General features: G+C 62.7%; 100 protein-coding genes (1 of these 100 only partly in view). 33 read left to right on the top strand and 67 right to left on the bottom strand.

Annotation, left to right across the window (positions count from 1 at the left end; all coding sequences use genetic code 11):
- The 11 genes from ureC to urtA form a co-directional block, all read right to left on the bottom strand.
- A protein-coding gene (gene ureC, locus HBO11_RS20675) for an urease subunit alpha (RefSeq protein ID WP_169952114.1) crosses the window boundary here: on the bottom strand, positions 1-451 show its 5' end (the start). The gene continues 1250 nt to the left of window position 1, outside the view; 451 of the gene's 1701 nt are visible here — the first part of the coding sequence; its start codon is at positions 449-451; its stop codon lies beyond the left edge, outside the window.
- A gap of 113 nt (positions 452-564) precedes the next feature.
- The gene (locus HBO11_RS20670) at positions 565-870 is read right to left on the bottom strand and encodes an urease subunit beta (RefSeq protein ID WP_169952112.1); all 306 of its coding nucleotides are present in this window, start codon (positions 868-870) and stop codon (positions 565-567) included.
- On the bottom strand, positions 867-1400 hold the full coding sequence (locus HBO11_RS20665; RefSeq protein WP_169952110.1) for a GNAT family N-acetyltransferase: 534 nt from the start codon (positions 1398-1400) through the stop codon (positions 867-869). Before HBO11_RS20665 ends, HBO11_RS20670 begins: the two co-directional genes overlap by 4 nt.
- A gap of 5 nt (positions 1401-1405) precedes the next feature.
- Positions 1406-1936, bottom strand: coding sequence for a GNAT family N-acetyltransferase (locus HBO11_RS20660; RefSeq protein ID WP_169952108.1), 531 nt, complete (start codon positions 1934-1936; stop codon positions 1406-1408).
- A gap of 9 nt (positions 1937-1945) precedes the next feature.
- Positions 1946-2248, bottom strand: a complete 303-nt coding sequence (locus HBO11_RS20655; protein ID WP_169952106.1) for an urease subunit gamma — start codon at positions 2246-2248, stop codon at positions 1946-1948.
- A gap of 144 nt (positions 2249-2392) precedes the next feature.
- Entirely contained in the window at positions 2393-3232 is an 840-nt protein-coding gene (locus HBO11_RS20650; RefSeq protein WP_169952104.1) for an urease accessory protein UreD, read from the bottom strand.
- A 30-nt stretch (positions 3233-3262) separates the two neighbouring features.
- Positions 3263-3961 carry an urea ABC transporter ATP-binding subunit UrtE gene (gene urtE, locus HBO11_RS20645; RefSeq protein ID WP_029297740.1) on the bottom strand — a complete coding sequence of 233 codons (699 nt, stop codon included), beginning with the start codon at positions 3959-3961 and terminating at the stop codon, positions 3263-3265.
- Positions 3962-4094: 133 nt separating this feature from the next.
- Complete coding sequence (urtD, locus tag HBO11_RS20640) at positions 4095-4928, bottom strand: urea ABC transporter ATP-binding protein UrtD (RefSeq protein WP_169952428.1); 834 nt, start codon at positions 4926-4928, stop codon at positions 4095-4097.
- 23 nt (positions 4929-4951) lie between these two features.
- Positions 4952-6031 (bottom strand): urea ABC transporter permease subunit UrtC, encoded by a 1080-nt coding sequence (gene urtC / locus HBO11_RS20635; RefSeq protein WP_169952102.1) that lies wholly within the window; start codon positions 6029-6031, stop codon positions 4952-4954.
- The gene (urtB, locus tag HBO11_RS20630; RefSeq protein WP_169952100.1) at positions 6031-7533 is read right to left on the bottom strand and encodes an urea ABC transporter permease subunit UrtB; all 1503 of its coding nucleotides are present in this window, start codon (positions 7531-7533) and stop codon (positions 6031-6033) included. The genes urtC and urtB overlap by 1 nt, the downstream gene beginning before the upstream one ends.
- Before the next feature lie 159 nt (positions 7534-7692).
- Positions 7693-8958, bottom strand: a complete 1266-nt coding sequence (urtA, locus tag HBO11_RS20625) for an urea ABC transporter substrate-binding protein (RefSeq protein ID WP_169952098.1) — start codon at positions 8956-8958, stop codon at positions 7693-7695.
- Between the two features lie 295 nt (positions 8959-9253).
- On the opposite strand from urtA, the gene HBO11_RS20620 reads away from it, so the two are divergent.
- Complete coding sequence (locus tag HBO11_RS20620; protein WP_169952096.1) at positions 9254-15169, top strand: DUF4329 domain-containing protein; 5916 nt, start codon at positions 9254-9256, stop codon at positions 15167-15169.
- Positions 15170-15183: 14 nt separating this feature from the next.
- On the opposite strand, the gene HBO11_RS20615 is transcribed toward HBO11_RS20620, so the two are convergent.
- The 13 genes from HBO11_RS20615 to cbiE form a co-directional block, all read right to left on the bottom strand.
- Positions 15184-16194 carry an iron ABC transporter permease gene (locus HBO11_RS20615; RefSeq protein ID WP_169952094.1) on the bottom strand — a complete coding sequence of 337 codons (1011 nt, stop codon included), beginning with the start codon at positions 16192-16194 and terminating at the stop codon, positions 15184-15186.
- Positions 16191-17138: an ABC transporter substrate-binding protein gene (locus HBO11_RS20610; protein ID WP_169952092.1), complete on the bottom strand. Its 948-nt coding sequence runs from the start codon at positions 17136-17138 to the stop codon at positions 16191-16193. Before HBO11_RS20610 ends, HBO11_RS20615 begins: the two co-directional genes overlap by 4 nt.
- Positions 17135-17923, bottom strand: a complete 789-nt coding sequence (locus tag HBO11_RS20605; protein ID WP_169952090.1) for an ABC transporter ATP-binding protein — start codon at positions 17921-17923, stop codon at positions 17135-17137. Before HBO11_RS20605 ends, HBO11_RS20610 begins: the two co-directional genes overlap by 4 nt.
- A 35-nt stretch (positions 17924-17958) precedes the next feature.
- The gene (locus tag HBO11_RS20600) at positions 17959-20067 is read right to left on the bottom strand and encodes a TonB-dependent receptor (protein ID WP_169952088.1); all 2109 of its coding nucleotides are present in this window, start codon (positions 20065-20067) and stop codon (positions 17959-17961) included.
- A 153-nt stretch (positions 20068-20220) separates the two neighbouring features.
- On the bottom strand, positions 20221-21603 hold the full coding sequence (locus HBO11_RS20595; RefSeq protein WP_169952086.1) for a PepSY domain-containing protein: 1383 nt from the start codon (positions 21601-21603) through the stop codon (positions 20221-20223).
- A 151-nt stretch (positions 21604-21754) separates the two neighbouring features.
- On the bottom strand, positions 21755-23830 hold the full coding sequence (locus HBO11_RS20590; RefSeq protein WP_169952084.1) for a TonB-dependent copper receptor: 2076 nt from the start codon (positions 23828-23830) through the stop codon (positions 21755-21757).
- A 94-nt stretch (positions 23831-23924) separates the two neighbouring features.
- Positions 23925-24347 (bottom strand): DUF2946 domain-containing protein, encoded by a 423-nt coding sequence (locus HBO11_RS20585; protein WP_169952083.1) that lies wholly within the window; start codon positions 24345-24347, stop codon positions 23925-23927.
- A gap of 19 nt (positions 24348-24366) precedes the next feature.
- A complete protein-coding gene (locus tag HBO11_RS20580) occupies positions 24367-24849 on the bottom strand; it encodes a copper chaperone PCu(A)C (RefSeq protein WP_169952081.1) in 483 nt (160 codons plus the stop codon).
- 45 nt (positions 24850-24894) lie between these two features.
- Positions 24895-25290 (bottom strand): DUF2946 domain-containing protein, encoded by a 396-nt coding sequence (locus HBO11_RS20575; protein WP_169952079.1) that lies wholly within the window; start codon positions 25288-25290, stop codon positions 24895-24897.
- A 102-nt stretch (positions 25291-25392) separates the two neighbouring features.
- A complete protein-coding gene (locus HBO11_RS20570; protein WP_169952077.1) occupies positions 25393-25716 on the bottom strand; it encodes a transcriptional regulator in 324 nt (107 codons plus the stop codon).
- Between the two features lie 5 nt (positions 25717-25721).
- A complete protein-coding gene (locus HBO11_RS20565) occupies positions 25722-26054 on the bottom strand; it encodes a type II toxin-antitoxin system RelE/ParE family toxin (protein ID WP_169952075.1) in 333 nt (110 codons plus the stop codon).
- Positions 26055-26110: 56 nt separating this feature from the next.
- A complete protein-coding gene (locus HBO11_RS20560) occupies positions 26111-26836 on the bottom strand; it encodes a cobalt-precorrin-6A reductase (RefSeq protein WP_169952073.1) in 726 nt (241 codons plus the stop codon).
- Entirely contained in the window at positions 26833-28038 is a 1206-nt protein-coding gene (gene cbiE, locus HBO11_RS20555; RefSeq protein ID WP_169952071.1) for a precorrin-6y C5,15-methyltransferase (decarboxylating) subunit CbiE, read from the bottom strand. The genes HBO11_RS20560 and cbiE overlap by 4 nt, the downstream gene beginning before the upstream one ends.
- A gap of 112 nt (positions 28039-28150) precedes the next feature.
- Here cbiE and cobG point away from each other — a divergent pair, with 112 nt between their 5' ends.
- The 5 genes from cobG to HBO11_RS20530 all read left to right on the top strand — a co-directional run bounded on the left by cobG (position 28151) and on the right by HBO11_RS20530 (position 33523).
- On the top strand, positions 28151-29455 hold the full coding sequence (gene cobG / locus HBO11_RS20550) for a precorrin-3B synthase (RefSeq protein ID WP_170058995.1): 1305 nt from the start codon (positions 28151-28153) through the stop codon (positions 29453-29455).
- A complete protein-coding gene (locus HBO11_RS20545) occupies positions 29448-30074 on the top strand; it encodes a precorrin-8X methylmutase (RefSeq protein ID WP_169952069.1) in 627 nt (208 codons plus the stop codon). Before cobG ends, HBO11_RS20545 begins: the two co-directional genes overlap by 8 nt.
- The gene (locus HBO11_RS20540; RefSeq protein WP_169878151.1) at positions 30074-30805 is read left to right on the top strand and encodes a precorrin-2 C(20)-methyltransferase; all 732 of its coding nucleotides are present in this window, start codon (positions 30074-30076) and stop codon (positions 30803-30805) included. Before HBO11_RS20545 ends, HBO11_RS20540 begins: the two co-directional genes overlap by 1 nt.
- A complete protein-coding gene (cobJ, locus tag HBO11_RS20535; RefSeq protein ID WP_169952067.1) occupies positions 30805-32442 on the top strand; it encodes a precorrin-3B C(17)-methyltransferase in 1638 nt (545 codons plus the stop codon). The genes HBO11_RS20540 and cobJ overlap by 1 nt, the downstream gene beginning before the upstream one ends.
- Positions 32443-32740: 298 nt before the next feature.
- Complete coding sequence (locus tag HBO11_RS20530; protein ID WP_169952065.1) at positions 32741-33523, top strand: hypothetical protein; 783 nt, start codon at positions 32741-32743, stop codon at positions 33521-33523.
- Between the two features lie 8 nt (positions 33524-33531).
- Here the strand turns inward: HBO11_RS20530 and HBO11_RS20525 are convergent, their stop codons facing one another.
- From HBO11_RS20525 to HBO11_RS20465, 13 genes are all read right to left on the bottom strand, one after another.
- The gene (locus HBO11_RS20525) at positions 33532-34128 is read right to left on the bottom strand and encodes a MarC family protein (protein ID WP_003171467.1); all 597 of its coding nucleotides are present in this window, start codon (positions 34126-34128) and stop codon (positions 33532-33534) included.
- A 215-nt stretch (positions 34129-34343) separates the two neighbouring features.
- On the bottom strand, positions 34344-37121 hold the full coding sequence (locus HBO11_RS20520; protein ID WP_169952063.1) for a hybrid sensor histidine kinase/response regulator: 2778 nt from the start codon (positions 37119-37121) through the stop codon (positions 34344-34346).
- Positions 37122-37223: 102 nt separating this feature from the next.
- Positions 37224-38516: a phosphoribosylamine--glycine ligase gene (gene purD, locus HBO11_RS20515; protein WP_169952061.1), complete on the bottom strand. Its 1293-nt coding sequence runs from the start codon at positions 38514-38516 to the stop codon at positions 37224-37226.
- A 155-nt stretch (positions 38517-38671) separates the two neighbouring features.
- Positions 38672-40279, bottom strand: coding sequence for a bifunctional phosphoribosylaminoimidazolecarboxamide formyltransferase/IMP cyclohydrolase (gene purH, locus HBO11_RS20510; RefSeq protein ID WP_169952059.1), 1608 nt, complete (start codon positions 40277-40279; stop codon positions 38672-38674).
- 81 nt (positions 40280-40360) lie between these two features.
- Entirely contained in the window at positions 40361-40681 is a 321-nt protein-coding gene (gene fis, locus HBO11_RS20505) for a DNA-binding transcriptional regulator Fis (RefSeq protein ID WP_003186237.1), read from the bottom strand.
- On the bottom strand, positions 40678-41691 hold the full coding sequence (gene dusB / locus HBO11_RS20500) for a tRNA dihydrouridine synthase DusB (protein WP_169952057.1): 1014 nt from the start codon (positions 41689-41691) through the stop codon (positions 40678-40680). The genes fis and dusB overlap by 4 nt, the downstream gene beginning before the upstream one ends.
- Before the next feature lie 186 nt (positions 41692-41877).
- The gene (locus HBO11_RS20495) at positions 41878-43086 is read right to left on the bottom strand and encodes a DUF3426 domain-containing protein (RefSeq protein WP_169952055.1); all 1209 of its coding nucleotides are present in this window, start codon (positions 43084-43086) and stop codon (positions 41878-41880) included.
- A 30-nt stretch (positions 43087-43116) separates the two neighbouring features.
- Positions 43117-43995: a 50S ribosomal protein L11 methyltransferase gene (gene prmA / locus HBO11_RS20490; protein ID WP_169952053.1), complete on the bottom strand. Its 879-nt coding sequence runs from the start codon at positions 43993-43995 to the stop codon at positions 43117-43119.
- 273 nt (positions 43996-44268) lie between these two features.
- Positions 44269-45630 carry an acetyl-CoA carboxylase biotin carboxylase subunit gene (gene accC, locus HBO11_RS20485; RefSeq protein WP_003188188.1) on the bottom strand — a complete coding sequence of 454 codons (1362 nt, stop codon included), beginning with the start codon at positions 45628-45630 and terminating at the stop codon, positions 44269-44271.
- A 17-nt stretch (positions 45631-45647) separates the two neighbouring features.
- Positions 45648-46112: an acetyl-CoA carboxylase biotin carboxyl carrier protein gene (gene accB / locus HBO11_RS20480; protein ID WP_029297651.1), complete on the bottom strand. Its 465-nt coding sequence runs from the start codon at positions 46110-46112 to the stop codon at positions 45648-45650.
- A 24-nt stretch (positions 46113-46136) separates the two neighbouring features.
- Positions 46137-46592 (bottom strand): type II 3-dehydroquinate dehydratase, encoded by a 456-nt coding sequence (gene aroQ / locus HBO11_RS20475; RefSeq protein WP_169952051.1) that lies wholly within the window; start codon positions 46590-46592, stop codon positions 46137-46139.
- Between the two features lie 297 nt (positions 46593-46889).
- On the bottom strand, positions 46890-48851 hold the full coding sequence (locus HBO11_RS20470; protein ID WP_169952049.1) for a methyl-accepting chemotaxis protein: 1962 nt from the start codon (positions 48849-48851) through the stop codon (positions 46890-46892).
- 54 nt (positions 48852-48905) lie between these two features.
- On the bottom strand, positions 48906-50576 hold the full coding sequence (locus HBO11_RS20465) for a PleD family two-component system response regulator (RefSeq protein WP_115127297.1): 1671 nt from the start codon (positions 50574-50576) through the stop codon (positions 48906-48908).
- Positions 50577-50850: 274 nt separating this feature from the next.
- Here HBO11_RS20465 and HBO11_RS20460 point away from each other — a divergent pair, with 274 nt between their 5' ends.
- From HBO11_RS20460 to speA, 4 genes are all read left to right on the top strand, one after another.
- Entirely contained in the window at positions 50851-51918 is a 1068-nt protein-coding gene (locus HBO11_RS20460) for a DUF2333 family protein (protein WP_169952047.1), read from the top strand.
- A 3-nt stretch (positions 51919-51921) separates the two neighbouring features.
- On the top strand, positions 51922-52458 hold the full coding sequence (locus HBO11_RS20455; RefSeq protein ID WP_169952045.1) for an NUDIX hydrolase: 537 nt from the start codon (positions 51922-51924) through the stop codon (positions 52456-52458).
- Between the two features lie 315 nt (positions 52459-52773).
- On the top strand, positions 52774-53145 hold the full coding sequence (locus HBO11_RS20450) for a translation initiation factor Sui1 (protein WP_169897394.1): 372 nt from the start codon (positions 52774-52776) through the stop codon (positions 53143-53145).
- Between the two features lie 196 nt (positions 53146-53341).
- Positions 53342-55255: an arginine decarboxylase gene (speA, locus tag HBO11_RS20445; RefSeq protein ID WP_169952043.1), complete on the top strand. Its 1914-nt coding sequence runs from the start codon at positions 53342-53344 to the stop codon at positions 55253-55255.
- 129 nt (positions 55256-55384) lie between these two features.
- Here speA and HBO11_RS20440 read toward each other — a convergent pair whose 3' ends face one another.
- Both HBO11_RS20440 and HBO11_RS20435 read right to left on the bottom strand, forming a co-directional pair.
- Complete coding sequence (locus tag HBO11_RS20440) at positions 55385-56728, bottom strand: MATE family efflux transporter (protein WP_169952040.1); 1344 nt, start codon at positions 56726-56728, stop codon at positions 55385-55387.
- A gap of 161 nt (positions 56729-56889) precedes the next feature.
- Positions 56890-57189 (bottom strand): hypothetical protein, encoded by a 300-nt coding sequence (locus HBO11_RS20435; RefSeq protein ID WP_169952038.1) that lies wholly within the window; start codon positions 57187-57189, stop codon positions 56890-56892.
- Positions 57190-57669: 480 nt separating this feature from the next.
- Between HBO11_RS20435 and HBO11_RS20430 the strand changes: the two genes are divergently transcribed.
- From HBO11_RS20430 to HBO11_RS20420, 3 genes are all read left to right on the top strand, one after another.
- Positions 57670-58518 (top strand): EamA family transporter, encoded by an 849-nt coding sequence (locus tag HBO11_RS20430; RefSeq protein ID WP_169952036.1) that lies wholly within the window; start codon positions 57670-57672, stop codon positions 58516-58518.
- Positions 58518-59465, top strand: coding sequence for a LysR family transcriptional regulator (locus HBO11_RS20425; RefSeq protein WP_169952034.1), 948 nt, complete (start codon positions 58518-58520; stop codon positions 59463-59465). The genes HBO11_RS20430 and HBO11_RS20425 overlap by 1 nt, the downstream gene beginning before the upstream one ends.
- 135 nt (positions 59466-59600) lie before the next feature.
- A complete protein-coding gene (locus HBO11_RS20420; protein WP_169952032.1) occupies positions 59601-64496 on the top strand; it encodes an alpha-2-macroglobulin in 4896 nt (1631 codons plus the stop codon).
- A gap of 156 nt (positions 64497-64652) precedes the next feature.
- On the opposite strand, the gene HBO11_RS20415 is transcribed toward HBO11_RS20420, so the two are convergent.
- Positions 64653-64946 (bottom strand): hypothetical protein, encoded by a 294-nt coding sequence (locus tag HBO11_RS20415; protein WP_057437585.1) that lies wholly within the window; start codon positions 64944-64946, stop codon positions 64653-64655.
- 99 nt (positions 64947-65045) lie between these two features.
- Between HBO11_RS20415 and pbpC the strand changes: the two genes are divergently transcribed.
- The 6 genes from pbpC (at position 65046) to HBO11_RS20385 (ending at position 72145) form a co-directional block, all read left to right on the top strand.
- The gene (gene pbpC / locus HBO11_RS20410) at positions 65046-67376 is read left to right on the top strand and encodes a peptidoglycan glycosyltransferase PbpC (RefSeq protein ID WP_169952030.1); all 2331 of its coding nucleotides are present in this window, start codon (positions 65046-65048) and stop codon (positions 67374-67376) included.
- A 156-nt stretch (positions 67377-67532) separates the two neighbouring features.
- The gene (locus HBO11_RS20405; protein WP_133713881.1) at positions 67533-67841 is read left to right on the top strand and encodes a MazG-like family protein; all 309 of its coding nucleotides are present in this window, start codon (positions 67533-67535) and stop codon (positions 67839-67841) included.
- Entirely contained in the window at positions 67834-68583 is a 750-nt protein-coding gene (locus HBO11_RS20400; protein WP_169952028.1) for a methyltransferase domain-containing protein, read from the top strand. Before HBO11_RS20405 ends, HBO11_RS20400 begins: the two co-directional genes overlap by 8 nt.
- Before the next feature lie 24 nt (positions 68584-68607).
- Complete coding sequence (locus HBO11_RS20395; RefSeq protein WP_029297619.1) at positions 68608-69210, top strand: DUF4136 domain-containing protein; 603 nt, start codon at positions 68608-68610, stop codon at positions 69208-69210.
- 45 nt (positions 69211-69255) lie between these two features.
- Complete coding sequence (locus tag HBO11_RS20390) at positions 69256-69813, top strand: DUF4136 domain-containing protein (RefSeq protein ID WP_169952026.1); 558 nt, start codon at positions 69256-69258, stop codon at positions 69811-69813.
- Positions 69814-70207: 394 nt separating this feature from the next.
- Complete coding sequence (locus HBO11_RS20385; protein ID WP_169952024.1) at positions 70208-72145, top strand: pilus assembly protein TadG-related protein; 1938 nt, start codon at positions 70208-70210, stop codon at positions 72143-72145.
- On the opposite strand, the gene HBO11_RS20380 is transcribed toward HBO11_RS20385, so the two are convergent.
- Both HBO11_RS20380 and HBO11_RS20375 read right to left on the bottom strand, forming a co-directional pair.
- The gene (locus HBO11_RS20380; RefSeq protein ID WP_169952022.1) at positions 72142-74886 is read right to left on the bottom strand and encodes an ATP-binding protein; all 2745 of its coding nucleotides are present in this window, start codon (positions 74884-74886) and stop codon (positions 72142-72144) included. The two genes, HBO11_RS20385 and HBO11_RS20380, sit on opposite strands and share 4 nt — an antisense overlap.
- Positions 74883-75320 carry a TadE/TadG family type IV pilus assembly protein gene (locus HBO11_RS20375; RefSeq protein WP_169952020.1) on the bottom strand — a complete coding sequence of 146 codons (438 nt, stop codon included), beginning with the start codon at positions 75318-75320 and terminating at the stop codon, positions 74883-74885. Before HBO11_RS20375 ends, HBO11_RS20380 begins: the two co-directional genes overlap by 4 nt.
- 72 nt (positions 75321-75392) lie before the next feature.
- Here HBO11_RS20375 and HBO11_RS20370 point away from each other — a divergent pair, with 72 nt between their 5' ends.
- The gene (locus HBO11_RS20370) at positions 75393-75866 is read left to right on the top strand and encodes a prepilin peptidase (protein ID WP_169952018.1); all 474 of its coding nucleotides are present in this window, start codon (positions 75393-75395) and stop codon (positions 75864-75866) included.
- A 126-nt stretch (positions 75867-75992) separates the two neighbouring features.
- Entirely contained in the window at positions 75993-76775 is a 783-nt protein-coding gene (locus HBO11_RS20365; RefSeq protein ID WP_169952016.1) for a response regulator transcription factor, read from the top strand.
- Between the two features lie 243 nt (positions 76776-77018).
- Here the strand turns inward: HBO11_RS20365 and HBO11_RS20360 are convergent, their stop codons facing one another.
- From HBO11_RS20360 to cpaB, 8 genes are read right to left on the bottom strand one after another with little or no spacing between them, the layout of a single operon-like run.
- Positions 77019-77291 carry a DUF3613 domain-containing protein gene (locus HBO11_RS20360; RefSeq protein WP_169952014.1) on the bottom strand — a complete coding sequence of 91 codons (273 nt, stop codon included), beginning with the start codon at positions 77289-77291 and terminating at the stop codon, positions 77019-77021.
- A gap of 19 nt (positions 77292-77310) precedes the next feature.
- Positions 77311-78033, bottom strand: coding sequence for a tetratricopeptide repeat protein (locus HBO11_RS20355; RefSeq protein ID WP_169952012.1), 723 nt, complete (start codon positions 78031-78033; stop codon positions 77311-77313).
- Positions 78034-78043: 10 nt separating this feature from the next.
- Positions 78044-78931 (bottom strand): type II secretion system F family protein, encoded by an 888-nt coding sequence (locus HBO11_RS20350; protein ID WP_169952010.1) that lies wholly within the window; start codon positions 78929-78931, stop codon positions 78044-78046.
- Between the two features lies 1 nt (position 78932).
- Positions 78933-79814, bottom strand: coding sequence for a type II secretion system F family protein (locus HBO11_RS20345; protein WP_169952008.1), 882 nt, complete (start codon positions 79812-79814; stop codon positions 78933-78935).
- Between the two features lie 10 nt (positions 79815-79824).
- Positions 79825-81096 (bottom strand): CpaF family protein, encoded by a 1272-nt coding sequence (locus HBO11_RS20340; RefSeq protein ID WP_169952006.1) that lies wholly within the window; start codon positions 81094-81096, stop codon positions 79825-79827.
- On the bottom strand, positions 81093-82286 hold the full coding sequence (locus HBO11_RS20335; RefSeq protein WP_169952004.1) for a pilus assembly protein: 1194 nt from the start codon (positions 82284-82286) through the stop codon (positions 81093-81095). The genes HBO11_RS20340 and HBO11_RS20335 overlap by 4 nt, the downstream gene beginning before the upstream one ends.
- Complete coding sequence (locus tag HBO11_RS20330) at positions 82283-83485, bottom strand: type II and III secretion system protein family protein (protein WP_169952002.1); 1203 nt, start codon at positions 83483-83485, stop codon at positions 82283-82285. The genes HBO11_RS20335 and HBO11_RS20330 overlap by 4 nt, the downstream gene beginning before the upstream one ends.
- A 15-nt stretch (positions 83486-83500) precedes the next feature.
- The gene (gene cpaB / locus HBO11_RS20325; protein ID WP_169952000.1) at positions 83501-84448 is read right to left on the bottom strand and encodes a Flp pilus assembly protein CpaB; all 948 of its coding nucleotides are present in this window, start codon (positions 84446-84448) and stop codon (positions 83501-83503) included.
- A gap of 326 nt (positions 84449-84774) precedes the next feature.
- Between cpaB and HBO11_RS20320 the strand changes: the two genes are divergently transcribed.
- From HBO11_RS20320 to HBO11_RS20310, 3 genes are read left to right on the top strand one after another with little or no spacing between them, the layout of a single operon-like run.
- Entirely contained in the window at positions 84775-84963 is a 189-nt protein-coding gene (locus HBO11_RS20320; protein WP_038445716.1) for a Flp family type IVb pilin, read from the top strand.
- Positions 84964-85018: 55 nt separating this feature from the next.
- On the top strand, positions 85019-85411 hold the full coding sequence (locus HBO11_RS20315) for a response regulator (RefSeq protein ID WP_169951998.1): 393 nt from the start codon (positions 85019-85021) through the stop codon (positions 85409-85411).
- Between the two features lie 44 nt (positions 85412-85455).
- Entirely contained in the window at positions 85456-85644 is a 189-nt protein-coding gene (locus HBO11_RS20310) for a Flp family type IVb pilin (RefSeq protein ID WP_169951996.1), read from the top strand.
- A gap of 409 nt (positions 85645-86053) precedes the next feature.
- Here HBO11_RS20310 and HBO11_RS20305 read toward each other — a convergent pair whose 3' ends face one another.
- From HBO11_RS20305 to HBO11_RS20285, 5 genes are all read right to left on the bottom strand, one after another.
- A complete protein-coding gene (locus tag HBO11_RS20305) occupies positions 86054-87736 on the bottom strand; it encodes a ShlB/FhaC/HecB family hemolysin secretion/activation protein (protein WP_169951994.1) in 1683 nt (560 codons plus the stop codon).
- A gap of 168 nt (positions 87737-87904) precedes the next feature.
- Positions 87905-89176, bottom strand: coding sequence for a collagen-like triple helix repeat-containing protein (locus HBO11_RS20300; RefSeq protein WP_169952424.1), 1272 nt, complete (start codon positions 89174-89176; stop codon positions 87905-87907).
- Entirely contained in the window at positions 89104-89559 is a 456-nt protein-coding gene (locus HBO11_RS28805; RefSeq protein ID WP_170042279.1) for a hypothetical protein, read from the bottom strand. The genes HBO11_RS20300 and HBO11_RS28805 overlap by 73 nt, the downstream gene beginning before the upstream one ends.
- 418 nt (positions 89560-89977) lie before the next feature.
- Positions 89978-90826, bottom strand: a complete 849-nt coding sequence (locus HBO11_RS20290; protein WP_169957128.1) for a MaoC/PaaZ C-terminal domain-containing protein — start codon at positions 90824-90826, stop codon at positions 89978-89980.
- A 2-nt stretch (positions 90827-90828) separates the two neighbouring features.
- The gene (locus HBO11_RS20285) at positions 90829-92181 is read right to left on the bottom strand and encodes a 3-oxoacyl-ACP reductase (protein WP_169957129.1); all 1353 of its coding nucleotides are present in this window, start codon (positions 92179-92181) and stop codon (positions 90829-90831) included.
- 106 nt (positions 92182-92287) lie between these two features.
- On the opposite strand from HBO11_RS20285, the gene HBO11_RS20280 reads away from it, so the two are divergent.
- Both HBO11_RS20280 and HBO11_RS20275 read left to right on the top strand, forming a co-directional pair.
- Positions 92288-93565: an acetyl-CoA C-acetyltransferase gene (locus HBO11_RS20280; protein WP_169957131.1), complete on the top strand. Its 1278-nt coding sequence runs from the start codon at positions 92288-92290 to the stop codon at positions 93563-93565.
- A gap of 174 nt (positions 93566-93739) precedes the next feature.
- The gene (locus HBO11_RS20275) at positions 93740-94636 is read left to right on the top strand and encodes a PA4780 family RIO1-like protein kinase (protein WP_076961462.1); all 897 of its coding nucleotides are present in this window, start codon (positions 93740-93742) and stop codon (positions 94634-94636) included.
- 54 nt (positions 94637-94690) lie between these two features.
- Here HBO11_RS20275 and cueR read toward each other — a convergent pair whose 3' ends face one another.
- From cueR to HBO11_RS20260, 3 genes are all read right to left on the bottom strand, one after another.
- Positions 94691-95092, bottom strand: a complete 402-nt coding sequence (cueR, locus tag HBO11_RS20270; protein ID WP_169957133.1) for a Cu(I)-responsive transcriptional regulator — start codon at positions 95090-95092, stop codon at positions 94691-94693.
- On the bottom strand, positions 95089-97290 hold the full coding sequence (locus HBO11_RS20265; RefSeq protein WP_169957134.1) for a heavy metal translocating P-type ATPase: 2202 nt from the start codon (positions 97288-97290) through the stop codon (positions 95089-95091). Before HBO11_RS20265 ends, cueR begins: the two co-directional genes overlap by 4 nt.
- 80 nt (positions 97291-97370) lie before the next feature.
- Positions 97371-97751 carry a hypothetical protein gene (locus HBO11_RS20260; RefSeq protein ID WP_169957135.1) on the bottom strand — a complete coding sequence of 127 codons (381 nt, stop codon included), beginning with the start codon at positions 97749-97751 and terminating at the stop codon, positions 97371-97373.
- Between the two features lie 147 nt (positions 97752-97898).
- Between HBO11_RS20260 and HBO11_RS20255 the strand changes: the two genes are divergently transcribed.
- Both HBO11_RS20255 and HBO11_RS20250 read left to right on the top strand, forming a co-directional pair.
- Positions 97899-98096, top strand: a complete 198-nt coding sequence (locus HBO11_RS20255) for a cation transporter (RefSeq protein ID WP_169957137.1) — start codon at positions 97899-97901, stop codon at positions 98094-98096.
- An 86-nt stretch (positions 98097-98182) separates the two neighbouring features.
- A complete protein-coding gene (locus HBO11_RS20250) occupies positions 98183-99376 on the top strand; it encodes a multidrug effflux MFS transporter (RefSeq protein WP_169957139.1) in 1194 nt (397 codons plus the stop codon).
- A gap of 8 nt (positions 99377-99384) precedes the next feature.
- On the opposite strand, the gene HBO11_RS20245 is transcribed toward HBO11_RS20250, so the two are convergent.
- Positions 99385-99564 (bottom strand): hypothetical protein, encoded by a 180-nt coding sequence (locus tag HBO11_RS20245; protein ID WP_032859764.1) that lies wholly within the window; start codon positions 99562-99564, stop codon positions 99385-99387.
- A gap of 149 nt (positions 99565-99713) precedes the next feature.
- Positions 99714-100727 (bottom strand): zinc-binding alcohol dehydrogenase family protein, encoded by a 1014-nt coding sequence (locus HBO11_RS20240; protein ID WP_169957140.1) that lies wholly within the window; start codon positions 100725-100727, stop codon positions 99714-99716.
- A gap of 122 nt (positions 100728-100849) precedes the next feature.
- Between HBO11_RS20240 and HBO11_RS20235 the strand changes: the two genes are divergently transcribed.
- Positions 100850-101779, top strand: a complete 930-nt coding sequence (locus HBO11_RS20235) for a LysR family transcriptional regulator (RefSeq protein WP_169957142.1) — start codon at positions 100850-100852, stop codon at positions 101777-101779.
- Positions 101780-101913: 134 nt separating this feature from the next.
- Positions 101914-102612 (top strand): helix-turn-helix transcriptional regulator, encoded by a 699-nt coding sequence (locus tag HBO11_RS20230; protein WP_169957143.1) that lies wholly within the window; start codon positions 101914-101916, stop codon positions 102610-102612.
- A gap of 31 nt (positions 102613-102643) precedes the next feature.
- On the opposite strand, the gene HBO11_RS20225 is transcribed toward HBO11_RS20230, so the two are convergent.
- Positions 102644-103597 carry an adenosine deaminase gene (locus tag HBO11_RS20225; protein ID WP_169957144.1) on the bottom strand — a complete coding sequence of 318 codons (954 nt, stop codon included), beginning with the start codon at positions 103595-103597 and terminating at the stop codon, positions 102644-102646.
- 194 nt (positions 103598-103791) lie between these two features.
- Between HBO11_RS20225 and HBO11_RS20220 the strand changes: the two genes are divergently transcribed.
- A complete protein-coding gene (locus HBO11_RS20220) occupies positions 103792-104880 on the top strand; it encodes a calcium:proton antiporter (protein ID WP_169957145.1) in 1089 nt (362 codons plus the stop codon).
- On the opposite strand, the gene HBO11_RS20215 is transcribed toward HBO11_RS20220, so the two are convergent.
- The 6 genes from HBO11_RS20215 to HBO11_RS20190 form a co-directional block, all read right to left on the bottom strand.
- On the bottom strand, positions 104881-106236 hold the full coding sequence (locus HBO11_RS20215; protein ID WP_169957147.1) for an 8-oxoguanine deaminase: 1356 nt from the start codon (positions 106234-106236) through the stop codon (positions 104881-104883).
- A gap of 241 nt (positions 106237-106477) precedes the next feature.
- A complete protein-coding gene (locus HBO11_RS20210) occupies positions 106478-107164 on the bottom strand; it encodes an SDR family oxidoreductase (protein ID WP_169957148.1) in 687 nt (228 codons plus the stop codon).
- A 46-nt stretch (positions 107165-107210) separates the two neighbouring features.
- Positions 107211-107792 carry a YigZ family protein gene (locus tag HBO11_RS20205; protein ID WP_169957150.1) on the bottom strand — a complete coding sequence of 194 codons (582 nt, stop codon included), beginning with the start codon at positions 107790-107792 and terminating at the stop codon, positions 107211-107213.
- Between the two features lie 13 nt (positions 107793-107805).
- Complete coding sequence (locus tag HBO11_RS20200; protein WP_169957152.1) at positions 107806-108465, bottom strand: TetR/AcrR family transcriptional regulator; 660 nt, start codon at positions 108463-108465, stop codon at positions 107806-107808.
- An 87-nt stretch (positions 108466-108552) separates the two neighbouring features.
- Entirely contained in the window at positions 108553-109947 is a 1395-nt protein-coding gene (locus HBO11_RS20195) for a nucleobase:cation symporter-2 family protein (protein WP_170058655.1), read from the bottom strand.
- Positions 109948-110033: 86 nt separating this feature from the next.
- Entirely contained in the window at positions 110034-110954 is a 921-nt protein-coding gene (locus tag HBO11_RS20190; protein WP_169957154.1) for a LysR family transcriptional regulator, read from the bottom strand.
- A gap of 125 nt (positions 110955-111079) precedes the next feature.
- On the opposite strand from HBO11_RS20190, the gene HBO11_RS20185 reads away from it, so the two are divergent.
- Both HBO11_RS20185 and HBO11_RS20180 read left to right on the top strand, forming a co-directional pair.
- Positions 111080-112429 (top strand): aspartate aminotransferase family protein, encoded by a 1350-nt coding sequence (locus tag HBO11_RS20185; RefSeq protein ID WP_169957156.1) that lies wholly within the window; start codon positions 111080-111082, stop codon positions 112427-112429.
- A 74-nt stretch (positions 112430-112503) separates the two neighbouring features.
- Positions 112504-113997 carry a CoA-acylating methylmalonate-semialdehyde dehydrogenase gene (locus tag HBO11_RS20180; RefSeq protein WP_057958254.1) on the top strand — a complete coding sequence of 498 codons (1494 nt, stop codon included), beginning with the start codon at positions 112504-112506 and terminating at the stop codon, positions 113995-113997.
- The last annotated feature ends 453 nt before the right edge of the window (positions 113998-114450 follow it).

The raw sequence follows: 114450 nt of genomic DNA, 5'->3' as shown, positions 1-114450 counted from the left end.
TGACGCCGCTGGTCAGCGCCTCTTCGATCTGCTGCGGGCAGATGAAATGCACATGTGAGTCGATGCCGCCGGCGGTGAGGATCATGCCTTCACCGGCGATCACTTCGGTGCTGGCGCCGATGGCCATGGTCACGCCGGGCTGGATGTCCGGGTTACCGGCCTTGCCAATGGCGTGGATGCGGCCATTCTTCAAGCCAACGTCGGCCTTGACGATGCCCCAGTGGTCGATGATCAGCGCGTTGGTGATCAGCGTATCCACCACTTCATGGGCGAGCAGTTGGCTTTGGCCCTGGCCATCGCGGATGACTTTGCCGCCGCCGAACTTCACTTCTTCGCCATAAACCGTGAAGTCCTGCTCCACTTCGATGAACAGTTCGGTGTCGGCGAGGCGGACCTTGTCACCGACGGTGGGGCCGTACATGTCGGCGTAGGCTTGGCGGCTGATTTTCATGTGTGTGAACCCTGGAAAATATGTGTTGAATGTGAAACCGCTATCGCCGGCAAGCCAGCTCCTACATTTGAAATGCATTCCCATGTGGGAGCTGGCTTGCCTGCGATGAGGCCCTAAAGATCACCCATGATCTTCCCGGCAAACCCGAACACCCGGCGCAACCCTGCCAGCTCCACTAACTCCACCTCGCGACTCTGCCCCGGTTCAAAGCGCACCGCCGTGCCCGCCGGGATGTTCAGGCGCATGCCGCGGCTGAGGGCGCGGTCAAAGGTCAGCGCGTCATTGGTCTCGAAAAAATGGTAATGGGAACCCACCTGGATCGGACGGTCGCCGCTGTTGGCCACGTTCAGGGTGACCGTGCGGCGGCCCACGTTGAGTTCGATTGCACCAGGCTGGATCTGATATTCACCAGGAATCATGCAGGTTGCCCCAGGGTCTTGAAGTAGATGGCGGTCGGGCTGTAGTGCCCGTCCGGGCTTTGGCAGTAATCCGGCAACTCGCCGATTTTTGTGTAGCGCAGCGCCTGGTAGAAGGCTTCGGCACCGGAGCCGGCCTCGGTGTCCAGGTACAGCAGGCCGCGTTTGTGCTGGCGCGCGGCGAGTTCCAGAGCGCTCATCAGTTGCTGGCCCAGGCCATGGCGGCGGGCGCTGCTGTGCACCAGCAGTTTTTGCACTTCGGCGCGGTTGAGGCCGTTGGCTTTGAGGCACAACGCCAATTGCACACTGGCTATCACTTGCTCGTCGCGCACCACTACCCAGAGCAGCAGGCTGCCCTCCTCGATACTCGCCTGCACACCGCTCAAATAGGTGCGGGCCTGGGCATCATCGAAATCGGCCATGAAACCCACCGAAGCGCCATGCTTCACCGCGTCCAGCAACAGCTCAATCAAACCCAGGCGGTAATGGGCAAAACTTTCAGCATTGACTCGACGCAGTTGGGCAGCATTCATCGGTATTACTCCTTGTGGACCGCCGGCGGCTGGGCGCCGGGGTTGAGCAGCAGTTGCATAAAGGTCAGGTCCAGCCAGCGGCCAAACTTGGTGCCCACCTGGGCCATCTGCCCGGTGATGCCAAAGCCCAGGCGTTCGTGCAGGCGGATCGAGGCCTGGTTGCCGCTTTCGATGGCGGCAACCATCACGTGTTTGTCGCACGCCCGGGCGCGTTCGATCAGGGCCTGCATCAGCAGCGGGCCCAGGCCTTTGCCGCGTTGGTCGTTGCGCACGTACACCGAATGCTCGACGGTGTGGCGAAAGCCGTCGAAGGGCCGCCAGTCGCCGAACGAGGCATAGCCGAGCACCTGCTCGGCCTCCACCGCCACCAGGATCGGATAAAACTGCGCCTGGCGTGCGCTGAACCAGGCCTGGCGATTGCCCAGGTCCACTGGTTGATCGTTCCAGATGGCCGTGGTGTTGAGCACGGCATCGTTGTAGATATCGCGGATCGCCGGCAGATCGCCGTGCACCGCGTCACGAATCAGCAAGGACATGGCCGGGCCTCAGGCGATGGGTTGGTGGACGGTCACCAGTTTGGTGCCGTCGGGGAAGGTGGCTTCGACCTGGATATCCGAGATCATCTCCGGGATGCCTTCCATCACTTGCTCGCGGCTGAGCAGGGTGGTGCCAAAGTGCATCAGGTCGGCCACGGTGCGCCCGTCGCGCGCGCCTTCGAGCAGGGCCGCGGAGATGTAGGCGATGGTTTCCGGGTAATTGAGTTTCACCCCACGCGCCAGGCGGCGCTCGGCCACCAGGCCTGCGGTGAAGATCAGCAGCTTGTCTTTTTCCCTTGGGGTCAGGTCCATGGTCAGCAGTCCGTTTTGAAAAACAATTATTAACAACACAGGTCCAATGTGGGAGCGGGCTTGCTCGCGAATGCGGTGGGTCAGTAATGGATATGTTGACTGATACACCGCATTCGCGAGCAAGCCCGCTCCCACATTTTGATCTCATGTGTTCCAAATTCTTGGTGGTATGGCCTCACGCCCCAGCAGCGCCGGGCGCAACAGTCGCCACAGATCAATCAACCAGGCCCGCGCCAGTAACGTCTCGCTGGCCAGGCAGCGCGCCACCAGCAAACCCGGCAGTTGGGTCAGGTCGCCACGCACTGCATGCGGCAGCGCTCGGCATTGTTCAAGCAGTTCGGTATCGATTTCCCCGCTCACCAGCAACGTGGCGAACACCGGCTGCCCATCCAGGCCAATCGGCGAGTCGAGCAGGCCGTCGTCGCCGACGATGCGTTGGCGTTCATGCCAGAGCAACTGGCCGTCGCGACGGATATCCAGGTGCGACTGGAAGTGCCCACGGTCGAAACGTTCGCCGCTGGCCGGGCGCCCCAGCGCCACCACGTCCCAGTACAACAGCCGGGCGTCGCCGTGCAGGTCGATGCGGGTGCTGAGTTCGGCCTGGGCCGCACTGAACACGATGGTTTCCTGGGGCAGCCACTCCAGGGTGGCGCCGGCCTCGACTGTCAAGGCCACCTGCTGGTAGGCCGGCCCGCTGGCACGGTACCACTTGGCGGCGCCGGGGCTGGTCAGTTGCGCCCACGCGCCCTCAGCCAGGTGGGCGGTGATCTCCAGGCGATCGCCCCCGGCAATCCCGCCCGGCGGGTGCACGATGATGTGCTGGCACACCTCGGGGCCTTCGGCATACAGGTGCTTTTGCACCCGCAGCGGGCCCAGGTGGCGGCGCAGCACCGGGCGCGTGCTGGCGCCAAAGCGTGCATAACCCAACTCCAGCGCGGCGTGCCAACTGGGGGTGAACAGAGCGGTGGGGGCAGGAACGGTCATGGTCAGGGCTTATCAACGAGACGCTACAGATTAGATGGTAACCAGGCCGCGTACACCCTCGGCCTCCATATTTTCTCCGCGGCCCTGCTGGACGATTTCCCCCCGCGACATCACCAGGTATTGATCGGCCAGTTCGGCGGCGAAGTCGTAGAACTGCTCCACCAGCAAAATCGCCATGTCGCCGCGTTCTGCGAGCTTCTTGATCACCGCGCCGATCTCCTTGATCACCGAGGGCTGGATGCCTTCGGTGGGCTCATCGAGGATCAACAGGCGCGGACGGCTGGCCAGCGCACGGCCAATTGCCAACTGCTGTTGCTGACCACCGGACAAGTCGCCGCCGCGCCGATGCTTCATTTGCAGCAACACCGGGAACAGTTCGTAGATAAACGCCGGGACTTGCTTGGCTTCGCTGCCGGGAAAACGCGACAGGCCCATCAGCAGGTTTTCTTCCACCGTCAGCCGCCCGAAAATCTCGCGGCCCTGGGGCACATAGGCGATACCGGCGTGCACGCGCTGGTGCGGCTTGAACCCGGTGATGGCCTTGCCTTCCCAGTTCACCGCGCCTTCCTTGGCGGGCAGCAGGCCCATCAGGCATTTGAGCAGGGTGGTCTTGCCCACGCCGTTACGGCCGAGCAGGCATGTGACTTCGCCGACTTTCACGTCGAACGAAAGGCCGCGCAGGATGTGGCTGCCGCCGTAGTACTGGTGCAATTTGTCGACTTGCAGCATGTTCAAAATCTCCTCAATTCCCCTGTGGGAACCGGATCAAATGTGGGAGCCGGCTTGCCTGCGATGGCGCTGTGTCAGTCACCCTGGCTATCGCTGGCCAGCCAGCTCCTACATAACGCGGATTGCATCAGGCTTAGCGACCGAGGTACACCTCGATCACCCGCTCGTTTTCCTGCACCTGCTCCAGCGACCCCTCCGCCAGCACGCTGCCCTGGTGCAGCACCGTCACATGGTCGGCAATCGAGCCGACAAAGCCCATGTCGTGCTCCACCACCATCAGCGAATGCTTGCCCGCCAGGCGCTTGAACAACTCGGCGGTGAACTCGGTCTCGGCGTCGGTCATGCCGGCCACCGGTTCATCGAGCAGCAACAGTTGTGGGTCTTGCATCAGCAGCATGCCGATTTCCAAAAACTGCTTCTGGCCGTGGGACAGTAAACCCGCCGGGCGCTGTACCGAAGTCGTCAGGCGAATGGTGTCGAGCACTTCATCGATGCGGTCCTTCTGTTCACCGCTCAGGCGCGCCCGCAGGCTGGCCCACACGGACTTGTCGGTCTTCTGCGCCAGCTCCAGGTTCTCGAACACGCTCAGGGCCTCGAACACCGTGGGTTTCTGGAACTTGCGGCCAATGCCGGCCTGGGCGATCTGCACTTCGCTCATGCGCGTCAGGTCCAGGGTTTCGCCGAACCAGGCCTTGCCGTGGCTGGGGCGGGTCTTGCCGGTGATCACGTCCATCAGGGTGGTCTTGCCCGCGCCGTTGGGGCCGATGATGCAGCGCAGCTCGCCGACGCCGATATACAGGTTGAGGTCGTTGAGGGCCTTGAAGCCATCGAAGCTGACGCTGATGTCTTCCAGGGTCAGGATCGTGCCGTGGCGGGTATTGAGGCCCTTGCCGGCGGCCTGGCCGAGGCCGATGGCGTCGCGACTGGTGCCCTGGTCGCGGTTCGGTTCGATGATCGGTTCGAGCATGAACTGGTCGGTTGCCGTGACTCTCATTGTTCGCCCCTTTTCTTCAGCAGGCCGATGATGCCCTTGGGCAGATACAGCGTGACGATGATGAACAGCGCCCCCAGGAAGAACAGCCAGTACTCCGGGAAGGCCACGGTGAACCAGCTCTTCATGCCGTTGACCACGCCGGCACCCAGCAGCGGGCCGATCAGGGTGCCGCGCCCGCCCAGGGCCACCCACACGGCGGCCTCGATGGAGTTGGTCGGCGACATTTCGCTGGGGTTGATGATGCCCACCTGCGGCACGTACAACGCACCGGCCAGGCCGCACAGCACCGCGCTCAACACCCACACAAACAGCTTGAAACCCCGCGGGTCGTAGCCGCAGAACATCAGGCGGTTCTCCGCGTCGCGCAGGGCCGTCAGCACCCGGCCGAACTTGCTCCGGGCCAGGCGCCAGCCGATAAACAGGCTGCCCACCAACAGCAGCACCGTGGCCAGGAACAGCGCCGCGCGGGTGCCCGGCTCGGTGATGCCAAACCCCAGGATGCTACGGAAGTTGGTAAAGCCGTTATTGCCGCCAAAGCCGGTCTCGTTGCGGAAAAACAAGAGCATCCCGGCAAAGGTCAGGGCCTGGGTCATGATCGAAAAATACACGCCCTTGATCCGTGAGCGGAAGGCAAAGAAGCCGAACACCAGCGCCAGCAGACCCGGCGCCAACACCACCAGGCACAGGGCCCAGAGGAAGTGCTGGGTGCCGAGCCAATACCACGGCAGTTCGGTCCACGACAGGAAGGTCATGAACGCCGGCAACTCGCTGCCGGCGGCCTGGCGCATCAGGTACATGCCCATGGCGTAGCCGCCAAGGGCAAAGAACAGGCCGTGGCCCAGGGACAGCATGCCGGCGTAGCCCCACACCAGGTCCAGGGCCAAGGCAACGATGGCGTAACAGAGGATCTTGCCCACCAGCGTCAGGGTGTAGGCCGAGACATGCAATGCGTTATCGGCCGGCAGCAGCGACAGCAGCGGCAACGCCAGCAGCACGGCGAGGATCACCGCGCCCACTGCAATCGTCACCTTGGGGCCGGCCTTTTGCGCGGCCGTGAGCATCAATGGCTGGTTCATCAGTCGATCACCCGTCCTTTCAGTGCGAAGAGTCCTTGCGGGCGTTTCTGGATAAACAGAATGATCAGCGCGAGGATCAGGATCTTGCCGAGTACGGCACCGATCTGCGGTTCAAGAATTTTGTTGGCGATGCCCAGGCCAAAGGCGGCCATGACACTGCCGGCCAGTTGGCCGACGCCACCGAGCACCACCACCAGGAACGAGTCGATGATGTAACTTTGGCCCAGGTCCGGGCCGACGTTGCCGATCTGGCTCAGGGCTACGCCGCCTAAGCCGGCGATGCCCGAGCCGAGGCCAAAGGCGAGCATGTCCACACGCCCGGTGGGCACGCCGCAGCAGGCGGCCATGTTGCGGTTCTGGGTGACGGCGCGCACGTTGAGGCCCAGGCGGGTCTTGTTCAGCAGCAGCCAGGTCAGCACCACCACGCACAGGGCAAAGCCGATGATGACGATGCGGTTGTATGGCAACACCAGGTTGGGCAGTACCTGGATCCCGCCCGACAGCCAGGCCGGGTTGGCCACTTCGACGTTCTGTGCGCCGAAAAGCAGGCGTACCAGTTGGATCAGCATCAGGCTGATGCCCCAGGTGGCCAGCAGGGTTTCCAGTGGGCGGCCGTAGAGGTGACGGATCACCGTGCGCTCCAGGGCCATGCCGATGCCGGCGGTGACAAAAAACGCCACCGGCAGCGCGATCAGCGGGTAGAACTCGATGGCCTGGGGCACATAGCGCTGCATCAGCAACTGCACCACATAGGTGGAGTAGGCACCGAGCATCAGCATCTCGCCGTGCGCCATGTTGATCACCCCGAGCAGGCCGAAGGTGATCGCCAGGCCCAGGGCCGCCAGCAACAGGATCGAGCCCAGGGACATACCGCTGAAGGCTTGCCCGAGGATCTCGCCCACCAGCAGCTTGCGCTTGACCTGGGCCAGGCTGGTTTCGGCCGCGGTGTGTACTGCGGCGTCGGCTTCCACGCCGGGCGCCAGCAGGGCCTCCAGGCGCGTGCGGGCCAGCGGGTCGCCGGTGCTGCCGAGCAGGCGCACGGCAGCCAGGCGCACGGCCGGGTCGGTGTCGACCAGTTGCAGGTTGGCCAGGGCCAGGCTCAGGGCGCTGTGCACCGGGTCATGGGTTTCGCTGGCGAGCTGCTGGTCGAGGAATTTCAGCTGCGCCGGTTGCGCGCTTTTTTGCAGGGTTCGGGCGGCGGCCAGGCGCACCTTGGGATCGGCGGCGAGCAGTTGCTGGCTGGCTTGCACATTGTCGATCAGGCCGCGCAGGCGGTTGTTCAGGCGCACGGTCTTGGCTTCGCCGTTGACCGTGAGTTGGCCTTGTTGCAGGGCGTTGACCAACTCGATACGCGCAGGGTCAGGCTGGGCGGCCCAGTCCTGCAACAGCTTGGCCTGTTGGCTCGGGTTGGCGGCGAGGAAATCTTCGGCATCGCCGGCGTGTGCGGCCAGGGGCAGCAACAGCAGGCAGGCCAGGAGGAAGCGGTGGAGGGCAGTGGGCATAACAAATTGTCCTGAACATGCGCGGACGGGGTGAACACCTACCCCCTGTAGGAGCCGGCTTGCCGGCGATTGCGGTGTGTCAGTCGATTCATCTGTCACTGACACGCTGCTATCGCCGACAAGCCAGCTCCTACAGGGGGCGGGCTCGTGGGTTGGGGCTTAGTTGCTCTTGACCGCGTGATCCGGCTTCTTGTCATTGCCAGGGATGTACGGGCTCCACGGCTGGGCGCGGATCGGCCCTTCGGTCTGCCACACCACCGAGAACTGGCCGTCGGACTGGATCTCGCCAATCATCACCGGCTTGTGCAGGTGGTGGTTGGTCTTGTCCATGGTCAGGGTGTAGCCCGACGGCGCGGCGAAGGTCTGGCCGGCCAGGGCTTCACGCACTTTGTCGACGTCGGTGGACTTGGCTTTCTCCACCGCCTGCGCCCACATATGGATGCCGACGTAGGTGGCTTCCATCGGGTCGTTGGTCACGGCCTTGTCGGCACCCGGCAGGTTTTTCGCCTTGGCGTAGGCTTTCCAGTCGGCGACGAACTTGGCGTTGACCGGGTTCTCTACCGACTGGAAGTAGTTCCACGCCGCCAGGTTGCCCACCAGCGGTTTGGTGTCGATGCCGCGCAGTTCTTCCTCGCCTACCGAGAACGCCACCACAGGCACCTCGGTCGCCTTCAGGCCCTGGTTGGCCAGTTCCTTGTAGAACGGCACGTTGGAGTCACCATTGACGGTGGACACCACGGCGGTCTTGCCACCCGCCGAGAATTTTTTGATGTTGGCCACGATGGTCTGGTAATCGCTATGGCCGAACGGGGTGTAGACCTCTTCGATGTCCTTGTCGGCTACGCCTTTGGAATGCAGGAACGCGCGCAGGATTTTGTTGGTGGTGCGCGGGTACACGTAGTCGGTGCCCAGCAGGAAGAAGCGCTTGGCGCTGCCGCCTTCTTCGCTCATCAGGTATTCCACTGCCGGGATCGCTTGCTGGTTCGGCGCGGCGCCGGTGTAGAACACGTTGGGCGACATTTCCTCGCCTTCGTATTGCACCGGGTAGAACAACAGGCCGTTGAGTTCTTCGAACACCGGCAGCACCGATTTACGCGACACCGAGGTCCAGCAGCCGAACACCACCGCGACCTTGTCCTGGGTCAGCAACTGCCGGCCCTTTTCGGCGAACAGCGGCCAGTTGGAGGCCGGGTCGACCACCACCGCTTCGAGCATCTTGCCGTTCACCCCGCCCTTGGCGTTGATCTCGTCGATGGTCATCAGCGCCATGTCCTTGAGGGACGTTTCGGAGATGGCCATGGTCCCGGACAGCGAGTGCAGGATGCCGACCTTGATGGTCTCGGCGGCCTGGACGGTCCAGGTCAGGCCCATGGCGGCAATGGATGCCGACAGAGTGAAAGCCTTGATCAAGCTGCGACGCTTCATGGTGCGGTCTCCAGAACTCAATATTTTCAGGGGGCGGATAGGGGCGTTGCCAGAGCATTTGCAAAGGCTGTGCCTATTGGCTGCGCTGCCTTGTTATGTGGGCCATGGGCTGTACTGGTCGGTTGCACTGCACCAAGTGAGGGCTTGCCGGGCGTGCTGGTGCGTGGCGTGCGCCCGAACGGGGCAGGGCGTGTGGCGCGGTGGATATCTATTTAGCGCCCTCGCGCTCGCGCCAACGGTAAAGATCGCCGTGACCCTGGCCAGCGTCTGGTCGGGGCATATTTGAGGGGATGTCATGGAACGACCTAAACGCGGTTGGTTCGGCAGCGGCTTGAAGTCGGATGTGGTACTGCCACCAGTGGGGCCGGCCTTTGTCACCATGGATGATGCGGCGCGTTATGCCCATCGACAGATCGGCAGCCGGCGCGATAAGGAGTATGGCGGGGTGATCCTGGAGAGCTTGGCGGACGGCTACTTCTATGCCACCGAGCCGATAGCGGGCGGGGCCTACACCTTCGATTACTGGACGGTGCTGAAAGTCGACAGCAATAGCCAGTATCTGCACCCACAAGGCTATCGGTGCGTGGCCGACTACCACTCTCATCCCGATGCGTTCGATGATTTTCAAGAGAACAACCCTGAGTTTTCCGAGCGTCAGGTCAGGGGGCTGAATGGCTTTTTTTCGGATATTGACCTGAGCATCTTTATTTTGGAGCGCGGTTTTTTTTCGGCCTCTTATCTGTCTGGGCCCGATGGCGGGTTGCTCAAATATGTCACCACCGGCTCGGCTGAGGAGCAGCGTTTTGGTGTGTGGCTCGATAAAAAGCTGCACTTCGGTCATGCGGATGGCCCGGCCGATAACAAACCGGAGACCTTCTTCAAGAAGGCCGCCAGTGTCAGCCAGTTGTCCATCGTGGTTCCGAGTGCGTTGTGGGGGGGCTCGACAGGCACAGTGCCCAGGCAATGGCGACCGTTCACAGCCTTTGTCTCGCGCACCTACGAGCTGCCGGCCTGCGGGCCGGTGTACGCCGGGCTTGATGCCCTGCTGGAGGTATTGCAGCAACGCAACCCTGAACGCGCCTTTATCCTCAAGGATGCCAACAAAGAGGACTATGTGCTGGTCGAGCCCCCGGCCGGCGGGCCCGCACCGGTGTCCATCCAGCAATTGTTCCCGCGCACCTCGGATGGTAAGCGCGTGTCACACGAGAGCTTCCATTGGGTGGCGGTCTATCTGGGACGCCCTCCGGTGCCCCTGCGCCTCCCGTCCAGGGACGCGTGGCTGTACCGTAACTTTTTTAGCCCGCTGGAGTTGGCGACCCAGCTTTACCATGGGGTGCAGTCCAGGGATTTGCTGGGGCCGGAGCGTCAGCTGTTTTTCTATCGCAACCTCAATGATGGGGCGTTGTTGCAATACAAGTGCGCGTTCTCGACCGCCGAGACTGAACTATTTCGCGTCGAGCCGGACGGTCAGGTGGTGGATAACCAGATCGATTCGGCGCTGCTCGCGGGTACGCTGAGCCCTCGGGACTTTGTCCTGCGCGTGGCGGCAGGCGGGTATCTGTCGGTGATCCGGGCGGGCAAGATCTGGGACAGGCTCGGCCCGGTCGACGCGCAGTGGCGAGCCGTCTCCAGGGTTCCCAAACCCGTATTGAGTCCGCCCTTTGTCACCGCCGATGATGCTGCGCGCTGGGCTCACAACCGGATCGGCGAGCGACGCGACAAGGAGTATGGCGGTGCGGTGCTGCGACAAGGCGCGCGTTATTTCGCCACAGAACCGGTGGCCGGTGCGTCGATACAGTTTGATTTTCGCGCCATCATGGCCACCGATGAGCATGACTACTTCATTGCTCCGGCTCCCTTCGACTGCTACGCCTTTTACCACTCGCACCCGGCGGGCTCTCCCGGTGAGCAGGGGTTGCACACTCAGTTCACGGCCGATGAGGTGGAGATATTTATCAGCTTTTTCTCGTCTGCCGACCAGGCGTTTGTCATCGGTAACCGTGAGTTTGCCCCGGCCCACTACCTGTCAGGCCCGCAGGGCTCGTTGCTCAAGTATGTGAGCAGCGGTTCAATGGCGGAGCAGACGCTGCTCAAGCAGTTGACCGGTGAGATGCCGATCCAGCCGGTCACCGAGTTTGAAGGGACTGTCTGGAATTTTGCCGATGCGGGCGACCTGCGGGTGGTGTTGGCCAACCGTGTCTGGGGCGGCGCTCGCGGTCGTGTCGCCAGGGGGTGGCGGGTCGGCGAACCGGTCATTCCCAAGGACACCGTGCAGGAGCAGCCGTTCTTTACGCCGCAGGCCAACACGGGGCAAGTTGCCGCGCTGATCGCCCTGAACCATATCAATGGCATGCCGGCGGGCGCTTACCAGGGGTTTGTGCTCAAGCATCAGAATGCCCCGAGCTATATCGCGACGCTACCGGTTGCAGCAGGCACAACCCTGGCCAGTCTGTTCCCCGCCCGTGCCGACGGTCAGGCGAAACTGCCCTCCAATTATCGCCTGGTTGGCCTTTACCGTAATGTGTTTGCCTCCGAGCCGAGGCCGTTGCCGGCCAATGAAGCCTGGCTGTATAAGCGGTTTGCCCCACCTGCGCTATGGGTGGAGGTCATGACCCAGGCTCTTGCCACCTCCAAGCTGCAGATCGCCGGGTTGGGGCTCAAGTTGTATCTGCAAGCCCCTGACCGGGCGCTGCTGCATTGGCAGGTGCCGAGTGCCGATACCGCCAACGAGCTGTTTAGCGTGGCCGGCCAGAGGGTGACTGACAAAGGCAACCAGGCGGCACTGCTCGACGGTACGTTGTCGTCCCGGGAGTTCGTGCACCGGGTGATTCGTGCCGGCGAGTTGACGGTGATTCAGCAGGGCGACTTGTGGAACGTACTGGGGCCGATGCATGACGGCGAGCGTCTGCCGCTGGGTTCGGGGACCACGCTGCTGAGTGCGGCATTCCTGACGGCCGATGATGCCGCGCGCCTTGCCCACGAGAAGATCGGCTTTCGCCGAGGGACGGCCTTTGGTGGGTACATTCTCAAAAGACCAGACGGGCGATTTTTATTCACCGAACCTGTGACTATTCATGGCGACGGCTTTTCCTCCGACCTGCTGCTGCCGAGACCGGGCGGTGGTTTGCTGGTGCCTCCGGTGGGCCATGAGATTCATGGGCGCTACGCCTCCCATGGGGCGGTGTCCTTCAATGACCTGGCCCGCCAGCGGCGCCTTGACTGGACCCTTGCGGACCTTGAGGTCAATGCCACGATGTTCTCGGATGTGGAGATCCGGGCGGTGATTGAATCCCGCCTGCCGGCCTACCTGAGCGGTTCGCCGAACAACCTGATCGGCTACACCCCCAGCGGCTCGGCCAATGAGTTGCTGGTGCTGAGCAACACCACCCGCGAGCCCGGCCAGCATGGTTACTTCGAACGCCTGGAAACCGGCAAGCTCAAGCCGGTGGACATCGTTACCCGCCTGGCGGATGCGGGCAATCTGCAAGTGCTTGTCGGTAGCCAGTTATGGGGGCCGCGTGGCACGGTCTACGACGACTGGACGCCCAACTTCGAGTATGCCCAGATCGATCTGCAAACCCCGGCGTTTGGTGCAATCTTCAACAGCCAGGACGCGGCGGCGCTCAATGCGCACATTCGCTGGTACGGCAGGAACCTGGATGCACAGGCGGCGACGGCCTACATTCTCAAGCACCCGCAACACGAAGAATATGTGGTCAGCGAGCTGTTGCCGATCAAGCCGCCCGGGCGTTGGTTGAGCGACTCCTCCAGGGGCTTTGGGTATCTGACCGGTGGCGACTTCGCCAAGGGCTTTGTGCTCAAGGGCCTGCTGTATTCACAGCAATGGCTGCCTGTGGGGCTGAACACTTCCGAGGCCTGGTTGACCCAGTTCTTTGTCACCCCCGAGTTGCTGTTGCGTGCCGAAGAAGATGCCCGGCATTTGCCGCGATCTTCTGCGGGGCCCGCCGTATTGCCTGTGTATGTGTCAACACTGGACGGCGCCTTGTTGCGGTATCAACCCCAGGCTTCGTCAATGCTCAAGCAGGGCATTGATGGCGCCGGTGTGACGATCCAGGGCATGAGCCTGCATGACGGCTCCCTGGATATCCGCCGGTTTGTCACGCTGATCGCCAAGGCCGGTGACCTGCGGGTGTTATACAGCAGCCAGTGCTGGGATCGACGGGGGCTGGTCATCGAAAACGCCACGTTATGGCGTCCCTATGGGCGTTTCACCCGCCGTCGCCTGGGCCCGGCTTTCCAGGAACAGGATGACGCAGTGCGCCATGCTCGCTCACGGCTGGGTGATCACGATAACGGCTTGCTGGGAGGCTTGGTGCTCAAGCGCCCTGACGGCCTGTTCGTGGCCACAGAACCTTTGAAAGTGCCTCGCGAAGATTTCGATCCCAAGTGGATTTTCCCCGATGAGGTGGTCTCGGTGGGAGGTTTTCCGGCGGGCCATACAATTGTTGCGCGTTACCGCACCAGTGCTGCGCGGGAGTTGCCGTTTGCCCTGGAGGCCACGCAAAAGAGCGTCTACCGCAATATGCTTTCCACCCGGGTGATTGGCGCATCGCTGCAGTCGCGGGACGTGCATCTGACCCGCGAGTACCTGTTAGGCACCGACGGCTGCGTGCTCAGTTACACCCGTAGCCGCACAGCCCTTGAGGATCAGTTGAAAACAGCCCTGCAGCCATTGCAGCCGCAACGTGCCGAGCTGTTGGATAACCTTGTCGAGCGGCAGATGCGCGACGGCACGCTGACCCCGATCGAGTTCGTCACCCGGCTGGCCCAGGCCGGTACATTGCGCGTGGTGGACGGTAGCGTGGTGTGGGGCATGCCGCGCACGGTCACAGCACCCTTCGTTGCCAACGTCATCTGGCCCGAGCCGTTGTTGATCCGCAACGCCGTGGCCGACCCGCCGTTCAGCCCGCTCTTCACCCAGGAGCAGGACGCGGTGCGCTATGCCCATGAGCAGTGCAGGCCCGGAGAGAGCTTGCAGTTCGGCTACGTTTTCAAGTCGCCCAAGCTGGGGCTTTACATGGTCAGCATGCCACTGGTGCGTGCGAGCTATCGCGACTATAGCCAGGTGTTCCCCCAAGGCCTGCTTCCCCAGGGGTATGCCCTGGAAGGTCTCTACCTCTGCGCCACCAATGAGCTGTTGACGCCGGCGGAGGATCCGTTGCACCAGGCGTTCTTCCTGCCCACGGATTTCGATACGGGCCTGCGTTTCTCCCAGCACGCGGTCAAGGACAAGAAACTGCGCCTCTACCTGTCGTGCCCGGACGGCGCGCTGCTCAGGTATCAGTACCTCAGTAGCGATGAGCAACTGGACACGCTCGGCTCGTTGCAGGTATTGCGCGAACAGTTGCTGCTGGGTAATGCCCGCATGCTTGACCACGTGCGCAGCCTGGTTGCCCGGGGCAATCTGGATGTGTTGATCGAGGGCCGGGTGTGGGCTGGCACGACACGGGTTTCCTCCGATTGGCAACCGGGTACGGGGCCAGGTTTCGAGGAAACCTGGCGGGCCTGTGGCCCGCTCTTTTCCCATGCCGACGATGCTGCCCGCGATGTACAGCGCAGGCTCGCGCCGTATCGTGGCCAGGAGTACCTTGCCGCGATATTGGGCAATCGTGCGCGCACCTCGTTTGTCGCCACGTTGCCGCGAGTGGCCGGGCTCGACACGGCGCAGCAGCTGGCGCTGTTTTACACCGGGCCAGATGGGCCGGTACAGCCGCTGGTGCAACCGACTGAGCACCCGGTGCCTGAGCCGGTGTTCCCGACGCAGTACCAAGTGGTCGCCGCACAACTGATCTACGGCGCCATGCCGCCCTCGCAAAGCAACGATCCCCAGGAGCAGCGGCTGCTCAACAACTTTGTCGGCCCGGCACTCTTGAGCTTGTTCCTGCGGGTGTTGCGTGCGTATGCAGAGCGCCCGGCGAGCCTTTACCTGTCGGTTCGCGAGGGGGCGCTACTCAAATACATTCCGAGCTTTTCGCAGATGGAAGACCAAATCCAGCAGCTGGGTGTGAGGCTCCAGCCCAGTGAGTTCCTCAAGCGCGTGACCGGCTATGGCCAGCTTTTTGTACTGGATCGGGATGCGCTCTGGCGCAACGAGGGGCGCACGGTGGAAGCTCAGGTCGACCCGCGCAACCAAACCGAAGAAACCCAGATCGATGAAGCATTGAGCATCCGCGACCGGGATGAGCTGTAAGCCGGCGCCTGAGCTTAGCGCCTGCGCATCAGGCCAATAAAAAACAGGCCGCCAATCGCCGCCGTGGCCACGCCAATCGGCAGGTCCTCGGGGGCGATCAGGGTGCGGGCGGCGACATCGACCCACACCAGGAACAGGCTGCCCACCAGCACGCACACCGGCAACAAGCGCCGGTGCTCGGCGCCCACCAGGCGCCGGGCGATATGCGGCACCATCAGCCCGACAAACCCGATGGAGCCGCTGATCGACACCAGCACGCCGGTCATCAGCGAGGCAATCAAGAACACCTTGAGGCGCACATTGCGCGCGTTCAGGCCCAGGGTCACGGCGGTCTGCTCGCCGGCCATCAGCGCGTTGAGCGGGCGGGCCATGCCCAGCAGCAACAGCAGGCCCAGCAGCACCGTGGCGCTGGGGATCGCCAGCAGTTCCCAGCGCGCCAGGCCCAGGCCGCCGAGCATCCAGAACATCACCGCCGACGCCGCGCGATGGTCGCCCATGAACAGCAGCAGGTTGGCCGCCGCCATCATCACGAATGACACCGCCACCCCGCACAGCAACAGGCGATCACTCTCCAGCCGACCATTGCGGCTGGCCACCGCCAGCACCACCAGCATGCTCAGTAACGCGCCGATGAAGGCGGCGATGGGCAGGGTCAGCAGGCCGATGATTTCGCCCACATGCAGCACTACGATTACCGCGCCCAGGGTAGCGCCCGAGGTCACCCCCAGCAGGTGCGGATCGGCCAGTGGGTTGCGCGTGACCGCCTGCAAGACCGCGCCAATCAGCGCCAGCCCGGCACCCACCAGCGCCCCGAGCAACATGCGCGGTACGCGGATCAGCCAGACGATATGTTCCTGGCCCACCGACCAGTCCACCGCCCCGATACCCAGGGCCTTGTGCAGCAGGATCCGCCACACCACGTCCACCGGCACCCGTGCCGAACCGAAGCCCAGCGAGACCACACAGGACACCAGCAGCACCGCGCCAAGGGCGGCGAGCAGCAGGGCATAGCGGCGCTCGATCATTGGCCGTGGAACCCCTTGGCCAGGGTTTCCACCGCCAGCACATTGTCGATCCCAGGTGTGGCCTGCACGTAGGGGATCACGATAAAACGCCGCTGCTTGATCGCGTCCACCGATTGCAGGGCCGGGTTATCCAGCAGGAACTGGATTTTCTGCTCGGCGGTGATTTCGCTGTAGTCGACGATCACGATCACCTGGGGGTTGCGCTCCACCACGGTCTCCCAGTTGACCCGGGTCCAGCTGGCGTCCACATCGTCGAGGATATTGCGCCCGCCAGCGGCAGCGATCAGCGCCTGGGGCATGCCCAGGCGGCCGGAGGTCATGGCGCGGTCTTCGCCGCTGTCATAGAGGAACACCCGTGGCTGTGTGGCGGGCAGGGTTTTCTGCACAGCGGCGACCTGGGCCTGCATCCGGGCGATCAGGGCGTCGGCGCGGTCCTGCACGTCGAAGATCCGGCCCAGGTTGCGCAGGTCGTTATAGGTGTCGTCCAGGGTTGCTGCCGGGCGCTTCATCACGAACGCGCAGGATTCGGTCAGCTCCAGCACGTTGATGCCCAACGGTTGCAGGGTCTGCGGGGTGAGATCGCCCCCCACGCGCATGCCGTAGTCCCAGCCGGCGAAGAAGAAATCCACATTGGCGTTGAGCAGGGTTTCCACCGACGGGTACTTGGCCGCCAGCTCCGGCAGGCCGTCGAGCAGCGTGGCCATTTGCGGGGTCACCGCCTTCCAGCCGGTCACGCCGCTGTAGCCGACCATGCGCGACTTGAGGCCCAGGGCGAGCATCATCTGGGTCATGTTGATGTCGTGGCTGACCGCGTGTTCAGGGGCCTGGTTGAAGATCACCTCGCGGTTGCAGCTCTGGATCTTCAACGGGTAGCGGGTGGCCTCGGCAAAGGCCTGGGTCGCACCGCACAGCAGGGTAAGGCACAGCAGGGAACGCAGGATCATGGTTGGGTTATCCAGGTGATTCGCGGGTAGCCGGAAAGTGGATGGGTATCGATCAGTGCCTCGACACCGAACACCTCGCGCAGCAGCTCGGCGGTCAGCACTTGGTGGGGCGTGCCGCTGGCGACGATGCGGCCATGGTTGATCACGTACAGGCGATCACAGAAGGCGGCGGCCAGGTTCAGGTCATGGATGCTGGCCAGGGTGCCGATCTGCAGGCGCTTGACCAGCCCCAGCAGCTCCAGTTGGTAGCGTGGGTCGAGGTGGTTGGTCGGCTCGTCGAGGATCAGCAGTTGCGGCTGCTGGGCCAGGGCGCGGGCGAGGATCACGCGCTGCTTTTCACCGCCGGACAGGGTGGCGAAGGCATGGTCCTCAAAACCCAGCAGGCCGACGGATTCGAGGGCGTGCTGAATCAGTTGGCGGTCGTGCAGGGTATCGCTGTCGAACAGCCCTTTGTGCGGGGTGCGGCCCATGGCGACCACTTCATCGACCCGCAGGCCGAAGGCGTCGGGGAACTCCTGCAGCACCACGGCGATGCGCTGGGCGCACCAGCGCGAGGATTGCTTCCAGACATTCTGGTGATCCAGATGCACTTCACCCTGCTCGGGCTTGCTGAAGCGATAGGCGCAGCGCAACAGGCTGGTCTTGCCGCTGCCATTGGGCCCGATCAACCCGACAAACTCCCCGGCACCCACCTGCAGGCTGGCATCACGCAGGTGGAACTGGTGATGACAGTGGCCATGGCCCAGGGGGGACCAGGCGAGGTGGTTGAGGTTGAGTGTGGGCATCAAAAATCTCAAGTCAAACAGCGATCCAGGGGTGGTTAGAAGGTGTAGTCCGCGGTCACAAAGAACGAGCGCGGTTCACCCAGTATCCATTGCTGGCCGTCATTGTATTGGCTCACGGCATAGGTGCGGTCGAACAGGTTATTCAATTGCAGGCCCAATGTCGTGTTGCGCAGGGCTTTCCACGAAACAGTGGCGTCGACCACGGTGTAGCTGGGCAGCTCATTGCGGTTGGCCATGTCAGCGTAGCGCGCATCCACATACCGCACGCCGGCACCGGCGCGGATGTCGTCGCTCACCGCCTTGCTGACCCACAGGTTGGCCGTACGGCGCGGCACGTCCACCGGGCGATTGCCGTCGCGCGAGACCTGCACGCCGCCGACGTTCTGCTGGAAGTCGTCATATTGCGCCCGCACGATGGCCGCATTGGCTTGCAGTTGCCAGGCATGGGGCAGTTGCAGGTCGAGGCTGGCCTCCAGGCCGTCGGAGGATTGCTGGCCCACTTGCTGTTTGAACTGCGGGTTGCCCGGCACATCGGTCAGCAGTTTCTTTTTGACGATATGGTAGGCCGCCAGGGTCCACTCGCCACGCTGGTCCCAGAAAGCTTGCTTGATACCGATTTCGGTCTGCTTGGCGGTGGACAGGTCGAACGCCTGTTGGCTTGAACTCAGGGAGATCAGCCCGCCGACGCCATCGGTGCTGGTGGCGTACTGGCCGTAGACCGAGGTGTCCGGGGTGAGGGCAAACATCAGGCCGGCCTTCCAGTTGTTGCCGGTCAGGGTCTTGTCGCTGCGCTCGGCGCTGCGCAGTTCATCGCGGTCCAGGTGCACGTAGTCGCGACGAATGCCGGTGACCAGGGACAGGCGCTCGCTCAGTTGCAGGCGGTTTTCGGCAAAGCCTGCGAACTGCTTGGTGGTGGTGGCGAACACTGGCAGGAACGGATCGGCGCTTTCAAACGGAGCCTGGGCCGGGTGTTTCACATCGATGGGCTGGCCACCGTCCACGACGTCGTTAAACGGTGAGTTGCTGGCCAGGCGAAAGCGGATGCGGTTGTATTCCACGCCGGTCACGGTCTGGCTGTCGAGGCCAAACAGGGTGTGTTTGAAGGTAAAGGTCTGGCGGTCGCCGACCTGTTCCTGGTTGTGCTTGATGCCAAAAAAACCGCTGCGGGTTAGTTGCCCGGCGCTGAAGTTGTAGTTCTCGGCGTTCTGCCAGCGGCGCTGGGCCTTGAGGTAGTACAGCTCGTTGTGCGCACTCAGGCTGTCGTTGATCTGCCACTCGCTGCTCAGGCGGGTCCACTGGTCGTTGTAGTGCTGGGTGTCGTTGCTGACGTTGTAGTTCTTGTCCCGCAGGCCCTTGTGCAGGTGGCCGTTGAGCAGCGGTGTGCCGAAATAGTTCTGCGGGCGTTGGTCGCCGTAGTCGTGGGCCAGGGTGAAACTCAGGTTGTCGGCGGCCTGCCAGCGCAGGGCGCCGCTGGCAAAATCGCTGGCCGAGTCGCCACGGTCGATAAAGCCATGGCTGCGCAGGCGGTTGAGGTTCAGGCGATAGCTCAAGGTATCGGTCAGCGAGCCGCCGCTGTCCAGGGCCTGTTGCTGGCGATCATAGGAGCCGTAGCCGAGGCGGATGTGGTTTTCGATCTCGCCCTCAAAGGGCTTTTTCGCGACGGTATTGACCACCGCGCCGGTGGCGCCTTCGCCATACAGCACCGATGCCGGGCCGCGCAGCACGTCCACGCGTTCGACGGCCCAGGTGTCGACCGGGAAGGTCGAGGTGCCCATGCCGTTGTACAGGCGGTTGCCGTCATACAACTGCATCACCGAACCCTGGCCGGCAAACCCACGGGCTTGCAGCGAGGTACCGCCGTCGCCCGGGGTGCCGGTGCGGCTGATGCCGGTGGCGCGGGAGATGGCGTCCTGCACACTGGCGTCGCCGCGTTCGCGGATCTGCTCGCCGGTCTGGCTTTCGACACTGCCGGGGGTTTGCCGGGCGCTGAGGCCCAGGCGCGAGCCGGCGGTGGTCGGGGTGTCGAGGTCGACAGGTGCGCTGTCCACTGCCGGGGCGGTCACGGGGCTGACGGGCAGGGTCAGGGCCTGGGCACTGTTTTGCAAGGCAAGCAGGCACAGGCCGCTGGCAAGGTACTTGTTCATCGGACGACAGATCGCTTCTTCGAGACGGTACTCGCCGCTGAGCGCGGCGAGTGGGGACGGTGCAGTAAGTGTTATAAGTTAACACTTCTTACGTTAGGGATGAAAGCCCGCGTAAGACTACATAACGCCTCTATGTAGGGCATCTCGCCTACCTCATGCAGAAGATGAGGCCGATTCACGTTGCTTGAAAAAACGCGCCAGCACCAGCCGATCCAACACCCACACCACGATCAGCGAGGCGCCGACCAGCGGGAAAATGATCGCCAGGGCCAGCATGATCAGCATCGCGGTTTTCCATTTCGGCAGGTCGTGGCGCAACGGCGGCACCCCTAGGCCGCCCTGTGGCCGGCGTTTCCACCAGATCACCAGGCCACTGACCGAACTCAGCAGAATCATCAGGCACACCAGCAGCACGATGATCTGGTTGACCACCCCGAACATCTTGCCCTCGTGCAGCATCACCCCGGACTCGGTGACCCGCGCCACCGTGTTGTAGTGTTCCCAGCGCACATCGGCCAGGACCTTGCCGGTGTATTGGTCGACATGCAGGGTTGCGTCATTGCGCGGGTCGTTGGCGAACACGGCGATGGTGAACACGCCCGTGGCCGTGGTGGGGAAGGTGACGCTGTAGCCCGGCTCGACCTGGCGTGCGGTGGCCAGGTCCACCACCTGTTGCAGGCTGATTGCCGGGGCGGCCGGGCCATGGTGCATGCCGCCGTGCTGCATGTGTTCGGCATGCTCGCCGGACATCGGCATGGGGGTGTTTTCCAGGGCCCAGGGCACGGTCTGTTGTGTGGCGGTGTTGAGGCTGCGGGCCTGTTGGTCGGACTGCGGCACGTCGTTCCACATCGCCGCTGGGAAGTGGTTCCACAGGTCGGCGTATTGCTTGCCCCAGAAGCCGGTCCAGGTCAGGCCGCTGAGGATCATCAGCAGCAGGAATGCGGCGCCCCAGAAGCCGGTGACCCCATGCAGGTCGCGCCAGAACAGGCGCCCGCGACTGCCCAGGCGCGGCCACAGGATCCCGGCGGCGGATCTGCCGCGCGGCCACCACAGGTACAGGCCGGACACCACCAGCATCACCCCCCAGCCTGCGGCCAGCTCGATCAGGCGGTCGCCGGTGGTGCCGATCATCAACTCACCGTGCAGCGCACGGACGATGGCTTGCAGGTTGTAGGTCGCGTCCTGCTCGCCGAGTACGTTGCCGCGATAGGGGTCGACGAACACGGTCAGTTCGTGGCCGGCGTTGTGCAGGACAAACTGCGCGCTGCTGCTTGCGTCCACAGGCGGCAGGTATTTGCTGAGGGTGGCTTGTGGGTAGGCGGCCTTGGCGCGCTGCAATTGCTCGTCGGCGCTGAGGACGTGCGCGGCGGGCTCGACCTTGAGCAGGTCGGCATACATCAGCGGGTCCAACTGGGGTTTGAACAGGTAGATGATGCCGGTCACTGCCAGCAACACCATGAAGGGCGCGACAAACAGCCCGGCGTAGAAATGCCAGCGCCAGGCCAGGTTGTAGAAGGAAATCTTTGGAGGGTTCATCAGGGCGCTCCGCAAGGACTCTAATGTTATGGGTATTGATGACGCTATTGCTGGCAATCCCCCTGTAGGAGCCGGCTTGCCGGCGATGAGGCCCTTGAGGACGCCATCACCGGCAAGCCGGCTCCCACAGGGGGGATTGCCCGCGATGTGGTTAGAAGCTCATATCCACCTTGGTCCAGAGCGTGCGCCCTGGCTCCTTGATGGCTTGCGGGTCGTTGGCCGGGTAGCCGAACCCGGCGTTGCCGGCCAGGTTCAAGTGTTCGGCGTAGGCCTTGCCGAACAGGTTGTCGACGCCGGTGCTGACCTTGAAGTTCTTGTTGATGCGGTACGCCGCGTTGAGGGAGAACACGCCAAAGCCACCGCTCTTGGCGAAGTCCTTGCCGACCACGTTGCCTTTGTTCTGGTCGATGCGGTTTTGCGCCGCCACCACGCGCCACAAGGCGCCGGCGCTCCAGTCGTCTTCGCTGTAGGTCAGGCCGAAGCGCGCGTCCAGCGGCGGCATTTGCGGCAGGGCCTTGCCGTCGCTGCTGTTTTTGCCCCAGGCATACGCCAGGGTGGCATCGGCTTTCCAATTGGAGGTCAGCTTGTAGGCGGCGCCCAACTCACCGCCCATGATCCGCGCATCGATGTTCTGCGCCTGGGAAGTCATGCCCATCATCCCCGGGGTGTAGTTGAACAGGATGTAGTCGCGCACCTGGCCGACATACCCGGAGGCCCAGGCTTCAAGCTCAGCGGTCTTGTATTGCAGGCCGAAGTCCAGCTGGGTGGTTTTCTCCGGCTTGACTGCATCAAAGGCATTGAGCGAACCCGCCGGGCCTTTGCCGGGGGAGAACAGCTCCCAGTAGTCCGGGAAGCGTTCGGCGTGGCCGAGGCCGGCGTAGAGCGTGGTCGGGCTGTCGGCCAAGTCATGTTCATAACGCACGAAACCCGATGGCAGGGTGTCGGCGCGGGTATCGCCGGCGGTCGGGTTGGCGCGGCTCATCATGCCGCTGCCGGTGCGCTGGCGGTAATCCTTGGCCGAGGCGCGATCCAGGCGGGCACCCGTGATCAACCGGTCATTGTCGGCGGCGTACCAGGTCAGTTCGCCAAACACCCCGTAGTTATGGAAGTCGGCGTCCTTGGTGCGCGGCAGGTTCTTGTAGGTATCGACACCGGCGCTGCTGCGCTGGCGGTGTTCGTTGGTCTGCGCGTCGATGCCGCTGATCAGTTGCACATCGGCCCAGCGCCAGGTGGCCTTGATCCGCGCGCCGAGGGTGCGGCGGTCGACGTTGGACGCCATGGGCCCGGCCATCATCCCGGTGCCCGATGGCGTGCGCAGGCTGTAGTTGTCCATCACATGGTCGGCGTAGTTGTAGTAGACCTGGGCTTCGACCTTGTCCAGCACCTCGCCGATATTGGATTTTTCGAAGCGCAGGCCAAGGCTTTCGCGCAGGAACTGCGAGCCGTCCATGCCACGCCCGGCGTAGCGAGCTTCGCCATCGCCACGGCCGGCGGTGAGCTCCAGCAGGGTGTCGGCGTCCGGGGTCCAGCCGAGGGCGACGTCGCCGTTCCATTTGTCGTAGCGCGAGGCGACGGTGTCGTTGTTGCCGTCCTTGTAGTCATCGGCGTGGGCCTGGTTGCCGATCACGCGGATATAGCCGAGCGAGCCACCCGCAGCGGCATCCACTACTTTGTCGAAGCGCCCGTTGGAGCCGGCGAGGATGCTGGCGTTGACCCGGGTACCCAGTTCGCCGAACTGCTCCGGCTCACGGTCGAACAGCACCGTGCCGGCCGAGGCGCCGGGGCCCCAGAGTACGGTTTGCGGGCCTTTGATCACGGTCAGCTTGTCGTAGGTTTCCGGGGAGATATAGGAGGTGGGCGCGTCCATGCGGCCAGGGCAGGCACCGAGCATCATGCTGCCGTTGGTGAGGATGTTCAGGCGCGAGCCGAACATGCCGCGCAGTACCGGGTCGCCATTGGTGCCGCCGTTGCGCACCAGGGCAAAGCCTGGGATGGTCTTGAGGTAGTCGCCGCCGTCACTGGCCGGCACCGGCTGGCGCGGGTCCTTGGGGTTGGTGACGATAGTCAGCGGGGAGCTGGGAGCGACGCCAGTAATCACCGTCGGGCTCAGCTCGTTGCGGTGCTCGGCGTGGTCGTCGGCATACGCCTGTGGCGCCAAGAGTGCGCCGCACAAAACGGCGAGCACAGGGGTACATCCCATACGGGTGTCAGCAGGAAACCTGGACATGAAAAATTCCATCAATCAGTCGTAAACAACACGGCCAGCAGCCTGCGGCTGTCTGTGTGAAGGCGGCCGTGCGAAGTTGTGTGTTATTGGCGGTCTACGACTGGCTGGGCGGTGCGCGGCTGCGGGCGCCGGGGAAGATGCTCTGCCGGGCATGGCCCAGGCGCGGTGCGGGGATCAGGCCGGTGGCCGGCGGCGGGCTGCCGAGGGCCACGAACGACACGCTGCCAGGCAGGGCCGGGCAACTGAACAACAGGCTGCAATAGCCGCATTTCTCCCACATCACGTGGTCGGCGGCGGGGGCCTTGGCATGCCCGGCCGGGTGCTGCGGGGCGGCATGGCAGATGTCGTCCATGGACATCTGCATGGACATGCCGGCGTGATGGTCCATCGGCATCGCTTGGGAAATCAGCGGTCCGATAAAGATCATCAGCATGGCGAACAGGCTGATCCAACTGCCGCGGGCCAGCCTCAAGGGCTGGCGGCGGCGCAGGGTCGAGCTGTTGGCGGGAGCACCCATGGGGAGCGACCTGGGGTAGTTACTGGGCGTGCTGGTGCTCGTGGTTGGCCATCGGCGGCACTTTTTGTACCCAGACTTGCACTTTTACCGGCCCGGCCTTTTCGAAGTTCAAGGTCAGGGGGAAGTGCTGGCCGTCGCGCAACTGGCTGCGATCTTTAAGATCCAGGAGCATCACGTGATAGGCCATCGGTGCAAAGGTCAGCTCGCCCTTGGACGGCACGGCCACGCTGGGCACCTGTTGCATCTTCATCAGGTCGCCCTGCATCACATGCTCATGCAGCTCGGCCTTGGCCGCCACCGGCGTATCGACACTGAGCAGGCGGTCCGGGGCTTCGCCCTGGTTATGGATCACAAAGTAGGCGGCAACCGTGGGTGCATTGGGCGGCAATTCCTGGGACCAGGGATCGCTTACCAGCAGGTCGCCGGCCTTGTAGTCATCGGCATTGGCAGCACTGAACACAGGCAGCAGCAAGGCCGCCAGAAGCAGGGAAGATTTGAGCATGGCAGTTCTCCAGAACGATTCAAACGCAGTTCAATTGCGAAGTGATCAAACGGTTGGAGAGGCGCGGGGGTTGAGGCTCGGCCATTGCTGGCGCGGGGTCGGGGCTTGCAGGGCAGGCGATGGCAGGCCAGGCGCCGGGTCGAAGCGGGTGAGATACAACTGCGGCACATGCCCCGGCAGCGCCACCAATGGCGCCGAGCCCGAACAGCACCAGCAATGCTGCATGCTGGAATGCTCGTCCTGCTGCGGCGCCGGTATATCCAGCGTGCCCAGGGACATCGCCACCAGCTTGCTGCCGGTGGACGAGCAGAAACTGCCCCACAGCAATTGCTGGGTAGGGCTTTTGCCCTGCTGCATCGCCCCAGCCATCGGCATGGCAAACGCATTGAACAGCACTGCAAGGCAGGCGATCCAGGCAAATGCAAAGCGTTGACGGGCCATGGCGGACAATCCGTAGGGTTAAGCGATCAAGTGGGTATTTAGCCTGATCGGGGGGCATAAGTAAAAGTTGCTGGTGTGGTTTGGTGTCGCAGTGATCCCAAGTTATGTAACGGGAACGCCATGCACCTGCATATCGACCCCAAGTCCCTTTCGGAGCACCGCAAATATCGCAGCCAGGTTATCCATGCTTGGGTTGCCATGAGCCGAAAGCATGCGATGCAAGCTTTTGCTCGGTTTGGCCGTTTCCTTTGCCAAGCTCTCAAAACCCACCGTGGCGTTGACCAGGTCGCGCAGAATGATGCGGGACAATTCTGGTTCGCCGTTGAGAAATAGCGTAGCAGCCTCGTCGAGGAGTGCCTGGGCAAACTCTGGGTCGCGCTGGGCGGCTTCGGCAATCGTGAGTTTATAACTGCGGGTAAGTGCCATGCTGGCTACCTCTTTTGTTCCAGTTTTTTGTCGCGTTGATAATCGCGGATCAGCGACTTTGCAGTTTTGATATCTTTTTTCTGAGTGGATTTGTCACCGCCACCGAACAAGATGATCAGTCGCAGGCCCTCCCGTACCAAATAAATTCGATACCCCGGGCCCCAATCGATCCGGTACTCGCCCATTCCATCGAACCACTTGATATTGCTGGTGTTGCCCATTTCCAGCCGAAGCAATGAGGTTGAAACCTTGAGACGTGCCGGGACGCTCAGGGATAAAAACCATTGTTTGAATGGGCTGGTTTGGCCGTCGCGTTTATATTCTTCGATCTCAATCATCGCCCGCCTCGAAGGTAACAAATAGGTTACTAATCAAGCAAGCGGGCGATCCTGACTTATTGAGTGAAACTTGCCAACGCTGTGAGTGTTTCTTGGAGCGTCAAAAACTCCCGATCCACCCCCGCCAACACCGGCCGCTGCAAAACCACCACCGGTATGCCGCGCTCGCGGGCCACTTGCAGCTTGGGTTCGGTGGCGCTGCTGCCGCTGTTTTTGCTGATCAATACATCGATGCGCCGCCGTTCGAACAACGCCCGTTCGTCCTCGATCAAAAACGGCCCACGGGCGCCGATCACTTCGCAGCGTTCGTTGCCGGGGTAGGCGTCCAGCGCACGCAAGGTCCAGAACTGCCCGGCGGGGATTTCGTCGAGGTGTTGCAGCGGTTCGCGACCGAGGGTGAACAGTGGGCGCTGGAAGGGTTTCAAGGCCTCGATCAGTTCGCTCCAGTCACTGACTTCACGCCAGTCATCACCCGGTTGTGGCTGCCAGGCGGGACGGCGCAGGGCCCAGCAGGGGATCGTGCACAAGCGCGCGGCCTGGGCCGCGTTGGTGCTGATTTGTGCGGCGTAGGGGTGGGTGGCGTCGAGTATCAGGCTGATGTTCTGGGCGCGAACAAACTGCGCCAACCCCTCGGCACCGCCGTAACCACCGACGCGGACCTGGCACCTCAGGTCAGTGGGCACCCGGCCAATCCCGGCCAGGCTGTAGATATGCTGGGGCCCCAGGGTGCGGGCGATGGCCAGGGCTTCAGTCACGCCGCCCAGCAGCAGGATGCGCTTCATAGCGGCTTGATCACTTCCAGCAAGGTGATGGGCAGCGCTTGGCGCCAGGTGTCGAATTCGCCCAGGGGCTGGGCCTGGGCCACATGGATGCGGGTCAGTTCGCCGCCGTGTTGTGCGCGCCAGTTCATCAGGGTCATTTCGCTTTGCAGGGTCACGGCATTGGCCACCAGCCGCCCGCCGGGACGCAGGTGTTGCCAGCAGGTATCGAGCACGCCGTCGCGGGTTACGCCGCCGCCGATGAAGATTGCATCGGGCGCCTCCAACTCTGCCAGGGCCTGGGGCGCGCTGCCGCGAATCAATTGCAGGCCAGGCACGCCGAGGGCCTCGCGGTTGTGTTCGATCAACTGTTGGCGGCCGGCGTCGGCTTCAATTGCCAGGGCGCGGCAGCTGGGGTGGGCGCGCATCCATTCGATGCCGATGGAGCCGCTGCCGGCGCCCACATCCCACAGCAATTCGCCGGGAGTCGGGGCGAGGCGCGCTAAGGTCATGGCCCGCACATCGCGCTTGGTCAGTTGGCCGTCATGCTTGAACGCCGCATCCGGCAGGCCGGCCAGGCGTGACAGGCGTGGGGTATTGGCGTCGGCGTGGCAGTCGATGGCGATCAGGTTCAGCGTGGCAATCGGTGGGTCTTGCCAGCCTTCGGCGTGGCCATCGATGCGCCGCTCGGCGGTGCCACCGAGGTGTTCAAACACACTCAGGCGGCTCGGGCCAAACCCGCTGGCGCGCAGCAACGCGGCGATGGCGGTCGGGCTCTGGCCGTCGTTGCTCAATACCAGCAAGCGCACGCCACTGGCCAGATGGGCATTGAGCGCGGCCACAGGGCGGGCGACCACCGATAACGTCACCACGTCCTGCAACGGCCAGCCCAGGCGCGCCGCCGCCAGCGATACGGACGAGGGCGCTGGCAGGATCAACAGCTCATCCGCCGCCACCTGCCGTGCCAGGCTGGCGCCGACGCCGTAGAACATCGGGTCGCCGCTGGCCAGCACGCAGACCGGCTCAAAGCGCCGCGCCAAGAGCGGCTCCAGGGAAAACGGGCTGGGCCATAGCTCGCGTGTGCCACGGATGCACACCGGCAGCAAATCCAGCTGGCGCTGGCCGCCAATGATACGAGAGGCGCGCAACAGAGCATGCCGGGCATTCCTGCCCAGGCCCTTGAAGCCGTCTTCACCGATGCCTACTACCGTCAGCCAGGGCGACATATTGATTCCTTGAACGACATCCGACGGGCAGGCTTTTCATGCCGCCGGACAAAGCAGGCATAATACCGCGCCTTTACCCGTGAACCGGTAGCCCCCCGTGAAGCCACTTCCTCTGTCCACTAGCAAACGCCCCTCGGGTTGCCCGGGGTTGCTGCGTATTGTCCAGGCGTTGGATGGCGGGATTTGCCGGATCAAATTGGCCGGTGGGGCCATCACCGCCGCGCAGGCATTGGCCGTGGCGCACGCCGCGCAGGTTTACGCCGGTGGGGTGATCGAGGCGACCAACCGCGCCAACCTGCAGATTCGCGGTATTGGCCCGGAGCATGACGGCTTGATCGCGCATCTGCTGGCCGCAGGCCTGGGCCCGACCACCGCCGGTGGTGATGACGTGCGCAATGTGATGCTCAGCCCCGGCGCAGGCATCGACCGCGACATGCTGCTGGACACCCGGCTCCTGGCGGACCAGATCCTCGCCACTTTGCAAACCCATCCACGGTTCCATGAGTTGTCGGCCAAGTTCGCCGTGCAACTGGATGGCGGCGAAGCCCTGGCGATGCTCGAACATCATCACGACCTGTGGTTATCGGCCTATGCCGCGCAGGGCCAGACCTGGCTGGCGTTCGGCCTGGCCGGTTGCCCCGCGCAAGATCAACCGCTGGCCGCTGTCCCCGTGGAGCAAGGCCATGGGCTGGTCGTCGCCGTGCTGGAGCTGTTCCTCGACCTGGCGCGCCCGGAGCAGAACCGCATGCGTGAGGTGCTGGCGCAAACGTCTGTGGATAACTTCGTCGGGCGTTTGCACCTGCCGTTGCTCCGCGCCGATGGCTATCGCCGCCGCGCCAGCCCGAGCAGCTTGCGCCTGGGCACTTATCCACAGCGCCAACCGCAGCGGGTCTACGTGGCCGCCGTCACGCCATTGGGGCGCCTGGACTCGGCCATGCTGCGAGGCGCTGCGCAACTGGCCCTGGAGCATGGCGACGGCACATTGCGCTTCACCCCATGGCAAGGCTTGCTGCTGCCCAACCTGGCGCCGGACGTTGCAGTGGGCGTAACCGAAGGCCTGGCGCAGTTGGGCTTCCTCTGTTCGGCCGACCAGGCCCTGGCGCGGATGATTGCCTGCACCGGTTCCAGCGGCTGCGCCAAGGCCCAGGCCGACACCAAGGCCGACGCCCTGCACCTGGCCACGTTGCTACAGGACCACGGCCAGGGCCTCGACGTGCACTTGTCCGGCTGCCCGCGCACCTGCGCTGCGGCGCACATTGCCCCGGTCACCTTGCTGGCGGTGGGCACCGGGCACTACGACCTCTATTTTCGCGATGCAGGCCAGCCGGGTTTCGGCCGCCTGCACGCGCACAACCTTTCTATTGAAGCGGCGGGCGCCGTGTTGCGTGCCCGTCCACGGAGCAGCACCGATGATTGATTACATCCGCGACGGTCAGGAGATCTATCGCAACTCCTTTGCGATCATTCGCGCAGAGGCCAAGCTGGATCGCATCCCGGCCGACCTGGAAAAACTCGCCGTGCGGGTGATTCATGCCTGCGGCATGGTCGAGGCTATCGACGGTTTGCAGTTCTCTGAAGGCGCAGGCAAGGCCGGCCGTGAGGCCCTGGCCGCCGGTGCGCCGATCCTGTGCGATGCGCGGATGGTCTCCGAAGGCGTGACCCGTGCGCGCCTGCCGGCCAACAACGAGGTGATCTGCACCTTGCGCGACGATAGCGTGCCGCAGCTGGCACGGGAGCTGGGCAACACCCGGTCAGCCGCCGCCCTGGAACTGTGGCGCCCGCACCTGGCTGGCAGCGTGGTGGTGATCGGCAACGCGCCGACTGCCTTGTTCTACCTGCTGGAAATGCTCGACGCCGGCGCCCCCAAGCCGGCGCTGATCCTCGGTTTCCCGGTGGGCTTTGTCGGCGCCGCCGAGTCCAAGGCGATGCTCGCCGCAGACAGCCGTGGCGTGCCGTTTGTGATCATGCAGGGCCGCCTGGGCGGCAGTGCGATGGCCGCCGCAGCGGTCAACGCCCTGGCCACGGAGGTCGAATGATGCAGGCGCGTGGACGTTTGATCGGCCTGGGCGTCGGCCCTGGCGACCCGGAACTGATTACCCTCAAGGCCCTGCGCCTGCTGCGCGAATCGCCGGTGGTGGCGTACTTCGTCGCCAAGGGCAAGAAGGGCAATGCGTTTGGCATTATCGAAGAGCATCTGGTGCCCCAGCAGACGCTGATGCCGCTGGTATACCCGGTGACCACCGAAGCCTTGCCGGCGCCGTTGTCCTATGAACAGGTGATCAGCGATTTCTACGACGCTGCCAGTGTCGAGGTGGCCGCGCACCTGGATGCCGGGCGCGATGTGGCGGTGATCTGCGAAGGCGACCCGTTCTTCTACGGCTCCTACATGTACCTGCATGACCGCCTCGCCGAACGCTACGACGCCCAGGTCATTCCCGGGGTGTGCTCGATGCTCGGTGGCGCCTCGGTGCTGGGCGCGCCGTTGGTGTATCGCAACCAGAGCCTGTCGGTATTGTCCGGCGTGCTGCCCCACGACGAGCTCAAGCGCCGCCTGGCCGATGCCGATGCGGCGGTGATCATGAAGCTGGGGCGCAACTTCACCAAGGTGCGCCAGGTGCTTGAAGAGCTGGGGCTGGCCGGGCGCGCGCTATATGTGGAGCGCGCCACCATGGCCAACCAGAAAATCGTTGCGCTGGATCAGGTCGAGCCCATGTCTTCGCCGTATTTCTCGCTGATCATCGTGCCGGGCGAAAGGTGGCAAGGGTGATGACGCCGGCGATCGTAGTCCTCGGCCAGGGCAGCCTGGCCACCGCGCGCAGTATCCAGCAGGTGTACCCCGGCGCCTTGATCCACGGCCTGGCCGGCCGGGTTGAGGGGGCCGACCAGGCCTATAGCGAATTTGGCGTGACCCTGCGTCAGTTGTATCAGCAGGGCACGCCGATCATTGCCTTGTGCGCCGCGGGGATTGTGATCCGCACGTTGGCGGCGCTGTTGCTGGAAAAAGGCGAGGAGCCGGCGGTGCTGGCTGTTGCTGAAGACGGTAGCGCGGTGGTGCCGTTGCTCGGTGGCCTGGGCGGGGTGAATATCATGGCGCGGGAAATCGCGGCGGCCCTGGGTGTGGCTGCCGCGATTACCACCAGTGGTGAGCTGCGTTTTGGCACCTGCCTGCTCAACCCGCCCCAGGGTTATCAACTGGCGGACCTTGAACTGGGCAAGCGCTTTGTCTCGGACCTGCTGGCCGGCGAGCATGTGCGTATCGAAGGCGCCGCGCCATGGCTGGAGCAGGCCAACCTGGCGCAGGACCAGCAGGCGCGCCTGAGCATTCATGTCGGCAATGCCGAGCGGGTGCCAGCGGCCAATGAGCTGCTGATCTATCCGAAAAACACTTGGGTCACCTGCCGCCCGGGCGCCGGTTTGGCCGCGCAGGTGCGCCAGGCGTTGCAGCAGGATGGTATCGCCGTGCAGTCCCTGGCGTGCCTGCTGGCCGATAACGCCGATATGGCCAGTGGCCAATTGCATGAAGCCGCGCTGGAGCTGGGCGTACCGCTGCGCTTTACGGCGCTGGCCGCTGGGCCGGAGCTGGTCATCCATTCGAGCGCCGCGCCGGTGGACCTGGCGCAACTGGGGCGCCCCCGTGGCCGCCTTGCGGTGATCGGCCTGGGCCCCGGCGCTGCCGAACTGATGGTGCCGGCGGTCAAGGCTGAGCTGGCGCGTTGTACCGACGTGCTGGGCTACGAAACCTATGTGCGCATGGCCGGGCCGTTTCGGGCCGACCAGGTGCAGCACTGCACCGACAACCGCGAAGAGATGCAGCGGGCGCGGCATGCCTTCGCGCTGGCGGCCGAGGGGCGTTCGGTGGTGGTGGTGTCTTCCGGCGACCCTGGGGTGTTCGCCATGGCTGCGGCGGTGCTGGAGGCGTTGCACGAATCCAGCGACCCAGCCTGGCAGCGGGTCGAGCTGGAGATCCTGCCGGGGGTCTCGGCGTCCCTGGCCACGGCGGCCCAGGCGGGTGCGCCACTGGGGCACGACTTCTGCGTGATGTCGCTGTCGGACAACCTCAAGCCCTGGTCGATCATCGAGAAGCGCCTGGACCTGGCATGCGAGGCCGACCTGGCCCTGGCGTTCTACAACCCGATCTCGCGTTCGCGCCCCTGGCAGCTGGGGCGCGCCCTGGAAATCGTCGCCCGGCACCGCGTTGCCAGCACGCCGGTAGTGCTGGGACGCGATATCGGTCGCCCCGGGCAGACGCTGCGCACCACCACCCTGGGCCAGTTGACCCCGGACCAGGTGGATATGCGCACCATGGTGCTGGTCGGTTCGTCCACCACCTGCGCGTTCCCTCGGGTGGGCGGTGGCGAGTGGGTGTACACGCCACGCTGGTATGGCGAGAAGCCGGCCTCCTGAAACGATAGCGGCCCCGCGATGGGGCCGCTGATCTGTCAGAAAACGCTAATCATCGATGACAGAGATTTCTGCATTCACCCCCGCCGTTTCGCAATGCCATCAACGGTTCCTCCCTTTTAGTTGCAGAAAGTAAGCCTGCTGTTATCAGGCTTCACCCCATCCCCCGTGTTTGCGAGGGGGCCAAGGGGCGCAGGTTTTTCCTACGGCCAAATAACCCTATTTGTACCCCCTGAAAAAAGTTCAATCACACGACTAGTGTTTCTTGTAAGCCCGTGTGGGTTTTTGTGGAGAAACAGTTATGGAGCGCAAACATAAACGAATCGACGTGGCGAAAAAGAACAAGCTGATTGCGGCATACCGGCTGCCACTGACCAGTCAGCCGTCGGGTTCGCCAGGGCCCGCCCAGGCCGATGGCGACTTGAATGGCGCGGTGATCAACAACAGTGTGTTTTCGTTTGTGGCGGGTATGAGCCGCCTCAACAAGGAATACACCCGCAAGAGTTACCTGTTGGCCAGTAGCTACGTGAGTGATGTGCTGAAAGTGGGGCGTGGTACGCAGGCCTGGTACGACGAGTTCATCAAGGTCATGGGCAACCTTGGGTGGTTGCCGATACGCAGCAGTTTCGAACGGGTCACCACTTCGGTGAAGGGGCTGAGCGTGCAGATGGCGGCGCTGAACATCATCACGTCCACGGTGGCCTCGACGTTCCTGTCGGGCTCCCTGGCCATGGCGCTGCCCAAGTTGGCGGCGGATGCCTTCGAGGCGTTGAAGCAGCTGTCGGCACCGTTTGATCTGTTCAAGCGCAATATCGTCAACCATGAGGGCGGCGACTTTGGCCTGGCGTCCTGTTCTGAGGTCGACGGAGAGGTGTTGATGGTGCTGGTGACCTACAGCGCCCATGGCGTGAGCAAGAAAGTGGGGGTGCCGTTTTTTGAATGGGACAGTTCCACGGTCGAAGCCTACAGTGGCCAGACCTGCCTGATGCTCAATCCTGCCGTGGTCAACGACGCAACCCTCAAGCAGTTGCGCGAGAGTGCAGGCGACAAGGTCTTGCTGGCGATTGCCCAATACCGGATCTGACCGTTGCCTCAGGGCACCAGGTAACCGCGCACTCCGGTAAAGATGATCTGCGCTGCCAGTGCGCACACGAACAAGCCCATCAGGCGGCTGACAATCTGCAGCCCTTGGTCGCCGAGGATGCGTTCGATGCGGTTGGACAAGTACAGCACCACGCCCACCGTCAGGCTGGCCAGGGCAATGCTCAGGATCGCGGTGAGCTTGTCATCCCAATGGGGCTGGCTGACGCCCATCACCAGCAGCGCACCGATGGTGCCGGGGCCGACCGTCAAGGGGATGGTCAGGGGGACGATGGTCACGTCCTGCTGCACGTTGTCGGTCTGCACCGCCGACTTGCCCTGGGCCATGCCCAGGGCGGAGATAAACAACACACTGCCGGCGCCGATGCGGAAGGCATCCACGGTGATGCCAAACACACTGAAAATCACCCGGCCAAACAGGTAGAGCAACACGCTCGATACCAGTGTCGCCAAGGCGACCTTCCAGGCCAGGCGCCGCCGTTCCTTGCTGGAATAGCCACGGGTCAGGCTGATAAAGCAGGACAGGACGAAGAAGGGGCTATACAGCACCAGCATCTTCAAATAAACGCTGAACAACACGTGGAGCATGGTGGGAGCTCACAGCGAAGGAAGGGCGAGGGAGAGTTTATCAGGCTTGCAGGCCGGAAGGCGCGACTGCGAACCAATGTGGGAGTGGGCTTGTGTAGGAGCTGGCTTGCCTGCGATAGCATCGCCTCGGTACATCAGGTATATCCAGGTGATGCTATCGCAGGCAAGCCCGCTCCTACACAAACCAGCTCCGGTACCCGCAGGGATGTGGTGATTCAGGACGTATGCGCCTGCTCTGCCGGCTGCTCACGCTGCGTCACCCAGAACTCTACCAGTTCGCGCAGTTGCGACAGCTCCACCGGCTTGGCCATGTGCCCATCCATCCCGGCCTGGCGTGCGCGCTCCTTGTGTTCCGAGAGGATGTGCGCGGTCAGCGCCACCACCGGCGTGCGGGTGCGCTGGTTGCTGACTTCCCAGACCCGCAATTGCTGGGTCGCGGAGAAACCATCGAGGATCGGCATTTCGCAGTCCATCAACACCAGGTCGTAGCGCTGGGCCTTCATCGCCTGCAAGGCTTCCTCGCCGTTGCTGGCGGTGTCGGGTTGCAGGTTGAGCTTGCCGAGCATGCCGCGAATCACTTTGGTGGAGATGCTGTTGTCTTCGGCCACCAGGATGCGGAAATCGCTGGGCACCGTGACGGCCACCGGGGCGCTCGGCGCGGGGTGGCGGGGTTGCACCACGCCTTTGCTGCGCTGGGTCAACTCGTCGGCCAGGGTGGTCTTGAGGGTGTAGCCCGCGACCGGTTTGGCGAGGATGCGCTTGATCCCGCAATTGCGCGCGATGATCTTGCTTGGCGCGTTGCTGATACCGGTGAGCATGATCAGCAGGATGTCGTGGTTCAGGCTCGGGTCTTCCTTGATCTTCGCCGCCAGTTGCATGCCGGTCATGCCAGGCATGTTCTGGTCCAGCAGCACCACATCGAAATAATCGCGCAGGTGCGCCTTGGTGCGCAGCAGGGCCAGGGCTTCCTTGCCCGAGGGCACGGCGCTGACGTTCAGGCCCCAGGCGGTACATTGCTGCACCAGCACCTTGCGGCAGGTATCGTTGTCGTCCACCACCAGCACCCGCGCGCCTTGCAGCGGGCCGTCGAGGTCGGAGGTCGGGTGTTCCAGGCGCTCCGGGTCCAGCGGCAAGGTCAGCCATAGCGTGCTGCCTTGCTGGCTGCCAGCCTTGATGCCGAACTCGCCATTCATCAACAGGATCAGTTGGCGGGCGATCACCAGGCCAAGGTGGCCGCTGAGGCGGGTGGCCGAGAGGAAATTCTTGCTGTGCAGTTCGCTGTGCAGCAGGGCGTCGCGCTCGGCAGCTTCCATCGGCAGGCCGCTGTCTTGCACGGCAATGCGCAGGCGCGGTTTGCTGCTGCGCTCGTCCAGGGCGACCACGATCAGCACTTCGCCTTCGTCGGTCTTTTGCAGGGCATTTTCCAGCAGGCTCAACAGGGCCTGGCGCAGGCGCGTCGGGTCGCCGCTGATGACCCGGGGCACCTGGGGCTGGATAAAGCTGATCAGCTCGACGTTCTGCTGCTCGGCCTTGGCGCGAAAGATACTCAGGCAGTCTTCGATCAGGGCGTTGAGGTCGAACTGCACATCGTCCAGTTCAATCTGCCCGGACTCGAGCTTGGAGATGTCGAGAATCTCGTTGATCAGGGTCAGCAACTCATTACCGGCGCTGTGGATGGTCTGCACGTAGTCACGCTGCTTGACCGATAAAGGCGTGCCCAGCAGCAACTCGGTCATGCCCAGCACGCCATTCATGGGGGTGCGGATTTCGTGGCTGATCTTCGCCAGGAACTCGGCCTTGGCCGCGATTTCGGCGTTGCTCGCAGCCAGGTCGCGGCTGAGGCTGAAGCGGTCCTCGACGATGCTGCGCTGGCGCTCGCCCAGGGCCTGGCTCATCAGCAGGCCGCTGACGCAGATCACCGCCAGCAAGGTGATGATCAGGCCTTGCGGGGCCACCAGGGTCAGGCCCAGCAGGGCCGGGAGGATAATCAGCGTGCCGGTGTTGAACACCACCATGGCCAGCAGGAACAGGCGGGCCGGCCGGTAGCCTTTTTGCCAGTGGTAGGCCGAGACAAACAGCATGCTCAGGCCGGCCAGCGCCACCAGGGCATAGGTGATGATGTTCAGTGGCAGGGTGTTGACGAACAGCAGCAACAGGCCGCACAGCACGATCAGCAGGATGTCCGCCATCAGCAGCTTGTTCAGTGGATGCGGGCCCAGTGGCGCGAAGAAACGGTAGGCAAACATCAGGCCGCACGGTGCGGTCAGCAGCAACGCCATATAGGCCCCCGGGGTTTGCATGGCGTGCCAGTTCGGCAACCAGGGGCCCAGCAGGTTGAGCAGCAGCAACAGGCTGAGCAACAGCAGCACTTCGCAGGCCGCCAGCCACAGGCTGCTGCGCGAGCGATGGTAGGCGTAGCGGGTGAGGTTGTGCAGGATCAGCATCAGCAGGCAGCCGAACAGCAGGCCATAGACCAGGGTCTGGGTCTGGTTGGCGGCGGCCATCACGGCGGGTTCGAGGGTCAGGTATGGCCGCAGCTCGTGCTCCGAAACCAGGCGCACATATACATCCAGGGGCTTCTGGCTCTGGGGCAAGGGCAGCATGAAGTCGCTGCTGGGCAGCGGGCGTTCGGCCTGGGGTTGGCGGGTGCCGGTGTTCACTTGCTCGATCAGCGTGTCGCCGTCCAGCACATACAGGTTGAGGTGCGCCAGGTCCGGCGCGAAGACCCGCAGCACTTGCTCGTGCTTGCCGGGCTGCAGCCTGAAACGTACCCACAGCGCACCATTGGGCTCGGCGGCGGTGATCCGGTCCAGTTCGATGGGGCTAAATTGGTTGGTGTAGCGTGCCGAGCGAATGTCGCTCAGTTGCAGGTCGGCCTGTTCATCAAGCAATACCGCCCAGCCGCTACCTTGTGCGGCGGCCTGGGCCGGCAAAAGGCAGAGCAGGGTCAGCAGGCTGACTGTAAAAACTATGGCGATCCTGAGCCAGCGCACGGCGAAATCCCTTCGTAGGTTGATGCACGGGGTTAACTATGCGCGGGACCGTAATGGGACGGCAAGGGCCAAAGGCCCCTGCCTAGCCGAACGGACAGCTGCTTACTGATCTTCGCCCCGCTCACGGGCAATGGCGCGGTAGCCGATGTCCTTGCGGTAGAAGCAGCCCTGCCAGTCGATCTTCGCGGCCAGCTTGTACGCTTGCTGCTGGGCGGCATCGACACTGGCGCCCATGGCGGTGGCGCACAGTACACGGCCACCTGCGGTGACGACTTGGCCATCCTTGAGCGCGGTACCCGCGTGGAACACTTTGCCTTCCAGTGTAGCCGCTGCGTCCAGGCCCTGGATCAGGTCGCCCTTGGCGTAGTCGGCAGGGTAGCCACCGGCGGCCAGTACGATGCCGACGCTTGGGCGTGGGTCCCACTGCGCTTCGACCTTGTCCAGCGCTTGCGCCAGGGCGGCTTCCACCAACAGCACCAGGCTCGACTGCAGGCGCAGCATCACCGGCTGGGTTTCCGGGTCGCCGAAGCGGCAGTTGAACTCGATGACTTTCGGGTTGCCGGCCTTGTCGATCATCAAGCCCGCGTACAGGAAGCCGGTGTAGACATTGCCTTCATCGGCCATGCCGCGCACGGTCGGCCAGATCACCAGGTCCATGACGCGCTGGTGCACGTCGGCGGTGACCACCGGGGCAGGGGAGTAGGCACCCATGCCGCCGGTGTTGGGGCCGGTGTCGCCGTCGCCGACGCGCTTGTGGTCCTGGCTGGTGGCCATCGGCAAGACGTTCTTGCCGTCGACCATCACGATAAAGCTGGCTTCTTCACCGTCGAGGAATTCTTCGATCACCACCCGCGAACCGGCGTCACCGAAGGCGTTGCCGGCGAGCATGTCGCGTACCGCGTCTTCGGCTTCTTGCAGGGTCATCGCGACGATCACGCCTTTACCGGCGGCCAGGCCATCGGCCTTGATCACGATGGGGGCGCCTTTCTCGCGCAGATAAGCCAGGGCCGGCTCGATCTCGGTGAAGTTCTGGTAGTCGGCGGTCGGGATCTTGTGGCGCGCCAAAAAGTCCTTGGTGAAGGCTTTCGAGCCTTCCAACTGGGCGGCGCCAGCGGTCGGACCGAAGCAGTCCAGGCCACGGCTGCGGAACAGGTCCACGACACCCGCCACCAGCGGCACTTCCGGACCAACGATGGTCAGGGACACGTTCTTTTCGGCAAAGTCAGCCAGTTGCTCAAGGGCCAAGACGTCGATGGCGACGTTTTCGCACTTGGCTTCAATGGCGGTACCGGCGTTGCCGGGAGCGACGAAGACTTTCTGCACGCGTGGGTCCTGGGAGACTTTCCAAGCCAGGGCGTGTTCACGGCCACCGCTGCCAATGATCAAAACATTCATTTCAAAAACCTCAAATTCTGTAGGCGCTGCTGGAGCGCTTTAAAATGTGGGAGCGGGCTTGCTCGCGAAAGCGGTGGGCCTGTGAGGAATGTGTCGAATGACACACCGCATTCGCGAGCAAGCCCGCTCCCACATAAGCCCCACCCACATTTGGATCAGTGGCGGAAGTGGCGCATGCCGGTGAAGACCATGGCAATGCCGGCTTCATCAGCCGCGGCAATCACCTCAGCATCACGCATCGAGCCACCCGGTTGAATCACCGCAGTAACACCTGCTTTTGCAGCGTTATCCAGGCCATCACGGAAGGGGAAGAACGCATCCGATGCCATCACCGAACCCGCGACTTGCAAACCGGCATGTTCAGCCTTGATCGCCGCGATACGCGCCGAGTTCACGCGGCTCATCTGGCCGGCGCCGACACCGATGGTCTGGCGGTTCTTGGCGTAGACGATGGCGTTGGACTTGACGTACTTGGCCACTTTCCAGGCGAAGATCAGGTCGTTGATCTCTTGCTCGGTCGGTGCGCGCTGGGTCACCACTTTCAGGTCCTGGCTGCCGATCATGCCGATGTCGCGGCTCTGTACCAGCAAGCCACCATTGACGCGCTTGTAATCCCAGGCAGCGGCGCGGTCAGCCGACCACTCACCGCAGGCCAGCAGGCGCACATTGGCCTTGGCGGCAACAATGGCACGGGCCTCTTCGCTGACGGATGGGGCGATGATCACTTCGACGAACTGACGCTCGACGATGGCCTTGGCAGTCTCGGCATCCAGTTCGCGGTTGAAGGCGATGATGCCGCCGAATGCCGATTCGGTATCGGTGGCGTAGGCCAGCTCGTAGGCCTGGCGGATCCCGCCTTCAGCGTCCGGGCTCACCGCCACGCCGCACGGGTTGGCGTGCTTGACGATCACGCAGGCCGGCTTGACGAAGCTCTTCACACATTCCAGCGCGGCGTCGGTGTCAGCCACATTGTTGTAGGACAGCTCCTTGCCCTGCAGTTGGGTCGCGGTGGCGATCCCCACTTCGGCAGGCTTGGCTTCCACGTAGAACGCCGCGCTCTGGTGCGGGTTCTCGCCGTAGCGCATTTCCTGGGCCTTGATGAACTGGCTGTTGAAGGTGCGCGGGAACTGGCTGCGGCCCTCAGTGCTCAGGGTCTCGGCGGCCTGGTTCACGGTGCCCATGTAGTTGGCGATCATGCCGTCATAGGCGGCGGTGTGTTCGAAGGCCTTGAGCATCAGGTCGAAACGCTGGGCGTAGGTCAGGCCTCCGGCTTTCAGGCTTTGCAATACTTGGGCGTAGTCGCTGGCGTTGACCACGATGGCCACGTCTTTGTGGTTCTTGGCTGCCGAGCGCACCATGGTCGGGCCGCCGATATCGATGTTTTCGATCGCGGTCGGCAGGTCGCAGCCTGGCTTGTTGATGGTGGCTTCGAACGGGTAGAGGTTGACGGCCACCAGGTCGATCGGCTTGATGCCGTGCTCGTTCATGATGGCATCGTCGATACCGCGACGGCCGAGGATGCCGCCGTGGATTTTCGGGTGCAGGGTCTTGACCCGACCGTCCATCATTTCTGCGAAACCGGTGTAGTCCGCGACTTCTACTGCGGCCACGCCGTTGTCCTGCAGCAGTTTGAAGGTCCCGCCCGTGGAGAGGATTTCCACGCCCAGGGCTTCCAGCTCCCGGGCAAATTCGAGGATCCCGGTCTTGTCGGAAACACTGATCAAGGCACGGCGGATCGGCAGGCGGGTAGTCTGGTCGGTCATCTCAATTTCCATCAAAAGCAAAGGAGTCAGCAAAAAAGGCGACCGGTTTTACGCGGGCGCCTTTCTGGTTTGATTGAATGCTTACAGCAAATCGTACTGTTTGAGCTTCTTGCGCAGGGTCCCACGGTTCAGGCCCAGCAGCTCACTGGCTTTGGTCTGGTTGCCCTTGACGTAGTTCATCACGCTTTCGAGCAAGGGCGCCTCGACTTCGGAGAGCACCAGGTTGTACACATCCGTGACGGCCGCGCCCTCAAGGTGGGCGAAATAATTGTGCAGCGCTTTCTCGACGCTCCCGCGAAGGGTCTGGCCTTCTTCGCTCGGCGTGTTGAGGTGCTGTTTCAAATTGACGTTGTCGCTCACGGGTGTTGTTCCACTCACTAAAGTCTCGGTCATCATCGTCATGCGGCCACCCCTTCTGCGTCCCCTGCTCTCAGGCTCTTGTCTCGTTCGGCAAAGAACTCACGAACGGCGGTGACCTGTGCTTGCGTTTCATCCAAACGATTGAACCCGGCGCGAAACTCTTTGGCGCCGGGTAGGGTTGCGAGATACCAACCCACATGCTTGCGAGCTATGCGCGCGCCCATCACGTCTCCATAGAAGGTGTGCAGGGCGGCCAGATGCTCTAGCAGAATACGTTCCACCTCGATCAGCCCCGGTGCCGGCATGATTTCGCCGGTACGCAGGAAGTGCTCGATCTCACGAAAAATCCATGGCCGCCCCTGGGCGGCCCGGCCGATCAACAGCCCATCGGCACCGGTTGCGTGCAGCACGCGCCGGGCTTTCTCGGCCGAGTCGATGTCGCCGTTGGCAAAGACCGGAATCGACACCGCCTGCTTGATCGCAGCAATGGTGTCGTATTCAGCCTCGCCGGTATAAAGGTCCGCACGGGTACGGCCATGCACCGCCAGCGCTGTAATGCCTGCCTGTTCGGCGATCTTCGCCACCGTCAGGCCGTTCTTGTTGTCCCGGTCCCAGCCGGTGCGGATCTTCAGGGTGACCGGCACATCCACTGCACCCACCACGGCGTGCAGGATCTCGGCCACCAACTGCTCATCCTTCAACAGGGCGGAGCCGGCGGCCTTGTTGCAGACCTTTTTTGCCGGGCAACCCATGTTGATATCAATAATCTGTGCACCCAGCTCCACGTTGGCCCGGGCTGCATCCGCCAGCATCTGCGCGTCGCCACCGGCGATCTGTACCGAGCGCGGCTCGGGATCACCTTCGTGGATCATGCGCATCCGCGATTTGCGGGTGTTCCACAAGCTCATGTCGCTGGTGACCATTTCCGAAACTACAAGGCCCGCGCCCAAACGTTTGCACAGCTGACGAAAGGGCTGGTCGGTGACACCCGCCATCGGGGCGAGAATCAAAGCGTTTGGCAATGTATATGGGCCGATGCGTACCGCCGACATAGGACTTCCCTGTTGTGGGGCCGGATCATTAGAGTTCGAAAAAGGGTTGGCATGATACCCGCTCTCGATGACTGGTTAAAGGCTGAATTGGATAAAATCTGAGCAGTTATTTTCTTATCGCCAGCGGTTTGGTCGTGGACGAGCAAGTCAATAACCTGCCGTCCGAACCTTGACGTGCGCTGCGAATCACTCGGGGGAGTGGAAACTGAGACTGTAGTTCACAGCCTTGTTGCCTGGGTCGAGAATGTCCAAGGCGATATGGATCGGGGTCTGGGACGGCATCTCGGTCTGGCCGGCCAGCTCCCCGCTGAGGTACTCGGCGGGCTTGAAGCGCCGGCTGGCGATCATCCGGCCATTGAGGTCGGCAAAACGCAGCTCCAGCAGCGGGAACGGCTGGGAGAACGTCGCACGGTTGTAGATGATCGCATCCACCACCAGGGCGCCGGCGAACTCGGGATGGCTGCGCACCACCAGGTTGCTGCTCTTGATATGGGCAATATCGACCCGCGACGGCACGGTGCAGCCCAGTTTCGGGCACAGTTCCTGGAACCATGGCCGGTACTTGTCCTGACGGGCCAGGTCGTCGAACTGATAGGCGATGTACTGGCCAGCGAGGGCGGCGGCGGCCAGCAGCACCAGGGTCAGCCAGAGCAGGCGGCGGCCCCAGCCGGCCGGGCGTTTGCCGGTGTACAGGTGCAGCGGGTCGTCTTCCAGGTCCTGCAGCATCTCGTCATGGGCGTTGCCCGTGGCGCGTGTGCGCTTGCGGCGTGGCTCAGGCTCGGGTTCGTCCAGCTCGCTGCTGAGCGTGGGCTCGGGCGGGTCGAGAGGCTCGTCAGCATGCAGTACGGGCTCGTCGTCCACCTCGTGGATGTCGAAGGACATCGAGGGCTCGGTACGCTGGGTTTTGCCCGTGGGGGCTGGGGCCGGTTCGGCGGCTTGCTCGGCGTGGGCGATTGTCGCAGCCCGTTCGTCCGGTGGGTCGCTGAACAGGCTGGCGGCCCATTGTTCTTCTTCAGCCTTGGCGGTGTCGCGGCTGGCGCTCATCGACTCGTCTTTTTGCCGGCGGTCCGCCCCTGCCTGGCGTCGTTCGCTGCCCTGGGGCTGGGTGTGCTGGATTTCCCGGCGTTCCAGCTTGGCCAGTTCTTCGTCGAGGTCCAGGTGGTCCAGGTCCAGCTCCTCGGCGGTCCATTGCTTCTGGCTGATGGCGCGCGGCGGGGCGTCGGCGGCCGGTGTTTCAGGCGCGTGGGCGCGCTGCTCCAGCAGTTGCCGGGCGGCATTGAACACTTGCAGGCAAGAGCCGCAGCGAACCACGCCGCGGGCCACGCTCAACTGGGCATGGCTGACGCGGAAACGGGTTTGGCAATGCGGGCACTGGGTGACAAAACTGTCGGTCATGCGGCCATCCGATTCATGCAGGCGCTCATTCTAGCGCCGACGACCGCTGATGCGTACCCAGCCATCGCGGTTGGCGATGGGGTCCAGGTCGAAGTCCTGGGCATAGGCGGCGGCGACTTCTTCGCCCTGCTCGGCGAGGATCCCCGACAGCGCCAGGCGCCCGCCCGGCTTGACCAGGCTCGACAGTTGCGGGGCCAGTGAGACCAGCGGCCCGGCGAGGATATTGGCGACCAGTACGTCGGCCTGCACCTGGGGCAATTGCTCCGGCAGGTACAGTGGGAATTTGCCTTCAGGGATGTTGTTGCGCCCGGCGTTATCGCGGGAGGCTTCCAGGGCCTGCACGTCGATGTCGGTGCCGACGGCTTCCTTGGCGCCCAGCAGCAGCGCGGCGATGGCCAGGATCCCCGAGCCGCAGCCGAAGTCCAACACGTTGCAGCCTTGCAAGTCCTGGCCATCGAGCCATTCCAGGCACAGGGCGGTGGTGGGGTGGGTGCCGGTGCCGAACGCCAGGCCCGGGTCCAGCAGCAGGTTGACTGCCTCAGGCTCCGGGGCCGCATGCCAGCTTGGCACGATCCACAGGCGCTGGCCGAAACGCATAGGCTGGAAGTTGTCCATCCAACTGCGTTCCCAGTCCTGGTCTTCGATCACTTCGCTATGGTGCTCGGGCAGCGGGCCGCTGGTGAGCAGTTCCATGTGGGCAAACACGCTGCTGGCGTCGGTGCCGTCTTCGAACAGCGCCAGCAAGTGGGTGTGGGACCACAGCGGGGTGGTGTTCAGCTCAGGCTCGAAAATCGGCTGGTCTTCGGCGTCCATGAAGGTCACCGACACGGCGCCCACTTCGAGGAACGCGTCTTCATAGGTTTCGGCTTGTTCTGGGCTGATGGCGAGACGGACTTGCAGCCAAGGCATGGCGGGCACCTTTGAAAAAATGAGTGTGCAGCGGGGTGGGGCTGCGAAAGGGCGCAAGTTTACGCGAGAGCAGGCCAGAAGACGACACCACTGACAGCACGGGAGCCAAATGTGGGAGCTGGCTTGCCTGCGATGGCGGGGTGTCAGCTTGCTCATCAGTGCCAGGCCTACCGCTATCGCAGGCAAGCCAGCTCCTACAGGGTTTTGTGGTGTTCTTGTGTGCGCATAAACGACAAAACCGCCCGAAGGCGGTTTTGTGGGTGGAGCACAAACTTACTGGTTGGCCAGCTTGTGTTCCAGGTAGTGAATGTTCACACCACCTTCGCAGAAGCCTTCATCACGAACCAGATCCCGATGCAGGGGGATGTTGGTCTTGATGCCGTCGACCACAATTTCGTCCAGGGCATTGCGCATACGGGCCATGGCCTCGTCGCGAGTGGCGCCCCAGGTGATCAGCTTGCCGATCAACGAGTCGTAGTTGGACGGAACCTTGTAGCCGCTGTACAGGTGCGAATCGACGCGAACGCCGTTGCCGCCGGGTGCATGGAAATGCTTGACCAGGCCTGGACTCGGGATAAAGGTTTTCGGGTCTTCGGCGTTGATCCGGCACTCCAGGGAGTGACCGTGCATCTTCACGTCATCCTGGGTGAAGGACAGCACGTTGCCAGCGGCGATGCTCAGCATCTCCTTGACGATGTCGATACCGGTGACCATCTCCGAAACCGGGTGCTCTACCTGCACACGAGTGTTCATCTCGATGAAGTAGAAGCGGCCGTTCTCGTAGAGGAACTCGAAAGTCCCGGCGCCACGGTAGTTGATATCGATGCAAGCCTTGACGCAGCGTGCCAGGACTTCCTGACGTGCTTTTTCATCCAGGCCCGGTGCCGGAGCTTCTTCCAGGACCTTCTGGTGACGGCGTTGCAGCGAGCAATCGCGGTCGCCCAGGTGGATGGCGTGGCCCTGGCCGTCGGACAGTACCTGGACTTCCACGTGACGTGGATTGGTCAGGTATTTTTCCAGGTAGACCATCGGGTTGCCGAACCAGGCGCCCGCCTCGGAGCGAGTCTGCTTGGCCGCTTCGATCAGGTCTTCTTCCTTGTGCACCACGCGCATGCCGCGACCACCACCGCCGCCGGCGGCCTTGATGATCACCGGGTAACCGACTTCGCGACCAATGCGCAGGGCGGTTTCCTCGTCCTCGGGCAGTGGGCCGTCGGAGCCTGGAACAGTAGGCACGCCGGCTGCGATCATGGCGTCCTTGGCCGACACCTTGTCGCCCATCAGGCGAATGGTCTCGGCTTTCGGGCCGATGAAGGCGAAGCCGGATTTTTCCACCTGTTCGGCGAAATCGGCGTTTTCCGCGAGGAAGCCGTAGCCAGGGTGGATGCCATCAGCGCCGGTCACTTCAGCCGCAGCGATGATGTTCGAGACCTTCAGGTACGAGTTCGTGGCCAGTGGCGGGCCGATGCAGATGCTTTCGTCCGCCAGTTTCACGTGCATCAATTCGGTATCGGCCGTCGAGTAAACAGCGACGGTCTTGATGCCCTCTTCCTTACAGGCGCGCAGGATCCGCAGCGCGATCTCGCCGCGGTTGGCGATCAGGACTTTTTGCAGTTTCTTCGCAGGTTTCAACATCGAAGGCGCTCCGCGGTTCAAACGATGGTGAACAGCGGCTGGTCGTACTCAACCGGCTGACCGTTTTCTACCAGGATGGATTCGATGACGCCGGCTTTTTCGGCCGTGATGTGGTTCATCATCTTCATCGCTTCCACGATGCAGATGGTGTCGCCCACTTTCACGGTCTTGCCCACTTCAACGAAGGCTGGCGAGGTCGGTGCCGGGGTGCGGTAGAAAGTACCGACCATTGGCGACTTGACCACGAAACCGTTCAGCACAGGCGCTGCTGGTGCGGCAGGTGCAGCGGCAGCAGCAGGTGCGGCGGCTGGAGCAGCAGCGGCTGGCGCCGGCGCTTGCATCTGTGGCGCGTAGAACTGTTGGGCCGGGGTCTTGCTGTGACGGCTGATCCGTACGGACTCTTCGCCTTCCTTGATTTCCAGCTCGTCGATACCGGATTCTTCCAGCAGTTCGATCAGTTTCTTAACTTTACGGATATCCATGAATCATCAACTCCCAAGGGTCGGTCAGGGGCGTATAGCCTGTTCTTCAACGTGTTCCAGGGCGGCCTCCAGGGCCAGTCGGTAACCGCTGGCGCCAAGGCCGCAGATCACTCCTACCGCTACGTCGGAGAAGTAAGAGTGATGGCGGAAAGCTTCGCGTTTATGCACGTTCGATAAATGCACTTCGATGAATGGGATGCTCACCGCCAGCAGCGCGTCACGTAATGCAACGCTTGTGTGCGTAAAAGCGGCGGGATTGATCAGGATAAAGTCCACGCCTTCGCTGCGCGCGGCGTGAATGCGATCAATCAATTCATACTCGGCATTGCTTTGCAGGTAGAGCAGATGGTGGCCGGCTTCACGGGCCCGTCGTTCGAGATCGAGGTTGATCTGTTCGAGGGTCACTGCACCGTACACACCCGGTTCGCGGGTGCCGAGCAGGTTCAGGTTGGGTCCGTGCAGAACCAGTAAGGTCGCCATCGGCTGTTCCTTGTTATTGGAGGTAGGTACGTCAGAACCCGGCGACTATGCCGCAAAGCCTTTGTGACTGTCCAGTTCTCTGCAATAGCCAGCACGATTAGCGAGGATTGCGCAAAGTATGTGACTGGGGCGCACGATCCGGTCATTGGTAATACGGTCTGGAAAGCAATGAAGATCGACTGTAGGAGCTGGCTTGCCTGCGATAGCGGTGGATCAGTAGCCGATTAGTCGCCTGGCACACCGCTATCGCAGGCAAGCCAGCCCCTACATTTGATCTTCATGGGGCGGGAGATGGCGTCAGACGCGAAATGCCTGCACCGCCGTATTAAGCTGCCCGCCGAGCACCAACAGATGCTCGCCCTGGCGGCGGCCCTGGCCGATCCGCAGCAGATTGTCCTCGCCCAACTGGTGGATGCGCTCGCTGTTATCGCGGATTTCACTGACCGCGCCGCTCTGCTGGGCTGTCACCTCGGCAATCCGGGTGGCGGTGTCGGAAATGGTCTGGATCGCGCCGACGATTTCATCCAGCGCGCCGTCGGCCGCCTGGGCCTGCTGGGCGGTGGCTTCGGCGTGTTCGACCTGGGCGCGCATGCCTTCCACCGATTGCCGGGCTGCGGTCTGCAGGCCGGCAATCAGGGTCTGGATCTCGGCGGTGGCGCCTGCCGTGCGCTGGGCCAGGGAGCGTACTTCGTCGGCAACCACCGCAAACCCGCGCCCGGCCTCACCGGCGCGGGCCGCTTCGATGGCGGCATTGAGCGCCAGCAGGTTGGTCTGGTCGGCAATCGAGCGGATCACCGTGAGCACGCTGCCAATGGTCGCGGACTCTTCGGCGAGTTTTTCGATCATCTGCGCATTGTCTTGCACTTCGCCCACCAGCGCGTGCAGGCCGGTGAGGCTCAAGCCGATCACCCGCTGGCCATGTTCCACGGCCTCGCCGGCACTGCGGCTGGCCCCGGCAGCCTGGCTGGCGTCACCGGCAACCTGCTGGATAGTGGCCTCCAACTCGCCCAATGAATCACGGATTTGCGCAGTGTCCCCGGCCTGGCGTTCGGCCCCGTCATGCAGGCCGCCGCTCAGTTCGGCCAGGGCGCGGCTGCTGCCGGCCACTTGCTCGGCATTCGTGCGAATAGTGCCCACCAGGTTCACCAGGTAAGCCCGCAGGCGATTGAGCGAGGCTTCAATATCATGCAGTTCGCGGTTGGTCGCACCCAGGGCTATCTCTTGGCTGAAGTCACCCTCGGCCCAGGTCGACAGGGCCGGTGCCAGGCTGGTCAGCACCCGCGCCAGGCGCCGTTGCAGGGTGTCGATGAGCAGGGCGATCAGCAGGATCAGGCCAATCATCACGCCTTGGATCACCCGCACTTCGCCCTGGATTCTGGCGTGCTGGGCGCGCACTTCGGGCTCCAGTGCGGCAATGGCTTGCTGCACGGTGTCGATTTTCAGATGGGTGGCGGCGGCCAGCTCAGTGCGTTTGTGGATTTGCTCGCGGGTGCGCGCCAGTTCGGCCGGGTAGCGCGTGAGCAGGCTGTTGAGCTCGCGCTTGAGGCCCACGCCGGTGTCTTCGGCGGCTGTGGTTTCGCTGCTTTCCAGGCCCATCAGCGCCGAAAAATCATCGCTGTTGGAGGCACTGCTGGCGGTCACGCCCAGCAGCGGCAGTTGCCCAAGCAGATCAGCCTGGCTGCGGATGTTGGCCAGTTCGCGCTCTACATCGTCGGCCAGTTCGCTGCGCCCGCTGCTCACCAGTTTGTCCCGTGCCAGGGACAGTCGGCCCAGATGCTGGGAGGCGGCGAGCAACGGCGGCAGATAACGGGGCGCGTCTACTGAGCTGACGCCGATGGCGTACTGGCTCAATTGCTCCAGATTGGCCCCCAACTCCCGCTCGGCTTGCAGCAGCAGGGCTTGTGGGTCACCGGCCAGTTTGCCGGCGGCCAGCAGGTCGGTCTTGCTGAAGCCATCGAGGTCGAGCAGGCCGGGCCGCAGTTTTTGCGTCAGCTCAGGCGGCAGCTCGTCCAGGTGCAGCAGCAGGTTTTCCAGGCTCTGGCCCGCAGCGCTCAGGCGCAAGGCGTCGCCGCTGGAAAGATAATCGTCGATATTGCGCGCAGTCTGGTTCTGGAAGGCCTGGGACAGGCCCAAGTAGCGCTCCATCAACAGGTACGGGCGCTCAAGGGCCCGCTGCGACCACCAGAGCGTAGCGCCCAGGGCCAGGCAAACGGCGACCAGCAGAAGGGTGTTCAGATTCGTCAGCAGCTTCAGGCGCATGCGTGGTTTCAACCAACGGCGGAAAGATAAGTGCCTGAAGTTATTGCGTTTTCGTTACAGCGTTATGACGGACTGAGTGGAATCCGATGAAAAGGTGGCACTTTGCCTTGAGGTGCCTGCGGCGTGCACCCGGTTACGCCCGGCATCCTTGGCGCGGTACAGCGCCTCGTCGGCCTGGGCGGCCATCATCAGGCTGTCGGAGCCGTCGCACAACTCGACCACACCGGCGCTGAAGGTGCACCACAAATCCTGGGGCTGGGCCGGGTAGTGGATTTCGGCAAAGCGCCCACGGATTTCGTCGAGCACTTTGCAGGCCGCGTCCAGGTCGGTGTCGGGCATCACAATGGCGAACTCTTCGCCGCCGTAACGGCCGATGTAGTCGGTCTTGCGCAAGCGTTGCTTGAGAAACAGCGCCAGGCTCTTGATCACGCGGTCGCCCATGGGGTGGCCGTGGCTGTCGTTGACCCGCTTGAAGTGGTCAATGTCGAGCATGGCAAAGCTCAGCGGCTTGTTCTCGCGGCGCGAGCGGAAGCTGCAGTCTTCCAGCAGTTGCAGGATATGGGTGTGGTTGTACAGGCCGGTCAGGCTGTCGCGCACCATCCGCGCCTTGAGATGGCGGGCGCGGGCGGCGCGGTTGCGCACGGTGGTGATCAGGTGGCGCGGCTTGATTGGCTTGGTGAGGAAGTCGTCACCGCCTTCGCTCATGGCATCCAGCTGTTTATCCAGGTCGTCTTCGGCCGACAGGTAGATGATCGGCACGCTGACATAACGGTCATTGTGGCGAATCACCTTGGCCAGTTCGGTACCGGTGCAGGCCGGCATGTACATGTCGAGGATGATCAGGTCGGGCTGGAAGTCTGCCAGCTCGGCCATGGCCTGGATCGGCTCGATCAGGGTGCGGGTGACGATCCCGGCGCTGTTGAGCAGGCGCTCGGTGTGCATCGCCTGGGCGCGGGAGTCGTCGATGATCAGCACTTTGTAAGGTTCGTACTGGGCGACGCAGGTCAGTACCTCGATTTTTTCCAGCAGGCTCGAGGCTTCCAGGGTCCCGGTGAGGAACTCCTGGCCACCGGCGCGCACCGCCGCCAGGCGGGTGGGGGTGTCGGTTTCGTGCAGGCTGAAGAACAACAGCGGCAGTTTCTGCTCCAGGCCTTCCTGGGCTTCGGCGGCCAGTTTCAGGCCCAGGCCGGCGCCGCAGAAGTCCACGTCCATCACAATCGCCGCCGGCAGGCGTTCGGCCATGGACGAGCGGAACGCGGCCACGCTGTCCAAGGACTGCGCGCTCAAGCCAAAGAATTCCAGCTGCTTGGCCAGGCGCTCGGCACGGTCGTGATCGGCCAGCATCACGTAGATCGGCTTGCGCATCGGCGGCAGGAAGGTCTGGTCCAACTGGTCGCCCTGGCGCAGGCCGGTTCGTGACAGGCGCTGCATCAAGCGGTTGAGGTCGGTGATCAGGTGGCTGCTCAGGCGGCCGCGGTTTTCATCCACCGCTTTGAGCGACTCGATGATGTGCCGGGCCAGTTGGCCATGCTCGGGTTGTTCAAAGCGCTCGGCAAAACGCAGCAGGCGCAGATTGGCCTCGCTGAGTTCGTTCAATTCGGCGTTCGACCATTCGCTGCGCTGCAAACGCTGCCAGATCTCAAGAATTTGACGCGCCTGATGAATTACCCGCTGGGCAAAGTGGTGCTTGAGACGCTCACGGCTTGGGTCTTCTGGCTCGGTCATATCCTGACTACTAGGTAAGGGTGCATGCTGAGGTCGACTGGTGGCTCTATGCTAGCACCTCTTTTCAATCGCACGAGTGTCATACGTCAATTAACTGCAAGGTCCCAGGGATTCATTTGCTGACTGCTGGGTCGCGTAGGCGCATCAGCGCCCTTCCTTTATAGTTGAGTGCCAGCTTTGCGCCACCTTGATTAAAAGCCCCGCACAGACGGGCACGATGGGGTAGGGTTGTGGTCGTAGCTATTGAACTCAAGTGACTGAAAGGATATCCGCCATGCTGGACTGGAAAAACCGTGCAGGCAGCGCCCCAGGCCCAAGCCCTGCGCCCAAGTCGGCCTCCCGCAGCTATTTTCGTAACCTGTTGATGAGCCGGGCACTGCTGACCCTGGTGGTGATTTACCTGTTGGTCACCGGTGGCCTGGGTTGGTATTGGAGCCAGGAGCCGGCCTTGTTCCCGGTCCAGCAAAACGCGCAAATTGCCGCCGAAAAAGACGGCAAGCAAATGGTCATCGGCTTTACCACCGTCGAAACCGTCAAGACCGTAGTGGGCACCCTGCTCAACAAGCCTGGCGGCTACATTTCCAACGACCGCTTCCCGCCTGGGTTGTGGATGGACAACATGCCCAGCTGGGAATATGGCGTGCTGGTGCAGGTGCGTGACCTGACCCGTGCCCTGCGCAAGGACTTCGCCCGCTCGCAATCGCAATCGGCCGAAGACGCCGACCTGGCCAAGGCCGAGCCGCGTTTCAACTTCGACAATAAAAGCTGGGTGCTGCCTTCCAGCGAATCGGAATACCAGGAAGGCATCAACTCCCTGAGCCGCTACCAGGCACGCCTGTCCGACCCCAATCAAAAAGGCGCCCTGTTTTATGCGCGCGCCGACAACCTGAACAACTGGCTGGGCGATGTCGCCACCCGCTTGGGCTCGTTGTCGCAGCGCCTGTCGGCCAGTGTCGGCCGGGTCAAGCTCAACACCGCGCTGAAAACCGAAGCGCTGGCGCCGGGCGAAGTGCCGCAGGTCGATGAAGAAGTGGTGGAAACCCCATGGATGCAAATCGACAACGTGTTCTACGAAGCCCGTGGCCAGGCGTGGGCCCTGTCCCACCTGTTGCGTGCCATCGAAGTCGACTTTGCCGACGTCCTGGCCAAGAAAAACGCCACCGTCAGCGTGCGCCAGATCATTCGTGAGCTGGAAGCCTCCCAGGAAACCCTGTGGAGCCCGATGATCCTCAATGGCAGCGGCTACGGCGTATTGGCCAACCACTCGCTGGTGATGGCCAACTACATCTCCCGCGCCAACGCGGCAGTGATCGACCTGCGTCAACTGCTGAACCAGGGTTGAGTCATGGTTGATAGCGCCAAGGAGGTCGCGCACCGCGCGGCCTCGGATGCCGAACACATCGCCTGGGTCGACGAGCAGGACAACCTGCTTGGCGCCCTGGTGCGGGCCGACCTGCGCGAGCGCGGGCTGATCGGGCGCGGCACCTACATCATGCTGTTCAACTCAAAGGGTGAGCTGTGTGTGCATCGGCGCACCCTGAGCAAAGCCATCTATCCCGGTTACTGGGACGTGGCGGCGGGGGGCATGGTTGCGGCGGGCGAGACCTATGAGCAATCGGCCGCCCGCGAGCTGGCAGAAGAGTTGGGCGTCAGCGGTGTAAAGCTGACGGCCCACGACCACTTCTTTTTCGAGGACACGGGCAACCGGCTCTGGTGCTCGGCGTTCTCGGCAGTCTGGGACGGGCCGCTGCAATTGCAGCCCGAAGAGGTGCTGGAAGCGCGCTTTATGAGCATCGAGGCGGTGCTGGCCGATATCGAGCAAAAGTCCTATTGCCCCGACTCGTTGGCCGCCTTAAAACGCTATCTGGCTGCGCGTCGCTAAAGTTGCATAAATTGGCGCCATTTGGCTCTTAGCAAGTAGGCTTTTTGCCGTTACACTGCGCGACTTTTCAAGCCGAACCGCTCCAACGTTTCCCCGGTCCCTGTAGGAGCGAGCTTGCTCGCGAAAAACCCAATGTCACCGCGTGCTGTCTGGATGCCCGCGTTATCGTTGACGATTTTCGCAAGCAAGTTCGCTCCTACAGGGGCGGGTAGGCCTGAGCGGTTCGGTAGCGCTGCCCCTGCCTGAGTGGGGCTTCGCGGTTGGTGGCCGGTTGACGGGCACTGATCAGTCTTCATCCTCCCAAGAGGATTGCCGGTGGCCAAAAAAGCCGCATCCTTCGCCGCCCTTGGTGGCCTGGTGTTTTCCACCGACGCAGGTCGGCATTGCCCGGACTGTCGCCAGCCCGTGGACGCCTGTACCTGTAAACAGACCCTGATTCCCGAAGGTGACGGAATTGCCCGCGTACGCCGCGAGAGCAAGGGCCGTGGCGGCAAGACGGTGACCACCATCACCGGCGTGCCCCTGGCAGCCGAGCCACTCAAGGAGTTGGCCACGCTGCTGAAAAAGCGCTGTGGCACCGGTGGCGCCCTGAAAGACGGGATCATCGAAATCCAGGGCGATCACGTCGAGTTGCTGTTGGCCGAGTTGATCAAGCTCGGCTACAAGGCGAAGAAATCCGGCGGCTAGCAGCCTCTGTGAAACCCGCACCGACGAGCGCGCTCGTCGTCTCCATGGTTTCACAGAGCCTGTTCCTGACCGGTGTCTAAACTCTGTCCTGCAAGTGGGGTCTACCCCTCTCACAGGCAAATCGTCATTTTCACTCTTTAGACTGCGCCAGCCTCTGACTTGGGTGGCGCTCTTCGACTTTATATAGGGGACTTCGATGTCCGTACGACGCACACGCAAAGACGATGGCAGCCAATGGACAGTTGCGGACAGCCGCAGTGTTTACGGGATTCGCCATTGGGGGGCCGGGTATTTCGCGATCAATGATGCCGGTCGCGTTGAAGTCCGTCCGAACGGCCCGAACAGCTCGCCCATCGATTTGTACGAGCAAGTGGACGAGCTGCGCAAAAGCGGCCTGTCCCTGCCTTTGCTGGTGCGCTTCCCGGATATCCTGCAAGACCGCGTGCGCCAACTGACCGGCGCCTTCGACGCGAACATCGAGCGCCTGGAATACCAGAGCAAATACACCGCGCTCTACCCGATCAAGGTCAACCAGCAGGAAGCGGTGATCGAGAACATCATCGCCACCCAGGACGTGTCCATCGGCCTGGAAGCCGGCTCCAAGCCTGAGCTTCTGGCCGTACTGGCCCTGGCACCGAAAGGCGGCACCATCGTCTGCAACGGTTACAAGGACCGTGAGTTCATCCGCCTCGCGCTGATGGGCCAGAAGCTGGGCCACAACGTGTTTATCGTGATCGAGAAAGAGTCCGAAGTGGGCCTGGTGATCGAAGAAGCCGCCAACCTCAAGGTCAAGCCACAGGTCGGCCTGCGGGTGCGCCTGTCGTCCCTGGCGTCGAGCAAATGGGCCGACACCGGTGGTGAGAAGTCCAAGTTCGGCCTGTCGGCGGCGCAGTTGCTGTCGGTGGTCGAGCGCTTCCGCGCCGCGGGCCTGGACCAGGGCATCCGCCTGCTGCACTTCCATATGGGCTCGCAGATCGCCAACCTGGCGGACTACCAGCACGGGTTCAAGGAAGCCATCCGCTACTACGGCGAACTGCGCAACCTCGGCCTGCCGGTGGACCACATCGACGTCGGCGGCGGCCTGGGCGTGGACTACGACGGTACCCACTCGCGCAACGCCAGCTCGATCAACTACGACATGGACGACTACGCCGGCGTGGTGGTGGGCATGCTCAAGGAATTCTGCGACGCGCAGAACCTGCCGCACCCCAACATCTTCTCCGAGAGCGGCCGCTCCCTGACCGCCCACCACGCCATGCTGGTGGTGCAGGTGACCGACGTCGAGAAACACAACGACGACGTACCGGTGATCGAGAACAAGGAGAGCCTGCCGGAAACCGTGCAATGGCTGGTTGACCTGCTGGGCCCGACCGACATTGAAATGGTCACCGAAACCTACTGGCGCGCCACCCACTACATGAGTGACGTGGCTGCCCAGTACGCCGACGGCAAGCTGACCCTCGCGGAAAAAGCCCTGGCCGAACAGTGCTACTTCGCCGTGTGCCGCCGCCTGCACAACTCGCTCAAGGCCCGCCAGCGCTCGCACCGCCAGGTGTTGGACGAACTCAACGACAAGCTGGCCGACAAGTACATCTGCAACTTCTCGGTATTCCAGAGCCTGCCGGACACCTGGGCCATCGGCCAGGTCTTGCCGATCCTGCCGCTGCACCGCCTCGACGAAGAGCCGCTGCGCCGCGCGGTACTGCAGGACCTGACCTGTGACTCCGACGGCAAGATCAAGCAATACGTCGACGAGCAAAGCATCGAGACCAGCCTGCCGGTGCACGGTTTGAACGAAGGTGAGGACTACCTGCTGGGGATCTTCCTGGTGGGCGCCTACCAGGAAATCCTCGGGGACATGCACAACCTGTTCGGTGACACCGATTCGGTGAACATCTACCAGCGCGAGGACGGCTCGGTGTACAGCGCCGGGATCGAGACCCACGACACCATCGAAGACATGCTGCGCTACGTGCACTTGTCGCCGGAGGAGTTGATGACCCACTACCGTGACAAATGCGCCAGCGCGAAGATCACGGCGGCAGAACGCACCCAGTTCCTGGATGCGCTACGCCTGGGCCTGACCCGTTCGTCCTACCTGTCTTCCTAAGACCGGCAGGCACAGCGCCAAACTGTGGGAGCGGGCTTGTGTGGGAGCGGGCTTGCTCGCGAAAGCAGTAGATCAGTCAATACAGGTGCTGACTGATCTGCCGTCATCGCGGGCAAGCCCGCTCCCACATTAGTGTGCGCCCAGCCACAGCCCCTGCCGATTCAGCCGCCAGGCAATCGCCCACAACGTCAAACTGCGCACTGCCATAAACAGCAGGAACGTTATCCACAGCCCGTGGTTACCCAGCCCCTGCAACGCCCAGGCAAGCGGCAGCATAATCAGCACCGTCAGCAGCATGCCATTGCGCATCTCCCGCGCGCGGGTCGCGCCGATAAACAAACCGTCCAACAGATAACTCCACACCGCAATCAACGGCAGTACCGCAAGGTACGGCAGGTAGATATCGGCGGTTTCGCGCACGCTGGGGATATCGGTCTGCATGGCGATAAACAAGTGGCCGGCGAAGGTAAACAACAGCACAAACCCGAGGCTGGCGATCAATGACCAGCCGCAGGCAACGACCAGCGAGCGGCGCAGGGCCTGGCGGTCATGGGCGCCGATGGCGTGGCCGCACAACGCTTCCACCGCGTGGGCCAGACCGTCCAGGGCATGGGCGGTCAGCAACAGCCCGTTGAGCAGCAGGGCATTGGCCGCGACGGTGGCGTCGCCCAGCCGGGCGCCTTGCACCGTGATCATGAAAAACACCGATTGCAGCGCCAGGCTGCGGATAAAGATGTCGCGGTTGACCGCCAGCAGCGCGCGCCAGCTTTGCCAGACCTTGAGCGCCGCCCAGGCGATGTGCCCGGGGTAGGCGCGCAGGGCTTTTTGCGTGAGGGCCAGGCCGAGCAGGGCGCCGGTCCATTCGGCAATCACCGAGGCCCGCGCCGAGCCGACCACGCCCCAGTCCAGGCCTAAAACGAACCACAGGTTCAGGGCGATATTCACAAGGTTAGTGGTCAACAGAATCGCCAGCGGGGCCCGGGCGTTCTGCGTGCCCAGGAACCAACCCACCAGGGCGTAGGTGGCCAGGGCGGCAGGGAGGCCGAACAGGCGGGTGTGGAAGAATTCGCGGGTCAGTTGATTCAACTCGGCCGAGGGCTGCATCCACTCCAGCGCCAGGTGGCTGAGGGGAATGCCCACTGTGCCCAGCACCATCGCCAACCCCAGTGCCAGCAGCAAACCTTGCAGCAGGATTTGCCGCAGCGCCGCGCCATCATTGCGCCCGGCGGCTTGGGCGGCAAACCCGGTGGTGCCCATGCGCAGAAAACCCATGGCCCAGGCCAGGAAGGTATACAGGCTGGCCCCAACGGCCACGGCACCCAGTTGATGGGCGTGGGGCAGGTGGCCGATGACCATGCTGTCCACCAGCGCCACCAACGGTACCGAAATATTCGACAGAATCATCGGCGCGGCCAGGGCCCAGACACGGCGGTGAGTGGGGCGGTGGCGCCAGTCGGTGAGTAAGGTGGGCATGGGGGCTCCTTGGGTGAGCGGCATTGTAACTGGCCCTCAACAGCGGCGCAGATCCAAATGTGGGAGCGGGCTTGCTCGCGAATGCGGTGGGTCAGTTGGCATCTCTAGTGACTGACCCACCGCATTCGCGAGCAAGCCCGCTCCCACCTTTTTGATCGCGTTTATGCCGGGGGATGCAGGCACTCGATAGAGCGGTCGACCGTGGTCTTGGCGATCTCCAGCAAATGCCACACCGCGAGCACCTTGGCCCGTTCGGCGCCGGGCAAGTGTTCAACACAGTCGAGCGCGGTGGCCGAGGCGCTGTTCAGCAGGCTGGCGGTGTAGAGCTGGGAGTCTTCGAAACTCAGTTCTTCACTGATGGAGTGGAAGCCCTGGGTCGGTAGGTAGTGGCTGAGGGCGCGACTGAAGGCGGCGCGGTCGTTGAGCAGGTCGCAGGGTGGGTCGGGGACAATCTTATGCATGGTGTAACTCCATATGGTTTGGAGCTGACATCCGTCGCGACTAAACGAAGGGTGGCGGCTGTACGCAGGTTAGTCGACCGGCCATATGGCAAACCGGCGCACCCGAAGGTGCCCTACGCACAGCCACCATGAAACTTCATGAGACCATGCGCCATATAGGATCCGGGCGACTAAACCCGATCACTGATAAGCAGTGACGGACCGCAGACTAGTCACCGATTCCAACAGGCACAAGGCGCTGAGGATTGTCTAGGAAGCGTCCTGCAATTTAAAGCGACACGCCTTGCTGGCCCTTTACAAACCGTGACCAAATGCCAGCCCGGCGCCCCCACAAACCAGCTTTCACAGGAGGTCCTCAGTGTTTGTGGTGGCGATGTCGGCATGATGAAGGGTCATGGCTGTGCTGATGAGCTTTCGCTTCCGGCCGGCACGCGAGGCTGAGTTAAATACCCGCCTTCTCCTCTGAACAGCCCAAACTCCATGGATAACTCCGATATCGCGATCACCCTGGTCCTGATCTCCGCCTTCATGCACGCCACCTGGAACGCTGTTGTCCGGGCCGGCAGCAGCCGCTTCATGACCCTGGCCCTGGTCGATGGCACCGCATTGCTGATCTGCCTGGCGGCGCTGCCGCTGGTCAATGTGCCAAGCCTGCAAGTCTGGGGTTATGTACTGCTTTCGGTGATATTGAATACGGTCTATCGCCTGTTTCTGATCAAGGCCTATGAGACGGGCGACTTCGGTCAGGTCTACCCGGTGATGCGCGGTGTGCCGCCGGTGCTGGTGGCGTTGTTTTCCTACTTTCTGCTGCATGAGCAACTGTCGTTCCATGCGATGGCCGGGGTGTTGTTGATTTGCCTGGGGATCATCAGCCTGACATTTGTACGCAGGATGACCGCGCACATGCTCAAGCCGATCCTGATGGCGGTGGGCGCTGGAGTGTTTATTGCGTCCTACACAGTGGTGGACGCCAAGGGCGTGAGAGCCAGTGAAACGGTGCTGCAATACATTATTTACCTGACGGTGTTCCAGAGCATTCCTATCCCGCTGCTGGCGTTTTTCAAGGAGCGTGCGGCACTTGTCCAGGCCATTGGCAGTCATTGGCGAGTGGGGGCCTTGGGGGGTATTTTTTACCTGGCATCCTACGGCCTGGTGTTGTTCGCGCTGTCGCTGGATGCGGTGGCCAAGGTCTCAGCGCTGCGGGAAACCAGTGTTATTATCGGCGCCATTATTGCCGCGCTGTTCTTCCATGAACGGTTCGGCTGGCGACGGATGCTCTCGGCGTTCGTCATTGTTTGCGGGATCATCCTGATCAAAGTGAGCACCTGATGGCTCAGCGCCCTCCACCCACCCCGATGCTTCAGGCTTTTGTCAGCGCCGCGCAAACGGGCAGTTTCGCGCGTGCGGCGTCTGAGCTTAACCTCACCGCCAGTGCCATCAGCCATCAAATTTCAGGCCTGGAAGCGTGGTGGGGCGTACAGTTGTTTGAGCGGCACTCGCGCGGCGTCAAGCTGACGTCGGCAGGGCAGGCCTTGTTGCCGGTCACTGATGGGTTTTTCAAAGGGCTGGAGGCGGCGTTGCAGGCGCTTAATCCGCGCACAGCCCAGCCGTTGTACCTCTTGTGCACCTCTTCGCTTTGTTCGACCTGGCTGATTCCCAGAATGCATGGCTCGCATACCGACGCCTCGTTCAATCTTGACGTGGTGCTGACCAGCGCAGATATGAACCCTGCCAGCCTGGGGGCTCATCAATTTGATGTCGCAGTAGTCATAGGGGGCGGGGACTATCCGGAGCATCATGTCGAGTTGCTGATGCGCGATGCGGTGTTTCCCGTATGCTCGCCGGTGTTTTATCGCGAGCATGGCGATATTGCGCCGACGGATATCGCCCGCTACCCATTGATTCACCGGGCGGATGATCAGATCTGTCCGGGGTGGGAGAGTTGGTTTGCGTTCCAGGGGGTGGCGGCGCCCCCGTATCACCCTGGGCCTCGGTTTCCGGATTCGAGCCTGGCTATAAGCCTTGCGGTCAAGGGGGGTGGGATCGCTCTGGGCCGGACGGCGTTGGTATACGACCAATTGGAAGAAGGGGCGTTGGTTGCCTTGAACAGCCCCGTGATGATGTCGCCGGCGGCGTATTACATTATTTGCCGCAATGGTCGACAGTCCGAGCCGGACATCGCCCGGTTGATTGATTGGCTCAAGGCCAGCGCGGGTGAGTTTCTGCTGGAGGTTCGGACCCGCCACCCGCAAATAGCGGGTGCTGGAGCACTTTAGCGGTAGGGTTTGGCCTGACTTGGCCTGCACGCAGAACCAAACCGCCCTCCGTCGGTCAATGTGATCACTGCCACAACCGCTTCACTGGCACTGATATATAGTTCACCCCTCAGACACCCCGACAACGAGTGCCCCATGCTTAACAAAGGATTGTTCCTGGCCTGTGCGCTGGCCCTGCTGAGCGCCTGCGATTCTTCCGACAAGCCCGCAGCCCCCGCGGCCTCTGCGCCAGCGGTGACGGCGCCGGCCAAGGCCACGGTGGATGTGGCGACGCTCAAGCAGCGTTATGCCGGCCGTGAGTTAAGCGTGGTGGACGTGTCTGAGGTGCAACTGGATGGCGCCAGCACCTTGTCGGTGAGTTTTTCGATCCCGCTGGACCCGGACCAGAAGTTCGCCGACAAGCTGCACCTGGTGGACAGCAAATCCGGCAAGGTCGACGGTGCCTGGGAGCTTTCCGACAACCTGATGGAACTGCGCTTGCGCCACCTGGAGCCCCAGCGCAAGTTGGTGCTGACCGTGGACGCCGGCCTGCGCGGGGTCAATGACGCCAAGCTCGCCGCCGAGTACGTCAGCCGCCTGGAAACCCGCGACCTGCAAGCCACCGTCGGCTTCGCCAGCCGTGGCACCCTGTTGCCCACCCGCCTGGCCGAAGGTTTGCCGGTGATCACGCTGAATGTCGACAAGATCGACGTCGAATTCTTCCGTATCAAGCCCGAATCGCTGCCGGCGTTTCTCGCCCAGTGGGGTCGCAATACCAGCCTGCAAAGCTATGAATCGCGCGAACTGCTGCCCATGGCCGACTTGGTGTACGGTGGCCGTTTCGACCTCAATCCTGCGCGCAACACCCGCGAAACCCTGCTGCTGCCCATCGCCGGCCTCAAGCAACTGCAACAGCCGGGCGTGTACCTGGCGGTCATGCGCGCCTCGGGCACCTACAACTATTCGCAGCCGGCCACGCTGTTTACCCTCAGTGATATCGGCCTGTCGGTGCACCGTTACGCCAATCGCCTGGATGTGTTTACCCAGGCGCTGGAAGGCGGCAAGGCGCTGGACGGTGTCGAGCTGGAAATCCTCGATGCCGAAGGCCGCGTGCTGGGCCAGGGCAAGACCGAGAAGGGCGGCCACGCCGAACTGCCGCTGCCGAAAAAGGCCCAGGTATTGCTGGCCAAACAGGGCGAGCAAACCAGCCTGTTGCGCCTCGACAGCGCGGCGCTGGACCTGGCCGAGTTCGATATCGGCGGCCAGCCTGCGCACCCGCTGCAATTCTTCGTGTTCGGCCCGCGCGACCTGTACCGCCCTGGCGAAACCGTGCTGCTCAACGCCCTGCTGCGCGACAAGGACGGCAATGCCGTCAAGCCGCAGCCCGTGAGTGTCGAAGTGCGCCGCCCGGATGAACAGGTCAGCCGCAAATTCGTATGGGACGCCGATGCCTCTGGCCTCTATCAATACCCGTTGCAGTTGGCCGGCGAAGCGCCGACCGGGCGCTGGCAACTGGTGTTCGACCTGGGTGACGGCAAGCCGCAGCTGTATGAATTCCTCGTCGAAGACTTCCTGCCCGAGCGCCTGGCCCTGGAACTCAAGGGCAGTGACACGCCGTTGAGCCCGGCGGACAACGCCGTTATCCAGGTCAATGGCCGCTACCTCTACGGCGCCCCGGCGGCGGGCAATCGCCTGAGCGGGCAAGTGTATGTGCGCCCGCTGCGCGAGGCGGTCAAAGCCCTGCCGGGCTACGAGTTTGGCTCGGTAACGGAAGAAGAGCTGAGCCAGGATTTTGAACTGGACGAAAGCGTGCTCGACGCCCAGGGCCAGGAAATACTGACCCTGGAAAGCAAGTGGAGCGAGGCCAAGTCGCCGCTGCAACTGATCGTGCAGGCCAGCCTGCAAGAGTCGGGCGGGCGCCCGATCACCCGGCGCCTGGTGCAGCCGGTATGGCCGGCCGAGCAATTGCCGGGCCTGCGCGGCTTGTTCGATGGCAAGGAAACCGATGGCGATGGCCCGGCGGAATTCGAAGTGCTGCTGGCCAACCAGGACGGCCAGAAACTTGCCGTCGACAACCTCAAGGTCCGCCTGATCCGCGAGCGCCGCGACTACTACTGGAACTACTCGGACAACGACGGCTGGAGCTATCACTACAACGAGAAATTCCTCAACCTCGATGAGCAGACCGTCAACATCAAGGCCGGCGACACCGCCAAGGTCAGCTTCCAGGTGGAGTGGGGCCCGTACCGCGTCGAGGTCGAGGACCCGCAGACCGGGCTTATCGGCAGCAAGCGTTTCTGGGCCGGTTACCAGGCCCAGGACAACACCGAAGGCGGCGCCGTGCGCCCGGACCAGGTCAAGCTGGCGCTGGACAAACCGGCGTATGGCGATGGCGATACGGCCAACGTCACCGTCACCCCGCCGGCAGCCGGCAAGGGCTACCTGTTGGTGGAGTCCAGCGAAGGCCCGTTGTGGTGGCAGGAAATCGAGGTGCCGGCCGAAGGCAAGAGCTTTGCGGTGAAGCTCGACCCGAAATGGTCGCGCCATGATTTGTATGTGAGTGCGCTGGTGATCCGTCCCGGCGAGCGCAAGGCCAACATCACCCCCAAACGCGCCGTGGGCTTGCTGCACCTGCCGTTGGACCGTACCCAGCGCAAACTGGGCTTGACCCTGACCGCACCGGAAAAAATGCGCCCCAAACAGCCACTGACGGTCAAGGTCGCGGCAAAAAATGCCGATGGCAGCGTGCCGAAACAGGTGCATGTGCTGGTGGCGGCGGTGGACGTGGGCATCCTCAATATCACCGAATACCCGACCCCGGATCCGTACTCCAGCCTGTTCGGCCGCAAGGCGTATGGCGTGGACCAGTTCGATATCTATGGGCAGTTGATCGAAGCCGGCCAGGGCCGCCTGGCCAGCCTGGCCTTTGGCGGTGACGCGGCGCTGGCCAAGGGCGGCAAGCGCCCGGACACCAGCGTCACCATCGTCGCCCTGCAAAGCGCGCCGGTGACCTTGAACGAGAAAGGCGAGGGCGAAGTCAGCGTCAATATCCCCGACTTCAACGGCGAGCTGCGCCTGATGGCTCAGGCCTGGAGCGATGACCGCTACGGCATGGCCGAAGCCAAGACCGTCATTGCCGCGCCGTTGATTGCCGAGCTGTCGGCCCCGCGCTTCCTCGCGGGCGGCGACCAGACGCGCCTGGCGCTGGACCTGTCCAACCTGTCGGGCAAGGCACAGAAGCTCGATGTGCAACTGACCGCCGAAGGGCAACTGACCCTGCTGGGCGAACCATCGCAAAGCGTGCAACTGACCCAGGGCCAGCGCACCACCTTGCAGATTCCGGTGCGCGCGCTGGGCGGTTTTGGCCAGGGCAAGATCAAGGTCACGGTCAATGGCCTGGACCTGCCGGGCGAGAACCTGCCGGCGTTTACCCGCGAATGGACATTGGGTGTGCGCCCGGCTTATCCGGCGCTGCTCAAGCAATACCGCGCGGTGCTCAAGGACGACGCCTGGAGCCTGCCGGACAGCGAACTGGCCCTGTTTGAGCCGGCCGGGCGTGAGGCGCTGTTGAGCCTGTCGAGCCGCCCGCCGTTGAACCTGGGCGAGCAGATTCGTGCGCTCAAGGCCTACCCGTATGGTTGCCTGGAGCAAACTGCCAGCGGCCTGTACCCGTCGTTGTATGCCGATGCCGCCGTGCTGACGCGCCTGGGGTTGACCGGCGAGCCGGATGCCGAGCGCAAGCGCAAGATCGAACTGGGCATAGAGCGCCTGCTGGGCATGCAGCGCTACAACGGCAGCTTTGGTTTGTGGGGCGCCGATGGCGAGGAAGAATACTGGCTGACGGCGTACGTCACCGACTTCCTGCTGCGCGCCCGCGACCAGGGTTTTGCCGTACCGCCCGAGGCGCTGAAAAAGGCCAGCGAACGCCTGCTGCGCTATGTGCAGGAACGCAATCTGATTGAAGTCGACTACAGCGACAACGCCGACCACACGCGTTTTGCCGTACAAGCCTATGCCGGGCTGGTGCTGGCGCGTAGTCAGCAGGCGCCGCTGGGGGCATTGCGCAGCTTGTTCGAACGTCGCAGCGATGCTCGCTCCGGCCTGCCTTTGGTGCAGTTGGCGATTGCCCTGCAGAAGATGGGTGACCAACCGCGTGCCGACCAGGCCTTGCTGGCCGGTTTGGCGGTCAAGCGCAAAGCCAATGAATGGCTGGCCGATTACGGCAGCCCGCTGCGTGATCAGGCGATGATCCTGGCCCTGCTGGAAGAAAACGACCTGGCCAAGGGCAAGCGTGAAGAGCGCCTGTTCGAGCTGTCGGACCAGATGGCGGCCAGCCCGTGGCTTTCGACCCAGGAGCGCAACTCGCTGTTCCTGGCCGGGCGTGGCTTGCTGGGCAAGCCGGAAACCAACTGGACGGCGCAGTTGAGCAGCGGCGGCGAAACCCGCGAGCTGAACAACAGCCAGTCCGGCCTGAAGCTGGAAGGGCCGTTGCTGGCCTCACCACTGACCCTGCACAACCCGGGCAGCGAGCCGATTTACCAGCAACTGAGCATCTCCGGTTATCCACAGCACGCGCCGGCAGCGGGTGGCGAAAACCTGAGTATTCGCCGCGAGTACCTGGGGATGAATGGCCAGCCGCTGAACCTGCAAAACCTGCGCAGCGGCGACCTGGTGTTGGTGCACATTGCGGTCAGCGCCAACAAACAGCGGGTGCCGGATGCACTGGTGGTTGACCTGTTGCCGGCTGGCCTGGAGCTGGAGAACCAGAACCTGGGGCAAAGCGCCGCCAGCCTGGAAAACGCCAGCAGCCAGGTCAAGGAATGGCGCGAGTCGATGCAGAATGCGTCGATCAAGCATCAGGAATATCGCGATGATCGCTACGTGGCCGCGCTGAACCTGGACGGCTATGGCACCACGCACCTGCTGTACCTGGCCCGTGCGGTCACGCCTGGGACTTATCGCGTACCGCCGCCGCAAGTGGAGTCGATGTACCGGCCGAACTGGCAGGCAGTGGGGGAAACCCCGGCCGATATGGTGATCAAGGGCCGTTAAGCCCAACCCCTATAGGAACTGGCGGTAGCTTTATGTGGGAGCGGGCTTGCCCGCGATAGCGATCTTTCAGCCCATACATTCGGTGGCTGATACACCGTTATCGCGAGCAAGTCGCACCGCTGCTCCCACACAAGCCCGCTCCCACAGGGTCTGTATTTAATGCACAACCCAACTGAGCAGCCACAACCCCAGCATCAACCAGATAATCCCCATGATGATCGAGGCCCGCATAAACGCCCGGACTGCCGAGTACAGCAGCATCAGGCCGATGATCAGGGTGATGATGCTGATGATCGAGGTGTCCATGCCCAGGGTGCGCGACAGGCCATCGATAAAGTTGCCACCGGCATTGGTCAGGGCGCCGAACAGGCCACTGAGCCCGTCGACGATAAAGCGGATGACCGAACCGAGCGCCTGGCCCAGCCATTCGAAAAAGCTTTCTACCTGCATATGAGTTTCCTGATGAAAGGGTGGGCGTATCTGCCGGACCTGAGCCTTTGGTCGCCAATCCCTTGGGCGAGTTCCCTAGAAGCATAGAGGTTTGCCCGTTTGAATTTGCGAATAGTTGCACGCGCTACCCTGGGTAGCCTGCTGGTGGTAATAGCCCTGCTGTGGCTGGCCGACCGCCTCTGGCCCCTGCCGCTGCCCAAGGATGACCTGGCCCGCGTGGTGCTGGCCGAAGATGGCACGCCGTTGTGGCGGTTTGCCGATGCCAACGGCGTGTGGCGTTACCCGGTGGCCACCGATGAGGTCTCGCCGTATTACCTCGATGCGCTGCTGACCTACGAAGACCGTTGGTTCTACCAGCACCCCGGCGTCAACCCGCTGGCCCTGGTGCGGGCGACCTGGCAGAACCTCACCGGTGCACGGGTGGTATCTGGCGGCAGCACCTTGTCGATGCAGGTGGCGCGCCTGCTTGACCCCCATTCACGTACCCTGCCGGGCAAGTTGCGCCAGCTGTGGCGTACGGCGCAGTTGGAGTGGCACCTGTCCAAGGACCAGATCCTCAACCTGTACCTCAATCGCGCGCCATTTGGCGGCACCTTGCAGGGCGTGGCGGCGGCCAGTTGGGCGTATCTGGGCAAGTCGCCGCAACAGCTGACCCACGCTGAAGCGGCGCTGCTTGCGGTTTTGCCCCAGGCACCGAGCCGTCTGCGCCCGGACCGCCACCCGCAGCGCGCCCAGGAGGCCCGGGACAAAGTGCTGCGGCGCCTGGCCGAGTTTCAGGTATGGCCGCAACCTGCGGTCGACGAAGCCCTGGAAGAACCCCTGTTGCTGGCGCCGCGCCTGGAACCCAGCCTGGCGCCGCTGCTGGCGCGCCGCTTGAACCGTCCCGACAGCCCGCCGCTGATTCGCACCACTCTCGACGCGACCCTGCAACGGCGTCTCGAAGACCTGCTGCTGGGTTGGCGCGCGCGGCTGCCGGAGCACACCTCGGCCGCGATCCTGGTGGTCGAAGAAGAAAGCATGGCGGTGCGCGCCTACCTGGGCTCGGTGGATATCAACGACGCGCGGCGTTTTGGCCATGTGGATATGATCAGCGCCCTGCGCTCGCCGGGCTCGACCCTCAAGCCCTTCCTGTATGGCATGGCTTTGGACGCGGGGCTGATTCACTCCGAATCGCTGTTGCAGGATGTGCCACGACGCTACGGCGATTACCGGCCGGGCAACTTCTCCATGGGCTTTACCGGCGCGGTACCGGCCAGCACGGCGCTGTCCAGTTCGCTGAACCTACCGGCGGTGCAGCTTCTGGAAGCCTACGGGCCCAAGCGCTTTGCCGGCGAAATGCGCATCGGCGGCATGCCCCTGGCGCTGCCGGCGCTGGCCGAGCCGAATCTGGCATTGATCCTGGGCGGCGCCGGCAGCCGCCTGGAGGACCTGGTCGGCGGCTACAGCGCGTTGGCCCGCGACGGCAAGAGCGCGGCCATCCGTTTGCAGCCTGATGATGTGCTCAAGGAGCGCCCGTTGTTGTCGCCGGGTGCGGCGTGGATCGTGCGGCGCATCCTCAGTGGCCAGGCGCGGCCGGACCGTGATCCCCGGGCCGAGTTGGTACAGCGCCCGGTGTTGGCCTGGAAGACCGGCACCAGCTACGGTTTTCGCGATGCCTGGGCCATTGGCGTCGGGCCGCGCTATTTGATCGGTGTGTGGATCGGCCGCCCGGACGGCACCCCGGTGCCCGGCCAGTTCGGCCTGGCCTCGGCGGCGCCGTTGATGCTGCAAGTGCACGATGTGTTGACCAACCGCGACAGCCAGCGCGGCATTACTGCGCCCGTTAAGGCGGTGCCGATGAATGTCGGCGTGGCGGCGATCTGTTGGCCCCTGGGCCAGCCCATGAGCCGCAGCGATCCCAATTGCCGGCGCCAGCGGTTTGCCTGGACGCTGGACAACACCACGCCGCCGACCTTGCAGGCCCTGGACCAACCTTTGGGTGTCGGCTTGATGGAGACCGTGTGGGTCAATGCCAAGGGCCTGCGCGTGGCGGCCAGTTGCCCGGGCGCGGTCTCGCGGGACATAGCCCTGTGGCCGGCCCCGCTGGAGCCATGGTTGCCCAGGATCGAGCGGCGTGACGCGCGCATCCCCGCGCCAGACCCGGATTGCCCACCCCCGGCCCTGGCGGCAGCGTCGCCGTTGTCGGTGGTGGGTGTACGTGAGGGGGACCAGTTGCGGTTACCGGCGGGTAGCCAGCAGCAGTTGCGCTTGAAGCTATCGGCGTTGGGCGGCAGTGGGCGGCGCTGGTGGTTCCTCAATGGTGCACCGCTGGGGGACAGCGCCAGTCAGGACAGTATCAATGCCAGCCTGGAGCAGTTGGGGCGCTATCAACTGAGTGTGCTCGATGAGGCGGGGCAGACGGCCAGGGTTGAGTTCAGCGTGGTGGATTAGGTCGCCATCGCAGGCAAGCCAGCTCCCCCATGTTGATTTGTAAACACCGCCAAATATGGGAGCGGGCTTGCCTGCGATAGCGCCCTGACAAGCGCCGCAAATTTATTTGCCATCCCCGCCTTTGAGCCCGAAGCTATACCCCTTCAGGAGCACCCCATGAATCTCGAACACCTTACCGAACGCATGCATCGCATCCGCGATAACAACGACTGGAAACAATTCCACAGCCCGAAAAACCTGGCCATGGCCGCCAGCGTCGAGATGGCCGAGCTGGTGGAAATCTTCCAGTGGCTGAGCGAAGACCAGTCCCGCCAGTTGCCCGCCGACAAACTTGCCCACGCCGGGCAGGAAGTGGGGGACATCGTGCTCTATCTGCTGCTGTTGTGCGGCGAACTGGGCCTGGACATGAACCAGGTGGTCAGCGCCAAGCTGGCCGACAACGAACGGCGGTTTACCCATGAGTGATCGCCATTTCGACCAGTTGGCCACGCGCTTTGCCGAGAAGATCTACGGCGGTGCCAAGGGTGCGATTCGCCTGGCGGTGTTGCAGGCCGACTTGGCCGAGGCCCTGCCGGACCGGCCTCTGCGCGTGCTGGATATCGGCGCAGGCCTGGGCCATATGTCGTTGTGGCTGGCCGAACGCGGGCATCAGGTGACCTTGGCCGAGCCTGCCGAACCGATGCTCGAAGGTGCCCGCCAGCGGTTCGCCGAGGCGGGACAGAGCGCAACGTTCATCCAGGCGCCGTGGCAGGACCTGCTGGGTCAACTGACCGAGCCCTACGACCTGGTGCTGTGCCACGCCGTGCTGGAATGGCTGGCCGAACCCCATGGGATCCTGCCGGTGCTGCACCAGTTGACGGCGCCGGGCAGCTGGTTGTCCCTGGCCTTCTATAACCGTGATGCGCTGATTTACCGCAACTTGCTCAAGGGGCACTTTCGCAAGATGCGCAAAAATGACATGGCTGGCGAAAAACAGAGCCTGACCCCGCAACAGCCCCTGGACCCGCGTGAACTGGCGGCGCAACTTGAAGGCCTGTGGCAGGTCGAAAGCCAGAGCGGGGTGCGGGTCTTCCACGACTATATGCCGGTGGAGTTCCAGGCCCGCGCCGACTTGCAGGACTTGTTGGAGATGGAGCTCGCTCACCGTCGTCACCCAAGCTTTGCCGGACTTGGGCGTTATTTGCACTGGATCTGCCGTCCGGTTTAAGCGGCCCAGTCTGCGGAGATCGAAATGAAGCGCTGTGCATTGATCCTGCTGTGCCTGGGGCTGGGTGCCTGCTCCAGCAACAATCCGTATGTCGCGGCCTCCAAGCCCATGCCACCGGCGCCTGCCCAGGCGGCCAACACCTTTGATGCCAGCGCCTACCCGGCGCCGGTGCGTGACTACGGCGCCTATCGCAACTGGGCCTGGCGCAACGGCCAATTGCCGGCGGGCTCGGCCTGGGCAGATCCTGCGCAGATCGCCGAAGCCGTCAGCGGCGCCCTCGACCAGCGTGGCCTGCGGCCGGTGCATGACCAGCGCGCGCCGGACTTGCTGGTCAGCGCCGATGTGCATCTGGAAAAACGCCTGCGCCAGGTGCAGGACGATTATGGCTACGGCTACGGTGGCTACAACCGCTATGGCAACGGCTATGGCATGTACAACTCGGTGCCGATCGTGCGCACCTATGAAGTGCAAGTGGTGGTGGTGCGCGTCAACCTGTTCGACGCCCGCACGGGCCAGCCGGTATGGAGCGCTAGCGCCGAAACGGGCAGCCAGGGCAGCCTGAGTGAACGCGGCGATGCGTTGCGCCAGGCTGTGCAGAAGGCCATGACGGCGTATCCTCCGAGTTAACAGCTATTCTCATCTCAGGTTCGGTTTGCCCTTTGGAGAACTACCATGTTGCGTCGTATCGCTTTGCTCGCTTTTGCCGTGCTTTTGGGCGGATGCCAGACCAGCCAGGTCAACCACGATTTTGACGCCAGTCGCGACTTTGCCGCCTACCGCAGTTGGGCCTGGAAAGACCCAGCGTTGCAGTACCGCCCCGATGATCCACGGATCAAGAGCGACCTCACCGAACAGCGCATCCGCCAGGCGGTGGCCGACCAACTCGACCAGCGCGGCTTGCGCCCGGCGGCCCCGGGGGCCAAGGCTGATGTGAGCGTGCAGGCCTACCTGATCGTCGAGGATCGCCAGCAGCAAGTCACCACCAACTACGGTGGCGCCTGGGGCGGCCCGTGGAATGGCTATTGGGGTGCGCCGATGTACAACGAAACCCGCAACGTCACCTACAAGGTCGCCACCCTCCAGATCGACCTGCTCGACGGCAAGGACGGCAAGTTGGTATGGCGCGGCAGTGACGAACAGATGATGAGCAGCTCGCCCAACCCCCAGGACCGCAATGCGGCGATCCGGGCGACGGTGACCAAAGTGCTGTCCAACTACCCGCCTCGCTAAGTCGTACTCGGTCCGTGTAGGGCCGCTGCATCACGGCGATGCGGGCGCTGCGGTTTAACAGGTACACCGAGGCGATCCCTTCGCAGCCTCGCCGGGGCTCGACAGCTCCCACATTCGATCTGTGTTGCCAAGACAAATGTGCAGGTGTCGCAGTTCCCCTGTGGGAGCTGTCGAGCCCCGGCGAGGCTGCGATGGGATCGCCTCCGTACAACTCGATACACTGAGGTGCCCGCATCGCTGCAATGCGGCGGCCCGACAAGCCAGCATCCAGCGGTGTTTCTTTCCGTCAGTCGCCAAAGTGGCGACTTGCCAGCGTACCTTGCAAGCCTTGTCTACACTGCTGTTGACTACAGGAGAGTAAGCGCTCGGCAGTTCGCCGGCAAAGGAGTGCTCGATGTCTCCCCGACTTCGTTCTGGCCAACGTGGCGCAATCGGTCTGGTATTCGCCGGCACCCTTGCATTGGCTCTGGTGTTTCTGTTGCTGGTGGTCGATAGCGGCCGCCTGTACCTGGAAAAACGCAAGCTGCAAGCCATCGCCGACACCGCCGCCCTGGAAGCCGCCAACCGCGGCGGGCAGTGCTCCGCCAGCACCACCGCCGTCGATTACGCCAAGCAGAATGCCACCCGCAATGGTTTCACCGTCGTCGCCAACGACACCAGCCGCGCCCTGGCGGTGACGTGTGGGACGTTGTTGACCAATGGCCTCAACACCCGTGTATTTACGGCGGATGCCACCAAGAATGAGGCCATCCGCGTAGTGGCGAGCCGCACGGTCGCCACCGGTATCGCCAACGGGGTGTGGAAGCTGTTCAGTGGCACGTACAACGCCAATACCACATTGACCGCGACAGCAGTGGCGGCACTGGCGCCGCCGGTGGCGCAGTTGACGATTCGCAGCTCGTTGCTGACGGTCAATTCGGCTCAATCAGACATCTTGAACAAAACCATCGGTGGCTTGCTTGGTGGTGGCCTTTCCCTGACCGCCGTGGGTTGGCAGGGCTTGATCAATACCAATGTGAACCTGCTCAGTTACCTGGACCAGTTGGCTATCCAAGCGAATGTGGCGGCGGGTGACTATACGACGCTGCTCAACACTGCCGTGTCGGCGACGCAACTGATCGACGCGGCGGTCAAGGTTTTGCAAGCCAATGGCTCGGCGGTAGCGGCGACCATCACCAACGTGCTTGCCATCGAGGCGATTGCGCCGAACACCAAAGTGCTCAAGCTGGGCGATCTGTTAGATGTCGCGACGGGCACGCCCACAGCGGCCTTGAATACGGACGTGCAGTTGTTCCAGTTGCTGCAGGGCGTGGCCCAGCTCTCCAATGGCAATAGTTTGGTGAGGGCAGATTTTCAATTGAGCGTGCCACTGGTCGCCACCTTCTCAGTCAAAACCAAAGTCATGGAGCCGCCACAGCTATCCGCCATCGGCAACCCCGCCCTGGCCAAGGCTGGCTTGGCTACGGGGGCAAATCAGATTTCCGTGCGCACTGCACAAGTACGCACGCTAATCTCGGTGGATGCGCCGATTTTGAGGACGGTTTCTTCTGTGATATCGGGGCTGGCAGGCTTGACCGACCCAGTGATCAAAGTAGTGAAGGGGCTTTTGAATCTGGACCTGGCAGCTATCGTAAATGCTCTTTTATGTGCTCTGTCTTGCGAGCGCACAGATATTGATATTGCCAGTACGCTGGACATTTACATCGAGGCTGCCAGTGGCGAAAGCCATGTTACCGACTTCACCTGTGCAACCTCCGCAACCAAGACATTAACTGCCCAGGCCACCAGTTCTTTGGCCACCCTGGCAGTCGGTAAAATTGACCCGGCCAAGGCGTTCTCCTCATCGACACCAGTGGATGTCCAGCCGGTCCGCCTCATTGATATCGGTACCCAGCACTGCACTTTGTTGGGAGGCTGCGACCCACGCAAAGCCAATGTCGGCGGCGGATTTTTGTTAAAGGCGCAATCAACTGTAGGGCAGAGAACAGAAAGCCTGTTTTATTCCCCGGTGGCAGAAATGAACCTCCCGCCGACCTACAAAAGTATTTCCAGTGTCAACATCATCAACAGCCTGGGTAACACGTTGAATGGACTTCAGGTGACCTACGCACCGCCTCCTGCCCCGGCGATTCCGAATGGAGCGCTGGCAGGTGTCGCGACGCTCCTGGCAACGATCACCACAACCCTTGTCGGGCTCGTCCAAGGGCTTTTGTCGCCGCTGCTGGACCCTATCGTCAATACGCTACTGAGCGCTCTGGGCATCAACCTTGGCAATGCCGAAGTCGGCGCCAACCTCACCTGCCACATGGGCCGCGCCTACCTTGTGATCTAACCCCCACCCACCACCGGCAACTCCACACAAAACCGCGCCCCCTGTTCACTGTTGGCGACGCTCAGGCGTCCGCCCATGTTTTCCACAATGCCGTAGCTTACCGACAACCCCAGTCCGGTGCCGACGCCAATCGGTTTGGTGGTAAAGAACGGCTCGAAAATCCGCTCCAGCAACCGCGCATCGATGCCGCCGCCGTTGTCTTCGACCCAGATGCGCACATGGCGGCTGTCGTGTTCGCTGTACAGGGCGATCCAGGGGTGGAAGTCGTGGTTTTTTTCGTGGCGTGCCATCAGTGCATCGCGGGCGTTGACCACCAGGTTGATCAGTACCTGTTCCAGTTGGTCGACATGGCCGTTGACCTGTACGCCCAAGTCCATCGGCGTGATGCGCAGGTCCACGCCTTTGCCGCGCAGGCCTTCGCCCAGCAGTGACTGGGTGCCTTCCACCGCCTGGGCCGGGTCGAAGGGTTGTTGCTCGACCTCCGAGCGGCGGCCGAACACGCGCATGTGGTCCACCACCCGGGCGGCGCGTTGGACCTGGGCGTCGATGCGCTGGAGTTTTTCCGTGAGGTAGTCGATCTGCACGTCGCCGTTGCCCAGGCGCTTGAGCACGTTGACGATGGCCATGCGCATCACATTCAGCGGCTGGTTGATCTCATGGGCCAGGCCGGTGGCCATTTCGCCGAGGGTGGCCATTTTTGCGCTTTGGGTCAGTTGCTGCTGGGAGCGACGCACTTCGGTGTTGTCGCGGCCCACGGCCTGGATTTCCTGCAACTGGCCGTGTTCGTCGAATACGCCACGGTCCGACCAGACCCACCACGCATGTTCGCGCCCCGGCAGTTGCAGGCTGATTTCAGCCGTACTGACGGGGAATTCCGGGCTCAACTGGCCGATGCGTTTTACAAAGGCGTTGCGCTGTTCTTCAGATAGCCAGTGGCCCAGGTTGATCCCCGGCAACTGGGCCGGCGTGCATTCCAGGTAGTTGGCCAGGGGCGTGTTGCCGAAGGTCAGGGTCAGGTCCGGGCGGTAGCGGCAGATCATCGCCGGTGAGTCTTCGACGAGGATGCGATAGCGCTCTTCGCTGTCCTTGATCTGTTGCGCCGCCAGGGTCGCTTCGGTGACGTCCAGCCACAGGCCGACGGCCTCCACCGGCAAGCCGAGGTCGTCGCGCAGCAGCTTGGCTTCGTCCAGCAGCCAGTGGTAATTGCCCTGGCGATCGCGCACGCGGTAGCGACTGCGCACGCTGCCTTCGCGCAGCAACTGGCGGGTGCGTTCGAAGTACAGGTCACGGTCTTCGGGGTGTACCCATTCCACGGAGGTGTCGTGGGTGCATTCGGCCAGGGTCCAGCCCAGCAGCGGCAGCAGGCTGTCGCTGAAGAACGCCGGGTGTAGCGCGCCGTTGACGTAGCGCTGCACGTAGATCACCGCCGGGGAGCTGGCGATCAGGTTGTCCAGGCGCGCATGGGCGGCGGCGGCCTGCAATTGTTGGTTCTTGATGTCGCTGATGTCGAGCATGAAGCCGATCCAGCGGCGCTGCTCGCCGGCACCCAGCACCTGGCCCTGGACGCGGTACCAGATGGGGTTCTGCTTGGCGTCGCTGCGCAGCAGGCGCACGCTGGTCAACAAGGGTTTGCCCAGGGTTTGCAGGTCTTGCAGGCGGCTGTTGAGTTCCTGGCGGTCGGCGGGGTGGATCAGTTCCAGCCAGTTGGCCAGTACCTGTTTGGTCGGTGCATCTTCCGGGCTCAGGCTGCGCATCAGCTGTGGGGCCAGCAGGATTTCTTCACCGCTTTCCAGCAATTCCCACCAGCCGGTACCGAGCAGGCCTTGCAAGGCTTCCACCCGTTCCAGTTGTTGGTGATGACGTTGCTCGCGCAGGCGGCTGAGCAAAGGGGCGGCGAGGGCGGCGGCGAGGTTCAGCCAGTCACGTTCGCTGACGTCGGGGTGGCCACTGTAGAACCCGCACAGCAACCAGGCGGCCACCCCCTGGCTATCGCGATAGGGCACCAGCAGGCCCTCGGCGCTGCCAAACACGCTGTACAGGCGCGGGTGTTCGCTGCGGCCCTGGAGGGTTTTCAGGCTCAGCGCGGTGTTGCCGTTGAGGCTGTCCAGGCAGGTACCCAGGCGTTGGCCCGGTTCCCACAACTGCGGCGCGTCGTGGGCGCTGTAGCCGCTGTAGACCAGCCAGTCCTGGTCCTGCTGGTCGAGCAGGACCATCGCCACGCACGGGATATGCCAGCGCTGGGCCAGGTTGCGCAGGTGCTCGCTGAACACTTGCGGCAGGCGTGTCAGGCTGCAGACGCGCAGCTGCTCGCTCATCTGGCTGGCCAATTGGTGGTTCTGTTCGCGCTGCTGGGCCAATTGCCGGCCGTTCAGCAGGTCGCTGATATCCAGCAGGCGCAGGATCCAGCCATCGCCGTCCGGCTCGATCCAGCCACGGGTATGCAGGATGGTATCGGCGGCACCCTGGAAATCCAGGTCCAGGCTGTGCCGCTGCCAGTCGGCGGGAGTGCCTTCGATGCTCAATGCGCCAGGCAGGCACAGCAGGTCGCGCAACAGCGGGTGAGCCGGGGCGCCAAGGTGACGGGCCAACTGTGGGTGCAATGCCCGGCTGATATCCAGCACATGACCTTGCGGGTCCAGGCGCAGGTGCAAGCCTTGCGCCGGTGGGCTGGCGGGCGTCTCCAGGGCCTGGGCGCTGCTGCGGCCCAGCAGCCTGCCGAAGATTTTGTCACCGGAGTTCAAAATTGCAGGCTCGACTGGGCGTGCAACGTGGTCGGCAAGCGGGGCACCGTGCCAATGCCCGGCAGCACAATAAACGGCAGCACGTTCTTCAGGTTGGCCGAGGGGTAGTTGATCTCGACGGTCAACACGCCTGCGGTGTAGGTCGGATTGATATGGGCCGCCTGGAACTGGAACGTCGCGGGGATCCACTGCAATTGGCTTTGCACGGTCTGGGTCGCCCGCAGGATCAGCGCCGCATTGTAGTTGGGGGTGCTGGGGTCCAGTGCCACGCTGCGGCGCACGGCTTCGGCGGTAGCCTGGTTGAACGACTGCAGCAGCAACAGCGGCAGGCTATAGCTGACCATGGCATAGAACACGGCAAAAAAAATCACGAACACCGCCGCAAATTCGATGGCGACGGCGCCTTTTTGCTTTCTAGGGAGGCTGGTTTTCATCACTGCGACTACCCTGACTGCTACTACCTGATATCAGCATAGAATCAATCGGCAAAAAGGGACGGTTTTTACGTGATCCAAGGCCTCGTGGTAGTTGTCTGGTTGGTGTTGTGTGCAATGCAGGATATTCGCCAGCGACAGATCGCCAATCGCCTGACCCTGGGCGTGGCGTTGCTGGCGCTGCTCTATCTGCTGTGGAGCGGTAGCACCTGGCTCGGCACGTCCCGGTCTGAAGGGCTGTGGGCGCTGATCCTGGCGCTGCTGTTGACGCTGCCCGGCTACGCCCTCGGGCGCCTGGGGGCCGCGGATGTGAAGATGCTCGCGGCGTTGGCGCTGGCGTCGAATTCGACCTACCTGTTGTGGTCGCTGATCGGGGCCGGCGCGGCCAATGTCGCCTGGCTGGTCTATGGGCCTCGGCTGTTACCGCTTGCCAGTCAAGGCGTTAGAGCGCGCCTGGGTTACCTGGTGGTGGACCCGTCAAAAAAACTGCCCTTTGCACCGTTTCTTTTAGTGGGTTTTACCTTGGCCTGGCCGTGGCTCCATTAGTCGCGGGCGCTCTATATCGCTATGTACATAGTCGCAAAGTACGTCTACGTTTATTTGTACCGGTAATTAGGAAAGTTCCTCGGAACGGATAGGTCAATCTTTGGCTTGCCAGGCATGGAGTAGCGCGTGAACAAGCTTACATCTGCAGTAAAAGTGCTCGTGGTCGACGATCAACCGCTGATTGTGGAGGAGCTTTGCGAATTTCTTGAAAGCAGCGGTTATCGCTGTGTCCCGTGTGGCTCCAGCCAGCAGGCCGTGCAGCGCTTCAGTGAAGACCCGCAGATCGGCCTGGTGCTGTGTGACCTGCATATGCCGGACATGGACGGCATTGAGTTGGTGCAGGCCCTGCAGAAAATTGCCGGCAAGCAGCGTGCCTTCGAAGCCATCATGCTCACCGGCCGGGCGGACAAGCAGGACGTGATCAAGGCCTTGCGCGTGGGCATCTCCGATTACTACCAAAAGCCCATCAACCTCAATGAGTTGCTCGAAGGCTTGCAGCGTCAGGAGGCTGCCCTGGAAGAGCGCCACAAGAATCTGCACCTGGGGAACTTGAACCAGAAGCTGCAATATCTTTCCGAGTCCATCGATGACTTGTACCAGGACCTGGACAAGGTCCGTCGCGGCCCGGCGCCGCAAGCCGAGGGCGAAGGGGCAGGCGAGGAGGCCGAGCGCCTGGAGGTGCCGGCGATCTTCAATCAGTTGTCGCCCCGGCAACTGGACGTCGCGCGGCTGGTGGGCAAGGGCCAGACCAACTACCAGATTGCCTGCGAGCTGGGTATTACCGAGAACACGGTCAAGTTGTACGTGTCCCAGGTGTTGCGCTTGACCCATATGCACAACCGCACCCAACTGGCGTTGGCGCTGTCACCGAGCAACTCGGCATTGCGCCAGCGGGTGACGGCGCACTGAAGCTTTGCGTACAGCCCTGTAGGAGCGGGCAAGCTTAATGCCAGTCAGTTAAGCGCAGATCCCCCTGTGGGAGCGGGCTTGCTCGCGAAGACGTCGGCCCGGCAAACATTGATGTTGACTGACCCACCGCTTTCGCGAGCAAGCCCGCTCCCACATTTGATCTTCACTGTCTTGAGCATTGCGTTCGCTTAACTGATCTGCATCAGGGCAAGCCCGCTCCCACATTTCTCCAGTGGCTGTGGTTTATTTGCTACTGCCCGAGCCCCCGCTTGCGTTGTCTTCGTCGAATTTTTCCGGGATCGCGAATTTCTTGCTCTCCAGCAAACGCTGTATCGCCAGTTCGCGTTCGGCGGGCGTTGCCCTCTGTACCGTGGGTGAGGCGGCTTGCCCGTCGACTTGCAGCCTCAGCCAGTTCTCCGTTTCCTGCTGGGCCTTGGACGAGGGCCCAGGCTCGATGGCCAGTACCGTCAAGGGCAGGGCCAGCAGCGTCAGGCTGGCGAGGTAGGGGAATTTCATCATCGGCTCCTTCAAGCGCTTACTTGATTAGTGCGGGCGGTGCATCGCTGGCCGCTGCGACCTGGTCCTTGGCCTTGGCAGCCGGCGTGCCGGCGGCCTTGAGTTTCTCGGCCCGGGCCTGGGCCTCGGTGACCTGCTCGGGGCTCAGGCCCACTTGGCTGGCCAGTTGTGCGGCCTGGCCCCAGTTGTCCTGGTAGATCAGCAGGGTCACCAGGTTGACCGCCGCCAGTTGATCGCTTTGCTTGAGCTCCATGGCCGTCATGAACTCAAAGCGCGCCTCTTCCAGGCGCCGTTGGTTGAGGTAGACCACCCCCAGGTCGTTGCGGATTTTTTCGTCGGTGGGCGCCAGTTGCGCCGCCCGTTGCATATGGGCCAAGGCCTGGGCGTTGTCGCCCTGGGCCGCCGCCAGTTGACCCAAGCCGTGTTCCCCTTCGGCCGCCATGCAGGTGCCCAGCAGGCTGCGGTACAGCGGTTGCGCTTCACTGCGCCCGAGCAGGCGGTAGACCTTGGCCTTGCGCTGGCGCACTTGCGGCAAAGACTCCGGCAGGCTTTGCAGGTTGGCCAGGCTGGCGTGCATCTTTCCTTCATTGGCCATGTCGTCGGCCAGGTTCAGCGACAGCTCCTGCTCGGCGCTGGGCTTGGCACAACTACCCGGGGTCATCAGCGCCGACCACGGCGTCTGGCCGTTACTGGCACAGCCGCCGAGCATCAGCAGGCCCAGGCCTGCAATCAGTGCTTTCATCGAGCGCTCCTCAAAAACTGCTCAGGGCCCGGGAGATCGCAATGAATGCCGGCCCCCCCAGCACAATCAATAAAGCGGGAAACAGGAAGACCATCATCACCACCGACATCTTGGCCGACATCTTCGAGATGAATTCCTGCAAGCGGGTCAAGCGGCGGTCATCGAGCAGTTGCTTGAGGGCCAGCAGCGACTTCATGGCGCCGCCGCCCTGCTGGATCAGTTGTTGGAGAATGATGCAGGTGTCGGTGAATTCGTCCACGGCCAGCAGCCGGGCAGTTTTGCCCAGTTCCTCGCTCAGTTCCAGGCCGGAGTCGACCCGTGCCAGGATCAGCCGCAGCTCCTGGGTCAGCGCGGGCAGCAGGCGCTGAGCTTCAACGCTCAATACCCGCAGCGACTGTTCAACCGCCATGCCCGACTCGAACAGAATGCGCAGCAGCGGGATGAAGGTCGACACCTCACGGGAGATTTGCTGCTGGCGGGCCTTGGCCGCGCTGGCGAGGATGCGCTTGGGTATCAGGTAGCCCACGCCCAGGCCGAGCAGGGGCGCGATCCACGGGGAGTCGGCGCCGGGAAAGATCAGTTCCTCACCCACCAGGATCAGCCCGGCCAGCACCAGCGGCACGCCAATCTGGCAGGCGGCGAAGATCGAGCGCTGATTGGCTTTGCGCCAGCCCACGCGGTTGAGCAGGATCTGCGTTTCGTTATCCATGCTCACCGAGCGCTGGGCCAGTTGGCTGCTGCCAAACTGGCTGAGCAGGGTGCCGAGCCGGTCGCGGCGCACCAGTTGGCCTTGCAGGCGCTGGTTGACCAGGCGCTCGCGGCGACGCTGGGCCAGCAACTGGCCGGCGATCAGCGCGAGCGCAGCCAAAAACAACAAGGCACTGATCAGCAGGACCATCTCAAATACTCCGCAACATGCGCCACATCGTCAGGCAGCCCAGCACCTGCATGGTCAGCGCGGCCAGCAGCATGTAGCGGCCGCTGTCGTCGTTCCACATGGTCAGCAGGTAGCCTGGGTTGATCAGCATGAAATAGCCCACCATGGCGATCGGCATGCCCGCCAGGACAAAAGCGGTAACGCGCGTCTCGCCGGTCATGGCGCGCAATTGCCGCGCGCCCTGTTCCCGTTCGCGGATCACCTTGATCAGGTTCTCCAGCAAGTCACTGGCATTGCCGCCGTAGCGGTGGTTGACCTTGAGGCCCAGGGCAAGCATGCGGAACTCGTCTTGCTCGTAGAACTCGGCAAAATCACTGGCGGCCTCGGGCAGGCTGACCCCCAGTTGCACATTGCGCTGGATACGCCCCATGGCGGGCTTCAAGGGCTCCTCGGTGCTGTCGATCGCACCCAGCAAGGCGTCGGCCAGGGTGCGTCCGGACTTCAGGCTGCGCACTGTATGGTCGAGCACTTGCGGCAGTTGTTCGATCATCCGCTTCACCCGCCGCCGATAGCGCCAGGCGATGTACAGCCGCAGCAGCAGCGGCGGCAGCAACACCATGCTCAGCAGGCCGACCCAGCTCCACACCAGGAACCCCAGGACGGCGCCCAACACCCAGCAGGTCACCCACAGGCCCAGGCTGTCGGTGGGTTTGCCCAGGCCCGCGCGCTGGAACATGCGCTCCAGGCCGACCCAACGCCCACGCTCTTCGGCCAGCAGCGGTTGGCCTTCGGCGAGTCGTTCCAGGACGCGGTCGGTTTCTGCCTGGCGCAGGCCACTGAGGAACAGGTGCAGCGACACGCCAATCAGGATCACGCAACTGAACATCAGGATGGCGCCGGTCATGGTGACGCTCCTATAGCGGCAGGGCGGATTCGCGGCGCAGTTTGTCACCCGCCGGGTTGACGGCCTCGCGCAGGAAGCCGAAGCCGGTGCGCCGGTCATGGCGGAACAGGGTGTTGGTGACATACACGTCATCGCGCACCCCCACCACTTCCACCACTTCACTGACGCAGCGCCGGCCGTCGGGCAGGCGGGTCAGCTGGATCACCACATCCAGCGCCGCGCAGATCATCTGGCGCAGGGTTTTCTCCGCGACCACCCGCCCGGTCAGGCCCACCAGGGTTTCCAGGCGCAACAGGGCGTCCTGGGCGTTGTTGGCGTGCACGGTGCTCATGGAGCCGTCGTGGCCGGTGTTCATTGCGGTCATCACATCCAGCACTTCCACACCACGGATCTCACCGAGGATGATGCGGTCCGGGCGCATCCGCAGGGCGTTGCGGATCAGGTCGCTGGCCTTCACCTCACCGTGCCCCTCGGCATTGGGCGGACGGGTTTCCAGGCGCACCACGTGGGGGTGGCCCAGTTGCAGTTCGGCGACGTCTTCGATGGTCACCAGGCGTTCGTGGGGGTTGATCAACTGGCTGAGAATATTGAGCAAGGTGGTCTTGCCGGTGCCGGTGCCGCCGCTGATCAGGATATTGCAGCGCTTGCCCACCGCCTCCTGGAAAAACTCGAAAATCGACTGGTCGATGGTCTGCATCGCTACCAGGTCGCTGCTCTTGAGCATGTCCTTGCGAAACTTACGAATCGACAGGCACGGACCGTCGAGGGCAATCGGCGGGATGATCGCGTTGACCCGGCTGCCATCGGGCAACCGGGCGTCGACCATCGGCGAAGATTCATCCAGGCGCCGACCCAATGGCGCGAGGATGCGTTGCATGACCCGCTCCACATGGTGGGCGTCGATAAAACGCAGGTCGCTCTGGTGCAACAGGCCGTCCCGTTCGACAAACACCCGGTGTGGGCCGTTGACCAGAATCTCGGTCACTGACGGGTCGCGCAACAGCACTTCCAGCGGGCCGAAGCCGGTCAGTTCATCGACGATTTCCTCGGCCAGGCGCTCCATCTCATAACGGGAAATCGCCAGGTGCATGCGCGTGATGTATTCGGACACCTTGTCGATGACAAATTGCGCCAGGGATTGGCGCGAGCCTTCCAGCAGGTTTTTCCCCGACTCTTCGATGGCATCGATGATGTAGCGGTGCAGCACCAGTTTCAGGCCGTCGTGATCCACGGCGCTGCCAAGACCACGGGCAGGCGCGCCGAAGAGCTTTTCGCCGTTCATTTGATGGTCCCCCGCAGCCGCTCAAACCAGCGGGTGGAAGGTTTTTCAAGACCTTCGGAGCGCTTGGCCAGGCGTTCGCCCAAGACCTTCAGGTTTTGCGTCAGGGTCTCCCTGGGCGCCAGGCTGAACAAGGTTTGCCCCTGGTTCTTGGCGTTCAGGCGCACTTCCGGGCTCAATGGCAGCACGGCGATGACTTCCAGGCCGAAGCTCTTTTCCAGGGCCTCGCTGTCCGGTGCGGCGCCCTTGAGATAGCGGTCGATCAGCAGCCGTGCATGGTCCAGCTTCATACCCTTTTCCCGCCACTGATTGAGTACCGCCAGGTTGCGTCGGCAGTCGAGGACATTCTGGTCGGTGCACCATAAGAGCTTGTCGCAGTGGCTGACAAAAGTGCGCAGGGCTTCGCTGTCGCGCTGGCCGGTGAGGTTTACCACGATGTGCTGGAAGTGTTGGCGCAGGGCACTGAGCAGCATGTACAGCTCGGCGGCGCTGGTCAGTTCCAGGGGGTCGTCGCTTTCGGTGTAGGCGAGGATGCGCAGGCCACCTTCGGTGGCGGTAAAGGCGCTGTTGATCAGCGTGGTGTCCAGGCGGCGCAGGTGGCGCAGGGCATCGCCAAAGTTGAACGAGCTTTCCAGGCCCAGCAACGCCAGGCTGTCGCCACGGGGCAGGCCCAGGTCCAGCAGCAGGGTCTGTTGACCGCTCTTTTGCACCACCATCGCCAGGTGGCTGGCGAGCAGGGCGCCGTCGGCATTGCCCTGGGTGCCATACAGCACCGTCAGGCCGCCCAGGTGCGCATTGTGGGCGACTGGCGGCAGGCGTTTGCTCAGGCGCCGCACCAGGCCGGCGACTTCGCTGGAGCGTGAACCATAGGCGACAAAATCCCGCGCCCCGGCACGCATCGCGTTGAGTACCAATTGATTGTCCATGCCGTCGCCCAGGGCGACGATGGCCAGCATCGGCTTGGCTTCCAGGGCGCCCTCGATCAAGGCGCTCTGGGCCACTACATGCTCGCGGTCCAGGCCGACGAACACCAGGTTGGCGAAGGTCACGTCCACCAGGGCCAGCAGTTCGTCGAGGCTGCCACCACCGGCACTGACCACTTGGCCCAAGGGCGCCAGGGCGCCTTGCAGCCATTCCAGGTCGGTGGTGTTGCGGGTGATTGCCAGGAACGTCTGGCTCAGGCTGTCGCTCATTGGGAAAGTCCTGTGCGTCGGTCGAAGTTGCCGTTTTCCAGGAAGTACAGGCGATACCAGTTGGGATCGTAGTTGCGCAGTTTTTCCCCGGGCAGGGACGGCAGGCGCGCGTTGGCGGCCAGGGGTTGGACCAGGTGCGGGGTAACGATCATCAGCAACTCTTTTTCCTCGCGGCTGACGTTGCTGTCACGGAAAAACGCACCAAGGATCGGTATATCGCCCAGGCCTGGAAACTTGCTGATGGTGGAGCGGTTGTTATTGCTGATCAGGCCGCTGATCACAAAGCTTTCGCCATCGGCCAAGGACACTGTGGTGTCGGTACGCCGCACCGTCAGTGCCGGTACCTGGATGCCTTCTACCTGCAAGGCGTTGGCGTAATCCAGCTCGCTGACTTCCGGTGCGACCTTGAGGGAAATCCGCGTGCGGTCGATCACGGTGGGGGTCAGGGTCAGGCGGATACCGAACTCTTTGTACTCGATGGAGATGGTGTCGCTGCCGGCACTGGGCACTGGGATCGGCACTTCGCCACCGGCAAGGAAGGTCGCACTGTGCCCGCTCATGGCAACCAGGCTCGGCCGCGCCAGCGTGTAGGCAAAACCGCTGCGTTCCAGGGCATTGATCAGCGCCGAAAAGCGCCCGCCGCCGATGCCGATGTTAAAACTCTCGTTATCCAGGGGCAGGCTCATCCCGGCTGTGCGCGGGCTGCCGAACAGGAAGTTGCGGGTGCCGCCGAAAATCGACGTGCTGGCCTCCTTGAGCTTGGTGCGGCTGACTTCGACAAAGCGGATATCGGTCTGCACCTGGCTCGGCAGGGACGGGTCGTCGGACGGCGCCAGGGCCTGGCTGGTCAGGCTTGAGCTGGCCTTGCCCTTGACGAACACCATGCTTTGGCGCGGCGCACTGGAGCAGTGGGTCCAGACCATCAGGCTGGTAGCGCCCGAGGCAACGCCGGTGAGCAGGAAGGCGCGGTCACCGTTGAGGTGTACATCGGCGATTTTCGGGTCGCCGATGGCCAGCCGGGTGATCGCTACAGGCGATTGCAGGGTCTGTTGCAGGCCTTCGCCGACCTCGACCACGGCCGGCAGGGCGCCCAGGCCGCTGCAACTGTCGGTAGCCGCGAACGCCAGGCTTACAGGCAGGCTGGACAGCATCAGTGCCCAGGCCATTTGCGTGAACGCAGGTGCAAATCGATGGCGCATTCAAGGCATCCTTGCTCAGGGATTTTGTTGGATCGCTTGGTTACCGCGTATGACCTCGATGCCGGAGCGCCGGGGTTCGTTGGCGCCTCCAGCCTGTGTGACTCTTTTCGGCGCACCGAGCATGGCCAGTTGAGTGAACTGGTACAGCTCGCGATTGGCGCTTTGCAGTTTGGCGAAGGCCTCGTTGTCCCCGGCCCAGTACTGGCTCAGCAATTGTTCATCGGCACTGCGTACCGCCAGGCGCAAGGCGCCGACGCTGGTGGCCAGCATCAAGCGGCTCATCAACTGTTCCGGCACTGCCAGCACTACGGTTCGCGGTGGGCTTGCCTGGCGTTGTGCCTGGCGGGCTTTTTCTTCATCGGTGGTGGGCGGCGCAACGGCGGGCTTGCCATCGTTGGTCGGGCCGAGGGTATCGCCGACACTGAGCAGGCGCAGGGCCGGCACGATGATCTGTGACGTGGGCTCGGGGTTGGTGCCTTCCGGGCGCAGGAACAGCAGCACATCCACAAAATCCCCGGGGCTCAACTGGCCAGCCGCACCGATGACCTCATCGACGGCCACCGCCAGGGCGCGTTCGTCAGGGCGGATCATGCGGGCCAGCGGGCCTCCGGCATTGAAGCTGGAATCATCCAGCCAGGTGCCGGCACGCAGGGCTCTCAAGGGCGTGCGGCCGATGGCCTGGTCGAGGCTGGTCAAGCTGCCGGCCGGGGCGGTGCGCAGTTTTTCCAGGGTCAGGTCGGCGGCGGTCAGGGCGATATAGGGCGGCACGTCATGGGCCAGGACCACCACGGGTTGGCGGGTCTGGTCTTCGACGGCGGCGACGGTTTTTTCCACAGAAACGCCAGATGGCGCGGGCGTGGCTGCCGGCTCAGGCGGACGACTCAGTACCAGTCCCCAATAGCCTGCAAACAGCGCACCGATTAATAACAACCCGGCCAGGATCATGCTGACACGACTGTTCATGAAGGCTCTCCCTTTCCTGTTGCACCACGCGCCCGTTTTTCCCAACGAGTTGATTTCGCAACCAGGCAGCTATGAACATCTAACGATTTCGCTATTTGACGGTAGCCGAGCTAGGACAAAATGCCATTAGCGTCCGCGATTTATTTTGGAACCCTCGCGCAGCTCCTTAAAACACGGGTTCATGACGTCAAGGTTGTGACTACTACTTTGTGATTAATCCGTTCTTACAGTTGTTGATGTGGGGTTTGTTGACAATGCTCTAGTGGCACGCAGCAATCACCGTGCAGCACCGCGATCTGCGCAAGCAAGCGCAAAGGAGAAGTCATATGTTCCTTACCTTCATGATGAAGCTCTACGTCCAACTCCAACTGTTCTTTCATCGCAAAGAGGGCGCGACGGCGATTGAATACGTGATTCTTGTCGCGGTTATCGCGCTGGTCGTGCTGGCGGCCGGTAAATTGCTTGGGCCTCAGATCGCGGCCATGTTCGCTAAAGTCGGAGCCGCCTTGACCTGATTGGCAGCAGTGCCTTGAGCATGCCCATCAGTGATTGTCTTGGAAGGTATTGCTCATGAGCGCTGTTGTTGCGAGCCGCCAGCAGATCCTGTTGGTGGATGACGAAGAAGATGCCCTCGTTGAACTGGCCGAATCGCTGGGAGACGAGGGCTTTATTTGTTTTTGTGCCACCTCCGTCACAGATGCATTGCAGCAACTGACACTGCATCCTGATATCGCGCTGGTTATCACCGACTTGCGCATGCCCGAGGAAAGTGGCATCTCCCTGATCAAGCGCTTGCGTGAGCACACGTCACGCCAGCACCTGCCCGTTATTGTCATGTCCGGCCATGCCGAAATGGATGATGTCAGTGACATGCTGCGCTTGCAGGTCCTGGACCTGTTTCGCAAACCCATCTACCTGGTTCGGTTGATCGACACCCTTAACAATCTGTTCCCCCGGGCGTAGGGAACAGTTGGCCCGTGCATAGCGCCCTGCTGAGGAGATGCCCTATGTTGCTTGCCCTGCTGCTGAGGATGTATGCGTGGTCGATGCTGTTCTGGCGCCGCCGGGACGGTGCGACGGCTATCGAGTATGTGATTTTGATTGTGGTGATTGCGCTGGTGGTGCTGGCGGCTGGGAAGTTGCTGGGGCCGCAGATTGCGACGTTCTTTGGCAAGGTGGGGGATGCTCTGACCTGAGGGCGGTGCCATAGGTATCTACACTGGGTTTGTGTACATATCCGTTGCTGCGGTCATGGCCACTTAGGGTTCCGCCCTGACGGCGGGTCACTTTCGAAGAGCGCGAAAGTAACCAAAGCGCTTTTGCCCCACCACTCGGTGCCTCGCCTAGGCTCGGCATGCCCGCAGTCAGGCATTGCTCCGTGGGCCCGCCGCGATCGTCCATCCATGGCCGTGTCGCGGCTACCCCGGCATCCATGCCGGGGTGCCCACTGCGCAATACCTGCCTGCGGCCAGCGTGGTTTGAGGGGGCGCCTGAGATCAAGATCAAGATCAAGATCAAAAGCAGAGCTACAGCGCAGAGCTGCATTTCCCTCTGGGAGCTGGCTTGTCGGGTCGCCGCATTGCCGCATTGCCGGCAAGCCGGCTCCTACAGCTGATAGCTAAAACTCAAGGTATACCGCGGCCGCCGGTTAAAACTGTCCAGCGCCATATCCGACATCGGCTTGGCCGCTTCTAGCGCAATGTTGTAGTACTTGGCATCGCCAAAGCGCACGCCAACGGCGGCGGATGACATGTCACTGTCCTTGACCGGCAGGTTGTTGAACCAGGCCTTGGCGCGGTCGAGCACGACGTAAGGCTGCACGATCCTTACCCAGTCGCCAGCGCGGTTGTAGCTGTAGTTCACCTCGTAGGCCACCCCCCAGCCCTTGTCGCCCGAACCCTGGTCATCCGGGTAGCCGCGCCCGAAGTTCTGCCCACCGAACACCGCTCGTTCGCTGTCGGGCAGGGTGTCGTCGCTCCAGTACAGCGCCGCCGAGAGCACGCCTTGCCAGTTGTCGAAGAACTTGTCGCTCTGCACCCCGGACAGGCGCAGGCGGAAGAAGTCCAGGTCGGATTTTATGCCCTCGAAGTCACTGCGGGTTTTTGCGCCCAGGCCGTCGACGCCCTGGTACAGGCCGGCGCTGAGGATGCGCAGTTGGCGATTGTCGGCCTTGCGCCAATCCCCTTCAAAGGCCAGCGCGCGCAGGTCGGTTTCCACGTCAAAGCGTTGCGGGTAACCGACCAGTTGATAGCGAGTCCTGTCGTTCACCCCGTAGAAGCGAGTGCCGAGGGTCAGGGACTCGCTGGGCGAAGCGATCAGCGGGTGGCTCAGGCCGATGGAGAACCGGTCGTTTTCCCGGTGTGGCTTGAGCGAGAAGCCGCCGTCGAGGCGGATATGGGTGCTCGGGTCGCTGCGATAGCGCGCGCCATACAGGCTCAGTTGCGTGCCTTCGGCATTGATGAACTGGCTGTAGTCGAGCCGGTAGTAATGCTCTTTGTCGTCCCCCGGCGGGAACAGGCCGCTGAGGCTGACTTGTTCGCCCATTGATGTGTGGGAATTGCTGGTACCGGCGATCAAGGCTTGCAGGCCCCCGCGGCTGTCGTCGGTCATGCTCATGCTGCTGGTGAACGGTTTGCGGCTGGCCTGGATATTCATGTGCGCGGCACCATCGGTGGTGCCCGGTGGCGGTACTTGCGCTTGCAGCGTCACGCCGGGAATCCGCCCCATCAAGGTGGTGTAGCGCTCGAAAGTCTTGCGGGTCAGCGGGCGTTCGGCCTGGAGCTTTTGCGCCAACTTGTCGACGTAGGCCGACACCGAACCAATGTCGCCTTGTACCTGGTAGTCCTTGATGTAACCCTCGACCAACACCACGCGCACCAGGCCCTGTTCGAAGCGCTGGTCGGGCAGGAAGGCGTAGGACAACAGGTAGCCGTCCTGCTGATAGCGCCGGGTGATGCTGCGGGTCGCTTCGATCAGTTGGGCGAGGTTGGTTTCATGGCCAATCAACGGCTCGAAAACCTGGGCGACTTCCTGCAGCGGATACACCGTGCCGCCTTCGATCTGCAGCTTGCGGATGGTGACTTTGGTGTCCATCAGCAGCGGTTGCGCTTGTGCCGCCGGGGTCTCTGGTAGCTGGGTCTGCGGCGTCACGGGCCGGTAGGCGTCGGCCGGCAGGTTGGGGACGGGGAGGTTGCGGATGGTGTCGTTGCTGTTGAGGAAGCTGGGTAGGGTCTCGGCGTGGACGTAAGCGCTGAGGGTGAGCAATAACAACGGCGTCAAAACGCGCATAGGACACTCCATGGTCAAAACTGCAGCGGCATTTCGTAGGGTCCCGCCGGGTTCTTGGGCACGGTTCGGGAGTTCCAATAAAAAAGACGAGAGACCCATTGGAATCTCTCGTCTCAACCAAGCGTAGGCGCTGTAGGGGAGGCCGTCTAATGGCCAGGTGCAATTCTTCTATTTGCCGGTCAGCCCCTTGAGCAGGCCACCTACGCCGGTGTTTGTAGTGGCCGAACCAGACGCCGTGGCGTTGGCGTTGGCATTGATGTTCAGACCGCCCACCAGGCCACCGCCGCTACCACTGGTGCCGCCGGTAACCAGGCCGCCCACCGAGGACACCACGCCCCCGACTGCGGTGACGGTCTGGCCCACGGTATTGGTGACCGGGTTGGCGTTGGCCGCGCTGATGTTGCCGCCCAGGCCGCTGACTGCGCCGCCCACTTGCGTCACCAGGCCGTTGACCGGTGCACCGATACCAGTGGAGGTGCCGATGTTTTGGGTCAGGCTGCTGACACCCGAAGTCACAGGGTTGAGCGCTGCGCCCACATTGGTTGCCAGGCCTGCCACCGGTGCGGTTGCCGCCGTGTTGGCGACGCCGTTGCCACCGATCACTGTGCCGAGCGAGGCTACTGTGTTGCCCAGTGCGCCGCCTGCCACACCCCCCGCACTGACGGTGCCGTTGGTGTTGCCCGCATTCAGGCCGTTACCGACGTTGGCCACCAGGCCGCCCACCAGTTCAGGCAGACCGGATGCAGGGGCGCTGCCACTGCCGGTCCCGGCAGACGGTGCGACGTAACCACCGGCAGTGCCCGCTACTGCTCCGACACCGCCGAGCACGCTGCCCAAGGCACCAGTTACCGGGTTGCCAGCGCCACCCGCGCCTGCCACCTGGGTGCCGAGGCCGGTGACGGTAGAGCCGACTTTGTCCAGCAGGCCATTGACCGGGTTGCCCAGGCCGGTGGCTTTACCCAGGTTGCCGGTGGTGTTTTCCACCAGCGAGACCACAGGCACCAGCACTTTGCCGCCCAGGGTATTGGTGACCGACCCCAGTGGGCCGGTGGTGCTGGCGGTGCTCAAGGTATCGCCGAGCATGGTGACCGCCTGGCCAACCTTATCCACCAGGCCGCCGGCTGCCCCACCGACGCCGCCGGTAAGGCCGCCCACTACTGGGATACCGCCCAGGGTGGTCGACAGTGTTTTGCCAGTGTTCGAAACACCCGTGCCCAGGTCGGCGACGCCGTTGGCCACACCGGCCACGGTAACGCCCAGGGAGTTGCTGTTAGTGCCCAGGGAGCCCAGGCCAGTACCGACGCCGGTGCCTACGCTGCCCACGGCGGTGCCCACGCTGGACACCAGGCCGCCTGCGGCAGTGCCGACTACTGGAACGCCGCCAACGGTGGTGCCGATGCCACCGATAGCTGTACCGACATTGCCGAGGGTGCCGCCCAGGTTGGCTGCAATCTGGCCAGTGACCAGGGGGCTGGTGGTCGAGCCAGTGCCGCCACCAGTACCACCGCCAGTGCCGCCGCCAGTGCCACCACCGGTTCCGCCGCCAGTGCCGCCGCCAGTGCCACCACCGTCGCCACCGCCAGTGCCACCACCGGTTCCGCCGCCAGTACCACCACCGTCGCCACCGCCGGTTCCGCCGCCAGTACCACCACCGTCGCCGCCACCAGTGCCGCCGCCAGTACCACCACCGTCGCCGCCACCAGTGCCGCCGCCAGTACCACCACCGTCGCCGCCACCAGTGCCGCCGCCAGTACCACCACCGTCACCACCACCCGTACCACCACCGCCGGTACCGGCGCCAGCATCCGGGGAGGAGGATGCAACGCTGCTTTTATGACCGCCACCACCACTGCTGCAGCCTCCCAGGCTCATCGCCAAGATAAGGGCCAATGCAGTACTTGCCTTCCACAACACGACTTGAGTTTTCATGATGAGTTCCTTAGCACCTGGTACAGCCTTTGTTGGTTTCGCAAGTTCGCCTGTTCTTTGGCAGGCAATACATGCGTCCGTTGTGGCTATAACAGTCTTCGGTACTCTTTCTCGCAACGCTCAACTTGGTATTAACGATTTATATACAGGCGCTGGTATGCATCTTGGTGATTAATGCCAAGGGTATAGGGGGCGGTTTGTTGTTTGCATCGATGTTTTATAAATCAACTACTTGAATAAGTTAGCGGGCTATCGTTAGCCCGCTATAACTTAGGTTGTATATATACAATTAATCAGCAAATTACCCCGGTTTCAGGCAATCGGCTGCCACTTGCCGAGCATGTGCTCTATATCGCTGTGGCCCTTGAGTTGCAACTCACCGCTGGAGCCGGGGGCGCTGCTCAACAAGATGACCTCGCCAGGCAGGCGCACCGGTTTCTTGAACTCAACGTAGATCTCGATATTCGCCGTGGGCAGATGTTCATGCAGGGCCGCCACGGTGCGAGCCTTGTTCCACAGCCCATGGGCGATCGCCTGGGGGAAGCCGAACAGCTTGGCGGTGAGGGCGCTCAAGTGGATCGGGTTGTAGTCGCCGGATACCCGGGCATACCGCCGTCCGATGTCGGATGGCGCCTGCCAGCGGGTCAGTTCGCTGATCGAATTGGGCGCTGGCAGGGATTGCTCTGGGGCCTCGCCATCGAGTTTCATCCCGCGACAGAGCATTTGGCTTTCACCTTCCCACAGCAGCCCCAGGGAATCTTCGACGGTGGTGATCAGGTCAAAAGTCGCACCCTTGGCATGGGGTTGCAGGTTGCGCGTATGCACGCTGACCCGTACATCGCTGACCCCGCCCATGGGGCGAAACACCCGGATACGGTTACTCAAATGCACCAGCCCCAGCAGCGGGAAGGGGAATTCCCGTGCTGTCAGCAGTTGCAACTGCAGGCCGAACGCCAGGATGTGCGGATAAGTCGCCGGCAGCAGCGGGCTCTGGGCAAACCCGCAGACCTTGCGATAGGCCGCGACCGCCTCGGGGTTGACCTGCACCCGGCAATGCAGGCCAAACGTGGGCAAGGTGGTGCCGGTGATCTTGCGCTTGAGCGCGGCGCGCCAGTACAGCGGTGGCAGCGCCGGGCTGCTGGGTAATGTGTGCCACAGCATGGTTACGCTCCCAGCAGGCTTTGCCCGCATACGCGCAATGCCTGGCCACTGACGGCGCCTGACCCTGGCTGGCCCAGCCAGGCCACCGCCTCGGCAACATCCTGCGGCAAGCCACCCTGGCCCAGTGAACTCATGCGCCGCCCGGCTTCACGTAAGGCGAAAGGAATATGCGCAGTCATCTGGGTCTCGATAAAGCCCGGCGCCACCGCGTTGATGCTGATACCCCGTTGCGCCAGCAGCGGCGCCCAGGCCTGGGCCAGGCCAATCAACCCGGCCTTGCTCGCGGCGTAGTTGGTTTGCCCGCGATTGCCGGCAATGCCGCTGATGGACGCGAGCAAAACCACGCGGCCATTGTCGTGCAGGGTGCCGCTGTCGAGCAGGGCCTTGGTCAACACTTGTGGGGCGTTGAGGTTGACCGCCAATACGGCGTCCCAGTATTCCGGGGTCATATTGGCCAGGGTCTTGTCGCGGGTGATCCCGGCGTTGTGCACCACAATGTCGATGCCGTCCGGCAAGTGTTCGATCAGTTGCGTGGCGGCGTCATCGGCGCAGATATCCAGGGCAATGCCACGCCCGCCCAAGCGTGCGGCGAGGGCGTCGAGATCGGCCTTGGCTTGCGGCACATCCAGCAACACAATTTCGGCACCGTCGCGCGCCAGGGTTTCGGCAATCGAGGCGCCGATGCCACGGGCAGCCCCGGTCACCAGGGCCTTGAGCCCGGCCAGCGGGCGCGTCCAGTCGTGCACCTGGGTTGGGCAGGCGTTCAGGCGCAGCACTTGGCCGCTGATATAGGCGCTTTTGGGTGAAAGGAAAAACCGTAGCGCACCTTCCAACTGCTCCTCGGCGCCTTCTGCGACATACAGCAGTTGCAGGGTACCGCCGTTGCGCAGCTCCTTGGCCAGGGACCGGCTGAAGCCTTCGAGGGCGCGCTGGGCGCTGGCGGCAAACGGTTCGTCGAGGCTTTCCGGGGCGCGGCCGAGAATCACCAGGTGCGCGCTGTGATCGAGATTTTTCAGCAGCGGCTGGAAGAATTCACGCAGTTGCTTGAGTTGGTCGGTGTGCTGCAAGTGGCTGGCATCGAACAGCACCGCCTTGAGCTTGGGGCCGTGCCCGGGGATCCACGGCGTGGCCTGCAGCGGCTCGGGCCCGTAGCTGTAGATGGCCTCGGTGAGTTTGTTGGCAAACCCCAGCACCTGGGCCGCGAGCGGGCCGCCGCCCAACAGCAGGGCGCCATCCACCGGGCGCAGGCGTCCGGCTTGCCAGCGCTCCAGGCGTACCGGGGACGGCAGGCCAATGGCCGAGACCAGGCGGTGGCCGAGGCTTGAGTTGGCGAAGTCGATATAACGGTCAGACATGGAACGCTCTCCGGCTGCTGGGGTTCAAAGGGTGGACCATCAATAGGTGACAGTCGTTCCTAGTCTAGGCTCAGGATTGCACCTACCACCTAACAGGGAGCTTTCCATGACTCAGTTGCGCCGTGTCGCGATCATTGGCGGTAATCGCATCCCCTTCGCCCGTTCCAATGGCCCCTACGCCACGGCGAGTAACCAGGCCATGCTGACCGCTGCCCTGGAAGGCTTGATCGAGCGCTACAACCTGCACGGCCTGCGCCTGGGCGAAGTGGCCGCAGGCGCGGTGCTCAAGCATTCGCGCGACTTCAACCTGACCCGCGAATGCGTGCTGGGCTCGCGCCTGTCGCCGCAAACCCCGGCCTATGACATTCAACAGGCCTGTGGCACCGGGCTGGAAGCGGCGTTGCTGGTGGCCAACAAAATTGCCCTGGGGCAGATCGAATGCGGGATCGCCGGCGGTGTCGACACCACCTCCGACGCGCCCATCGGGGTGAACGAGGGCCTGCGCAAGATCCTGCTGCAGGCCAACCGCAGCAAATCCATGGCGGATAAATTAAAAGTCCTGTTACAACTTCGCCCGCAACACCTCAAGCCGGAACTGCCGCGCAATGGCGAACCGCGTACGGGCCTGTCCATGGGCCAGCATTGCGAGTTGATGGCGCAGACTTGGCAGATACCCCGCGCCGAGCAGGACCAACTGGCCCTGGAAAGCCACCAGAAGATGGCCGCGTCCTACGCCGAAGGCTGGCATAACGACTTGCTCACGCCGTTCCTGGGACTGACCCGTGATAACAACCTGCGCCCAGACCTGACCCTGGAAAAACTCGCCAGCCTCAAACCGGCTTTTGAACGCAGCGCAAAGGGCACCCTGACCGCCGGCAACTCCACGCCACTGACCGATGGTGCATCCCTGGTGTTGTTGGGCAGCGAAGCCTGGGCCAAGGAGCGTGGCCTGCCGATCCTCGCCTACCTGCGCGATGGCGAAGCGGCGGCGGTGGATTTCGTCAATGGCGCCGAAGGGCTGTTGATGGCGCCGGTGTATGCCGTCCCACGCCTGTTGGCGAGAAATGGCCTGACCCTGCAGGATTTTGACTACTACGAAATCCATGAAGCCTTCGCTGCCCAAGTTTTGTGCACACTCAAGGCCTGGGAAGATGCCGATTACTGCAAGAGCCGCCTGGGCCTGGACGCACCGTTGGGCGCCATCGACCGCAGCCGGCTGAACGTCAAAGGCAGTTCCCTGGCCGCCGGGCACCCGTTTGCCGCTACCGGTGGGCGTATCGTCGCCAACCTGGCCAAGCTGCTGGACGCGGCCGGCAAGGGGCGCGGGCTGATTTCGATCTGCGCGGCGGGTGGCCAGGGCGTGACGGCGATCATTGAGCGCTGATCTCGGCTATCATCCGAACGCCTTGAGCAATAGCGGCTTTGTCGGATTAATCTGGCATATTGGATGCATTCTTTAGCAGATCAAGGCTCGTTACCCTCTCCCCGCTGTGCGAGGATTGCCGTATAACGAGTGCCATACGCGTGTTTGGTAATAAAGGACCCACAATAAAAGCTGATGAAGACTCCTAAACGCATTGAACCCCTGATCGAGGACGGTCTGGTCGACGAAGTGCTGCGCCCACTCATGAGTGGTAAAGAAGCAGCTGTTTATGTGGTGCGCTGCGGCAACGAGTTACGTTGCGCCAAGGTCTACAAGGAGGCGAATAAACGAAGTTTTCGTCAGGCGGCCGAATACCAGGAAGGCCGCAAGGTCCGCAACAGCCGGCAGGCCCGGGCGATGGCCAAGGGCTCCAAGTTCGGCAAGAAAGAAACCGAAGACGCGTGGCAGAACGCCGAAGTGGCGGCCTTGTTCCGCCTGGCCGGTGCCGGTGTGCGTGTGCCCCAGCCCTACGACTTCCTCGAAGGCGTGTTGCTGATGGAACTGGTGGCCGATGAATACGGTGATGCGGCGCCACGCCTGAACGACGTGGTCCTGGAACCGGATCAGGCCCGTGAGTATCACGCATTCCTGATCTCGCAGATCGTGCTGATGCTGTGTACCGGCCTGGTGCACGGTGACTTGTCCGAGTTCAACGTACTGTTGACGCCGACGGGGCCGGTAATCATCGACCTGCCGCAGGCGGTGGATGCGGCGGGTAACAACCACGCATTCACCATGCTCGAGCGGGACGTGGGCAACATGGCTTCGTATTTCGGGCGCTTTGCCCCGGAATTGAAGGCTACCAAGTACGCCAAGGAAATGTGGGCGCTGTACGAAGCCGGCACCTTGCACCCGGCCAGCGTATTGACCGGCGAGTTCGACGAACCGGAAGAGTTGGCGGATGTGGGCGGCGTGATGCGCGAGATCGAAGCGGCACGCCTCGACGAGGAGCGGCGCCAGGCGATCCGCGCAGCGGACGATGCGCCACCGGGCAAACCGGCGGAGGAACCGCCGCCGCCGTGGATGCAGTGATCTGACAACAAAAAATCCGGCCCAGGCCGGATTTTTTGTACCCCCGCTCCTTACTCAGTTACAGCAACTGCCCGACGCCAACTTCTTGAGGATCGGGCAATCGGGCCGGTGATCGCCCTGGCAGTTCTCCATCAGGTCCTGCAAGGTATCGCGCAACTGCCCCAGCTCGCGGATCTTGTGGTTCAGCTCATCGATATGCTGGCGAGCCAACGCCTTGACGTCGGCGCTGGCGCGCTGCCGGTCTTGCCACAATTCCAGCAGCTTGCCGACTTCCTCCAGGGAAAACCCCAGGTCCCGCGAGCGCTTGATAAAGGCCAGGGTATGCAGGTCCTCGTGGTCGTACAGGCGATAGCCGCTGTCGCTGCGATGGGCCGGCTTGAGCAGGTTGATGGATTCGTAATAGCGAATCATCTTGGCGCTCAAGCCGCTTTGCCGGGCTGCTAGGCCGATGTTCATTGGCGGTGATCCTCCAGATCCTTGGGTTTCCAGGTTTTCAACAGCAGCGCATTGCTGACCACGCTCACGCTGGACAGGGCCATGGCGGCACCGGCCAATACTGGGTTGAGCAGGCCGAACACGGCCAGCGGAATGCCGATCAAGTTATACACAAAGGCCCAGAATAGATTCTGCCGGATTTTTGCGTAGGTCTTGCGGCTGATTTCCAGCGCTGCGGGCACCAGGCGCGGATCGCCGCGCATCAGGGTGATACCGGCCGCGTGCATCGCCACGTCGGTGCCGCCGCCCATGGCGATGCCGATATCCGCAGCGGCCAGGGCCGGGGCGTCGTTGATGCCATCGCCGACCATGGCCACTACCCCGGTCTTTTTCAGCTCGGCGACGGTGGCGGCCTTGTCGGCAGGCAACACTTCGGCGTGCACATCGTCGATGCCCAGCGCTTGTGCCACCACGCGGGCGCTGCCGCGGTTGTCGCCGGTCAGCAAGTGGCTGCTGATATTGCGCGCCTTGAGCTGCTGCACGGCTTGCAGGGCACCTTCCTTAAGGGTATCGCCAAAGGCAAACAGGCCCAGTACCCGCAGTTGTGGGCTTTGCTCGATCAGCCAGGACAAGGTACGGCCCTCGGCCTCCCAGGCGCTGGCGTTGGCGGCCAGGTCCCCCGGCTTCAAGCCGGTCTCATCGAGCATGCGCCGATTGCCCAGGGCCAGTTGCCGGCCGTCCAGGGTGCCGGCAATGCCACGCCCGGTCAGGGATTGGCTGGCGCTGACATCGGCAACCGGCAGGCCTTGATCGTTACACGCGTCCAGTACTGCCTTGGCCAATGGGTGTTCGCTGCCGCGTTGCAGGGCGCCGGCCTGTTGCAGCAGCAACGCCTCATTGCCATCTACCGCATGCAGGTGGGCGATTTTCGGCGCGCCGGAGGTGAGGGTGCCGGTTTTGTCGAACACCACCGCGCTGACTTCGTGGGCGCGCTCCAGGGCTTCGGCATCCTTGATCAGAATCCCGTGACGGGCCGCAACGCCGGTGCCGGCCATGATCGCAGTCGGCGTCGCCAGGCCCAATGCGCACGGGCAGGCAATCACCAGTACCGCGACCGCGTTGATCAATGCGGTTTCCAGCGGCGCACCGTACAGCCACCAACCAATCAGGGTGGCGAGGGCGATCACCAACACGGTCGGCACAAATACCTGGCTGACTTTATCCACCAGTTTCTGGATCGGCGCCTTGGCGGCCTGGGCGTCTTCGACCAGGCGAATGATGCGCGCCAGCACGCTTTCGGCGCCGAGGGCCAGGGTGCGTACCAGCAAACGGCCTTCACCGTTGATCGCACCGCCGGTGACTTTATCCCCAGGCTGTTTCGGTACCGGCAGGCTTTCACCGGTAATCAAGGCTTCGTCCGCATGGCTTTGGCCTTCGACCACTTCGCCATCCACCGGGAAACGCTCGCCGGGCTTGACCAGTACCAAGTCGTTGAGGCGCAGCGCGCTGATGGCGACATCTTGCTCGCGGCCATCAATCACTTGGATCGCCCGCTCCGGCCGCAAGGCCTCCAGGGCCCGGATGGCGCTGGCGGTCTGGCGTTTGGCGCGGCTTTCCAGGTATTTGCCGAGCAGCACCAGGGCGATCACCACCGCCGAGGCTTCGAAGTACAGGTGCGGTTCCACCCCAGCCGGGGCGATGAGCCATTGATAGATACTCAGGCCATACCCGGCGCTGGTGCCGATGGCGACCAGCAGGTCCATGTTGCCCGCACCGGCGCGCACGGCTTTCCAGGCGGCGACATAGAAGCGCGCACCAAAGATGAACTGCACCGGTGTGGCGAGAAGGAACTGGATCCAGGCCGGGAGCATCCAGTGCAGGCCGAAGGGCTGCACCAGCATCGGCAACACCAGTGGCAACGCCAACACAATGGCCATCACCAGTGACCAGCGTTCGCGTTTCAGGCGCTGTTCCTGGCTGGCTTGGGTGGCGGTTTCGCTCTGCGGCAAGGTGGCGGTATAGCCGGCCTTTTCCACGGCGGCGATCAGTACGGCGGCGTCCATCTGGCCCGCCACCTCGACGTGGGCTCGTTCATTGGCCAGGTTGACGCTGACGCTTTGCACGCCGGGCACCTTGTTCAGGGCGCGTTCGACCCGCCCGACGCAACTGGCGCAGGTCATGCCGCTGATCGGCAGGTCGAAGGTGGTGGATCCATTCATGGGGCAGTCCTCCAGGAGTAGTTGCCTGTAGGATCAACCTTAACCTTAGGGGAAGGTCAAGCTCCATTATCCCGCGTGGTTCAATAGCCCAGTTTTGCAGGCTTTAGGTACATGCCGTCTGCGCCTTGGGCAATGCGCAGCTTGCGCACGTCGCCAGCTTTCAACTCGATGGTTTGTGCCTTGGGCGCCAACAGTCCCGGCAGGCAGCCAGGCGCCTGGCCCGGCAACAGTTTGAGACGCAGCGAGACCCGGCCTGCGGGGAAGTTGAACGAGGTGGCCTGCTCCTGGAACAGCCGGCCGGCCAGTTGATCATTGACGTACAGGCCAATCTCGCAATTGGTGGGCACTTCCAGGCGTTCCCTGGAAATGATCAGCACCCCATAGTCCTCGGCGGCGCTGGCCTGGGGGACAGTGGCGAACAGGCTGAGCAGGCTCACAAGGCCAAAAAACGACCAGCGCATGGTGAATTCTCCGGGTTTCAAATCGTGGATGGTTGCAGCTTGGCCGACGCCGCCAGGGAATGCCAGCCCGGCAGTTGTTTTCAGCGCTTGACCTTGCCATCGTGGCAAGGATGAAACTGGGCGAAACCTCACTCAAGGAGTCATGTCATGCAAATATTCAGCGTTGAAGGAATGACCTGCGGCCATTGCGTTCGGGCCGTGACCCAAGCAGTACAATCCAGAGATCCGGCCGCTAGCGTGAATGTAGATCTGAAAGCCAAGGAAGTCGGCGTGGTAAGTCGCTTGTCGCCGGAAGAGGTGATCAGCCTGATCACCGAAGAAGGCTACAACGCCAGGCTCGCCTGATTATTTAATAGGTAGCGAGCTAACGTAATGTTCAAGGCACCCAAGCGCGGCTAGACTGTCGGGCTGCCGACTCTTCCGGGTGCCTGATGAACCTTCGCATAATCCTTATTCTGGGGGCCTTGAGCGCATTTGCGCCGCTGGCCATCGACTTTTATCTACCGGGCTTCCCGGCCATGGCCGTGGCGTTCGGTACCGACGAAAAACATATCCAGCTGACCCTGGCGGTGTACTTCACCGGCCTGGCGATCGGCCAGTTGATCTATGGGCCGCTGGCGGATCGTTTTGGCCGGCGTATCCCGCTGTTGAGCGGCGTCACCCTGTTCACCGTGGCCTCCTTGGCGTGCGCCTATGCGCCGTCCCTGGAGTGGCTGATCGGTGCGCGTTTCGTCCAGGCCCTGGGCGGGTGTGCGGGCATGGTGATTTCCCGGGCGGTGGTCAGCGACAAGTGCGACGCGGTGGGCTCGGCCAAGGTCTTTTCGCAGTTGATGCTGGTGGTCGGGTTGGCACCGATCCTGGCACCGATGCTCGGTGGGGTAATGGTCAGCTTGTGGGGCTGGCAGTCGATTTTCCTCGCTCTGACGGTATTTAGCGTCGGCGCCGGGGTGGCGGTGGCTGTCGGTTTGCCGGAGAGCTTTCCGGCTCATCAGCCTCGGCAGCCATTGTCCGGGGCGTTGCGCCAGTACGGGCGCCTGCTGGCCGACCGGGTGTACCTGGGCTATGCCGTGACCGGTGGCATCGCGATTGGCGGGATGTTTGCCTACATCGCGGGTTCGCCTTTCGTGTTTATCAAGCTCTACGGCGTGCCGGCCGAGCACTATGGCTGGCTGTTTGGCACCAATGCCGCGGGTTTTATCCTGGTGGCCCAGGTCAACGCGCGGCTGCTGGCCAAGCGCGGCCCGGCGTTTCTGCTGACCCGCACGGTGTGGGTGTACCTCGCGGCGGCGCTGGCGTTGCTGGCGGTCAGTGCTCTGCATACCCAGGCATTGTGGCCGCTGCTGGTGCCGCTGTTCCTGTGTATCGCCAGCCTGGGTTGCATCATGCCCAATACCTCGGCGTGCGCGATGAACGGCCAGGGCGCGCGGGCCGGTAGCGCATCGGCCCTTTTGGGTTGCATTCAGTTTGGGGTGGCAGCGGGGGCGGCATCGTTGGTCGGCGCATTGCACGACGGCACGGCCATGCCGATGTCGATCGTCATCAGCCTGTGCGGGGTGTTGGCGGTAGTGGTGGCCATGTTGACCCAGCGCCTGCAACGGCAGCGAGCCTTGCAAGCGCAGGTCTGACGGCGTTTTCAGCCAGTAGCGCGCTGCTGGCTTTCGGGAAAGCGGTGGGGTGCCTGGATCCGGTTTTGCAGGGTATTGGCGAAGGCGCGGGCCTCGGCTTCACTGCGGAAGGTAAAGGCATCGTGGTCCAGGCGAACCTGCCATTTGTTGCCTTGGGATTTTGCTAACGCTTTTATCAGGATCTTCATTGCTGACTTCCTCACGTAAAAGATTGCGTGGCAAAGGCGGCCAATATAAACCCGAATACGCTCACAAATATGACAAGGATCAAGTGTCTGACTAGCGGTGCCGTCCGTTACCCACAACGATAGCGGACGACACTCACAGAGCCCGCGTCTTAAAAGCCTTCCAGCACAATCTTGCCCTTGGCCTTGCCGCTTTCCAGCAACCCGTGGGCGCGGCGCAGGTTCTCTGCGTTGATCACGCCGAAGTGTTCGCCCACCGTGGTTTTCAGGGTGCCGGCGTCGATCAGCTCGGCCACGCGGTTGAGCAGGTTGTGTTGCTCGATCATGTCGGCAGTCTCGAACATCGACCGGGTGTACATGAACTCCCAATGCAGCGACAGGCTCTTGCGCTTGAGCTTGAGCACGTCCAGCGACTTGGGATCATCGATCAATGCCAGTTTGCCCTGGGGCACAAGGGCTTCGACCAACTGGTCCAGATGCTGGTCGGTCTGGGTCAGGCTGGCGACGTGGGTCACCTGCGGGTGGCCTGCGCGCTTGAGTTCTTCGCTTAGAGGCTGGCTGTGATCGACCACCAGGTCGGCCCCCAGGTCCTTGGCCCAGGCCTGGGTTTGCGGGCGCGAGGCGCTGCCAATGACCTTGAGCGCGGTGAGTTGCGCCGCCAGTTGGGTGAGGATCGACCCCACGCCACCGGCAGCGCCGACAATCAGCAGGCTCTGGCCTTGATCGGTCTTGCCTTCAGGGACTTGCAGGCGTTCGAACAGCAGTTCCCAGGCGGTGATAGCGGTCAGCGGCAGGGCAGCGGCTTCGGCAAAACCCAGGCTCTTGGGCATATGGCCGACGATGCGCTCATCCACGGTGTGCAGCTCGCTGTTGCCGCCCGGGCGTGTCAGGGAGCCGGCGTAGAACACCTTGTCGCCGGCCTTGAACAGTGTCACTTCGCTGCCGACGGCCTTGACCACGCCCGCAACGTCCCAGCCCAACACCTTGGCCGCGCCGTTTTCCGGGGCGACGTTCTGGCGGATCTTGGTGTCCACCGGGTTGACCGAGATGGCTTTGACTTCTACCAGCAGGTCGCGCGGGCCGGCCACCGGCTCAGGCAATTGGATATCTTGCAGGGACTTGGGGTCGTTGATTGGCAATGCGGCGTAGTAGGCGATGGCTTTCATGACGAGTTCCAGGGTGTGTGGAAGGGAATAGGTGGATCATTGGCTATTTCTCTTGCAGATAAAACCCGCTAAAAGAGCAGTCTCTTTCAATATATTTTTGATAATTAGTCGGGGCGATGCTCATGCTGCGTTTTGATGATTTGCAGTTGTTCGTGCGTGCGGCGGATTTGGGCAGTTTGTCTGCCGCCGCCCGGGTCATGGATATGTCGGCGGCGGTAGCCAGTGCCGCGTTGAAACGCATCGAGCAACAATTGGGTGCGCGCTTGCTGGCTCGCTCCACCCGCAGCCTGCGCCTGACCGCCGAGGGCGAGGGCTTCTTGCAGTACGCCCGTGGTGCCTTGAGCCAACTGGATGAAGGCCGGCGCCTGCTGGCCAGCGGTCAGGATCATGTCAGCGGAGTCTTGCAGCTGTCGGCGCCTTCGGACTTCGGACGCAACCTACTATTGCCGTGGCTCGACGAGTTTCAACGTGAGCACCCGCAATTGAGCGTACGCCTGCTGCTGGGCGACCGGATCGCCGACCTGTTCCGCCAGCCGGTGGATATCGCCTTGCGCTACGGCGAACCCGAGGACTCGAGCCTGGTGGCTTTGCCTGTGGCGCCGGACAATCGCCGGGTGCTGTGCGCGGCGCCCGGCTACCTGGCCCGCCATGGCGAGCCGCGCCACCTGGAGGAGTTGGCCCAGCACAATTGCCTGCTTTACATGCTCGGCAGCCGGGTGCACGACCATTGGAGCTTTCGCGATGGCAAGCGGGAAATCAGCCTGACCGTCACCGGTGACCGCTTCAGTGATGATGCCGATGTGGTGCGGCGCTGGGCCGTGGCCGGGGTGGGCATTGCCTACAAGTCCTGGCTGGATGTCAGCGCCGACGTGCTGGCCAGCCGTCTGCAGTTGCTCTTGCCGGAGCTGCAGGGTGAGCGCACACCGCTCAATCTGCTGTGCGCCCACCGCGCGCAATTGAGTAAACCGATCAATCTCCTGCGAGAAATGCTCGTGGCACGTTGTGGGAAGTTGAGCGCGCAGTTGCCTGAACGGCGAGGGACTACGCAATAACCCCAGGGGATTCAGGAAATTTCAGGCAGTTGCTGTAGCTGATTTGGCTGTAAGACGCCACGGAATCTGCTGCTTACACACTTATACTTTTGCGCGGAATGGAGCAGACCAACGATTCAACAGGGAGTGAGTACATGGAACAGGCACCTTGCATCAGCCAGATCGCCACCTTGCTGGCCGACCCTAAGCGCACCGCGATGATCTGGGCATTGATGGACGGCTCGGCCAAGCCGTCTGAAGAACTGGCGATGTTGGCTGGGTTATCGGCGTCATCGGCCAATGCGCATCTGGCGCGGTTGGCGGCGGGTGGATTGCTGCGTATTGAAGCCCGTGGGCGCAAACGCTTCTTCCGCATGGCGGCGGCGGATGTGGGCGCGGCAGTCGATGCGTTGGCCAGTACCACAATTGCCAGTGTGGCGCGCATTGCGCCCAGCCGGCCGGTGGCGGCGTTGCTGGCGCCGGCAGCGTTGCGCCAGGCGCGGCTGTGCCATGACCACTTGGGCGGGGAAATGGCGGCGGCACTTTATCAACGCATGCTGCTGGCGAAGTGGATCGAGCGCTACGAACAGCGGATCCATGTGACGCCCCTGGGCGCACGGCATTTGGCCGAGCACGGCATTTTTACCCAGGCCTTGGCCCATCAGGGTTACTCGACGCTGGCTTGCGACTGTTTTGACTGGAGCGAGCAGCAGCCGCACCTGGGTGGGGCGCTGGGGGCGGGATTGTTGCAATTGTTCATGCAGTCGCGCTGGTTGAAGACAATCAACGAGTCGAGCGCACTGCAGGTCACCGAGACCGGGCGCCTGGAAATTGCCCGGATAGCGGCTGTGTAGGAGCCGGCAAGCCGGCTCCTACCCGGGTTGCTTACGGCTTGATCAGGCGTGCATCCAGGCTGTTTTGCGCCAGGCGGCTGGCCTGGTCTTGGGTCATGCCCAGCGAGGTGTGCAACGCGTGGAAGTTCTCGGTGACATACCCGCCGAAGTACGCCGGGTCATCCGAGTTCACCGTGACCTTCACCCCACGCTCGAGCATGTCGAGGATGTTGTGCTGGGCCATGTCGTCGAACACGCACAGCTTGGTATTGGACAGTGGGCACACGGTCAGGGGGATCTGCTCGTCGATGATCCGCTGCATCAGGCGCTCGTCTTCGATGGCGCGCACGCCATGGTCGATACGCTGGATCTTCAGCAGGTCGAGGGCTTCCCAGATGTACTCCGGCGGGCCTTCCTCACCGGCATGGGCGACGGTCAGGAAACCTTCGCCACGGGCGCGATCGAACACGCGCTGGAACTTGCTCGGCGGGTGGCCCATTTCCGAGCTGTCCAGGCCCACGGCGACAAACGCATCACGGAACGGTAGCGCCCGGTCGAGGGTTTTTTCGGCTTCTTCTTCGCTCAGGTGGCGCAGGAAGCTGAGGATCAGGCCGCTGGTGATGCCCAGTTGCTGCTCGCCATCTTTGAGCGCGCTGGCGATGCCATTGAGCACCACTTCAAACGGGATACCACGGTCGGTGTGGGTCTGCGGGTCGAAGAACGGCTCGGTATGAATCACGTTCTGCGCTTTGCAACGCAGCAGGTAGGCCCAGGTCAGGTCGTAGAAATCCTGGGAGGTGCGCAATACATCGGCGCCCTTGTAGTAGAGGTCGAGAAACTCTTGCAGGTTATTGAAGGCGTAGGCCTTGCGCAGGGTTTCGACGTCGTTCCACGGCAGCGCGATTTTGTTGCGTTCGGCCAGGGCGAACAGCAGCTCGGGCTCCAGCGAACCCTCCAGGTGCAGGTGCAGTTCGGCCTTGGGCAGGGCGTTGAGCCAGTCGTACATGTGTGCGTTCTCATCAGGTGCAATGGCGGCATTCTACAGGCCAGGGCGCAAATAATCGGTAAAACCTGACTGAGCGGTAAGCATTGTTCGTGCCTGCGGCAATGGGTGAATGAACTAAGGTGTAACGAAACGTTAGCGAATCGCCGCAGTCTGTACCCCATCAATGACTGAATCGCCGCTCGAAAAGGCCCGCAATGCTCACATCCCTCAAGCAAGAAAAATTCATGTGGCTGGCGCTGATCGCCGCCATCGCGGCCTACTCGCTGGAGCACTGGCTGCTGCACAGTGGGCAGGTGACGGCACTGCTCGGTGGCCTGGTGCTGATCGGTTTTATCGTCATGGCGTCGATGCGCGTGGCCCACCACGCCGAACTTCTCGCTGAAAAGGTCGGCGACCCCTACGGCACCATGATCCTGACCCTCGCGGCAGTGCTGGTGGAAGTGGTGATCCTGGCGATCATGATGAGCAACGAGGCGTCGCCGACCCTGGTGCGCGACACGATTTACTCGGCGGTGATGCTGGATATCAACGGCATCTTAGGCTTGGCCGCGCTGATGGGTGGCATCAAGCATGGGGAACAGTCCTACAACGATGATTCGGCGCGGACCTACAGCGTGATGATCCTCACCGCCATGGGCGTATCCATGGTGGTACCGGAATTTATCCCCGAGGCCGATTGGAAAATCTACTCGGCCTTCACCATTGGCGCGATGGTGGTGTTGTACGCCTTGTTCCTGCGCATGCAGGTGGGGCCACACAGCTACTTCTTCAGCTACAGCTATCCGGAAAAACGCCGCAAGCCGTTGCCGGAAGAACAGGCTTCGTCGGTCAACCTGACATTCTCCATCGCAACCCTGGTGTTTGGCGTGGTGGTGATTGGCGCATTGGCCGAAGTGATGTCCAAGACCCTGGACCTTGGCCTGGAGGGCACGGGCGCGCCGCCGGTGATCACGGCGATCCTGGTGGCGGCGATTTCCGCCGCCCCGGAGATCCTGACCGCCTTGCGCGCGGCATTGGCCAACCGCATGCAGTCGGTGGTCAACATCGCGCTGGGTGCTTCGTTGTCGACGGTGATCTTGACCGTGCCGGTGATGGAAGCCATGGCGCTGTACACCGGCCAGCCGTTTCAGATGGCGATGACGCCGGTGCAAACCGTGATGGTGTTTATCACGCTGATTGTCAGCGCGATCAACCTCAACGATGGCGAAACCAACGCCATCGAAGGGATGACCCATTTTGTGCTGTTTGCGACCTTTATCATGTTGTCGCTGCTGGGCGTGTAGTCAGCCGGCGATCAACTGCCGCGCCGCCTGGCTGTGATCGGCGATCAGGCCCTTGAGGTCCATGCCCTCGATTTGCCCCTCGATCACCCGCCACTTGCCGCCCACCATCACCCGATCCGCACGGTCGGCGCCGCATAGCAGCAGCGCCGAAACAGGGTCGTGGCTGCCGGAGAAGCGCAGCTCATCGAGTTTGAACAGCGCCAGGTCGGCCTGTTTGCCTACCGCCAGTTCACCGATATCGCTACGGCCGAGCAACTGCGCAGAACCTTTGGTGGCCCAGCCCAGTACGCCTTCAGGGGTGATTTTTTCCGCGCCGTAGCGCAGGCGCTGGATATACAGGGCCTGGCGCGTTTCCAAAATCATGTTGGAGGCATCGTTGGAAGCCGAGCCGTCCACGCCCAGGCCAATCGGCGCGCCGGCGGCGATCAGGTCCAGGGTCGGGCAGATGCCGGAGGCCAGGCGCATGTTGGAGCTTGGGCAATGGCAAATCCCGGTGCCGGCCGCGCCCAGGCGGGCGATCTCCTCAGGGTTGAAGTGAATGCCATGGGCCAGCCAGGTGCGGGGGCCGAGCCAGCCGACGCTGTCGAGGTAGTCCACGGTGCGCAGGCCGAAGCGTTGCAGGCAGAAGTCTTCTTCGTCGAGGGTTTCGGCCAGGTGGGTGTGCAGGCGCACATCGAGCTGGTTGGCCAGTTCGGCACTGGCGCTCATGATTTGGGGGGTGACCGAAAACGGCGAGCAGGGCGCCAGGGCGATCTGGATTTGCGCGCCATCGCCGCGCTCGTGGTAGCGCTTGATCAGGCGCTGGCTGTCTTCGAGGATCACTTCGCCCTGCTGCACCGTCTGTTGCGGTGGCAGGCCGCCGTCGGCTTCGCCCAGGCTCATCGAACCGCGAGTGAGCATGGCGCGCATGCCCAGTTCGCGCACGCTATCGACTTGCACGTCGATCGCCTGCTCCAGGCCATCGGGGAACAGGTAGTGGTGATCGGCCGCGGTGGTGCAGCCTGAGAGCAGCAGTTCGGCGAGCGCGACTTTGCTGGCCAGGGCCAGTTTTTCCGGGGTCAGGCGCGCCCAGACCGGGTACAGGGTTTTCAGCCAGGGGAACAGCGGCTGGTTGACCACCGGGGCCCAGGCGCGGGTCAGGGTCTGGTAGAAGTGATGGTGGGTGTTGATCAGGCCGGGAAGGATCACGTGCTCGCGGGCGTCGAAGGTGTGTTCGCAGGCCAAGCTTGGTTGTTGGCCGAGGGCGAGTACTTCAACGATCACGCCGTCTTGCAGCACCAGGCCGCCACGGGCATCGAGAGCATTGGCAGTGAAAATCGCGAGAGGGTTTTTTAACCAGGTACGGGTCGCAGGCATTGGCCGGCTCCTCTGAATGATGGGTTCAGGTTTGCCAGCTCAGTGTTGCCCTGTCTGCTGATCCAGGGTCGCCGGTAAAGGCGAGGTGGGAAGTCTACGTGGAGTGAGCGGTGGGGTCTATCCACCGCTCATCCGACATCCATTTATCCTGTAGGAGCCGGCTTGCCGGCGATGAGGCCCGCCAATATTGCGATGTTCTCAGTGGCGCCATCGCCGGCAAGCCGGCTCCTACAGGGTGGGGTTACCAGGGAATGGTCTGGCCCTTGTAGTTGACGAAATGATGGCCGCCCTTGCCGGTGTAGGCGTTCACTTGGGCAATCAGGCCGCGCACGCTGGTCTCCACGTCCAGGTCGGCCCCTTCGCCGCCCATATCGGTCTTGACCCAGCCCGGATGCAACGACAGGACGGTCAGTTTCTGCTCGCCCAATTGCGACACGAAGCTGTTGGTCATGGAGTTCAGGGCGGCCTTGCTGGCCTTGTACAGCGCAAGGTCTGGTGCGTCGGGCATGGTCACGCTGCCCAGCACCGAGCTCATGAACGCCAGTACGCCGCTGCCCTGGCGAATCTGCGGGGCAAAGCGTTGAGCCAGGTTGATCGGCGCCACGGCATTGGTGAAAAACAGTTGGCCGACTTCGGCCTGGGTCGCGTGGCCCGGGGTCTGGTTGGCCGGGCCCTTGACGCCGGCGTTGACGAACAGCAGGTCGAAGGTCTGGGTTTTCAGGCGCTGGTTCAAGGCGATGACGGCCTGTTGGTCGTCCATGTCCAGTTGCTCGATCTGTACCGGGCCCAGGTTTTTAAGGGCGTCGGCTTTTTGCGGGTTGCGCACGGTGGCGGTGACTTGCCAGCCATCAGCCAGCAATTGCTTGACCAGGCCAAGGCCCAGCCCGCGCGAGGCGCCGATGATCAGTGCGGTTTTTGGCGTAGACATGAAGGCTTCCTTTGGCGTCGGGGTTCAGTGAACAACCTTATCAGGTTCAGCGTTGTAGCAGGATTCGTCCGCGGCTCAGGTCGGCCAACTGCGTTTGCAGGGTGTCGATATGGGCTTCGCCGAGTGCCAGTTGCAGCTCCACGCCGTTGGCGGTGAAGGTTTCTTCCACCACCAGGCCACCCAGTTCGGCGACACGCAGCTTTACCAGCGTCAACTCGGCAAAGCCGCAGGCGCAACTCAAGGGCACGCGGCTGATCAGTTCGACCCGTTCGGCGTTTTGCAGGCATTTATTCGCGCCGCCCCCATAGGCCCGGGCCAGGCCACCGGTACCCAGTTGGATACCGCCATACCAGCGGACCACCAGCACCACGACCTGGTCAAACCCCTGGGCCTCGATGGCGGCCAGGATCGGCCGCCCGGCGGTGCCGCCGGGTTCACCGTCGTCGTTGCTGCGGTATTGCCCACCGAGTTTCCAGGCCCAGCAGTTATGCGTGGCGTTGAGGTCGCTGTGCTGCTCGATAAACGCCTGGGCGTCCTGCGGGCTGGTAATCGGCGCGGCATAGGTGATGAAGCGGCTTTTGCGGATTTCTTCGCGAAATTCGCAAAAGCCCGTAAGGGTGAAAGGCATTGGATCGCTTCGTTCAGAGGGCAGGCTTGATGCCACAGCCCTTGAGAATAATGTGGATAAGGTTGCTGCCGGCGTCTTCCATGTCCTGCTTGGTCAGCTTGGTGCGACCGGTCACGCGGCAGATCTGGGTCGCGAAGTCAGCGTAGTGCTGGGTGCTGCCCCACAGCAGGAAGATCAAGTGTACCGGATCCACGGGGTCCATCTTGCCGGCATCGATCCAGGCCTGGAATACCGCAGCCCGGCCGCTGAACCAGGCGCGGTAGTCCTGGCTGAAATATTCGGTAAGGCATTCGCCGCCGCTGATGATCTCCATGGCGAAGATTCGCGAAGCCTGGGGCTGGCGCCGCGAGTATTCCATCTTGGTGCGGATATAGCGGGTCAGCGCCTCGGCAGGATCATCCTCGGCGGTCAAGGTGTTGAAGGTGCTGTCCCACAGTTCGAGGATATTGCTCAGCACCGCGATATACAGCCCCAGCTTATTGGTGAAGTAATAATGCAGGTTGGCCTTCGGCAGCCCGGCGCTCGCGGCGATGGTGTTCATGCTGGTGCCTTTGTAGCCATGCCGGGCGAATTCGTCTTCAGCGGCCTGGATGATCGCTTGTTCGTTCTTTTGCCGAATGCGGCTGGCGGGTTTTCCGGCGTGGCTGTTGTGGGCAGGAACTTCGAGGCTCATGGAGGTTTCCGTGCAGATCGATGAATGCGATTGCTGCACAGATAACCCACCCTCAAGCCTCAGACAAGTCCCGATACGATAAAAGCGTCAAAGCGGTTCCAGCGTGTCGTTTTCCACGAGTGGATTTGCGGCAGGCGTTGTCGCCTTGGATTCCGGCAGGATCAGGCACAACACAATCGCCGTCAGCCCGCCGCTGGTGATGGCTGAATCGAACAGGTTTTGCACCAGGGTTGGCATCAGGTGTAACAGGTTCGGTTGCGCGGCGATGCCCAGGCCGACCCCAAACGAGGTGGCGATGATCAGCATGCTGCGGCGGTCCAGCGGGGCTTGGGCCAGGATGCGCACGCCGGCGGCGGCCACGCTGCCGAACATCACCAGGGTCGCGCCGCCGAGCACCGGCTTGGGGATTTGCTGCAATACCGCGCCAATCATTGGAAACAGCCCGAGGCAAAACAGCACTACGCCGATGTACAGGCCCACATAGCGGCTGGCGACGCCGGTCAACTGGATCACGCCGTTGTTCTGGGCAAAGGTGGTGTTGGGGAACGCGCTGAAAGTGGCGGCGATCATGCAACTGACGCCATCCCCCAGCACGCCGCCCTTGAGCCGGCTTATATAGGAAGGGCCGCTGATGGGCTGGCGGGCGATCATGCAGTTGGCGGTGAGGTCGCCCACGGTTTCGATGCTGCTGATCAGATAAATCAGCGCGACCGGCAGGAAAGCGCTCCAGTCGAAGCTGAAGCCAAAATGGAACGGCGTCGGCAGGCTGATCAAGGGCAGGTCGGGCAGGGGCTGGGGCACCAGCTTGCCGCTGAACCAGGCGGCGAGGCTGCCCAATAGCAGGCCGATGATGATTGCGCTCAGGCGTACCCACGGCGTATTCGAGCGATTGAGCAGGATAATCGTCAGCACTACGAACAGGCCCAGGGCCAGGTTAGTTGGCGCGCCAAAGTCCGGCGCATTGAAGCCGCCGCCCAGGTCGGTGATGCCCACCTTGATCAGGCTGATGCCAATCAGGGTAATCACAATCCCGGTTACCAGCGGCGTGATGACCCGGCGCAGTTGGCCGATAAAACGGCTCAACACGACCTGCACCAGCGCGCCGAAAAAGCACACGCCAAAGATCATCGCCAGGATGTCTTCCGGGCTGCCGCCGCGCTGCTTGACCAGGAAACCCGCCGATAACACTGCGCCGAGAAAGGCAAAGCTGGTGCCTTGCAGGCAGATCATCCCCGCGCCAATTCCAAACGGCCTACGGGCCTGGATGAAGGTGCCGACACCGGAAACCATCAACGCCATGCTGATCAAGTAGGGTAGGTGGGCGGCCAGGCCCAGGGTCGAGCCGATGATCAGAGGCGGGGTGATGATGCCGACGAAGCTGGCGAGCACATGTTGCAGGGCCGCGAGCAATGCGGGCAGTGGTTTGGGACGGTCGTTGAGGCCGTAGATCAGGTCGCTGGCGCTGGAGGATTCTGGTGGCATGGCATGTGGACTCGGGGCTGACGGTTCATGGTCCCTGTGCCTTGCAAAAAGCTGTCCACTTGCTCAGGTTTTGTGTGGGGCCCGTATCAGCGGGTCGCGGCCAGGCTGTCGAGAAAGCTTTCCAGCACCAAATGGGGGCGGCGGCCCTTGCGGGTGACCGAAGCCAGGCTTAAATCGTAAAAACGTGTAGGCGGTTTCAGCGCACGCAGTCGGCCTTGTTGAACCCACAGGCTGGCGTAGTGGTCGGGCAGGTAGCCGATATAGCGCCCGGTGAGGATCAGGAAGGCCATGCCCTCGCGGTCGGAAGCACTGGCGGTGCAGTTGAGCGCCTGATAATGGGCCTGGATATCGGCGGGCAGGCGGAAGGTTGGTGCGATGGCGTCCTGGCTATTGATGCGGTGGTCGTCCAGTTGCTTATCGTCCGCATAAAACAGCGGATGGCCCACCGCGCAGTAGAGCAGCGAACGCTCGCTGTACAGGGGTTGGTACTCCAGGCCCGACAGTGCGCTGGCCTGGGGCACCACGCCGACATGCAGGCGCCCGTCGAGCACACCTTGTTCCACTTCGTTGGGGGCGATCATGCGGATCTGGATCTGCACGTCCGGGCCGCGTTCTTTCAACTGCGCCAGGGCATGGGTGATGCGCATATGGGGCAGGGTCACCAGGTTGTCGGTCAGGCCGATGATCAGTTCGCCGCGCAGGTGCTGGTGCAGGCCGTTGACCTCGGTGCGGAAACTCTCCAGCGCACTTAATAGTTGCAGTGCGGACTGGTAGACCTCGCGACCTTCTTCCGTCAGGGAGAAACCGGCGCGCCCGCGCTGGCACAGGCGCAGGCCCAGGCGCTGTTCGAGGTCGCTCATTTGCTGGCTGATGGCCGAACGGCCGATGCCCAGCACGGTTTCCGCCGCCGAGAAGCCTCCGCACTCCACCACACTGCGAAAGATGCGCAACAGGCGGATATCGAAGTCGCTGACTTGGGCTAGCGGGTCGGGTCGACGGCTGCTCATAGTTTAGTGAATGCCTGACTGAAGGTTAGAAGAGTTGCATTTCCTAGACTTTATCCCCGTGGCAATTTAGCTGCAACAACGCTTTTCAATCCCGACGCTGCCTTTTGCCCTGCGAGGTTTTGCTGATGAACATGCCCGAAAACGCCCCATCCACCCTGGCCAGCCAATTGAAGCTGGATGCCCACTGGATGCCTTACACCGCCAACCGTAACTTCCAGCGCGACCCACGCCTGATCGTGGGTGCCGAAGGCAGTTGGTTGATCGATGACAAGGGGCGTCGGGTCTATGACTCGCTGTCGGGGCTGTGGACCTGCGGCGCAGGGCACACGCGCAAGGAAATCCAGGAAGCGGTCGCCAAGCAACTGGGCACCCTGGACTACTCGCCAGGCTTCCAATACGGTCATCCTTTGTCCTTCCAGTTGGCAGAAAAGATTACCGACCTGACCCCAGGCAACCTGAATCATGTGTTTTTCACTGACTCCGGCTCCGAGTGCGCCGACACGGCGGTGAAGATGGTGCGTGCGTACTGGCGTCTAAAGGGCCAGGCAACCAAGACCAAGATGATCGGCCGCGCCCGTGGTTATCACGGGGTGAACATCGCCGGTACCAGCCTGGGCGGCGTCAACGGCAACCGTAAGATTTTTGGTCAGGCGATGATGGATGTTGATCACCTGCCCCATACCCTGCTGGCCAGTAATGCCTTCTCCCGCGGCATGCCGGAGTTGGGCGGTATTGCCCTGGCTGACGAGTTGCTCAAGCTGATCGAGTTGCATGATGCTTCGAACATCGCTGCGGTGTTCGTCGAGCCGATGGCAGGCTCGGCTGGTGTGCTCGTGCCACCCCAGGGCTACCTCAAGCGCCTGCGTGAAATATGTGACCAGCACAACATCCTGCTGGTGTTCGACGAAGTGATCACCGGCTTTGGCCGGACCGGCTCGATGTTTGGTGCCGATAGCTTCGGTGTGACGCCGGACCTGATGTGCATCGCCAAGCAAGTCACCAACGGGGCGATTCCGATGGGTGCGGTGATTGCCAGCAGCGAGATCTATCAGACATTCATGAACCAGGCGACGCCTGAGTACGCGGTGGAATTCCCACACGGCTATACCTACTCGGCACACCCGGTAGCTTGCGCAGCCGGGTTGGCGGCATTGGATCTGTTGCAGAAGGAAAACCTGGTGCAGAGCGTGGCCGAAGTCGCGCCGCACTTTGAGAATGCGCTGCATGGCCTCAAGGGCAGCAAGAATGTGATCGACATTCGTAACTACGGCCTGGCCGGTGCGATCCAGATTGCACCGCGTGATGGGGACGCCATCGTGCGCCCATTCGAAGCAGGCATGGCGTTGTGGAAGGCCGGGTTCTATGTGCGTTTTGGCGGCGACACCCTGCAGTTCGGCCCAACCTTCAACAGCAAACCGCAGGACCTGGATCGCTTGTTCGATGCGGTCGGCGAAGTGCTGAACACGATCGACTGATTTCTCCTTCTATATAGAACAACTGTCGGGCGCGACGCGTGTCGCGCCTGTGGACAACTTTTCAGGAGCCTTGCATGAGCCTTATCCAGCATTTGATCAACGGCGAACTGGTTAACGATAGCGGTCGTAGCGCCGACGTCTACAACCCATCTACTGGCCAGGTGATTCACCAGGTGCCATTGGCCAGCCGTGAAACCATTCAACAGGCGATCGACTCGGCCAAGGCGGCATTCCCGGCCTGGCGCAATACGCCACCGGCCAAGCGTGCCCAGGTGATGTTTCGTTTCAAGCAATTGCTGGAGCAGAACGAAGCCCGCATCTCGCAGTTGATCAGCGAAGAGCATGGCAAGACCCTGGAAGACGCCGCCGGTGAGTTGAAGCGCGGTATCGAAAACGTTGAGTACGCGTGCTCGGCGCCGGAAATCCTCAAGGGCGAGTACAGCCGTAACGTCGGCCCGAACATTGATGCCTGGTCCGACTTCCAGCCGCTGGGTGTGGTGGCGGGTATCACACCGTTCAACTTCCCGGCCATGGTGCCGCTGTGGATGTATCCACTGGCTATCGTCTGCGGTAACTGCTTCATCCTCAAGCCATCGGAGCGCGACCCAAGCTCGACGCTGTTGATTGCGCAGTTGCTGCAGGAAGCCGGTTTGCCCAAAGGCGTGTTGAGCGTGGTGCATGGTGACAAGGGCGCGGTGGATGCGCTGATCGAGGCGCCTGAGGTCAAGGCCTTGAGTTTTGTCGGTTCGACGCCGATTGCCGAGTACATCTATTCCGAAGCGACCAAGCGCGGCAAGCGTGTACAGGCGCTGGGCGGGGCGAAGAACCATGCGGTGCTGATGCCGGATGCGGACCTGGACAACGCGGTCAGTGCCTTGATGGGCGCAGCCTACGGTTCCTGCGGCGAGCGTTGCATGGCGATCTCGGTGGCCGTGTGTGTGGGTGACCAGGTGGCGGATGCTCTGATCGCCAAGCTGGTACCGCAGGTCAAGGCGCTGAAGATTGGTGCGGGTACTTCTTGTGGCCTGGACATGGGGCCGTTGGTTTCTGCGCAGGCGCGGGACAAGGTCAGCGGCTATATAGAAGACGGTGTGTCTTCGGGTGCTGAGCTGGTGGTCGATGGGCGTGGCTTGAGCGTTAGTGGTCATGAGGACGGCTTCTTCCTCGGTGGCTGCCTGTTTGATCGCGTGACACCTGAAATGCGCATCTATAAAGAAGAGATCTTTGGCCCAGTGCTGTGCATCGTCCGGGTGAATAGCCTGGAAGCGGCGATGCAACTGATCAATGATCACGAATATGGCAACGGCACCTGCATCTTTACCCGTGACGGTGAGGCGGCGCGCCTGTTCTGTGACGAGATTGAAGTGGGCATGGTAGGGGTTAACGTGCCATTGCCAGTGCCGGTGGCTTATCACAGCTTCGGCGGCTGGAAGCGTTCGCTGTTTGGCGACTTGCACGCCTATGGGCCGGATGGGGTGCGTTTCTATACCCGTCGCAAGGCGATCACCCAGCGCTGGCCGCAGCGTGCCAGCCATGAGGCGTCGCAGTTCGCGTTCCCTAGTTTGTAAGGTTGGATGAGCAGAAGGCCGGCCCCTTGGGGCCGGCCTTTGCGTTTTCGGGGCTTTTTTGACCGATATGACAGAATTGTGAAAGTAACGGTTGACGGCGATTTATATCTGTCTATAATTCGCCCCACTTCCGGCGCAGTCGAAACGGAAAACTCCTTGGTAAACAAAGAGTTATGTGGTTTTCGGCAGTAGGTTGCTTCAGTTCATCGAAGCCAAAAGGAAGTTGAAAAAGAGGTGTTGACAGCAGCGTGTAACGCTGTAGAATTCGCCTCCCGCTGACGAGAGATCGAAAGCGCAAGTGGTTGAAGTTGTTGAGGAAAATCTCGAAGCTTCTGAAAATAATCACTTGACAGCAAATGAGGCTGCTGTAGAATGCGCGCCTCGGTTGAGACGAAAGATCTTAACCAACCGCTCTTTAACAACTGAATCAAGCAATTCGTGTGGGTGCTTGTG

It is taken from the genome of Pseudomonas sp. WS 5010 (genome assembly GCF_012985565.1).
In the GTDB taxonomy this organism is placed as follows: Bacteria; Pseudomonadota; Gammaproteobacteria; order Pseudomonadales; family Pseudomonadaceae; genus Aquipseudomonas.
The sequence above is the reverse complement of the archived record's forward strand: the minus strand, read 5'-3'. Positions and strand labels throughout refer to the sequence as shown.

Excerpts from the sequence above, each read along its gene's own strand:
- HBO11_RS20670 (WP_169952112.1), bottom strand. The coding sequence starts at position 870 with ATGATTCCTGGTGAATATCAGATCCAGCCTGGTGCAATCGAACTCAAC.
- HBO11_RS20665 (WP_169952110.1), bottom strand. The coding sequence starts at position 1,400 with ATGAATGCTGCCCAACTGCGTCGAGTCAATGCTGAAAGTTTTGCCCAT.
- HBO11_RS20660 (WP_169952108.1), bottom strand. The coding sequence starts at position 1,936 with ATGTCCTTGCTGATTCGTGACGCGGTGCACGGCGATCTGCCGGCGATC.
- HBO11_RS20655 (WP_169952106.1), bottom strand. The coding sequence starts at position 2,248 with ATGGACCTGACCCCAAGGGAAAAAGACAAGCTGCTGATCTTCACCGCA.
- HBO11_RS20650 (WP_169952104.1), bottom strand. The coding sequence starts at position 3,232 with ATGACCGTTCCTGCCCCCACCGCTCTGTTCACCCCCAGTTGGCACGCC.
- urtE (WP_029297740.1), bottom strand. The coding sequence starts at position 3,961 with ATGCTGCAAGTCGACAAATTGCACCAGTACTACGGCGGCAGCCACATC.
- urtD (WP_169952428.1), bottom strand. The coding sequence starts at position 4,928 with ATGCTCGAACCGATCATCGAACCGAACCGCGACCAGGGCACCAGTCGC.
- urtC (WP_169952102.1), bottom strand. The coding sequence starts at position 6,031 with ATGAACCAGCCATTGATGCTCACGGCCGCGCAAAAGGCCGGCCCCAAG.
- urtB (WP_169952100.1), bottom strand. The coding sequence starts at position 7,533 with ATGCCCACTGCCCTCCACCGCTTCCTCCTGGCCTGCCTGCTGTTGCTG.
- urtA (WP_169952098.1), bottom strand. The coding sequence starts at position 8,958 with ATGAAGCGTCGCAGCTTGATCAAGGCTTTCACTCTGTCGGCATCCATT.
- HBO11_RS20620 (WP_169952096.1), top strand. The coding sequence starts at position 9,254 with ATGGAACGACCTAAACGCGGTTGGTTCGGCAGCGGCTTGAAGTCGGAT.
- HBO11_RS20615 (WP_169952094.1), bottom strand. The coding sequence starts at position 16,194 with ATGATCGAGCGCCGCTATGCCCTGCTGCTCGCCGCCCTTGGCGCGGTG.
- HBO11_RS20610 (WP_169952092.1), bottom strand. The coding sequence starts at position 17,138 with ATGATCCTGCGTTCCCTGCTGTGCCTTACCCTGCTGTGCGGTGCGACC.
- HBO11_RS20605 (WP_169952090.1), bottom strand. The coding sequence starts at position 17,923 with ATGCCCACACTCAACCTCAACCACCTCGCCTGGTCCCCCCTGGGCCAT.
- HBO11_RS20600 (WP_169952088.1), bottom strand. The coding sequence starts at position 20,067 with ATGAACAAGTACCTTGCCAGCGGCCTGTGCCTGCTTGCCTTGCAAAAC.
- HBO11_RS20595 (WP_169952086.1), bottom strand. The coding sequence starts at position 21,603 with ATGAACCCTCCAAAGATTTCCTTCTACAACCTGGCCTGGCGCTGGCAT.
- HBO11_RS20590 (WP_169952084.1), bottom strand. The coding sequence starts at position 23,830 with ATGTCCAGGTTTCCTGCTGACACCCGTATGGGATGTACCCCTGTGCTC.
- HBO11_RS20585 (WP_169952083.1), bottom strand. The coding sequence starts at position 24,347 with ATGGGTGCTCCCGCCAACAGCTCGACCCTGCGCCGCCGCCAGCCCTTG.
- HBO11_RS20580 (WP_169952081.1), bottom strand. The coding sequence starts at position 24,849 with ATGCTCAAATCTTCCCTGCTTCTGGCGGCCTTGCTGCTGCCTGTGTTC.
- HBO11_RS20575 (WP_169952079.1), bottom strand. The coding sequence starts at position 25,290 with ATGGCCCGTCAACGCTTTGCATTTGCCTGGATCGCCTGCCTTGCAGTG.
- HBO11_RS20570 (WP_169952077.1), bottom strand. The coding sequence starts at position 25,716 with ATGGCACTTACCCGCAGTTATAAACTCACGATTGCCGAAGCCGCCCAG.
- HBO11_RS20565 (WP_169952075.1), bottom strand. The coding sequence starts at position 26,054 with ATGATTGAGATCGAAGAATATAAACGCGACGGCCAAACCAGCCCATTC.
- HBO11_RS20560 (WP_169952073.1), bottom strand. The coding sequence starts at position 26,836 with ATGAAGCGCATCCTGCTGCTGGGCGGCGTGACTGAAGCCCTGGCCATC.
- cbiE (WP_169952071.1), bottom strand. The coding sequence starts at position 28,038 with ATGTCGCCCTGGCTGACGGTAGTAGGCATCGGTGAAGACGGCTTCAAG.
- HBO11_RS20545 (WP_169952069.1), top strand. The coding sequence starts at position 29,448 with ATGATTGATTACATCCGCGACGGTCAGGAGATCTATCGCAACTCCTTT.
- HBO11_RS20540 (WP_169878151.1), top strand. The coding sequence starts at position 30,074 with ATGCAGGCGCGTGGACGTTTGATCGGCCTGGGCGTCGGCCCTGGCGAC.
- cobJ (WP_169952067.1), top strand. The coding sequence starts at position 30,805 with ATGACGCCGGCGATCGTAGTCCTCGGCCAGGGCAGCCTGGCCACCGCG.
- HBO11_RS20530 (WP_169952065.1), top strand. The coding sequence starts at position 32,741 with ATGGAGCGCAAACATAAACGAATCGACGTGGCGAAAAAGAACAAGCTG.
- HBO11_RS20525 (WP_003171467.1), bottom strand. The coding sequence starts at position 34,128 with ATGCTCCACGTGTTGTTCAGCGTTTATTTGAAGATGCTGGTGCTGTAT.
- purD (WP_169952061.1), bottom strand. The coding sequence starts at position 38,516 with ATGAATGTTTTGATCATTGGCAGCGGTGGCCGTGAACACGCCCTGGCT.
- purH (WP_169952059.1), bottom strand. The coding sequence starts at position 40,279 with ATGACCGACCAGACTACCCGCCTGCCGATCCGCCGTGCCTTGATCAGT.
- fis (WP_003186237.1), bottom strand. The coding sequence starts at position 40,681 with ATGACGATGATGACCGAGACTTTAGTGAGTGGAACAACACCCGTGAGC.
- dusB (WP_169952057.1), bottom strand. The coding sequence starts at position 41,691 with ATGTCGGCGGTACGCATCGGCCCATATACATTGCCAAACGCTTTGATT.
- HBO11_RS20495 (WP_169952055.1), bottom strand. The coding sequence starts at position 43,086 with ATGACCGACAGTTTTGTCACCCAGTGCCCGCATTGCCAAACCCGTTTC.
- prmA (WP_169952053.1), bottom strand. The coding sequence starts at position 43,995 with ATGCCTTGGCTGCAAGTCCGTCTCGCCATCAGCCCAGAACAAGCCGAA.
- accC (WP_003188188.1), bottom strand. The coding sequence starts at position 45,630 with ATGTTGAAACCTGCGAAGAAACTGCAAAAAGTCCTGATCGCCAACCGC.
- accB (WP_029297651.1), bottom strand. The coding sequence starts at position 46,112 with ATGGATATCCGTAAAGTTAAGAAACTGATCGAACTGCTGGAAGAATCC.
- aroQ (WP_169952051.1), bottom strand. The coding sequence starts at position 46,592 with ATGGCGACCTTACTGGTTCTGCACGGACCCAACCTGAACCTGCTCGGC.
- HBO11_RS20470 (WP_169952049.1), bottom strand. The coding sequence starts at position 48,851 with ATGCGCCTGAAGCTGCTGACGAATCTGAACACCCTTCTGCTGGTCGCC.
- HBO11_RS20465 (WP_115127297.1), bottom strand. The coding sequence starts at position 50,576 with ATGACCGAGCCAGAAGACCCAAGCCGTGAGCGTCTCAAGCACCACTTT.
- HBO11_RS20460 (WP_169952047.1), top strand. The coding sequence starts at position 50,851 with ATGCTGGACTGGAAAAACCGTGCAGGCAGCGCCCCAGGCCCAAGCCCT.
- HBO11_RS20455 (WP_169952045.1), top strand. The coding sequence starts at position 51,922 with ATGGTTGATAGCGCCAAGGAGGTCGCGCACCGCGCGGCCTCGGATGCC.
- speA (WP_169952043.1), top strand. The coding sequence starts at position 53,342 with ATGTCCGTACGACGCACACGCAAAGACGATGGCAGCCAATGGACAGTT.
- HBO11_RS20440 (WP_169952040.1), bottom strand. The coding sequence starts at position 56,728 with ATGCCCACCTTACTCACCGACTGGCGCCACCGCCCCACTCACCGCCGT.
- HBO11_RS20435 (WP_169952038.1), bottom strand. The coding sequence starts at position 57,189 with ATGCATAAGATTGTCCCCGACCCACCCTGCGACCTGCTCAACGACCGC.
- HBO11_RS20430 (WP_169952036.1), top strand. The coding sequence starts at position 57,670 with ATGGATAACTCCGATATCGCGATCACCCTGGTCCTGATCTCCGCCTTC.
- HBO11_RS20425 (WP_169952034.1), top strand. The coding sequence starts at position 58,518 with ATGGCTCAGCGCCCTCCACCCACCCCGATGCTTCAGGCTTTTGTCAGC.
- HBO11_RS20420 (WP_169952032.1), top strand. The coding sequence starts at position 59,601 with ATGCTTAACAAAGGATTGTTCCTGGCCTGTGCGCTGGCCCTGCTGAGC.
- HBO11_RS20415 (WP_057437585.1), bottom strand. The coding sequence starts at position 64,946 with ATGCAGGTAGAAAGCTTTTTCGAATGGCTGGGCCAGGCGCTCGGTTCG.
- HBO11_RS20405 (WP_133713881.1), top strand. The coding sequence starts at position 67,533 with ATGAATCTCGAACACCTTACCGAACGCATGCATCGCATCCGCGATAAC.
- HBO11_RS20400 (WP_169952028.1), top strand. The coding sequence starts at position 67,834 with ATGAGTGATCGCCATTTCGACCAGTTGGCCACGCGCTTTGCCGAGAAG.
- HBO11_RS20395 (WP_029297619.1), top strand. The coding sequence starts at position 68,608 with ATGAAGCGCTGTGCATTGATCCTGCTGTGCCTGGGGCTGGGTGCCTGC.
- HBO11_RS20390 (WP_169952026.1), top strand. The coding sequence starts at position 69,256 with ATGTTGCGTCGTATCGCTTTGCTCGCTTTTGCCGTGCTTTTGGGCGGA.
- HBO11_RS20385 (WP_169952024.1), top strand. The coding sequence starts at position 70,208 with ATGTCTCCCCGACTTCGTTCTGGCCAACGTGGCGCAATCGGTCTGGTA.
- HBO11_RS20375 (WP_169952020.1), bottom strand. The coding sequence starts at position 75,320 with ATGAAAACCAGCCTCCCTAGAAAGCAAAAAGGCGCCGTCGCCATCGAA.
- HBO11_RS20360 (WP_169952014.1), bottom strand. The coding sequence starts at position 77,291 with ATGAAATTCCCCTACCTCGCCAGCCTGACGCTGCTGGCCCTGCCCTTG.
- HBO11_RS20355 (WP_169952012.1), bottom strand. The coding sequence starts at position 78,033 with ATGAAAGCACTGATTGCAGGCCTGGGCCTGCTGATGCTCGGCGGCTGT.
- HBO11_RS20350 (WP_169952010.1), bottom strand. The coding sequence starts at position 78,931 with ATGGTCCTGCTGATCAGTGCCTTGTTGTTTTTGGCTGCGCTCGCGCTG.
- HBO11_RS20345 (WP_169952008.1), bottom strand. The coding sequence starts at position 79,814 with ATGACCGGCGCCATCCTGATGTTCAGTTGCGTGATCCTGATTGGCGTG.
- HBO11_RS20340 (WP_169952006.1), bottom strand. The coding sequence starts at position 81,096 with ATGAACGGCGAAAAGCTCTTCGGCGCGCCTGCCCGTGGTCTTGGCAGC.
- HBO11_RS20335 (WP_169952004.1), bottom strand. The coding sequence starts at position 82,286 with ATGAGCGACAGCCTGAGCCAGACGTTCCTGGCAATCACCCGCAACACC.
- HBO11_RS20330 (WP_169952002.1), bottom strand. The coding sequence starts at position 83,485 with ATGCGCCATCGATTTGCACCTGCGTTCACGCAAATGGCCTGGGCACTG.
- cpaB (WP_169952000.1), bottom strand. The coding sequence starts at position 84,448 with ATGAACAGTCGTGTCAGCATGATCCTGGCCGGGTTGTTATTAATCGGT.
- HBO11_RS20320 (WP_038445716.1), top strand. The coding sequence starts at position 84,775 with ATGTTCCTTACCTTCATGATGAAGCTCTACGTCCAACTCCAACTGTTC.
- HBO11_RS20315 (WP_169951998.1), top strand. The coding sequence starts at position 85,019 with ATGAGCGCTGTTGTTGCGAGCCGCCAGCAGATCCTGTTGGTGGATGAC.
- HBO11_RS20310 (WP_169951996.1), top strand. The coding sequence starts at position 85,456 with ATGTTGCTTGCCCTGCTGCTGAGGATGTATGCGTGGTCGATGCTGTTC.
- HBO11_RS20305 (WP_169951994.1), bottom strand. The coding sequence starts at position 87,736 with ATGCGCGTTTTGACGCCGTTGTTATTGCTCACCCTCAGCGCTTACGTC.
- HBO11_RS20290 (WP_169957128.1), bottom strand. The coding sequence starts at position 90,826 with ATGCTGTGGCACACATTACCCAGCAGCCCGGCGCTGCCACCGCTGTAC.
- HBO11_RS20285 (WP_169957129.1), bottom strand. The coding sequence starts at position 92,181 with ATGTCTGACCGTTATATCGACTTCGCCAACTCAAGCCTCGGCCACCGC.
- HBO11_RS20280 (WP_169957131.1), top strand. The coding sequence starts at position 92,288 with ATGACTCAGTTGCGCCGTGTCGCGATCATTGGCGGTAATCGCATCCCC.
- HBO11_RS20275 (WP_076961462.1), top strand. The coding sequence starts at position 93,740 with ATGAAGACTCCTAAACGCATTGAACCCCTGATCGAGGACGGTCTGGTC.
- cueR (WP_169957133.1), bottom strand. The coding sequence starts at position 95,092 with ATGAACATCGGCCTAGCAGCCCGGCAAAGCGGCTTGAGCGCCAAGATG.
- HBO11_RS20265 (WP_169957134.1), bottom strand. The coding sequence starts at position 97,290 with ATGAATGGATCCACCACCTTCGACCTGCCGATCAGCGGCATGACCTGC.
- HBO11_RS20260 (WP_169957135.1), bottom strand. The coding sequence starts at position 97,751 with ATGCGCTGGTCGTTTTTTGGCCTTGTGAGCCTGCTCAGCCTGTTCGCC.
- HBO11_RS20255 (WP_169957137.1), top strand. The coding sequence starts at position 97,899 with ATGCAAATATTCAGCGTTGAAGGAATGACCTGCGGCCATTGCGTTCGG.
- HBO11_RS20250 (WP_169957139.1), top strand. The coding sequence starts at position 98,183 with ATGAACCTTCGCATAATCCTTATTCTGGGGGCCTTGAGCGCATTTGCG.
- HBO11_RS20245 (WP_032859764.1), bottom strand. The coding sequence starts at position 99,564 with ATGAAGATCCTGATAAAAGCGTTAGCAAAATCCCAAGGCAACAAATGG.
- HBO11_RS20240 (WP_169957140.1), bottom strand. The coding sequence starts at position 100,727 with ATGAAAGCCATCGCCTACTACGCCGCATTGCCAATCAACGACCCCAAG.
- HBO11_RS20235 (WP_169957142.1), top strand. The coding sequence starts at position 100,850 with ATGCTGCGTTTTGATGATTTGCAGTTGTTCGTGCGTGCGGCGGATTTG.
- HBO11_RS20230 (WP_169957143.1), top strand. The coding sequence starts at position 101,914 with ATGGAACAGGCACCTTGCATCAGCCAGATCGCCACCTTGCTGGCCGAC.
- HBO11_RS20225 (WP_169957144.1), bottom strand. The coding sequence starts at position 103,597 with ATGTACGACTGGCTCAACGCCCTGCCCAAGGCCGAACTGCACCTGCAC.
- HBO11_RS20220 (WP_169957145.1), top strand. The coding sequence starts at position 103,792 with ATGCTCACATCCCTCAAGCAAGAAAAATTCATGTGGCTGGCGCTGATC.
- HBO11_RS20215 (WP_169957147.1), bottom strand. The coding sequence starts at position 106,236 with ATGCCTGCGACCCGTACCTGGTTAAAAAACCCTCTCGCGATTTTCACT.
- HBO11_RS20210 (WP_169957148.1), bottom strand. The coding sequence starts at position 107,164 with ATGTCTACGCCAAAAACCGCACTGATCATCGGCGCCTCGCGCGGGCTG.
- HBO11_RS20205 (WP_169957150.1), bottom strand. The coding sequence starts at position 107,792 with ATGCCTTTCACCCTTACGGGCTTTTGCGAATTTCGCGAAGAAATCCGC.
- HBO11_RS20200 (WP_169957152.1), bottom strand. The coding sequence starts at position 108,465 with ATGAGCCTCGAAGTTCCTGCCCACAACAGCCACGCCGGAAAACCCGCC.
- HBO11_RS20195 (WP_170058655.1), bottom strand. The coding sequence starts at position 109,947 with ATGCCACCAGAATCCTCCAGCGCCAGCGACCTGATCTACGGCCTCAAC.
- HBO11_RS20190 (WP_169957154.1), bottom strand. The coding sequence starts at position 110,954 with ATGAGCAGCCGTCGACCCGACCCGCTAGCCCAAGTCAGCGACTTCGAT.
- HBO11_RS20185 (WP_169957156.1), top strand. The coding sequence starts at position 111,080 with ATGAACATGCCCGAAAACGCCCCATCCACCCTGGCCAGCCAATTGAAG.
- HBO11_RS20180 (WP_057958254.1), top strand. The coding sequence starts at position 112,504 with ATGAGCCTTATCCAGCATTTGATCAACGGCGAACTGGTTAACGATAGC.